Consider the following 92,010-nt stretch of genomic DNA (forward strand, 5'->3'; position numbering starts at 1 on the left):
GGCCGGGAGCGACACCGCTCCCGGCCTTTTTATTGTCGCGCGCAAGAGTGCGATGATGTTAGGTCGAATCGATCCGACGGCGAACTCGCTGCACCTCTCCCGCTTGCGGGCAGGGCAATCGCATATGCAAAGTTCGGTGTCGTCCCGGCGTAGGCCGGGATCCATAACCACAGGGCCTTGTTGTTGAACAAGGCTGTGGCCCCAGCTCGCTTTTATCACCACGCCCTGTGGTTATGGATCCCGGATCTGCGCTCCGCTTCGCTGCGCTTGTCCGGGACGACGAAGTTCTTTTGCCATATGCGATTGCCCTCCCCCGCAAGCGGGAGAGGGAACGAAATTCCGATGCTGTTGCTGCTTAACCTGATCTCGTCGTGCCTTACGCCGCGCGCTTCTTCTTCACAACGACCTCCGGCGCCGGCGCGCAGGACAGGCGCTCCTGATGGCCCTCGCCCCAGGCTTTCAGGATATCGATCACCGGACGCAGGCTCTCGCCGAGTTCGGACAGCGTGTATTCGACCCGCGGCGGCACTTCGGCATAGACCTTGCGGATCACGAGGCCGTCGTCCTCGAGCGCGCGCAGCTGCTTGGTCAGCATGCGCTGGGTGATGCCGGGCATCCGCCGCCGCAGCTCGCCGAAGCGCTGGGTGCCGGCCTGCAAATGATACAGGATCACGCCCTTCCATTTGCCGTCGATCAGGTCGAGCGCCGCCTCGACCGCGCAGCCCGGCCGGCGCGCAAAATTCTTCCGTTTCATCTGCTATTTTCCCAATAGTATACAAACAGGGACTAGTTCCCCGATTTTACAGTACTTGCCAAAAGGACGCCAGCGCGACAGGTAACACGGCAGGCAATCGCCCACCATGGAGACCAACATGAAGGCCGTCGGATACCAGAAGTCGCTGCCGATCGAGGCGGCGGAGTCGCTCGTCGATTTCGAGATCGCCAAGCCCGAGCCGAAGGGGCGCGACATCCGCGTCGCGGTGAAGGCCATCTCGGCCAACCCGGTCGACTACAAGGTGCGCAAGCGCGCGGCACCGACCGACGGCAGCTACAAGATCCTCGGCTTCGATGCGGCCGGCGTGGTCGATGCGGTCGGGCCCGACGTGTCGCTGTTCAAGCCCGGCGATGAAGTGTTCTACGCCGGCTCGATCCAGCGCCAGGGCACCAATTCGGAATTTCATCTGGTCGACGAGCGCATCGTCGGCAACAAGCCGGCATCGCTGTCCTTCGCGCAGGCCGCCGCCCTGCCCCTGACCTCGATCACCGCTTGGGAGCTGCTGTTCGACCGGCTCGGTGCGGTGCCGGGCAAGAGCCTCGATCCGCGCACGCTCTTGATCACCGGTGGCGCCGGCGGCGTCGGCTCGATCCTGATCCAGCTTGCACGCCGCCTCACCGGGCTGACGGTGGTTGCGACTGCGACGCGACCGGAGTCAGCGAAATGGTGTCTCGATCTCGGCGCGCATGCGGTGATCGACCACTCGCAACCGATGAAGGAGCAGATCGAAAAACTGAAGCTGCCGCCCGTCGGACTGGTTGCCAGCCTCACCTTCACCGAGCAGCACTACAAGTCGATCGCCGATTTCATCGCGCCGCAAGGCAAGTTCGGCCTGATCGACGATCCCGCCGAATTCAACGTCGCCGTATTCAAGGGCAAGGCGGTCTCGGTGCATTGGGAATCGATGTTCACGCGCTCCTCATTCCAGACGCCTGACATGATCGCGCAGCATCACCTGCTCAACGACGTTGCCGATTTGATCGACAAGGGCGTTCTGCGCACCACGCTCGACCAGACCTTCGGCACCATCAACGCCGCCAACCTCAAGCGCGCCCACGCCTTGCTGGAGAGTGGCAAGTCACGCGGCAAGATCGTGCTGGAAGGCTGGTAGGACGATTAGCGCAAAGGCGTAGGGTGGATTAGCCGAAGGCGTAATCCACCGCGTCACGCTCCGAGAACGGCGGGTTACGCTGCGCTAACCCGCCCTACATGACTTCCCCACAGGCCGGCTCGCGGCTTTTGCCAAAACCGCCGGCGCCTGTATGATTTGCGCAACGATCACCCCGCCTTCAATCCGGCCGACGCAAGACGCAGCTGGAACGGTGGTGACGCCCACGGGGATGGGAGGAAACCGATGAGTTTGCTCACGGCCGATCCGTCGCGGATCGATCCGGAGTGGATGACGCAGGCGCTGCGCGCAGCCGGTGTGATCGATCAGGCCAGGGTCATCGATCTCGCCTGCAAGCCGGTCGGCAACGGCCTCGTCGGCGACAGCTATCGATTTCGCCTGAGCTATGACGGCAACGAGCCGAATGCGCCCTTAAGCGTCGTCGGCAAATTCCCGGCCGCAGATCCCGACAGCCGCCGTTCCGGTTCCGCGCACACGCTTTACGTTCGCGAGGTCGCGTTCTATCGCGAGCTGGCCGCGACCGTCGCCATTCATACCCCGCGGCCGATCCTCGCCGAAATCGATCCGGCCACCGACGACTTCACGCTGATCCTGGAGGACCTGGCCCCCGCCCGCCCGGGCGACCAGCTCGCCGGATGTTCGATCGCAGACTGCCTGACAGCAATGACCGAGGCCGCCGCGCTGCATGCACCGCGATGGAGCGACCCGACGCTCGATGCCGTGCAATGCTTCGTGGTCGCGGCCGGCCGGCGCAGAGACCTTCGCGCGGTGTTGCCCGGCATTATCGGTCACTACAAGGAGCGATATCGTGGCGTCATCGAGCCGGAATTCCTTGATTTGATCGACCGGCTGCCGGACACGATCCCGCGCTACCAGTCCGATCGAACGGTGCCGCGAACCCTGCAGCATGCGGACTTCCGGCTCGACAACATCCTGTTCGACGTGCGCGGCAACACTCGTCCGATGGCGACGCTGGATTGGCAGACACTGACGGTGGGACCCGGCATCGTCGACGTCGCCTACTTCCTGTCGGCCGGCATCGACCCAATCGAGCGGCGGCGTCATGAAGCCGAATTGGTGCGGTTCTATCATTCCGAGCTGGTCCGGCGCGGCGTGCGGGACTATGGCTGGGATCAATGCTGGCGGGATTACCGGCGCTACACGCTGCATGGCATCATGATGGGCGTGGTCTCGGCGCTCAGCGTGCAGCGCTCAGAGCGCGGCGACGCGCTGTTCCTGAAGATGACCCGCGGCGCCTGCGCGCAAGCCCTCGACCACGACAGTTTTTCATACTGGCAGGACTAACGCTGTTTCGCGCGAATTCGAAAGGGATCGGCGTGCTCAACAAACTGGACGACTTCCCCATCCACCAGACGCCCGAGCCGATCGCGGTTCCCTCGACCAGCGACCGCAACGTCTATGATCGAACCTGGTTCAATGGCTACACCGCCGACGGCGCGTATTATTTCGGCATCGGCATTGCGATCTACCCGCACCGCAAGATCCTCGACTGCGCGTTCAGCGTCGTCGAGCGCGGCGGACGCCAGCACTGCTTCTACGGTTCGCGGCGGGCACCGATCGAACGTACCGAGATGCAGGTCGGTCCGTTCCGGCTCGAGGTGCTCGAACCGATGCTGCGGACGCGCGTCGTGCTCGACGACAACGCAACCGGCCTCGCCTGCGACCTGACCTTCTCGGCGCGCACGGCCGCGATCCAGGAAGCGCGCCAGACGCTTTGGTCCGGCGACCGCCGCGCGATGGATTCGACCCGGTTCGACCAGTTCGGCCGCTGGAGCGGCGTCATCCACCACCCCGATGGCGGGATCAAGGTCGACGATCGCACCTGCTACGGCACCAAGGATCGTTCCTGGGGCGTTCGTAACGTCGGCGAACGCGACGTCGGAGGCGCGCCGATGCCGCCGCCGAGCGTGTTCTTCCTCTGGGCGCCGCTGGTTTGGGACGACCACATCTCGCACGCGATCTTCTTCGACGGCACGCAGGGCGAGGCGCTGGTCCGCGAGGGCATCACCGCGCCGCTCTACCGAAGCGAGGCCGAGATCCCCGGCGTCGTCGACGGGCTCGACCGCCGCATGGCGACGGCGCGGCATCGCGTGACCTATGTGCCGAACACGCGGCTTGCGCAGTCAGCCGAGATCGACCTGGTCGATATCGACGGCCACACCACGACTATCGCGCTCGACCCGATCCTCAAATTCCAGATGAAGGGCCTCGGCTACGGCCATCCGCAATGGGGCCAGGGCATGTGGAAGGGCGAGCTCGAGATCGGCGGCGAGTCGTTCGATCCCTTGACGCTCGACCCGCTGGCCCGCGAGAACGTGCACGTGCAGCAAGTGGTACGCGCCCGCCAGGGCAGCCAGACGGGAATCGGCGTGCTGGAGCAGATATGCTTCGGCCCCTACCGTCCCGCCGGGTTCGGTGAGTTTCTCGACGGCGCCAAAGCTTAGCTCGGCGGCACGCCTTCGACGAAGATCAAGCGGCGGTCGAGCGCGGTCCGCCGATGTTTGAGCGCTTCGGCATATTCCGGCGACGCGTACCACTCGCGCAGCCGCGCCATCGACGGAAATTCGACGACGATGATGTTCCTCGGCGGCGGTCCGCCTTCAACCGCTTCCGCGGCGCCGCCGCGCACCAGATAGCGTCCGCCATACTGCGCGATCGCCTTGGCAGCGATGGTGCGATAGGCCTCGAAGCCGGCGGCATCCTTCACGTCGACCTCGGAAATCACATAGGCTGACATGGTCGCGCCTCACGCGATCGTATTGACGATGCCGCCCTCGGCCCGCAGCGCGGCGCCATTGGTCGCCGATGCCTGCCTGGAGCAGACATAGACCACGAGGTTGGCGATCTCCTCCGTGCTGGCAAAGCGCTGCAACAGCGAGGTCGGGCGGTGCTGCTTGACGAAATTGGAGGCCGCCTCCTCGACCGACTGGCCGTTCTGCTTGGCGAGATCCTTGACGAAAGTCTCGACGCCTTCGGACATGGTCGGTCCGGGCAGCACGGAATTGACGGTCACGGCGGTGCCCTTGGTCAGCTCTGCAAGCCCGCGTGCAATCGCAAGCTGCGCGGTCTTGGTCGTGCCGTAATGGATCATCTCGGTCGGGATGTTGAGGCCTGACTCCGAAGAGATGAAGACGATGCGGCCCCAGTTGCGCTTCAACATGCCCTGCATGTAGCCCCGCGACAGCCGCACACCCGACATCACGTTGACCTCGAAGAAGCGGCTCCAGTCCTCGTCGGGAATGTCGAAGAAGCCCTTCGGCTCGAAGATGCCGGCATTGTTGACGAGGATGTCGACCTCGGGCAGCGCCGCAAGCAGCGCCTTGCATCCCTCCGCGGTCGAGACGTCGGCCGCGATGCCGCGGACCTTCGCGCCGGGTACCGCCTTCACGATCGCGGCCACCGCCGCATCGACCTTGGCCTGACCGCGGCCATTGACGACGACCTCCGCGCCGGTTCCGGCCAACCCCTTTGCAATGGCGTTGCCGATGCCCGCGGTCGAGCCGGTCACCAGCGCGGTCTTTCCGGAAAGGTCGATTTTCATCTGTCATCTCCATTGATGTCGATGGACATATCGGGCGCGGCATGAGGCACCGCAATTGCATCTCACCGACGCGTGAGGAAGTAGAAGACATCTCGTCGTCCTGGCGAAAGCCAGGACCCATAACCACAAGCCTGCATTGTTGCGCGACGGCGTGGCCACCAGCCATCGCGACAACATCTGGTTGGGGTTATGGGTCCTGGCTTTCGCCAGGACGACGACGGGGATAGAGCGACGCCACCAATAAACAAAAACGGCGCCCGAAGGCGCCGTTTTCAAAACCTGGGATCGAGAGCAGCCTAAGGCCTCCTCGACGAGACCGGCTTACGCCGCCTCGGCTTCACCGCCCTGGGTCGGACCGGAGTCCTGGCCCTTGGCGTCGACGTCGCGGTCGACGAACTCGATCACGGCCATCGCCGCGTTGTCGCCGTAGCGGAAGCCGGCCTTGATGATGCGGGTGTAGCCGCCCTGGCGGTCCTTGTAGCGGGTCGCCAGCGTGTCGAACAGCTTCTTGACCTGGTCGAGGTCGCGCAGCTCCGAGATCGCCTGGCGGCGCAGCGACAGCCCGCCCTTCTTGCCGAGGGTGACGAGCTTCTCGACGATCGGCCGCAGCTCCTTGGCCTTCGGCAGCGTGGTGACGATCTGCTCGTGCTTGATCAGCGCGGCCGCCATGTTGGCGAACATCGCACGCCGGTGCTCGGCGGTGCGGTTGAGCTTCCGATGAACCTTGCCGTGACGCATTGACTTCTTCCTTCTTCAATTCTGTCGCGGTGGTTCAGCGACAAGTGCAGGTGGGCATCCTGCGTTCGCCCATCAAAAAATCGTGGCCGGAAAGATTCCGGCCACGACGGTGAAAAGGGATCAGTAGTGATCCTCGAAGCGCTTGGCGAGCTCGTCGATGTTCTCCGGCGGCCAGCCCGGCACTTCCATGCCGAGGTGCAGACCCATCTGGGCCAGCACTTCCTTGATCTCGTTCAGCGACTTGCGGCCGAAGTTCGGGGTGCGGAGCATTTCCGCTTCCGACTTCTGCACGAGGTCGCCGATGTAGACGATGTTGTCGTTCTTCAGGCAGTTTGCCGAACGCACCGACAGCTCGAGCTCGTCGACCTTCTTGAGGAACGCCGGGTTGAACGCGAGATCGGGGATGATCTCCTGCGTGACTTCCTTGCGCGGCTCTTCGAAGTTGACGAACACGTTGAGCTGATCCTGCAGGATGCGCGCAGCGTAAGCCACCGCGTCCTCCGGCGTGATCGCGCCGTTGGTCTCGATCGTCATGGTCAGCTTGTCGTAGTCGAGGATCTGGCCCTCACGGGTGTTCTCGACCTTGTAGGAGACCTTGCGGACCGGCGAGAACAGGCTGTCGACCGGGATCAGGCCGATCGGCGCATCCTCGGGACGGTTGCGCTCGGCCGCGACATAGCCCTTGCCGGTCGTGACCGTGAACTCCATGCGGATCTCGGCGCCGTCGTCCAGCGTGCAGAGCTGGAGGTCGGGGTTGAGCACGGTGACGTCGCCGACGGTCTGGATGTCGCCGGCGGTGACGGCACCCGGGCCCTGCTTCTTCACGACCATGCGCTTCGGGCCTTCGCCCTGCATCTTGATCGAGATGTCCTTGATGTTGAGGACGATGTCGGTGACGTCTTCACGGACACCGGCGATCGAGGAGAACTCGTGCAGCACGCCGTCGATGTGCACCGACTGCACCGCTGCGCCCTGCAGCGAGGACAACAGGATGCGGCGCAGCGCGTTGCCGAGCGTCTGGCCGAAGCCGCGCTCGAGCGGCTCGGCGACGACGGTGGCGAACCGGCTCGCGTCCGAGCCCGGCGTGACCTGCAGCTTGTTCGGTCGAATGAGTTCTTGCCAATTTTTCTGGATCGTCACTTGTTCACCCTTTGCCGGTCGTTCAGGCCAGTCGAATGGCCAAACCTGGCGTTGGAGATCGCGGATCAGTCCGCGCGGTCAATTCCAAAAACGATCGCAGGGCGGCCAAGGCCGCCCGCGACTTAGATCAAACGCGCCGACGCTTGCGCGGACGGCAGCCATTGTGCGGGATCGTGGTCACGTCGCGGATCGAGGTGACGGTGAAGCCCGCAGCCTGCAGCGCGCGGAGCGCCGACTCACGGCCCGAACCCGGGCCGGCCACTTCAACCTCCAGCGTGCGCATGCCGTGTTCCTGCGCCTTCTTGGAGACGTCTTCCGCCGCAACCTGCGCGGCATAAGGGGTCGACTTGCGCGAGCCCTTGAAACCCATGGTGCCGGCCGACGACCAGGCGATGGTGTTGCCCTGCGCGTCGGTGATGGTGATGGTCGTGTTGTTGAACGACGAATTCACGTGCGCGATGCCGGAGGCGATGTTCTTGCGTTCGCGGCGGCGTACGCGGGTGGCTTCCTTGCCCATTTCTAACCTTTCCTGTGATCTCAAACGCCGCCGTAGTGCCAGCGGCTACACCTCAAAACGCAAATGGCGAGCAGCGAATTTCGATTCGCTGCTCCCCACCTGCAATTCGCAAAACTTACTTCTTCTTGCCGGCGATCGCCTTGGCCGGCCCCTTGCGCGTACGCGCATTGGTGTGGGTGCGCTGACCGCGCACCGGCAGACCGCGACGATGACGCAGGCCGCGATAGCAGCCGAGGTCCATCAGCCGCTTGATGTTGATGCCGACCTCACGACGGAGGTCGCCCTCGACCAGATAGTCACGGTCGATGACTTCGCGGATCTGCAGGACTTCCTGGTCGGTCAACTGGTTGACGCGACGGTCCGCGGGGATCTTGACCTTCTCGATGATGTCGGCCGCGTTCTTCTGGCCGATACCATGGATGTACTGAAGCGCGATCAGCACGCGCTTGTTGGTAGGAATGTTGACGCCGGCAATACGGGCCACGGACTTCTCTCCTGTCGCCGCTCCATCACGGATGCGGGCTTCTCAAGTGCTTGCTACTTGCGGGCTTGTGTCCACAAACGCGAACACGACGCCCTTCCCCTTGTGTCCTTCGGGGCCCGGCATCGTCATAAAACTATCCAACTTGGATGCGGGGCTTATTAAAGGATTCATGTCGGTTTCGTCAACCGCTCCTAGCGTTTAGCTCGCTTTTTCGTGAGCTTTTTTGTCGCCTTTTTGGCAACTTTTGCACCCTTGCGGGCATTTGCGGCACCAGCGGCCTTCTTTGCGGCCTTTTTGGCCGGCTGCTTCGCAGCCTTCCTGGCACCCTTGCCGGCGCCTTTGGCCTTGGAGGCCGCCTTGGCGGTCTTCACGGCCGGTCTGGCGGCCTTTTTGGCAGATTCGGCAGCCTTGGCAGCCTTCTTGGCTGGTTTCCTGGTGGTCTTCTTGGCCGCCTTGGAGGCCTTCTTGGCCGCCCGGGAAGCCGCCTTGGGCTCCTCGTGCTCCTTCGGTTCCAGCGCGCCGAGCGCGGTCAGGATCCGGTTGATCTCACGGGTCACGTGCTCGATGGTCATCATGCCATCGACCGTCAAGAGCTTCCGCCGCTCCGAATAATAGTGAATCAGCGGTTCCGTCATCGAACGGTACTGCGCGAGGCGCTTGGTCAGCACTTCCGGCGTATCGTCGAGCCGCACTTCCTCGCCGCGCGCGCGGGTTTCCTCGGCGCGCTTCTCAACGCGGGCGAGCAGCGCACTCTCGTTGACGCGCAGCTCAACAACGGCGTCGAGCTTGAGGTGCTTCTTCTTGAGGAGCTCGTCGAGCGCCTCAGCCTGCGGCACGGTGCGCGGGAAGCCGTCCAGGATAAAACCCTTCTTGGCATCGGGCTCGTCGATCCGGTCGGCGATGATTCCCACCACGACCTCGTCGGGAACCAGGCCGCCATTGGCCATGATCTCCTTGGCCTGCAAGCCGATCGGCGTGCCCGCGGCAACCGCAGCGCGCAACATCTCGCCGGTCGAGAGCTGAACGATGCCATGCCTGTGCACCAGCCGCTGCGCCTGGGTTCCCTTGCCCGAGCCCGGCGGCCCCAAAAGGATCAATCTCATATCTGTTTCGCCCCCCGGCTAGGTGGGCGAATTCCGCACACCTGTGTTTTGAGTTTGAAGCCGCGCCGCGATCAGCGGCGGCGGCCTCCCCTGAGCTTCGACTTCCTGATCAACCCTTCATACTGATGCGCGAGCAGATAGCCCTGCACCTGCGACACCGTATCCATCGTCACGCTGACGACGATCAGGAGCGAAGTGCCGCCAAAGTAGAACGGGACCGAGGCGTAGGAAATCAGAATTTCAGGAATCAGGCAGACGATCGCGAGATAGATCGCGCCGAGCACCGTGATGCGCGACAGCACGTAGTCGATGTATTCGGCGGTGCGCTCACCGGGCCGGATGCCGGGGATGAAGCCGCCATGCTTCTTCAGATTGTCCGCGGTCTCGGTCGGGTTGAACACGATCGCGGTGTAGAAGAACGCGAAGAACACGATCAACGCGAGATACATCAGCAGGAACAGCGGACGGCCGTGGCTGAGCTGGGTGGTGAGCCACTGGAACCACTCCGGACCCTTGCCGGCGTTGAAGTTCGCGACCGTGGTCGGCAGCAGCAGCAACGACGAGGCGAAGATCGGCGGAATCACGCCCGAGGTGTTGAGCTTGAGCGGCAGATGCGAGGACTGGCCCTCGAACATCTTGTTGCCGACCTGGCGCTTCGGATACTGGATCAGGAGCCGGCGCTGCGCACGCTCCATGAACACGATGAAGGCGATCACGGCGACCGCCATCACGATGACGATCAGGATCAGGCCGGTCGACATCGCGCCCTGGCGGCCGAGTTCCAGCATGTTGGCGAGCGCCGAGGGCAGCTCGGCGACGATGCCGGACAGAATGATCAGCGAGATACCGTTGCCGATGCCGCGCGAGGTGATCTGCTCGCCGAGCCACATCAGGAACATGGTGCCGCCGGTCAGCGTGATCGCGGTCGAGATCCGGAAGAACATGCCGGGGTCGCTGACGACATTGCCGGCGCCTTCGAGGCCGATCGCGATGCCGTAGGACTGGAACAGCGCCAGGATCACCGTCAGATAGCGGGTGTACTGGTTCAGCGTCTTGCGGCCCGCCTCGCCTTCCTTCTTGAGCGCCTCGAGCTGCGGCGACACGGTGGTCAAGAGCTGGACGATGATCGATGCCGAAATGTACGGCATGATGTTCAGCGCGAAGATCGCCATGCGGTGGATGCCGCCGCCGGCGAACATGTTGAACATGCCGAGGATGCCGCCGGACTGGCTGCGGAACACCTGCTCCCAGATGTTGGGATCGATGCCCGGCAGCGGGATGTAGGTGCCCAGCCGATAAACAAGCAGCGCACCCAGGGTGAACCAGATGCGCTTCTTCAGCTCGTCGGCTTTCGCCAGAGATCCGAAATTGAGGTTTGCGGCAAGTTGTTCGGCTGCTGAGACCATGTTCGGCTTTCTCCCGGAGCCCGCTTCGCCGACGGCCCCGGAGATCAAATCCCCTCGGCCAGTCGGCAGACACCGGACATTATCTGGTGCTCGGCCTCGATAAGTCCATCATTCGATCCGCGGATTGCCCGCCGACGCGGCGGGCAATGACGCAGATGTTACGCCGCCTCGCCTTCGTCCTTGGCGGGGGCCAGGATCTTGACCGAGCCGCCGGCCTTCTCGACCGCAGCAATGGCCGACTTGGAAGCGCCGTGCGCTTCGATGGTCAGCTTGGTCTTGATCTCGCCGCGGCCCAGCAGCCGCAGGCCGTCCTTGGCGCGACGCAGCACGCCGGCCTTGACCAGCGTTTCGACGGTGACCGTCGCGCTCGCATCGACCAGCTTGTTGTCGATCGCTTCCTGCAGACGGTCGAGATTGATCTCGGCGAAGTCGAGCCGGAAGATGTTGTTGAAACCGCGCTTCGGCAAACGGCGATGCATCGGCATCTGGCCGCCTTCGAAACCCTTGATGCGGACGCCCGAACGCGCGGTCTGGCCCTTGCCGCCGCGGCCCGAGGTCTTGCCCTTGCCGGAACCGATGCCACGGCCGACACGCATGCGCTTCTTGCGCGAGCCGGCGTTGTCGGCGATATCGCTGAGCTTCATCGCCCTTCTCCTTATCTCTGCTTACTCGCCGACGACGCGGACGAGATGCTGAACCTTGCTGATCATGCCGCGAACTTCAGGGGTGTCCTGCAGCTCGGCAACCCGGCCGATCTTGTTGAGCTTGAGGCCGATCAGCGTCGAACGCTGCGAGTGATGGCGGCGGATTGCGCTGCCGGTCTGCTCGACCTTGATCGTCTTGCTGGCCTTGGCCATCGTCTTGAACTCCAGAAAGCGCTGGTCGCGCGGGTTATTCCGCCACCACTTCGGCGTCGCCGCCGACGCGGCGCGACTGCAGGGTGGAGACCTTGATGTTGCGGCGCGCAGCCACCGAACGCGGCGAATCCTGATGCTTCAGCGCGTCGAAAGTCGCGCGAACCATGTTGTAGGGATTCGACGAGCCGATCGACTTCGCCACCACGTCCTGGATGCCGAGCGTCTCGAACACCGCGCGCATCGGGCCGCCGGCGATGATGCCGGTACCCGCCGGAGCGGTACGCAAATAGACGCGACCGGCGCCGTGACGGCCGGCGACGTCGTGATGCAGCGTGCGGCCTTCGCGCAGCGCGACGCGGGTCAGATTGCGCTTCGCCGATTCGGTCGCCTTGCGGATCGCTTCCGGCACTTCGCGCGCCTTGCCGTGGCCGAAACCGACCCGGCCCTTCTGGTCGCCGATCACGACCAGCGCTGCGAAGCCGAAGCGCTTGCCGCCCTTGACGACCTTCGCCACGCGATTGATGTGGACGAGCTTATCGACGAACTCGCTGTCGCGCTCCTCGCGCTCCCTGCTCCGTTCGCGGCCGCCGCGTTCGCGTTCACCTGCCATGGTGTTTTCCAATCTCTAGGAGGCCTTACGCCTCTTGCCTTGTAATCGTTCGATTCGTTTAGAAGCTCAATCCGCCTTCGCGCGCTGCATCCGCGAGCGCCTTGACGCGCCCGTGATAGATGTAGGCGCCGCGATCGAACACGACTTCCTTGACACCCTTCTGCGCCGCGCGTTCCGCGAGCAGCTTGCCGACCGCCTTCGCCGCATCGATGTCGGCGCCGGTCTTGCCGGCGTCGCGCATGGTCTTCTCGAGCGACGAGGCGGACGCGAGCGTCTCGCCCTTCTGGTCGTCGATGACCTGGGCGTAGATGTGCTTGGACGAGCGGAACACCGACAGCCGCGGGCGGCCGCCTGCCGAGCGGCGAAGCGCAAGGCGCACGCGCTGCTTGCGCCGGGCATTCGTAACCTTGAGTGACATGACCGGCTCCGTTACTTCTTCTTGCCTTCCTTGCGGAAGATGAATTCGTTGGCGTACTTCACGCCCTTGCCCTTGTAGGGCTCCGGCGGGCGGTAGGCGCGGATCTCGGCGGCGACCTGGCCGACGCGCTGCGGATCGTTGCCGGTGATCGTGATCTCGGTCGGCTTCGGCACCGCGATGGTGATGCCTTCCGGGATCGCGTAGACCACGTCGTGGCTGTAGCCGAGCGCGAGCTGCAGGTTCTTGCCCTGCATCGCGGCGCGGTAACCGACGCCGGTGATCTCGAGCTTCTTCTCGAAGCCCTTGGTGACGCCCTCGACGAGGTTGGCGACCTGCGCACGCGCGGTGCCGTACATCGCCTGCGCGCGGTTGGTCTTGACGCGCGGAGCGACCTTGACCTGGCCGTTCTCGAACTTCACCTCGACGTCGTCATGCACGACGAACTGAAGCTGGCCCTTCGGCCCCTTCACCTTCACCGTCTGGCCCTCGACGCTTGCCGTCACACCCGACGGGATCGCCACCGGCCTTTTGCCGATACGTGACATCGTAAAATCCTTCCTCAGAACACCGTGAAGAGAACTTCGCCGCCCACGTTGGCGTCGCGCGCCTCGTGGTCAGCCATGATTCCCTTCGGCGTCGACAACACCGAAATGCCGAGACCGTTGTTCACGCGCGGCAGGTTCTTCACCGAGGCGTAAACGCGGCGGCCCGGCTTCGACACCCGCTCGATCTCGCGGATGACGGGCTCGCCGTCGAAATACTTCAGTTCGATCTCGAGCTCGCTGCGGCCCGAGGCATGCTCGACGCTGGCGTAGCCGCGGATGTACCCCTCGGACTTCAGCACCTCGAGCACGTTGGCGCGCATCTTCGAGCCCGGGGTCGAAACCTTGGACTTCGAACGCATCTGCGCGTTGCGAATGCGGGTGATGAGATCGCTGATCGGATCGTGCGTAGACATTGTTCCGACCCTCCTTACCAGCTCGACTTCACGAGCCCGGGAACCAGGCCCTTGGAGCCGAGTTCACGCAGCGCGATGCGCGAGAGCTTGTTCTTGCGATAGTTCGAACGCGGACGCCCGGTCAGTTCGCAGCGGTTGCGGATGCGGGTCGGCGACGAGTTGCGCGGCATCTCGGCAAGCTTCAGCGTCGCCGCGAAGCGCTCTTCCATCGGAATGGACTTGTCGGCGATGATCGCCTTCAGCTTCTCGCGGCGCGGGCCGGCGTTCTTCGCCATCCGCTTGCGCCGGTTGTTCTTCTCGATTGAACTCTTCTTTGCCATGCTTGGCTCCTGGGTATCCGCGTTTGAGTGGCTTTGGTTCAGCTACTCACTGCCGGAACGGGAAATTGAAAGCGGTCAACAAGGCGCGGGCCTCGTCGTCGGTCTTGGCGGTGGTGCAGACCGTGATGTCCATGCCACGCGCTTCCGAGACTTTCTCGAAGTCGATCTCGGGGAAAATGATGTGCTCCTTGATGCCGAGCGAGTAGTTGCCGCGGCCGTCAAAGCTCTTCGGGTTCAGGCCGCGGAAGTCGCGGACGCGGGGCAGCGCCACGTTGATCAGACGGTCGATGAACTCGTACATGTGGGCCTTGCGCAGCGTGACCTTGCAGCCGATCGGCTGGTTCTCACGCAACTTGAAGGTCGCGATCGCAATCCGGGAATAGGTCACGATCGCCTTCTGGCCGGCGATCTGGCTCAGCTCGGCAGCGGCGGTCTCGGCCTTCTTGCGGTCGTTGACGGAATCGCCGACGCCCATGTTGAGCACGACCTTGTCCAGGCGCGGCACCTGCATCACGTTGGCATAACCGAACTTCTCGGTCATCATGCCGCGGATATTCTTCTCGAACTCCACGCGCAGGCGCGGCGTGTAAGCGGTATCAGCCATCGATCTCTGCTCCCGAGCTCTTGGCAACGCGGACCTTCTTGCCATCGGCCTGAATCTTGAACCCAATGCGGGTCGGCTTTCCGTCCTTGCCGACATACGCAATGTTGGACAGGTTGATCGGCATCTCCTTGGAGATGATGCCGCCCTCCTGGGTCTGGCTCTGCTTCTGGTGACGCTTCACCATGTTGATGCCGCGAACGAGAGCCTTGTTCTCGTCCGGACGCACCTCGAACACCTCGCCGGTGCGACCCTTGTCGCGGCCGGTGAGCACGATCACCTTGTCGCCCTTGCGGATCTTGGCAGCCATCACAGCACCTCCGGCGCGAGCGAAATGATCTTCATGTGGTTCTTGGCGCGCAGCTCGCGCGGCACCGGCCCGAAGATACGGGTGCCGACCGGCTCGGACTGATTGTTGATCAGCACTGCGGCGTTGCGGTCGAAGCGGATGACCGAACCGTCGGCGCGGCGGATGTCCTTGCGGACCCGGACCACGACGGCCTTCATCACGTCTCCCTTCTTCACCTTGCCACGCGGAATGGCTTCCTTGATCGACACAACGATAACGTCGCCCACGGTGGCATAGCGGCGCTTGGAACCTCCAAGAACCTTGATGCACATGACACGGCGTGCGCCTGAATTATCGGCCACGTCGAGGTTGGTCTGCATCTGAATCATTGATGCACCTCGTCCTCTTTCTGCGCTTAAGCGCGCTCAAAATTTCCCTGAAGTACTTCGGCCAGGCCGAAGAAATCAGGCCGTTTTCTTGTGTTCGCCCCGGACCACGGTCCAGCGCTTCAGCTTCGAGATCGGCTTCGATTCCTCGATCCAGACCATGTCGCCCGGCTTGAACTGGTTGTTCTCGTCGTGCGCGTGGTAGTTCTTGGAACGGCGGATCGTCTTCTTGTAGATCGGGTGGGTGAAGCGGCGATCGACCCGCACCACGATCGTCTTGGCTTGCTTGTCGCTGACGACCACGCCCTGCAGAGTACGTTTCGGCATAGCTGGCCCCTTACTTCTTCTTCGCGCGCTGCTGCGCGGCGATGGTCTTGATACGAGCGATATCGCGGCGGGCTTCCCGCATCCGCGACGTGTTCTCCAGCTGCCCGGTGGCGCGCTGGAAACGCAGGTTGAAGCGTTCCTTCTTCAGGTTCAGGACCGCGTCTTCCCGCTGGTCGTCGCTCATCGCGCGAATGTCTTCAACTTTCATCTCGGCCATGGCGATTACTCCGCAATGCGCGCAACGAAGCGCGTCTTGATCGGCAGCTTGGCGGCGGCGAGCGTCAGCGCCTCCTTGGCGGTCTGCACCGTCACGCCGTCGATCTCAAACATCACGCGGCCCGGCTTGACCCGCGCCACCCACAATTCCGGCGCACCCTTGCCGGAGCCCATGCGGACTTCGGCGGGCTTCTTCGACACCGGCACGTCCGGGAACACGCGGATCCAGACGCGGCCGGCACGCTTCATGTGACGGGTCAGCGCGCGACGGGCGGCTTCGATCTGGCGGGCGGTGACGCGCTCAGGCTCCATCGCCTTCAGGCCGAACTGGCCGAACGCCAACGTCGCGCCAGAGGTCGCAACGCCGTGGATACGGCCCTTATGCGCCTTCCGGAACTTCGTCTTCTTAGGTTGCATCATGGCTTTAAGCCCTCAAATTCCTGCTTTGCCTCAAGCGGCGTCGCGGCGCGAACGCGGGGTGTTATCGCCCTCGGCCATCTTCTTGTCCTGGGCCATCGGGTCGTGCTCGAGGATCTCGCCCTTGAAGATCCAGACCTTGACGCCGCAGGTGCCGAAGGTCGTGAACGCGGTGGCAACGCCGTAATCGACGTCGGCGCGCAGGGTGTGCAACGGCACGCGGCCCTCGCGGTACCACTCCATGCGCGCGATTTCGGCGCCGCCGAGACGGCCCGAGCAGTTGATGCGGATGCCGCCGGCGCCGAGACGCATCGCCGACTGCACGGCGCGCTTCATGGCGCGGCGGAACGCCACGCGGCGCTCGAGCTGCTGGGCGATCGATTCGGCGACCAGGGTCGCGTCGAGCTCCGGCTTGCGGATTTCGACGATGTTGATCACGACGTCCGACGAGGTGATGTCGGCGACCTTCTTGCGCAGCTTGTCGATGTCGGCGCCCTTCTTGCCGATCACGACGCCCGGACGAGCCGAGTGGATCGTCACGCGGCACTTCTTGTGCGGACGCTCGATCACGATGCGGGCGACGGCCGCCTGCTTGAGCTCCTTGTGCAGGATCTCGCGGATCTTGACGTCTTCATGCAGCAGCTTGCCGTATTCCTGCTTGCCGGCGAACCAACGGGAGTCCCAGGTCCGGTTGATGCCGAGACGCAGCCCGATTGGATTGATCTTTTGACCCATCGTCTTCTCCTGCGCCGCTTTAAGCGCTTGCCTCGGCCTCGACCTGACGAACCACGATGGTCAGGTGCGAGAACGGTTTGAACACACGGCCCGAACGGCCACGGCCGCGCGGAGCAAAACGCTTCATCACGATGCCGTTGCCGACATGCGCCTCGGCGACGACGAGATCGTCGACCTCGAGGTCATGGTTGTTCTCGGCGTTCGCGATCGCCGATTCCAGGCACTTCTTGACGTCGACCGCGATCCGCTTGCGCGAGAACTGCAGGTCGGCGAGCGCAGCGGACGCCTTGCGGCCGCGGATCAGCTGCGCCACCAGGTTGAGCTTCTGCGGGCTGACGCGCAGCATGCGGGCGACGGCCTTGGCCTCATTGTCCGCGAGGCTACGTTCGCGCTTTGGTTTGCTCATCGGTTAATCCTCAAGCCTTCTTGGCTTTCTTGTCGCCCGAATGGCCGTGGAAGGTCCGCGTCGGCGAGAACTCGCCGAACTTGTGACCCACCATTTCCTCGTTGATTGCCACCGGCACGTGCTTGTGGCCGTTATAGACGCCGAACGTCAGGCCGACGAACTGCGGCAGGATGGTCGAGCGGCGGCTCCAGATCTTGATGACGTCGTGACGGCCGGACGCGCGGGCGGCATCTGCCTTCTTGAGCAGAGAACCCTCGACGAACGGGCCTTTCCAGACTGAACGAACCATGTCCGGCGTTCCTTACTTCTTCCGCTTGTGGCGGCTGAGGAGAATGAATTTGTTGGTCGACTTGTTGGTGCGGGTCTTCTTGCCCTTGGTCGGCTTGCCCCACGGAGTAACCGGGTGGCGACCGCCCGAGGTACGACCTTCACCACCGCCGTGCGGATGGTCGATCGGGTTCATGACGACGCCGCGGTTGTGCGGGCGCCAGCCGAGCCAGCGGGTACGACCGGCCTTGCCGATCGAGATGTTCATGTGATCCGGGTTCGAGACCGCGCCGATCGTGCCGCGGCAACGGCCGTGCACGAGACGCTGCTCGCCCGAATTCAGGCGGACGATCACGTAGTCCTGGTCGCGGCCGACAACCTGGGCGTAGGTACCGGCGGAGCGCGCCAGCTGGCCGCCCTTGCCGATCCTCAGCTCGATGTTGTGCACGATCGTGCCGACCGGCATGTTGCCGAGCGGCATGACGTTGCCCGGCTTCACGTCGACATAGTTGCCGGCGACGACGGTGTCGCCCGCGGCCAGACGCTGCGGCGCCAGGATGTAGGCCAGCTCACCGTCCTGATACTTGATCAGCGCGATGAACGCGGTGCGGTTCGGATCGTACTCGAGCCGTTCCACGACCGCCGGCATGTCCACCTTGTCGCGGCGGAAGTCGACGGTGCGGTAGGCCTTCTTGTGGCCGCCGCCGCGGAAACGCACGGTGATGCGGCCGGTGTTGTTGCGACCGCCATTGCCGAGCTTGCCCTCGGTCAGCGTCTTCACCGGCTTGCCCTTGTAGAGCGCCGAACGATCGACCATGACCAGCTGGCGCTGGCCCGGCGTCGTGGGATTGTAGGTTTTCAATGCCATCGTCGTTGCGCCTTATAGTCCGGTAGTCACGTCGATGCGGTGGCCCTCTTCAAGGGTCACGATCGCGCGCTTGGTGTCCGACTGCGAGCCGAGATTGCCGCGGAACACCTTGGTCTTGCCCTTGCGAACGAGAGTGTTGACGCTCTTCACCTTGACGTCGAACAGCTTCTCGACCGCTTCCTTGATCTGCGGCTTGGTGGCCTTGCCGGCGACCTTGAACAGCACCTTGTTGTGCTCGGAGGCGAGCGTCGCCTTTTCCGTCACGACGGGAGAGATGATGACGTCGTAGTGGCGCGGATCGATGTTCTTCATTTGAAGCGCGCCTCCAGCGCATCAACCGCAGCCTTGGTCAGCACCAGCTTGTGGCGGCGGAGAATGTCGTAGACGTTGATGCCCTGGATCGGCAGCACGTCGATGTTCGGGATGTTGCGGGCCGCGGTCGCGAAACCGGCGTTCAGCTCGGCGCCGTCGATGATCAGCGCATTGGTGAGCCCGAGGCCGGAGAAGTGACCGAGCAGCGCCTTGGTCTTGGCGGCCTCGAGCGCGGCGTTGTCGATCACGATCAACCCGCCGTCCTTGGCCTTGGCCGACAGTGCATGCTTCAGCGCCAGCGCGCGCACCTTCTTCGGCAGGTCGGTCGCATGCGAGCGAACGACCGGACCGAACGCACGGCCACCGCCGCGGAACTGCGGCACGCGGGCCGAGCCGTGACGAGCGCCGCCGGTGCCCTTCTGCTTATACATCTTCTTGCCGGTGCGCCAGACGTCGGCGCGGCCCTGGGCCTTGTGCGTGCCGGCCTGACGCTTGTTCAGCTGCCACTGCACGCAGCGCTGAATGATGTCGGCGCGGGGCTCGAGACCGAAGATCGCGTCAGAGAGCTGAACGGATCCGGCGTCCTTGCCTTCAAGGGTCGTGACTTTCAGTTCCATCTCACGCGCCCTCCTTCTCGGCCACAGCTTCGGCAGCGTCGCCGCCGGCAACCTTGAACTTGCCGGGCTTCGGAGCTTCCTTCGGCAGCGGCTTCTTGACGGCGTCGCGCACCGAGATCCAGCCGCCCTTGGAGCCGGGAACGGCGCCTTCGACGAGGATCAGGCCGCGCTCGACGTCGGTCGAAACCACGCGCAGATTGAGCGTGGTGATGCGGTCGACGCCCATGTGACCGGGCATCTTCTTGTTTTTGAAGGTCTTTCCGGGGTCCTGACGACCACCGGTCGAACCGATCGAACGGTGCGAGATCGACACACCGTGGGTGGCGCGCAGACCGCCGAAGTTCCAGCGCTTCATGCCGCCGGCAAAGCCCTTACCGATCGAGGTGCCGGTCACGTCGACGAACTGGCCGACCACGAAATGGTCCGCCTGGATTTCCGCGCCGACCGGGATCAGCGCGTCCTCGGACACGCGGAACTCGGCGAGCTTGCGCTTCGGCTCCACCTTGGCGACCGCGAACTGGCCGCGTTCGGCCTTGGGCATGTACACCGTCTTGCGGGCGCCAGAGCCGAGCTGAAGAGCGACATAGCCGTTCTTCTCGGTCGTGCGGTGGCCCAGCACCTGGCAGTTGCCCAACTTCAGCACGGTCACAGGGATATGCTCACCGGTCTCCGTAAAGACCCGCGTCATCCCGACCTTTTGTGCGATCACTCCGGAGCGCATCGGCGTGCTTCCTGTCTTTCTGTCCGCAAGCGGCGGACGTAAAAATCCAAAACCTTAGAGCTTGATCTCGACGTCGACACCGGCGGCCAGGTCGAGCTTCATCAGCGCATCGACGGTCTGCGGGGTCGGGTCGACAATGTCGAGGAGGCGCTTGTGAGTGCGCATCTCGAATTGCTCGCGGCTCTTCTTGTCAACGTGCGGCGAACGGTTGACGGTGAACTTCTCAATGCGGGTCGGCAGCGGAATCGGTCCGCGAACCTGAGCACCGGTGCGCTTCGCCGTGTTCACGATCTCACGGGTCGACGTATCGAGGATCCGATGGTCGAACGCCTTGAGACGGATACGAATATTTTGGCCGTTCATTGCCGCTGTCTTTCTCTGTCGTCTTATCTGCGAATGGTGGCTAACGGGCAGCGGATGATTTCATCCGCTACCCGCCAATCCTGTTCGCTTATTACTCGATGATGGCGGAGACGACGCCCGAGCCGACGGTGCGGCCACCTTCGCGGATCGCGAAGCGGAGCTTCTCTTCCATCGCGATCGGCACGATCAGGTGCACTTCCATCGCGATGTTGTCGCCCGGCATCACCATTTCGGTGCCTTCGGGCAGGTGCACGACACCGGTCACGTCGGTGGTGCGGAAGTAGAACTGCGGACGGTAGTTGGTGAAGAACGGGGTGTGACGACCGCCCTCTTCCTTGGTGAGGATGTAAGCCTCGGCCTTGAACTTGGTGTGCGGCTTGACCGAACCCGGCTTGCACAGCACCTGGCCACGCTCGACTTCCTCGCGCTTGGTGCCGCGAAGCAGCGCGCCGATGTTGTCGCCGGCCTGGCCCTGATCGAGCAGCTTGCGGAACATTTCGACGCCCGTGACGATCGTCTTCTGGGTGTCGCGCAGACCGACGATTTCGATTTCCTCGCCGACCTTGATGACGCCGCGCTCGACACGGCCGGTCACCACGGTGCCGCGACCGGAGATCGAAAACACGTCTTCGACCGGCATCAGGAACGGCTGGTCGATCGGACGCGCCGGCTGCGGGATGCTTTCGTCGACGGCGCGCATCAGCTCGAGAACCGCATCGTGGCCGAGCTTCTTGTCCTTGTCTTCGAGGGCGGCGAGTGCCGAACCCTTGATGATCGGGATGGTGTCGCCCGGGAATTCGTACTTCGAGAGCAGTTCGCGGACTTCCATCTCGACCAGTTCGAGCAGTTCCGGATCGTCGACCATGTCGCACTTGTTGAGGAACACGACGAGCGCCGGCACGCCGACCTGGCGGGCGAGCAGGATGTGCTCGCGGGTCTGCGGCATCGGGCCGTCGGCGGCCGACACGACCAGGATCGCGCCGTCCATCTGGGCGGCGCCGGTGATCATGTTCTTGACGTAGTCGGCGTGGCCGGGGCAGTCGACGTGCGCGTAGTGGCGGTTCTGCGTCTCGTACTCGACGTGAGCGGTCGAGATCGTGATGCCGCGCGCCTTCTCTTCCGGCGCCTTGTCGATCTGGTCGTAGGCGGTGAACGTCGCGCCGCCGGTTTCTGCAAGCACCTTGGTGATCGCTGCGGTCAGCGAGGTCTTGCCATGGTCGACGTGACCGATGGTTCCGATGTTGCAGTGGGGCTTGTTACGCTCGAATTTTGCTTTGGCCATTTGACTCTCCGTTCAGTCGTTAGTTGCGAACCAACGACAATCAAGCAAACTTTTTCTGGACTTCAGCCGACACGTTCGCCGGAGCTTCGGCGTAGTGATCGAACTGCATCGTGAAGGTTGCGCGACCCTGGCTCATCGAGCGCAGGTTATTCACGTAACCGAACATGTTCATGAGCGGCACCATCGCATTGATGACGTTGGCGTTGCCGCGCATGTCTTGGCCCTGGATCTGGCCGCGCCGGGAATTCAGGTCGCCGATGACCGAACCGGTGTAGTCTTCCGGGGTCACCACCTCGACCTTCATGATCGGCTCGAGCAGAACGGACTTGCCCTTCGTCAGCGCCTCGCGGAACGCAGCCCGCGACGCGATTTCGAACGCCAGCGCCGAGGAGTCGACGTCGTGATACTTGCCGTCGACCAGCTGCACCTTGACGTCCACCACCGGGAAGCCCGCGACGACGCCGGAGCCCATCACGCTGTTGAGGCCCTTTTCGACGCCGGGGATGTATTCCTTCGGAACCGCACCGCCGACGATCTTCGATTCGAACTCGTAGCCCTTGCCGGGCTCGTTCGGCTCGACGACGATCGACACTTCGGCGAACTGACCGGTACCGCCGGTCTGCTTCTTGTGCGTGTACTTGACTTCGGCCTTCTTGGTCACGCGCTCACGGAACGCCACCTGCGGCGCGCCGATGTTAGCATCGACCTTGTAGGTGCGCTTGAGGATGTCGACCTTGATGTCGAGGTGCAGTTCGCCCATGCCCTTGAGAATGGTCTGGCCGGACTCCTGATCGGTCGACACGCGGAACGACGGATCCTCCGCAGCGAGCTTGGCAAGCGCCACGCCGAGCTTTTCCTGGTCGGCCTTCGACTTCGGCTCGATCGCGATTTCGATCACCGGCTCCGGGAATTCCATCTTCTCGAGGATGACCTGCTTGTCGGGATCGCACAGCGTGTCGCCGGTGCGCGCTTCCTTCAGGCCCGCCAGCGCGACGATGTCGCCGGCATAGGCTTCCTTGATGTCCTCGCGGTTGTTCGCATGCATCAACAGCATACGGCCGATACGTTCCTTCTTCTCGCGGGTCGAGTTCACCACGCCGGTGCCCGACTGCAGAACGCCGGAATAGATGCGGCAGAACGTGATGGTGCCGACGAACGGGTCGTCCATGATCTTGAACGCGAGCAGCGCCAGCGGCTCCTTGTCGTCCGCCTTGCGCACGACTTCGTTGCCATCCTCATCGGTGCCCTTGATCGCGGGCACGTCGATCGGCGACGGCAGGTAGTCGACCACGGCGTCGAGCAGCGGCTGCACGCCCTTGTTCTTGAACGCGGAGCCGCACAGCACGGGATAGAAAGCGCCGGTGAGCACAGCCTTGCGGATCAGGCGCTTCAGGGTCGCCTCATCCGGCTCCTTGCCGTCGAGGAACGCAGCCAAAGCGTCGTCATCGAGCTCGACGGCGGCTTCCACCATCTTCTCGCGATATTCCTTGGCCTGCTCGACCATGTCTTCCGGGATGTCGACATAGTCGAACTTGGCGCCGAGCGATTCATCGTTCCAGACGATGCCCTTCATGACGACCAGGTCGACGAGACCCTTGAAGTTGTTCTCGGCACCGATCGGCAGCTGGATCGCGATCGGCTTGGCGCCGAGGCGGTCGACGATGTCGGACAGGCACTTGAAGAAGTCGGCACCGGTCTTGTCCATCTTGTTGGCGAAGACGATGCGCGGAACCTTGTACTTGTCGCCCTGGCGCCAGACGGTCTCGGTCTGCGGCTCGACGCCCTGGTTGGAGTCGAGAACACAGACGGCACCATCGAGCACGCGCAGCGAACGCTCGACTTCAATGGTGAAGTCGACGTGGCCGGGGGTGTCGATGATGTTCAGACGCTTGCCGTTCCAGAACGCGGTGGTCGCAGCCGAGGTGATCGTGATGCCACGCTCCTGCTCCTGCTCCATCCAGTCCATCGTCGCGGCACCTTCGTGCACTTCGCCGATCTTGTGGCTCTTGCCGGTGTAATAGAGGATGCGCTCGGTGGTCGTGGTCTTGCCGGCATCGATATGCGCCATGATACCGAAGTTGCGGTAGTTCTCTATGGCATGAACGCGGGGCATAGGCTGTTCCTTAAATTCCGTTATTCGCCTTACCAGCGATAGTGCGAGAAGGCGCGGTTGGCTTCCGCCATCCGGTGCACGTCTTCACGCTTCTTGACGGCGTTGCCGCGATTGTTCGAGGCATCGAGCAGCTCAGCCGAGAGGCGCTCCGTCATGGTCTTCTCGTTGCGCTCGCGGGCGGCCGAGATCAGCCAGCGGATGCCGAGCGCCTGACGGCGCACCGAACGGACTTCCACCGGCACCTGGTAGGTCGCGCCGCCGACGCGGCGGGAACGGACCTCGATGGTCGGCATCACGTTCTCGAGCGCCTGCTCGAACACGCCGAGCGGGGGCTGCTTGGTCTTGGCCTCGATCATGCCGAGCGCACCGTAGACGATGTTTTCGGCGACCGACTTCTTCCCGGCGTACATCACCGAGTTCATGAACTTCGTAATGATGATGTTCCCGAACTTCGGATCCGGAAGAACTTCACGCTTCTCAGCAGAATGGCGACGCGACATCTGATCGTTTCCCGCTTACTTCGGACGCTTCGCGCCGTACTTCGAACGACGCTGCTTACGGTTCTTGACGCCCTGGGTATCCAGCACGCCACGGAGGATGTGGTAGCGCACGCCGGGCAAGTCCTTGACGCGGCCGCCGCGGATCATGACCACCGAGTGCTCCTGCAGGTTATGGCCTTCACCCGGGATGTAGCCGATCACCTCGAAGCCGTTGGTCAGGCGCACCTTGGCGACCTTACGAAGCGCCGAGTTCGGCTTCTTCGGGGTCGTGGTGTAGACGCGCGTGCACACGCCGCGCTTCTGCGGCGACTGCTGCAGCGCCGGCACCTTCTTGCGCGTCTTCTGCACTTCACGTGGTTTTGCGATCAGCTGGTTGATCGTCGGCATGCAGCCTTCACCCTTTAGTTCGCGCGAAAGCCTTGAATGGCTCCGCAAATTTCTTCTCAGGACTAGCCGTCCCGTTCGGCCCGCTCGACGCGGAACAAGCAACCGCGCAAAGCGAAATCGCGCCAACCACTCATCACTGAGCGGAAAGCGCATCGACGCCACAGAGGACCGCGATCCCGGACCGTTCAGCGTTCGCTGTTCGGTCCGCCACCGAGGTCATGCATCCGAATTTACTCTCAAGAGGACGTGCTCAAGAGAACCAAAATCGTCCTGGCATTGCCTAGCTATCATCGACAGCGTTTGAGCGGCATTCGTCGAGGTTGGTGCCCGTCCGGCTCCTCAAAAAGGGCCGTTGGGTGTTCCGTTCCGACGCTGGCTAGCTCACCGCCTGTCGTTAAGTGGGGGCCTTGTATAATCGAGAGGTAGTGAAGTCAAGCAAAACGACAAGCCAAGAAACGCCTCTGGCACTTGCGTATTTCGCATTTCGCCAACACGCGGTGCGCGACGAAATATGACAGCCTCGTCGCCTCACCTCACCCTTACCCGAATCTCAGGCCCACTGCCCGACTCATATATTATCCGGGTAAAATAAGAATAGAAACAACTCTCCCCAACTTCGTCCTGAAGGCAAACTTCGAAACTAAGCCTTTATTTGCCATTCGCAGCGCAAAAATCGGGGCCACGGCCACGGAAAGCTCTCATGCGGTACACCGACATCGCGATCATCGGCGGAGGTCTTGCGGGCTCGACCGCAGCCGCCATGCTCGGCCGTGCCGGGATACCGAGCCTGCTGATCGACCCCCACCAGGTCTACCCATTCGATTTCCGCGTCGAGAAGATCAGCGGCGACCTCCAGCTTGGGCGATTCGCCAAGACCGGCATTGCCGATTCCGTGCTCCGTTCGGCGACGCTGGACGGCGAGAACTGGATCGCGCGATTCGGCTATTTGCTCGACCGGCAGCCAAGCCGGCAACACGGCATCATGTACGACGCTTTGATCGGTGCGATTCGGAACGAGATCGCGGGGTCGGCGGAGTTCATTTGCGACAAGGTGGTCAATGTCGCGACCAGCTCCGAGCGGCAGAAGCTCGTGCTCGCCGGTGGCGAGGAGATCTCGGCGCGCCTCGTGGTGCTCGCCAACGGCCTGAATGTCGGACTGCGCCGGATGCTCGGCATCGAGCGGCTCATCACCAGCCACTGCCACTCGATCTCGCTCGGCTTCGATTTCTTGCCCGTCGGCCGCCCCGCCTTCCCGTTTGCGGCCATGACCTATTTCTCGGAGCGGCCGAGCGACCGCATTCCCTACATCACGCTGTTTCCGGTCGAAAACCGGATGCGCGCCAACCTCTTCACCTATCGCCAGGCCGACGATCCCTGGGTGCGGGCGATGCGCCGCAATCCGGTCGAGACGCTGAACGCAGCACTGCCGCGGCTGCGCCGGCTGACCGGCGAGTTCGACGTCGCGGGCGACATCAAGATCAGGCCGGCCGACATCTATGTCAGCACCGGCTATCGGCAGGCCGGCGTCGCGCTGGTCGGTGATGCCTTCGCCAGCACCTGCCCCGTCACCGGCACCGGCACCGACAAGGTGTTCACCGACGTGGCCCAGCTCTGCAACGTCCACATCCCGGCCTGGCTTTCGACCGACGGCATGGGTGAGGAGAAGATCACCGCGTATTACGACGATCCGGTCAAGACTGCCTGCGATGCCTGGTCGAACGCCAAGGCATTCAACTTCCGCGAGGTCTCGATCGGCAGCGGGCCCTATTGGCAAGCCCAGCGCTGGGCGCGCTTCCTCGGCTATCTCGGCCGGGGCACGCTGCGCCGGCTGCAAGGCTCGCCGGCGGCGCCGTCAATGACGCAGCCGGCCACTCATTTCCGGCAACGTCCGCACGCCGACAGGGCGTGATACGAGAGATCGGCTGCAACTAGCGCCAGGCCGTCACCCGCGGCGCGGGCTCACGCCTCCTCGTCTTCGTTTTCGTCCTCATCGTCCTCATCGTCTTCATCATCGTCGTCGTCATCGTCCGCGTCGTCGTCGTCCTCGCCGTGATGCACATGCCCCTGGTCGTCCCACAGCCTGCGGTAGACGCCATTTTGGGCCAGCAGCTCCTCGTGCGAGCCGCGTTCGATCGCCCTGCCGCCCGAGATCACGATGATCTCGTCCATCTCGACCACCGAGGTCAGGCGATGCGTCGACCAGATCATGGTGCGGCCCTCCGCGACCTTGAGCAGCGTGCGGTTGATCGCAGCCTCGGTGGTCTGGTCGAGCGCCGAGGTCGCCTCGTCGAGCAGCAGCACGGACGGATTGCGGATGATCGCGCGCGCGATCGCGATGCGCTGGCGCTGGCCGCCCGACAAGGTATCGCCGCGCTCGCCGACCGGCGTGTCGTATCGCTGCGGCAGGCTCATGATGTAGCGATGGATCTCGGCCTTCTTCGCCGCGTCCTCGACCTCCGCATCGCTCGCGCCTTCCTTGCCGAGCCGAATGTTCTCGCGGATCGACATGTTGAACAGCATGTTCTCCTGGAACACGACCGCCATGTTTGCGCGCAGCGATTCCCGCGTCACCCGGCGGATGTCGACGCCGTCGATGGCGACACGGCCCTCGTCCGGCACGTAGAGCCGCAGGATCAGGTTGATCAGCGTGCTCTTGCCCGAGCCGCTCGGACCGACGATCGCGATGCTCTTGCCGGCATTGAGCTTGAGGCTGAGATTGTCGAGCACCGGCGTCTGTGCCCCCTCATACTGGAAGGTGACGCGGTCGAAGGAGATGTCGTTGGTGATGCGCGGCAGATCCGGCGCCCCGGGACGGTCGGCGCCGCGGGTCGGCTCGTCGAGCAGCTCCTGGATATGCCGCACCGCCGCCGCCGACGAGATCGACACCGGGATGAAATGCATGAGATGGGCGATGTTGTACGACACCTCCCAGAACGCGCTCTCGAAGGTCACGAAGGTGCCGATCGTGATCTGGCCCTTGGTGGCGAGATAGGCGCCGATCGCCAGCACCACGAGGTGGAGCAGCAGCACCGCGATGGTGACGGTGCGCTCCACCATGGTCGACAGGAACATGGCTGACGCGGCCTTGGCCCGGACGTCGCGGTTGCGCAGCGTGAACCAGCCGAGCGCCCGGCGCTGCAGGTTGAACGCCTTCACCACCGCCTGCGCGGCGACGTTCTCCTGCACCGTCCCGAGCAGCGCGGCTTCGTTCTGCTTCTGCTCGTAATTGGCCAGCACCGCCTTCGGCGTCAGGATGCGCGGCCCGATCAGCGTGATCGGAAACACCAGCAAGGCAACCACGGCGAGCTGCCAGTTCAGGAACAGCATCAGGATGATGCCGGCGATCAACTCGAGCCCCGGCAGCGCCGCGCTGTTGGCGAAGGTCTTGACCGAACCCTCGAAGGCCGACAGATCGATCGAGAAGCGCGACAGGATCTCGCCGCGCTTGGTCCGCGCGAAATAGGCCGACGGCAGGTTCTGGACGTGCTCGAAGATGCGCGTCCGGACGTCGGCGATGATGCCGGCGCCAAGCCGCGCGTCCCAGCGCTCGTACCAGACCGCGATGATCGAGGTGACGATGCCGGCCACCGCGAGCACGCCGAGGATCTTGTAGAGGGCCTGGAAATCCTCCTCGCCGAGCGCGTCGTCGATCAGGAATTTCAGGCTGAGGGGCATGATGACGTTGAACAACGTCTCGACCAGCACGCCGAAGGCGACGAACGCGAGCGGCTTCTTGTAGTTGGTCAGGATCGGCCTGATGAAGCCATAGATCGTGGAAAGCGCGCCGGCGGCTTCCTTGGCGGTGAAGACGACGAGATCCTCGTCATCATCATCGTCGAGTTCGAACTCGTCGTCCTCGTCCTCATCCTCTTCGTCGTCAGCCGGCGCGGCCGGCTTGGCGGATACTGCCGGACCAGCCACAGGCGCAAGCTTCTTCTTCAGCTCGGGATCGTCGGCCGCCGCACGCTTCGGATCGTCTGATGCAGGAGGTCTTGGCGCCATGAAACCAACCGATGCTCCACGGCCGGCATGACCGCAAATCGAAACCGCAGCGGCGAACGCTGCCGGTACAATCCTATGCGATCACAATGAATTCGGCAAAGCGTTTGGAACGGCCGGTGCGCGCCACACGCTCCGGTCGAATCGGGATCACGGTCTTGCCGCCGTTTGACACGTGGTTGACGCAAGGCCGATCGCCTTGCGCCAGGTACTGGTCGTCGCTGCCGCTAGTCGTCGAGGTCGGCTTCGACCTTGTCGAAGAAGGAATAGCGCAGGCTGTCGGAGTCGGCGTACCACTGCCCCGGCCCCTTGTTGGCGGCCAGCGTCAGCGTCCACAGCGCATCGGTGCAATCGCGGCGGTGCATCGACAGGTCGAAGCCGTTGCCGAAGAACAACTCCGACCACTCCCACCAGGTGCCGAGCTTCTTCACCCCGCGCAGCAGGTCGTAGCGATCGATCACAGCGGGCGCCATGTCCGAGGTCACCGACGCAAACACGACGCCGCTCTTGACCACGCGGTTGAGCTCGCGTACGCCGCGCACGACCTGCTTCTCGCCGAGATGGCACAGCGAGCTCTCGAACACGAAGTCGAACTCGTTGTCCTTGAAGGGCATGTCGGCGATCGAGCCGAGCTTGTTGTACTTCTTGAGCGCCTTCGGCGTCTTGCCGTGGATGTAGCGGTTGTTCTCGATACCCCAGGCATCGATGCCGCGTTCGCGCAGTGCGCCGACCAGTTCGCCGCTGGCGGAGCCCGCGATCAGGAGCTTGTAGCCCTTCGCCCTGCCCCAGACCGTCTTGATCAGGTCGGTCAGATAGGCCGGGTCGGTGAAGTTGCGCCAGACTTCGCTGTAGGGACCGGCGCCGCGATAATTCTCGAAATAGCTGCGGTCGATCTTGTCGGACAGCGTGCCCTCGTCCTGCGCGCGGGCGCGGCGCAGCCGCATCATCTCGGTGACGATGATGTCGGTCGCGGCATCGGAGGAATCGAGCAATCCGTTCAGCGTCGAATCGAACAGATAGTCGCCGACCACGACGATGCCGGGGTGCTGCTTCGGCTCGGGGCGGTGGTTGGTCATGACGTCGCGCACCGGCAGGCCGCCCGGCAGCGCGTTGACCGACGACAGCCAGCGATGGATCTTGCCCTCGAGGAAGTGTTCGCGCGCATCGCCGAGCGAGGCAGGCAGCGACTTCAGCGCGGCGTCGATCAGTTCCTCGTCAGAGAGATTGGCGAAGGCGAGCGCATCGGAGCCCGCGATCAGCCAGTTCAGCACGCCGTGCTTGCCGACATCGTGGCGCGCGCCCTCGTTGTAGACGCAGCAGCCGCCGAACGCTTCCGACATGAACCAGGCGCCCGGGATCTTCTCGCCCCAGAACGGCTCGTCGAACAGGATCGAGACGCGCAGATAATGCGCCGGCCGGTCGAAATAGGCAACGTGCTTGACCATCGACTTGCGCAGCGTCTCGCCGTCCCAGCGCATGGTCGCGAGCCAGGAGTGCGGCAGGCAGACCAGCACGAGGTCGAAGTCGCGCGTTTCCGGCCCCTTGCCGTTCATCATGTTGAGCTGGTAGCGGCCCTGTTCGGTCTTGCCGACCTTGAGCACGCGATGGTTGAGCTGGATGTCGGCACTGACTTCCGAGCGCAGGCAATCGATCAGCTGCTCGTTGCCGTTCTGGATCGAATACAGGCCGATATAGCCGTCGACATCCATCACGTAGTTCTTCAGCGCGTTGAGGCCGTTGGTGTTGTGGCTCTCGGTCGCGAGATCGGAGCGCGCCATCACCTTGAAGAAGCGCTTGGCGGTCGCGTCCTCGACCTCTTCGTCGAGGATCTGCTCGGCCGTCTTGTAGGCCCAGGGGTGCTCGTTGTCGTGGGATCCGACGCCCTCGTAATATTCGATCGGCGACACCAGGTCGCTGCAGCGCTTGCGGAACGCCTCGATCGCAGCCGCGGTCTTCGGCCCATATTTGCGGCGCATGCCGGGGACGTCGGCGAGCAGCTCGCCGTCGAGGTGCACCTGCTCGGCATCCATCGGGATCGTCTGCAGGCCGAAATGCTGGATCAGCTCGCGCAGCGGATCGGGGCCCGTCATCGAGTAATCGTAGATCTCGGCAACGCCGGCCTCATACATGGCAGGCGCGGTTTCGAATTTGCGCGTGACGACCTTGCCACCCAGGCGGTTCGACGCCTCGAAGATGGTGATGCGGCAAAGGTCGCCGAGTTTGCGCTTCAAATACCAGGCGCTCATCAGCCCCCCGGGGCCGCCGCCTACAATTGCCAAGTCGAGCATATCGATTCCGTCGTCTCCGGCACTGCCAAGCAGCCGGTCTAAGTCACCCTAGCAAAAGCACTTTTCTGCCTGAAGGGAAGATGAACAAACTGCGTTCCTGCACCGCAGCAGGGAAACAAAGCAGCAAAAAGGCCGGCAAAACGCCGGCCTTCTCGTCGTTACCGTAGTCTTGCGGAGGCCTATTCCGCCGGCGGCAGCGCCAGCGGCTCCGCTTCCGGGGCCGTCGGCACGATCGCCGCCTGCTGCTTCTCGCGCTCGTCGAGGATCAGCTTGTCGCGCTTGACCGCGACTTCGCGGATCCGGGCCATCGAGGCGCCGGTGCCGGCCGGGATCAGGCGGCCGACAATGACGTTCTCCTTGAGGCCCTCGAGCGGGTCCACCTTGCCGTTGACGGCAGCTTCGGTGAGCACGCGCGTGGTCTCCTGGAACGACGCCGCCGAGAAGAACGAGCGGGTCTGCAAGCTCGCCTTGGTGATGCCAAGCAGAACCGGCGTTCCCGTGGCGGGCTTCTTGCCCTCCTCCTTGGCCTTGGTGTTGAGCGCGTCGAACTCGATCTTGTCGACCTGCTCGCCCGAGATCATGTCGGTGTCGCCCTGATCGGTGACCTCAACCTTCTGCAGCATCTGACGGACAATCACCTCGATGTGCTTGTCGTTGATGAGCACGCCCTGCAACCGGTAGACCTCCTGGATTTCGTTGACCAGATAGGCAGCGAGCTCCTCGATGCCCTTGATCGCCAGGATGTCGTGCGGCGCCGGATTGCCTTCGACGATGAAATCGCCCTTTTCGACGATGTCGCCGTCCTGCAGGTGGATGTGCTTGCCCTTCGGGATCAGGTACTCGCGCGGCTCCTCGGTCTTGTCCATCGGCTCGATCGAGATGCGGCGCTTGTTCTTGTAGTCGCGACCGAAGCGGATCGTTCCCGCGGTCTCCGCGATGATCGCCGCATCCTTCGGCTTGCGAGCCTCGAACAGTTCCGCCACCCGCGGCAGACCGCCGGTGATGTCACGCGTCTTGGCGCTCTCGGTCGAGATACGCGCCAGGATGTCGCCGGGCATCACCTTCGCGCCGGTATCGACCGACAGAATGGCGTCGACCGACAGCATGTAGCGGGCATCGCCGCCACGCGCGAGCTTCATCACCTTGCCGTCCTTGCCCTTGACCACGATGGCCGGACGCAGGTCCGAACCGCCGCGCGTCGTGCGCCAGTCGATGACCACACGCTTGGCGATACCGGTGGACTCGTCGAGCGTTTCCGAGATCGACTGGCCTTCGACCAGGTCCTCGAACCCGATCGTGCCCTCGACTTCGGTGAGCACCGGGCGGGTATAGGGATCCCACTCCGCGATGCGCTGGCCACGCTTGACCATGTCGCCTTCGTCGACGTGCATCTTCGAACCGTATTGAATACGGTGGGTTGCACGCTCGGTGCCGTCGGCATCGACGATCGCAACGACCATGTTGCGCACCATCGCGACCAGGTTGCCTTCGCTGTTGCGGGCGATTGCCTTGTTCCTGATCACGATCTTGCCGTCGAAGTTCGATTCGACGAACGACTGCTCGTTGAGCTGCGCCGCACCGCCGATGTGGAACGTGCGCATCGTCAGCTGCGTGCCAGGTTCACCGATCGACTGCGCCGCGATGACGCCGACGGCCTCACCGTGGTTGACCGGGGTGCCGCGGGCCAGATCGCGGCCGTAGCACTTGGCGCAGATGCCGTTGATCAGCTCGCAGGTCAGCGCCGAGCGGATCTTCACTTCCTGGATGCCGGCCTGCTGGATCGCGTCGACATGGGTCTCCTCCATCAACGTGTCGCGCTTGACGACAATCTCGTTGGTGGCGGGATCACGCACGTCATCGCAGGCCGTACGGCCGAGGATGCGCGAGCCGAGCGAGGCAACGACCGTGCCGGCATCGACGATGGCGCGCATCTTGATGCCGAGCTTGGTGCCGCAATCGGTCTGCGTGATGATGCAGTCCTGCGCGACGTCGACCAGACGGCGGGTCAGGTAGCCCGAGTTCGCGGTCTTCAACGCGGTGTCCGCGAGGCCCTTACGGGCACCGTGGGTCGAGTTGAAGTATTCGAGCACCGACAGACCTTCCTTGAAGTTGGAAATGATCGGCGTCTCGATGATCTCGCCCGACGGCTTGGCCATCAGGCCGCGCATGCCGGCGAGCTGGCGCATCTGGGCCGGCGAACCACGCGCACCGGAGTGCGCCATCATGTAGATCGAGTTGATGTCGGCATCGGCTCCCGCCGCCGTCTTCTTGGTCGACGAGATCTCCTTCATCATCGCCTTGGCGACTTCTTCACCGGCCTTCGACCAGGCGTCGACGACCTTGTTGTACTTCTCGCCATGGGTGATCAGACCGTCATTGTACTGCTGCTCGAAATCCTTCGCGAGCGTACGGGTCTGGTCCACGATCTTCCACTTCGACGCCGGCACGACCATGTCGTCCTTGCCGAACGAGATGCCCGCCTTGAAGGCGTTGTAGAAGCCGAGCGCCATGATGCGGTCGCAGAAGATCACCGTCTCCTTCTGACCGCAGTGACGGTAGACCTGGTCAATCACGCCGGAGATCTCGCGCTTGGTCATCAGCTTGTTGATGATGTCGTACGAGATCTTGGTGCTCTTCGGCAGCAGGTTGCCGAGCATGACGCGGCCGGCGGTGGTTTCGATCCACCGCTTGGACATCTTGCCTTCCTCGTCCATGCCTTCCCACCGGTACTTGATCTTGGTGTGGAGGTGGATGACCTTCGAATGCAGGGCGTGCTCGAGCTCGGCCATGTCGCCGAAGATCTTGCCCTCGCCGGGCAGGCCTTCGCGCATGATCGAGACGTAGTAGAGGCCGAGCACGATGTCCTGCGACGGCACGATGATCGGCTGGCCGTTCGCCGGATGCAGGATGTTGTTGGTCGACATCATCAGGACGCGCGCTTCCAGCTGCGCTTCAAGCGACAGCGGAACGTGCACGGCCATCTGGTCGCCGTCGAAGTCGGCGTTGAAGGCGGCGCAGACCAGCGGATGCAGCTGGATCGCCTTGCCTTCGATCAGCACCGGCTCGAACGCCTGGATGCCCAGGCGATGCAGCGTCGGCGCGCGGTTGAGCAGCACCGGATGCTCGCGGATCACCTCATCGAGGATATCCCAGACCTCCGGACGCTCCTTCTCGACCAGCTTCTTGGCCTGCTTCACCGTGGTGGACAGGCCCTTGGCGTCGAGCCGCGAGTAGATGAACGGCTTGAACAGTTCGAGCGCCATCTTCTTCGGCAGGCCGCACTGATGCAGGCGCAGCTCGGGACCGACCACGATCACCGAACGGCCCGAATAGTCGACGCGCTTGCCGAGCAGGTTCTGACGGAACCGGCCCTGCTTGCCCTTCAGCATGTCGGCGAGCGACTTCAAAGGCCTCTTGTTGGCGCCGGTGATGACGCGGCCGCGGCGGCCGTTGTCGAACAGCGCGTCGACGGCCTCCTGCAGCATGCGCTTTTCGTTGCGGATGATGATGTCGGGCGCACGCAACTCCATCAGCCGCTTCAAGCGGTTGTTGCGGTTGATGACGCGGCGATACAGGTCGTTGAGGTCGGAGGTCGCGAACCGGCCGCCGTCGAGCGGCACCAGCGGACGCAGGTCCGGCGGAATCACCGGCACCACCGTCATGATCATCCATTCCGGCTTGTTGCCGGAGACGCGGAACGCCTCGACGATCTTCAGACGCTTGGCGAGCTTCTTGTGCTTGATGTCGGAGTCGGTCTCCGCCATGTCGGCACGCAGCGTCGCCTCGAGCTTCTCGAGCTCGAGACCCTTGAGCAGCTCGCGGATCGCCTCGGCGCCGATCATGGCGGTGAAGCTGTCCTGGCCGTACTCGTCCTGCGCCTTCAGATACTCGTCTTCCGACAGCAGCTGACGGTCCTTCAGCGCGGTCAGACCCGGCTCGAGAACGACGTAGTATTCAAAGTACAGGATCCGCTCGAGATCCTTCAGCGTCATGTCGAGCAGCAAGCCGATGCGCGACGGCAGCGACTTCAGGAACCAGATGTGGGCGACCGGCGCCGCCAGCTCGATATGGCCCATGCGCTCGCGCCGGACGCGCGACAGCGTCACCTCGACCGAGCACTTTTCGCAGATGATGCCCTTGTACTTCATCCGCTTGTACTTGCCGCACAAGCACTCGTAGTCCTTGATCGGCCCGAAGATGCGCGCGCAGAACAGGCCGTCGCGCTCCGGCTTGAAGGTACGGTAGTTGATGGTCTCCGGCTTCTTGATCTCGCCGTAGGACCACGACAGAATCTTCTCCGGAGACGCGATCGAAATCCGGATCTGGTCGAAGACCTGGGCCGGCGTCGTCGGATTGAAAAGATTCATAATCTCTTGGTTCATGGTCTTCTCCTCGCGTGCCGATCGTCACCGGCAGCAAATTCGAAACTTTTATTCAGCGCACGCCCCACTCAACGTCCGAGCGGAGCGCGAGGGCCCGGCGCGCATCGCGCCGGGCATGATCGCAAGCGTTACTCGGCCGCCTCGGAGGTCGATGCCGGTCCCACCTTGGAATTGTGCAGGTCGACGTTGAGGCCGAGCGAGCGCATTTCCTTGACCAGCACGTTGAACGACTCCGGAATGCCGGCCTCGAACGTGTCGTCGCCGCGCACGATCGCCTCGTACACCTTGGTACGGCCGGCGACGTCGTCCGACTTCACGGTCAGCATTTCCTGCAGCGTGTAGGCGGCGCCGTAGGCTTCGAGCGCCCAGACCTCCATTTCGCCGAAGCGCTGGCCGCCGAACTGCGCCTTGCCGCCCAGCGGCTGCTGGGTGACGAGCGAGTACGGACCGATCGAACGCGCGTGGATCTTGTCGTCGACGAGATGGTGCAGCTTGAGCATGTAGATGTAGCCCATCGTCACCTTGCGATCGAACTGATCGCCGGTACGGCCGTCATAGACGGTCGACTGGCCGGAGGCGTCGAAGCCCGCGAGCTTCAGCATCTCCTCGATATCGGCTTCCTTGGCGCCGTCGAACACCGGAGTGGCGATCGGAACGCCGTGGCTCAGGTTGCGGCCGAGCTCGATCAGTTCGTTGTCGTTCAGCGACTTGATGGTCTCGTCTTCGCCGTAGATCTTCTTCAGGGTCTCGCGCAGCGGCTTGAGATCCTGCTTGTGATAGTAGGCGTCGATGGTCTGGCCGATGCGCTTGCCGAGGCCGGCGCAGGCCCAACCGAGATGGGTCTCGAGGATCTGACCGACGTTCATGCGCGAAGGCACGCCGAGCGGGTTCAGCACGATGTCCGCATGGGTGCCGTCCTCGAGGAACGGCATGTCCTCGATCGGAACGATCTTGGACACCACGCCCTTGTTGCCGTGACGGCCGGCCATCTTGTCGCCGGGCTGGATCTTGCGCTTCACCGCGACGAAGACCTTGACCATCTTCATCACGCCGGGCGGCAATTCGTCGCCGCGCTGCAGCTTCTCGACCTTGTCGAGGAAGCGCTGCTCGAGGCCCTTCTTCGACTCGTCGTACTGCTTCCGCATGGCCTCGATCTCGGCCATCAGCTTGTCGTTCGGCGAGGCGAACAGCCACCACTGCGACTTCGGATACTCGTCGAGCACCGCGCGGGTGATCTTGGTATCCTTCTTGAAGCCCTTCGGGCCGGCGATGCCCTGGCGGTTCTCCAACAGCTCAGCGAGGCGGTTGTAGACGTTGCGGTCCAAAATCGCCTGCTCGTCGTCGCGGTCCTTGGCCAGACGCTCGATCTCTTCCCGCTCGATCGCCAGCGCACGCTCGTCCTTGTCGACGCCGTGGCGGTTGAACACGCGGACTTCCACGATGGTGCCCTGCACGCCCGGAGGCACGCGCAGCGAGGTATCGCGGACGTCGGAAGCCTTCTCGCCGAAGATGGCGCGGAGCAGCTTCTCTTCCGGCGTCATCGGGCTCTCGCCCTTCGGCGTGATCTTGCCGACCAGGATGTCGCCGGCGCGGACTTCCGCACCGATGTAGACGATACCGGCTTCGTCGAGGTTCTTCAGCGCTTCTTCCGAGACGTTCGGAATGTCGCGGGTGATTTCCTCAGGACCGAGCTTGGTGTCGCGGGCCATCACCTCGAATTCTTCGATATGGATCGACGTAAACACGTCGTCCTTCACGATCCGCTCGGAGAGCAGGATCGAATCTTCGAAGTTGTAGCCGTTCCACGGCATGAACGCGACCAGCACGTTGCGGCCGAGCGCGAGCTCGCCGAGATCGGTCGACGGACCGTCAGCGATGATGTCGCCCTTCTTGACGATGTCGCCAACCTTCACCAGCGGACGCTGGTTGATGCAGGTCGACTGGTTCGAGCGCTGGTACTTCATCAGCCGGTAGATATCGACGCCCGACTTGGTCGGATCGAGATCCTCGGTGGCGCGGATCACGACGCGGGTGGCGTCGATCTGGTCGATCACGCCCGAGCGGCGCGCGGCAATCGCCGCGCCCGAGTCACGGGCGACCACGCCTTCCATGCCGGTGCCGACGAACGGCGCCTCGGCGCGAACCAGCGGCACCGCCTGGCGCTGCATGTTCGAGCCCATCAGCGCGCGGTTGGCGTCGTCGTTCTCGAGGAACGGGATCAGCGCCGCGGCGACCGAAACCAGCTGCTTCGGCGACACGTCCATGTAGTCGACCTTGTCCGGCGTCACCGGCAGCACTTCGCCGGCGTGACGGCAGACCACCAGGTCGTCGGTGAAGCGGCCCTTGGCATCGAGCGGCACGTTGGCCTGCGCGACGCGGTAACGGCCCTCTTCCATCGCCGACAGATAGACCACTTCGTCGGTGACCCGGCTGTCCTTGATCTTGCGATAGGGCGTCTCGACGAAGCCGTACTTGTTGACGCGCGCGAACGTCGCCAGCGAGTTGATCAGGCCGATGTTCGGACCTTCCGGCGTCTCGATCGGGCAGATACGGCCGTAATGCGTCGGATGCACGTCGCGGACTTCGAAGCCGGCACGCTCGCGGGTCAGACCGCCCGGGCCAAGCGCCGACAGGCGCCGCTTGTGGGTGATCTCCGACAGCGGGTTGGTCTGGTCCATGAACTGCGACAGTTGCGAGGAACCGAAGAACTCGCGCACCGCGGCGGCCGCGGGCTTGGCGTTGATCAGGTCCTGCGGCATCACGGTGTCGATATCGACGCTCGACATGCGCTCCTTGATCGCGCGCTCCATGCGGAGCAGGCCGATCCGGTACTGGTTCTCCATCAGCTCGCCGACCGAGCGCACCCGGCGGTTGCCGAGGTGGTCGATGTCGTCGATCTCGCCCTTGCCGTCGCGCAGGTCGACCAGCGTCTTGATGACCGCCAGGATGTCTTCCTTGCGCAGCGTGCGGTGGGTATCGGGCGCATCGAGCTCGAGGCGCATGTTCATCTTGACGCGGCCGACCGCGGAGAGGTCGTAGCGCTCGGCATCGAAGAACAGCGACTGGAACATCGCCTGCGCCGAATCCAGCGTCGGCGGCTCGCCCGGACGCATCACGCGGTAGATGTCGAACAGCGCGTCTTCGCGCGTCATGTTCTTGTCAGCCGACAGCGTGTTGCGGATGTAGGCGCCGACATTGACGTGGTCGATGTCGAGCAGCGGCAGGTCCTTGTAGCCCTGCTCGTTCAGCACCTTCATCGACTTCTCGGTGATCTCCTCGCCGGCCTCGGCGTAGATCTCACCGGTCTTCGGGTTGACGAGGTCCTCGGCGAGATAGTTGCCGACGAGCTCCTCGTCCGACATCCGGAGCGCCTTGAGGCCCTTCTCCTGCATCTGACGCGCGCTGCGCACGGTCAGCTTCTTGCCGGCCTCGAGCACCACCTTGCCGGTGTCGGCGTCGATCAGGTCGTTGATGGTCGAGTAGCCGCGGAAACGGTTGGCGTCGAACGGCACGCGCCAGCCTTCCTTGGTCCGCTTGTAGGTGATCTTCTTGTAGAAGGTCGACAGGATCTGCTCGCCGTCCAGACCGAGCGCGTACATCAGCGAGGTCACGGGCAGCTTGCGGCGGCGGTCGATGCGCGCGAACACGATGTCCTTGGCGTCGAACTCGATGTCGAGCCAGGAACCGCGATACGGAATCACGCGCGCGGCAAACAGGAGCTTGCCGGACGAATGGGTCTTGCCCTTGTCGTGGTCGAAGAACACGCCGGGCGAACGGTGCATCTGCGAGACGATGACGCGCTCGGTGCCGTTGACGACGAAGGTGCCGTTCATCGTCATGAGCGGAATGTCGCCCATGTAGACGTCCTGCTCCTTGATGTCCTTCACCGACTTGGCGCCGGTTTCCTCGTCGATATCGAACACGATGAGGCGCAGCGTCACCTTGAGCGGCGCAGCGAAGGTCATGCCGCGCTGGCGGCACTCGTCGACGTCATATTTCGGCTGTTCGAACTCGTAGCGGACGAATTCGAGCATCGAGGTTCCGGAGAAATCCGAGATCGGGAACACCGAGCGGAACACCGCCTGCAGGCCCTCATCGAGGCGACCGCCGGCCGGCTCGTCAACCATCAGGAACTGGTCATAGGACGCCTTCTGAACCTCGATGAGGTTCGGCATCTCGGCGACTTCCTTGATGTGACCGAAAAACTTGCGTACGCGTTTGCGACCGGTGAATGTCTGCTGCGCCATCGTGGCCTCTCATTTTCGTCGCCTTTATGGGGCGAACCTTCCGGGAGCGACTGCCATCGGCCCCGGGTTGAATTTCGAATCGTCCCGAAGGAACGAAGCCCAAGTTCAGGAATTAAATCCCGGTCCCGGCCCCCATCGCCTCCAAAACGCAAAACGACGCGCGGGGCGCATCACTGCACCCGCCCGTCCAAACGCTTCGCTTTACGGACTGAAAAAGCCCGAAATCTGACTGTCTCCCAACGGCTTACGCCGGGTGCCCTGCCGCCCCCGCCGCCTACCGTGTTTTTCCGCTGCCAGCCCCATATGGGATGGCAATAAAGGAGATTCGAGGGTTAAGTCCACGCATCCCCACACTTTTTTGTGTCCGTCGCACCACGCGGCAACCTGTCGCACGGCGTTTGCTTGGCCCGGGAGCGCCGTTCGGCGCTCCCGGATCGCGCATTACTTGAGCTCGACCTTGGCGCCAGCCTTCTCGAGCTGAGCCTTGATCTTCTCGGCTTCGTCCTTGTTGACACCTTCCTTGACGGGCTTCGGAGCGCCTTCGACGAGGTCCTTGGCTTCCTTCAGGCCCAGGCCGGTGATGGCGCGGACTTCCTTGATGACTTCGATCTTCTTGTCGCCGGCGGCAGCCAGCACGACGGTGAAGTCGGTCTTTTCTTCAGCCGGAGCAGCGGCAGCGCCACCACCAGCCGGGCCGGCAACCGCAACGGCGGCAGCGGCGGACACGCCCCACTTTTCTTCGAGGAGCTTGGCGAGTTCGGCCGCTTCGAGCACGGTGAGGCTCGAGAGGTCGTCGACGATTTTCTGCAAGTCAGCCATTGTTTAGTTCCTTAAACGTTTGGTTCGAACCAGGTTTGAGATTAGCGAAGGGTCAGGCCGCTTCGCTCTTTGAGGCATGAGCCTGAATGACGCGTGCGAGCTTGGCCGCGGGCGCGTTGGACAGCTGAGCGAGCTTGGTCGCCGGCGCCACGAGGAGGCCCACGATCTTGCTGCGCAGTTCGTCGAGCGACGGCAGTGAGGCAAGCGCCTTCACGCTGTCGACATTCAGGACGGTTTTACCCATCGAACCGCCGAGGATGACGAACTTCTCGTTCGCCTTGGCGAATTCGACGGCAACCTTTGGCGCCGCAACCGGATCGTTCGAAGTAGCGATCACGGTCGGTCCCTTCAGCAGGGAGCCGATGGCAGCGACGTCAGTGCCATCAAGAGCAATTTTGGCGAGACGGTTCTTCGAGACCTTCACCGACGCGCCCGCCTGCTTCATCTGCATGCGCAGCTTCTGCATCTGGGCCACGGTGAGGCCGGAATAGTGAGCAACGATCGCAACCGACGTGGTCTTGAAGACCTCGTTAAGTTGTTCGACCGACTCTTTTTTTGCCGCTCGTTCCACAGCAAGCTCTTTCCGGTTGGCGGCCTTTCCGCGAAAGCAGGACCGCCGGGTTGCACCCATCGTCCCGCCCTAAACCTGATCCGCAGGGTACAAGACCCTTCGGACATGCCGGGCAAGACGACATCTAGAAGCCTGCCCTCCCAGAGCCTTCCGGCCATGGGCTGTCGAGGTTCGAACCAAACCAGCTTCCCAGCCGCGAACGGGTCGCGACGTGGAGCGCAAAATCCGGTCTTCACCCGTCTATGCAGGCCATGCGATTAAGCCCTTGAAAACACGAAGTTCTCGCGGGCGCCTGCAGTCTTGGACAGGATCGAGGCACTTCAGCACGCTGAAGGCCCCTGCTCTCACTCCCCTGGAGGCGACGGGTCTCCTTCCTTTCGAGCATCCTTGCGGGCATGCGGAAAGGAATGATCTCCTATCATCTCAGGTTTTCGGAATGCGAGCACGGACATGCCAGCAAGTGCCAGCACGCCCGGAAGGCGCTGTGTAGCCGGTCCTGCCCTGCTTGCCAAGAGCAAATATTGGACCAGTTTCATATGACGACGGGGAACCGGTTCCGATCGCGGAACCGCCAGCCGCTCAGGTGCCACTCACCTTATACGGCAGCGGCCTACCGGCAAAGAACGCGTCGAGATTGGCGAGCACGCAATCCTGCATCGCGACGTGCGATTCCAGGGTGTGGCCGCCGAGATGCGGCGACAGCACAACATTCGGCAGCGCCGTCAGGGCATCAGGCGCATGCGGCTCCCGGGCGAACACGTCGAGGCCGGCGCCGGCGATCACCCCGTCGGTCAGCGCCGCGACCAGCGCCGTCTCGTCGATCACGGAGCCGCGCGAGATGTTGACGACAAATCCGTCGCTGCCGAGCCGGCGCAGGACGTCGGCGTTGATCACGTGGGTGTTGTCGGCCCCGGCACGGACCGCGATCATCAGCACGCTGCACCAATCGACCAGCGCCTCCAGGCTCGGCAAATACCGGTACGGCAGATCGTATCTGGTGCGGCTGAAATAGCCGACCTCGGTCTCGAAGGCGGCAACGCGGCTCGCGATCTTGCGGCCGATCTCGCCCATGCCGTAGACGCCGACCTTGCGCCCGCGCATGCCGGCCTGCGGCCGCATCATCGGCGACGGCCGTGCGCCGGCCCAGTCGCCGCTCCGGACATAATTGTCGGCGACCTGCAGACGCCGCACCGACGCCAGCATCAAGGTCACTGCCATGTCGGCAACCGAGGCTGCATTGGCACCGGGGCTGTGGCCGACCGCGATCCCGCGCTTCGCGGCGGCGGCGAGATCGACGCCGTCATAGCCGGTGCCGTAGCAGACGATCGCGCCGAGCTTCGGCAACATGTCCATGGCATCGGCGCCGAGCGGCGTGCCGCCTGCGGTGATCATGGCGCTGACGTCGGCGAGCTCGGCCGCCGGGAACGCTTCGTCCACCCGCTTGCCGGCCGCGTTCAGGAGCTCATAGCGCTCGCCGAAGCGGATCAGCTGGGCCTTGGGAAAGCGCGAATAGACCAGGACCTTATCGGGCATTGTTGTCGTTTCCTGCGAGAGGCTTCACCCACCAAATCAGAGGGTGGCAAAAACAAAGGGCGGAACCGGTTGCCCGATCCCGCCCCTCTTTATCTCGTCACGGCTGGAGAACTCAGCCGAGGATCGTGCCCGGCTCGACCTTCACGCCCGGACCCATGGTGGAGGAAACCGCCACGCGCTGGATGTAGGTGCCCTTGGAACCCGCCGGCTTCGCCTTGGAGACCGCATCCGCGAGCGCCTTGACGTTCTCGACCAGCTTCTCCTCGGAGAACGAGGCTTTGCCGATGCCGGCCTGCACGATGCCGGCCTTCTCGACGCGGAACTCGACCGAGCCGCCCTTGGCGCCCTTCACTGCGTTGGCGACGTCCATGGTCACGGTGCCGATCTTCGGGTTCGGCATCATACCGCGCGGGCCGAGCACCTTACCGAGGCGGCCGACCAGCGGCATCATGTCGGGAGTGGCGATACAACGATCGAAATCGATCGCGCCGCCCTGCACCTTCTCGACCAGGTCTTCGGCGCCGACGACGTCGGCACCGGCGGCCTTGGCTTCCTCAGCCTTGGCGCCGCGCGCGAACACGCCGACGCGCAGCGTGCGGCCGGTGCCGTTCGGCAAGTTGACGACGCCGCGGACCATCTGGTCGGCGTGACGCGGGTCGACGCCGAGATTGATCGCGATCTCGATCGTCTCGTCGAACTTCGACTTGGCGCGCTCCTTGACCATCTTGATGGCATCCGCGAGCGGATAGAGGTGCTCGCGGTCGACGCCCTCGCGGGCCTTCTTCAAACGCTTTCCGATTGCCATGGCCCGTTACCCCGCAACTTCCAGACCCATCGAACGGGCAGAGCCCTCGACCATCTTCATGGCCGATTCAATGGTGTCGCAATTCAAGTCCTTCATCTTCTTCTCGGCGATCTCGCGCACCTGCGCCTTGGTCACCTTGCCGGCCTTGTCGCGGCCCGGCGCCTTCGAGCCGGACTGGATCTTGGCAGCCTGCTTGAGGAAGAACGACATCGGGGGGGTCTTCATCTCGAAGGTGAACGAACGATCTGCGTAGATCGTGATCACCACCGGAATCGGGGTGTTCTTCTCTTCCTTCTGGGTCTGCGCGTTGAACGCCTTGCAGAACTCCATGATGTTGAGACCGCGCTGACCAAGCGCGGGGCCGATCGGGGGCGAAGGATTCGCCGCACCGGCCGGGACCTGAAGCTTCAGGTATCCGGTCACTTTCTTTGCCATTTATCACTCCTGTTGTGCCGGACGGTGCCGGCGGTTTCAGGTTCCGTGGTTCGGTTGAAGGGGCTGGCGACCGCCTCCTCCCTCCCACGGCCTCAATTGACGCGAGGCATATACCCCGCGCCGCCCGGTCAGACCACCTTTTCGACCTGACCGAATTCCAGTTCCACGGGGGTCGCGCGGCCGAAGATCGACACTGCGACCTTCACGCGCGAGCGCGCCTCGTCGATTTCTTCCACCACGCCGGAGAACGAGGCGAACGGGCCGTCGGCCACGCGCACGTTCTCGCCGATTTCGAACGACACCGACGCCTTCGGACGCTCCACGCCCTCCTGCACCTGGTGCAGGATCCGCATCGCCTCGGCTTCCGAGATCGGCATCGGCTTGTTTTCTGCGCCGAGGAAGCCGGTGACCTTCGGGGTGTTCTTGATTAGATGGAACGCCTCGTCGGTCAGCTTCATCTTCACCAGCACATAGCCCGGGAAGAACTTGCGCTCGGCGTCGATCTTGCGGCCGCGGCGCACCTCGGTGACCTTCTCGGTCGGCACCAGAATCTGCTCGAACAGCTCTTCCAGCCCGCGCTGCTTGGCCTGCTCGCGGATCGATTCCTGAACCTTCTTCTCGAAGTTCGAATAGGCGTGGACGATATACCAGCGCTTGTCCATCAATTGGGTGCTCATCAGTGGATGCCCAGTATCAGGGTAATCAGATAGCGGATGATCTGGTCCGCGGCGAAGAAGAAGATCGAGGCCAGCGCCACCATCACGAACACCATGATGGTGGTGATGGTCGTCTCGCGGCGCGTCGGCCAAGTGACCTTGGCGGTCTCCGAGCGCACTTCCTGCAGGAATTTGAACGGGCTGAAAGCCATCGTGAGATCCGCGTCCGTCTCCGGACGATTGCAACGTTTCAAGGAATCCGAACAGCCGACCTTGCGGACCCAGCCCTCGTTTGGAAGGTTGAGCCGATAAACGAGCTCGAATGTTCGGGGAATTAGGCCGCGCCGGATATCCGCCATCAAAGCGGGCCGGCTGCGAGTGGGCGGTATCTACTGCGAGACCGGCCAAACGTCAAGGTCGGCGCGGTCGCGCCCGGCCCCGGCGACGCCCGCGGCAGATCGGAACAGGGCCACTCGAATCAAGGGCTTAGGGCTGATAGCGCAAGGTCCATGATCCCCGCCGTCCGCCGCGGCGGCCGGTGGGTCACCCGGCAAAGCTCTTCTGGACCGCCTGATCCAGCGTGGCGCCGCCGACATAGCGCTGGCGCAGCTCGCGCTTGAGCAGCTTGCCGCTCGGGTTCTTCGGCAAGGCATCGACGAAGATGACCCGCTTCGGCACCTTGAAATGAGCCATCGACGCCGCGCAGTGCTCGATCACCGCGTCGGCATCAAGGCTCGCGCCGGCCTTGACCACGACGATCGCGGTCACCGCCTCGATCCAGCGCGGGTCGGGCAGCCCGACCACCGCGACCTCCGACACTTCAGGCAGCCGGTAGATCATCTCCTCGACCTCGCGGCTCGCGACGTTCTCGCCGCCGCTCTTGATCATGTCCTTCACGCGATCGACGACGGTGATGTAGCCGTTGGCATCGACGGTCGCGAGATCGCCGGAATGAAACCAGCCGCCGGCGAACGCCGCCGCGGTCTTGACCGGATCGTTGTAGTAGCCGGACAAGAGATGCGGCGAGCGGTGCACGATCTCACCGACCTCGCCCACCCCGACGTCGGTCATGTCCGAGTTGACGACCCGCGTCTCGACATTGATCGCAGGCTTGCCGGCCGAGCCGGCCCTCGGCAGTTGGTCCTCCGGCGAAAGCACGGTCGCCAGCGGCGCGATCTCGGTCTGGCCGTAGAAATTCCAGAACTTCACCTCGGGCAGCCGGCGCTGCAATTCGAGCAGCACCTCGACCGGCATGATCGAGGCGCCGTAATAGCCCTTGCGCAAGGTCGACAGGTCGGTGCGGTCGAACGCCGGCGAGCGCAGCATCGCGATCCAGATCGTCGGCGGCGCGAAGAACGAGTTGATCTTGTGGGCCGCGATCAGCGCCAGGACGTTGTCGGGCACCGGCTTGCCGGTGATGAGACTGGTGGCGCCGAGATAGATCGCCGGGCCCAAGAACACATCGAGCTGTGCGCAATGATAGAGCGGCAGCGCGTGCAGCACCGTGTCGTCGGTCGCCATGCCGCCGTCGATGATACAGCTGACATACTGCCACATCACGGCTTCATGGGTGAGGATCGCGCCCTTCGGCAGCGACTCCGTGCCGCTGGTGTAGATGATCTGCGCGGGATCGCGGCTGTCGACGGCCGCATCCGGCGCAGAGGCGTCGCTATGCAGCAGGCTGTCGAATGTCGTGATGCCCTCGGGCGCGGCGGCTGGATCCTCGCCCGGCAGCCAGATCAGGGTTTCGACCGCCGATCCCTTGGCCGCGGCTGCGTGCGCCGTCTCCACGAAGTCGGGACCGACCGCGAGCAGCTTCGCGCCGGAATTGGCGAGGATGAAATTGATCTCGTCGGGATTGAGCATGAAGTTGATCGGCACCAGGATCGCGCCGATCCGTGCCACCGCGAAGCGCAGCGCGGCGAAGCAATGCGAATTGCGTGACAGCACCGCGACACGGTCGCCCTTCGCAACGCCAAGCGCGAGCAAGCCGCGTCCGAGCCGATTGCAGATCGCGTCCATCTCCGCAAACGTCCAGCTCACCTCGCCGCAGATCAGCGCGGTCTTGTCAGGGTAGCGCTTTGCAGATCGGCGCAACAGATCGCCGATGCTGTGCTCACGCGCGCGCTGGATGGTTGCTGCGATGTCTCCGCTCATATGTCCCTCCCGAATGTGCTTTTTTGTCGTTGTCTTGTCGTCGCCGCGCCGTCGCTACTGCCGGGCGGCGTAGGCGTGTTCCATGTAGGTGTGCTCGACCGAGCGATCGAGCGAGGCGATCTTCTCGAAGCCGCGGCGCCAGTCCTGCAGATGCCGCCGCGTCCACAGCACGCCGGCCTCCTTGTCGCGCCGCCTGATCGCATCGAGGATGTGGCGGTGCGCCTCGACGAGGCGCGCGCCGCCCTCCGGCACGCCGCCGACGATCATCTCGGTGGTCGGAAAAAACAGTTGCGCGGCCGGCTCGCGGGCGAGCTGAAGCACGCGGTTCTGCGAGGCCTTGGCCATCAGCACGTGGAATTCCGCGTCGAGCTCGGCGAGATCGGCGGGGTTGCCGACGACATCAGCGCTGCGCGCGAGATTGCCGGCGAGCTCGGCGATGTTCTCCTCGGTCGCGCGCTCCACCGCGCCTTCGACGCTCGCCACCTCCAGCGTCATCGAGGTCTCGAACAATTCGCGGAACGTCACCTCGTGCAGGATCAGCGCACGCGACAGCCTTGTGGCGAGCTTGTTGTAGCGCGGCAGGCAGGCCTGCAGGCGGCGGCTGGAATCGCGGCGGATCAGCCCGCCCTCCTCGAGCACGCGAATGCCTTCGCGCACGGTCGAGCGGTTGACGCCGAACTGCGCGACGAGCTGCTGCTCGGTGCCGATCGGCTCGCCCGGCTTGATCCGGCCGTTGATGATTTCCCGTTCGATCGCGTCCGCGACCTTCTGGTAGGCCGGCGCAACGTCGATGCGCCGGAACAGCGGCGTGGCGGCCACCCTGGGCTCCCGATTGTCGTTTGTCCAACAAAGTTTAGGCGAAGGCCATTGGAGCGTCAAATGCCCCTTATTTGGCCGGATTGTCGCACCCAGTCGGGCCAGAATTGACACCGGAACCGGGCAAATCTAGCTTTGTCGGACAAACCGATAAGAACACCGCCTTGGGGAGGCACATCACAATGAAATCCATCGTCACAACTCTGTCCGCTGCCGGCCTGATCGCAGCAGTGCTGGCAGGGCCTGCGCTCGCACAACAGACGCTCAAGATCGGCGTGCTGACCGATTTCCAGTCCGTCTACGCGGATATCGGCGGCGCCGGGAACGTCGAAGCCACCAAGATGGCGGTCGAGGAGTTCGGCGGATCCATGTTCGGCAAGCCGATCGAGCTCGTCACCGCCGACGCCCTCAACAAGGCCGACGTCGCCGCGACCACCACCCGCAAATGGTACGAGGCGGAGAACGTCGACATGATCATCGACATGCCGACCTCGGCGACTGCGCTCGCCGGCATGGAGATGTCGAAGCAGTTCGAGAAGATCATGATCGTGACGGATGCGGCGAGCTCCGACATCACCGGCAAATCCTGCTCGCCCTACACGCTGCACTGGACCTACGACACCTATGCCAACGCCCACACCGTCGGCAGCGCGATCGTGAAGAACGGCGGCGACAGCTGGTTCTTCATCACGGCCGACTATCTGTTCGGCCACTCGATCGAGCGCGACACCGGCGATGTGGTCCGCGCCGCCGGCGGCAAGGTGCTCGGCAGCGCGCGGCATCCGCTCAACACGCCGGACTTCTCGTCATTCCTGCTGCAGGCCCAGGCTTCGAAGGCCAAGATTATCGGCATGGCCAACGGCGGCGCCGACACCATCAACACCATCAAGCAGGCTTCCGAATTCGGCATCGTCGCGGGCGGGCAGAACCTCGCCGGCATCGTGATGTTCATCTCCGACATTCACAGCCTCGGGCTGAAGCTCGCGCAAGGCCTGATCATCACCGAGGCCTACTACTGGGATCTCAACGACCGCACCCGCGCCTTCGGCAAGCGCTTCTTCGAGCGCATGAAGCGGATGCCGACGATGAACCAGGCCGCGACCTACAGCGCCACCCTGCACTACCTCAACGCGGTGAAGGCCGCCGGCACCAAGGAGACCAAGCCGGTGCTGGCGAAAATGCGCGCGACCCCGGTGCGCGACGCCTTCACCGACAACGGCGTGGTGCGCGAGGACGGCCGCATGGTGCACTCGATGTTCCTGTTCGAGGTCAAGAAGCCCGAGGAATCGAAGGCGCCGTGGGATTACTACAAGGTGCTCGCCGAGGTGCCCGGCGACCAGGCGTTCCGGCCGCTGAAGGACGGCGGCTGCCCGTTGATCAAATAGCCGAAAATGATCATAGCCGGAGTCCATGACCTCGGCCAAGGCATTCAAATTGTTAGCTAAAAGCTGGCAGGAGTGGCAGGGCTCGAACCTGCGACCCCCGGTTTTGGAGACCGGTGCTCTACCAATTGAGCTACACTCCTGCAGGGAACCAGCGTCGCCGCCGGTTCGCGCCGTTTCAAGCACAGGGCATGGCCGGTTTGCAAGGGCGAAGCGGTGAAGCTTCTGTTCATTGCAAAACTTCTGCGCCAGACTTCGGCCATCACTCCACGTCGGCGCTCCGCCGCAAGAATCAAGAACCAGGGAGAGACCATGAACGCCCAGACCGCCACCAAGCACGCCGCCAGCCCGACCACCCCATCCCTCCCTCTCGCCAAACCCGAATCGATCGGGCTGTCGAGCACGCGGCTGCAGGCGATGTCCGATACCTTCAAGCGCGAGGTCGACAAGGGAACCGCACCCGGCTTCACGGTGCTGGTGGCGCGGCGCGGCCAGATCGGCTGGTTCGACGCGATCGGCCGGCAAGGCCCGACTGCATCTGCGCCGATGACCCATGACTCGATCTTCCGCATCTTCTCGATGACCAAGCCGATCGTCTCGGTCGGCATCATGCAGCTGCTCGAGGACGGCCACTTCCTGCTCGACGACCCCGTCGCGAAGTTCATCCCGGAATTCGCCGAGACCAAGGTCGGCGTCGAACGCGACGGTAAGCTTGAGCTCGTTCCCGTGCAGCGGCAGATGACGATCCAGGACCTGCTGCGCCACACGTCCGGGCTCACTTATGACCACACCGGCAACGGCCCGGTGCAGCAGCTCTACCAGCAGTCGCGGCTGCGCAGCCGCAAGATCACCAATGCCGAGCACGCCACTATGCTCGCGGCCATGCCGCTGGTCTGCCAGCCCGGTGCAGAGTGGAACTACAGCCGCTCCACCGACATCCTCGGCCGCATCATCGAAGTCGTCAGCGGCCAGACCCTCGGCGCGTTCCTCACTGAGCGCATCCTTAGCCCCCTGCAAATGAACGAGACCGCGTTCCACACCGGCGAAGCCAATGCCGGCCGGCTCGCCGAGGCCTTTGCGAACGATCCCTGGACCAATGAGAAGGTGCAGTTGTTCAACATGCTGGAGAAGCCGGCGATGGAATCAGGCGGCGGCGGACTGGTTTCGACCACGATGGACTATGCCCGCTTCGCGCAGATGCTGCTCAATGGCGGTGCGCTCGACGGCACCAGAATCATCGGCCGCAAGACGCTTGCCTTCATGGCCTCCGATCACCTCGGCGCCGGCGTCAAGGTCCAGGGCACGCTGGTGTCGCCCGGCCACAGCTTCGGCCTCGGCTTCGCCGTGCGCATGCAGCAGGGTGTCGCGCCGTTCACCGGGTCGGTCGGCCAGTACTTCTGGAGCGGCATGGCCGGCACGTTCTTCTGGATCGATCCGAGCGAAGACCTGATCGTGGTCTTCATGATGCAGGGCCCCGGCCAGCGCGAATACACCCGCTCGCTGGTGCGCAACGGCGTGTACGCCGCGGTGGAGTGAGGCGAGCATTCCGGGGCAGCCCGCAGGGCGGAACCCGGAATCTCGCGCAACAACATCGAGATCCCCCGATACGCAATTGCGCATCTGAGGTTCGCGCTGACGCGCCCCGGGATGACGCTTTGCGTCAGCTGATCGTCGCGCCGCCGTCGATGACGACCGTCTGGCCGGTCATGAAGTCGCCGGCGCGCGAGCCCATGAACACGGCTGCGCCCGCGATCTCGTCCGGCACGCCGATCCGCAGCAGCGGCGAGCGCGCGGTCGAGGCCTTCAGATTGTCCGGATTGTCCCACAGCGCCTTGGCGAAGTCGGTCTTGATCAGGCCCGGCGCGATGCAGTTCACGCGGATATTGTGCTTGCCGTACTCGCAAGCCAGGTTGCGCGCGAGCTGCATGTCGGCAGCCTTGGAGATCGCGTAAGCGCCGAGGATGGTCGAGCCCTTCAGGCCGCCGATCGAGGACACGATGATGATCGAGCCGTCCTTGCGCTCGATCATCTGCGGCACCACCATCGAGATCAGCCAGTTGTTGGCAACGATGTTGTTGTCGAGGATCTTGCGGAACTGATCGTCGGAGATGCCGGCGAGCGGACCGTAATACGGGTTCGACGCCGCGTTGCAGACCAGCACGTCGATCTTGCCGAAGGCGCGGTTGCTCTCGTCGATCAGGTTCTGCAGATTTTCCTTCGACGAGATGTTCGCGGCGATCGCAACCGCGGTGCCCTTGCCGTAGCTGTCATTGATTTCCTTGGCGACCTGGTCGCAGACATCAGCCTTGCGCGAGGAGATCACGACCTTGGCGCCGTGCTCGGCCATCCGCTCGGCGATCGCGCGCCCGATGCCGCGCGTCGAGCCGGTGATGACGGCGACTTTTCCCTTCATGTCGAACAAGGTCATGGTTTTCTCCCTGATGTAAGGTGTTTGAATTCTGTGTTGAGCTTAGGCAGCGGTGTCGTGTTGCGATAGCAGCAATCATGCAAGCTTGCTCGCCGGCCTGACTTCGGGTCCGGACGGCTGGTGCATCGCGGCGTGTCTGGGATCGGCGATCCAGGGCTGCTGGTTCACCATCGGCAGCCGCCACATCGACAGGTTGGGCGCTGCGATGTGATCGAGCCGCGTCACCGAGACATTGTCGATATCAAACGACAGACCCCGATCCGGCTGGCCGCCAAGTGCAAGACCGACCGCGGCCCTGATCACGCCACCATGGCCGACCGCGATGATGTCCTTGCCGGCCTCGGCTGCGGTGATCCGCACGATGGTGCGGCAGACGCGGGTGTAGAGATCCATGAAACTCTCGCCGCCGGGCGCAGGCTCGTTGACGTCGGCGAACCACATGCTGCCGGGCGGGCGGCTGGCGAGAAATGCGGCGCGGTTCATGCCCTGCCACCGGCCGAGATGCAGCTCGGCGAAGTCGCGCTCCTGCGTCATGCCTTGGGGCTTCGGATAGCCGGCGGCCCAGATCGCATCCGCGGTCTTGTGCGTGCGCTTCAGATTGCTCGAATACCACACGGCGTTGCGCGGCAGCATCTTGGCGACCGCCTCGAACACTTCGACATCGCCGGTGTCGCAGTCGATATCCTCCTGCCCGTAGATGTTGCCGCCGTCGCTGCGCACCGGCGCATGACGAACCCACCACCACCGCGTCACCGTCACGTTAGGCTTCTCTGGATTGGACATCGGATGAGCCCTTCAATAGTGTCCCGTCACGCTGTACGTCACGCCGCACATCGTCTCAAGTGCTTCTGACGTTTGAAATTTTGTTTGAATTCCGTCGCGCGGCAGGCGTGCCACGGATCATGTGAACAGGGAGAAACTCATGGGCCGCCTCGAAGGCAAATCCGTCATCATCACCGGCGCAGGAAGCGGCATCGGCCGCGCCGCCTCGCTGCTGTTCACGAAGGAAGGCGCCAAGCTGATCGCGGTCGATCGCACCGATGGCGTCAACGAAACCGCCAGGCTGGTGCGCGATGCCGGCGGCACCGTCGAAGCCGTCACCGCCGATGCCGGATCGGAGAGCGACGTGAAGGCCTTCATCGAGAAGGCGGTTTCGAAGTACGGCAAGCTCGATGCGATCTGGGCCAATGCCGGCGTCAGCGGCGGCCTCGTGCCGCTGGCCGACCAGACTCCGGAACATTGGCAGGAGGTGCTGCGCGTCAATCTGATCGGCCCGTTCCTCGCGATCAAGCATTCGATCCCGCACATGACCAGGCAGGGATCCGGCTCGATCGTCTGCACCGCATCGGTCGCGGGCCTGAAGTCCGGCGCCAGCGGACATCCCTACGGCGCGAGCAAGGCCGGCGTCATCAGCCTGGTGCAGACCACCGCCTACTCGCTCTCCGGCACCGGCGTGCGCATCAATGCGGTCTGCCCGGGCCTGATCGAAACCGGCATGACCAAGCCAGTGTTCGATCGCGCCAAGGAGCGCGGCACCCAGGACAAGATCGGCCAGCTCAATCCGCTGAAGCGCCCCGGCCAGCCGCACGAGCTCGCAGCAATGGGATTGTTCCTGGTGAGCGACGAGGCGTCCTACGTCAACGGCCAGGCCATCCCCGTCGACGGCGGCCTCACCGCATCGATGCCGTATACGGGCAAGCCGATCTAGCAACGGTGTTCTCCAGTGGTCATCCCAGCGACGGCCCGGACGACTCTACATTCACAACGTCGTCCCGGCGAAAGCCGGGACCCATAACCACAGGGTTGTGTTGTTGGAAACACGCCGTGGCCACAGCATCACGTAACAATTCGCATCTTGGGGTAATGGGTCCCGGCTTTCGCCGGGACGACGCGGAGTGTGAGACGCGGCCTGCGATTCATACGCCAGCATCCTCGCGGCATCTTCGTCCGAGTGCGTAGAATGGGCAAAGGCGCGTATGCGCCGTGCCCACCCTACGGTTCTACGCATCACTCGCGTTCTGGCGACATGGTCGTGCCTCCGCGCGGATCAAAGTCGATGGGTTTCGCTGCGCTCTACCCATCTTGCGCCCCGGCCCGGCCCGGATATTGCTTGGCCCCGGCGGGCAAACCAGCTGTTATACTTCGCTGGCAAGATCGCCCGCAGATCCACAATCCCTGCAAAACGAACAGGCAATGCAAAATCAACGTCCCGACCGTATCCGCAAGCTATTGGCTGACCTCGTCGCGTTCGACACGGTCAGCGACCGCAGCAACCTGCCTTTGATCGATTACATCGAGCGCTATCTCGCCTCGCTTGGCGTCGGCAGTCAGCGCATCGTCGATGACACCGGACAGAAGTCCTCGCTGTGGGTCACGGTCGGCCCCGAGGACCGAGCGGGCCTGGCTCTGTCGGGGCATACCGATGTCGTGCCGGTGGCGGGACAGGTCTGGACCCACAACCCGTTCGAACTGGTCGAACGCGATGGGCGGCTGTACGGCCGCGGCACCACCGACATGAAGGGCTTTGTCGCGGTCTGTCTCGCGATGGTTCCGGAAATGCTCGCGGCCGATCTGAAGACGCCGATCAATCTTGCAATCTCGTATGACGAGGAGATCGGTTGCGTCGGCGTGCGGCCGATGCTGCGCGAGGTCGCACGCAAGCCGATCAGGCCGCTCGGCTGTTTCGTCGGCGAGCCGACCCAGATGCAGGTGATTATCGGGCACAAGGGCAAGCACGGCGTGCGCGCCACGTTCCGCGGGCTCGCGCGCCACTCCTCGATCGCACCCGACGGCGTCAACGCCATCGAATTCGCCGCCGATCTGATCACGGAAATCCGCCGCCGCGCCGTGTTGCTCGCAGCGGATGCCGAACAAGGCAGTCTCTACGACGTCCCGCACTCGACCCTGCTGACCAGCATCGTGCACGGCGGCGCCGCGCTCAACATCGTGCCCGATCAGTGCATCGTCGAATTCGAATGCCGCGGCATCGGCATCACCGAGTCCCGAGAGGTGACGGACGCGATCGTCGCCTGGGCCAAGGCCGAGATCGAGCCGGCAATGCGCAAGCGGCATCCCGACTGCGGCATCGATTTCGAGGAGATCCTCGATTACCCCGCGCTCGACACCGCCGCAGACGCTGCCATCGTCACGCTCGCCAAGCAATTTGCCAGCCGCAACGACCACGCCAAGGTCGCGTTCGGCACCGAGGCCAGCCTGTTCGTCAGCATGGCGGACGTGCCGTCCGTCGTGGTGGGCCCCGGCTCGATCGCGCAGGCGCATACGCCGGATGAGTTCGTGGAGATGTCGCAGCTCGTGGCTTGCGGCGATTTCGTCGCGCGGCTGATCGCGCATTGCGCGAAGTAACTCGGTGGGTGATTGCGTAGGATGGGTAGGGCGAAGCGAAACCCATCCCCTTGTATCCGCGGCGCGATGATGGGTTTCGCTGCGCTCCACCCATCCTGCGGATCATCTATGGATCACAGCCCATCGGGCGGCAACCCCGGCCCCGTCGCGGCGGGTCGGAGCTTGTCGCGCTTGCGCTCGCGGTAGAAGGCGTACAGGCCGGAAGCGACGATGATCGCAGCGCCCGCGAGCATCGGGCCGTCGGGCCTGTGGCCGAAGGCGAGATAGCCCGTGAGCATCGCCCACGGCAGCGCGGTGTAGCGGAACGGCGCCACTGCCGAGATGTCGCCGGTGCGCAGCGACACGATGATGCATTGATAGCCGATCAGGATCAGCACCGCCGCGAATGCGAGGAGGCCGAGCGCGTGGCCGGACGGCGCCTTCCAGCCGCCGAGCGGCACCAGCACGACGGCGCCCGCCGTCGTCACCGTCACGGTGGTGAGCAGCGTGATGAACACGGTCGGCAGGTTCTTCGGGATGCGGCGGGTGGCGAGATCGCGCACCGCGCAGAAGCCGACCGAGGCCAGCGCGAGCAGCGCAGCCTGGCTGAAGCCCTCCGCGCCGGGCCGGACGATCACCAGCACGCCGATGAAGCCGGCCGCGATCGCAAGCCAGCGCCGCCAGCCGACCGGCTCGCCCAACACCAGCGCCGCGCCCAATGTGATGACCAGCGGCAGCGCCTGGAAGATCGCCGACGCGTTGGCGAGCGGGATCTGCGCGATCGCCGAGAGATAGGTCAGCGTGCCGCCGATCTCGCCGAGCACGCGCAGGCCGACCGGCCAGATCAACAACGCGCTGAAGCTGCGGAGCGCATCGCGGTGCCAGGCGAGCGCTGCGACCAACACCATTGCGACCAGGCCGCGGACGAGCAGTATCTCCCCGATGTTGAGGTCCACCGACACCGCTTTGGTGATGGTGTCGTTGACCGTGAAGCTGGCCATGGCCGCAGCCATGAACAGGCTGCCGCGAAGATTCGGGGAAAGGGGCAAAATGAAAGTGTCCGATCAGGACCAGGGCGGGCGTTGACCGGACTGACTTGCCAAAGCGGCGTCGCGAACTCAAGTCACAGATGGCTACAATCCGGAAACATGCCGCATGACGCAGAAGCGGGCGAACCCTGGGGGATCGCGCCGCATTCTCGGATCAGGTTGCGCCGGCCTTCTGCGCGTATTCCCACGAGGCCTTCGACAACGGCACGGTGCGCGCGGCCGACTCGAGCGCCTTGGCATTCGCGGCGGTGCCGTCGCGGACGCGGCCCGCAATGCCCTGCGTGATGCCGGCGAGGCGGAACAGATTGTAGGAGAAGTACCAGTTCAGATCCGGCACAGCCATGCCGGTGACGTTGCAATAGATCTGCGCGGCTTCGTCCTGGCTCGGAATGTTCAACGCCTTGAGATCGGCATTGGCAAGGCCCGGCATCGTCCACTGCATCAGCAGATAGGTGAAGTCGGCCATGGGATCGCCGAGCGTCGACAATTCCCAATCCAGCACCGCCTGCACCCGCGGCTCGGTGGCGTGGAAGATCATGTTGTCGAGCCGATAGTCGCCATGCACGACCGAGACGCGCTTCTGCTCCGGCACCGTCCTCGGCAGCCACTCGGCGAGCTTCTCGAACTCCGGAATATGCTGCGTCTCGGACGCACGATACTGCTTGGTCCAGCGATCGACCTGGCGCGCAAAATAATTGCCGGGCTTGCCGAAATCGCCAAGGCCGATCTTTTCGGGATCGAGGATGTGCAGCTTGGCCAGCGTCTCGATCTTGCTGGTGAAGATCTTGCGCCGCGCGTCCGGCTCCTGGCTCGGCAGCGTCGGATCCCAGAACACCCGCCCCTCCTCCATCGACATGATGTAGAAGGCCGAGCCGATCACCGCATCGTCGGTGCACAGTGCGTAGGCTTTCGCGACCGGGAAATTCTGCTTGCCGAGCGCCGCGATGACGCGGAACTCGCGATCCACCGCATGAGCCGACGGCAACAATTTACCGAACGGCCGGCGGCGCATCACATAGTTGCGGCCGGGGGTTTCGAGCTTGTAGGTCGGGTTGGACTGGCCACCCTTGAACTGCAGGACCTTGAGCGGGCCCTGATAGCCCTCGACGTGCTCCTTCATCCAGGCATCGAGGCTCGCCTCGTTGACGCGATGACGCTCCTCGACTTCCCGTGTTCCGGAAAATTCTTCGTCTTTCCTGACGCCGTCCGCCACGATGACGCTCCCTCAGTTTTTATGGAGAGCCGTCCGGCGCTCCCTCGATCAGGCTGGCACGCCAGCCTGATCTCGCTTTTCATTCTGAGCACGATGTGCGCGCGAACGCCATGCGTTCCGCATCATGTTCAGTGCGACGTGTTTGCATACTTCCGAAGTTCAAGCCTGGCAATGGCGCGATTGTGCACCTCGTCCGGACCGTCGGCGAGCCGCAGCGTGCGGATGTGGGCATAGGCCTTCGCGAGCCCGGCGTCGTCGGAGACACCGCCGCCGCCAAACGCCTGGATCGCCTGGTCGATGATCTTCAGCGCCATGTTGGGAGCTGCGACCTTGATCATCGCGATCTCGGCCTGCGCGGTCTTGTTGCCGACCTTGTCCATCATGTCGGCGGCCTTGAGGCACAGCAGGCGGTTCATCTCGATGTCGGTGCGGGCCTCGCCGATGCGCTGCTCCCAGACCGAGTGCTCGATGATCTTCTTGCCGAACGCGGTGCGTGAGGCGAGCCGCTTCACCATCTTCTCCAGCGCCTCTTCGGCCTGGCCGATGGTGCGCATGCAGTGATGGATGCGGCCCGGGCCGAGACGGCCCTGCGCAATCTCGAAGCCACGGCCTTCGCCGAGCAGGATGTTTTCCTTCGGCACCCGGACGTTCTCGAGCAGCACCTGGGCGTGGCCGTGCGGTGCATCGTCGAAGCCGAATACCGGCAGCATCTTCTCGACCTTGATGCCGGGCGTGTCGAGCGGCACCAGGATCTGCGACTGCTGCTGGTGCTTGGCGGCGTTGAAGTCGGTCTTGCCCATCAGGATCGCGACCTTGCAACGGGGATCGCCGACGCCCGACGACCACCATTTGCGACCGTTGATGACGTAGTGATCGCCGTCCTTCTCGATCCGGGTCTCGATGTTGGTGGCGTCAGAGGATGCAACCGCCGGCTCGGTCATCAGGAAGGCGGAGCGGATCTCGCCGTCCATCAGCGGGCGCAGCCATTTGCGCTTCTGCTCCTTGGTGCCGTAGCGGATGAACACTTCCATGTTGCCGGTATCGGGGGCGGAGCAGTTGAAGACTTCCGAGGCCCAGGAGATGTGACCCATCTCTTCCGACAGCAGCGCGTATTCGAGATTGGTCAATCCCGCGCCGTGGAATTCGTCGTCCTCATGCGAGGACGGCGGCATGAACATGTTCCAGAGGCCCTCGGCCTTCGCCTTCTTCTTCAGATCCTCGAGGATCGGGATCACCTTCCAGCGCGGGCCTTCGGCATCCTGCTTGTCATAGATCGGCACGGCCGGGCGGACATGCGTTTTCATGAAAACCTGAACGCGCTCCAGCCACTCCTTTTGCTTCGGCGACATCGTGAAATCCATGGGACGCTCCTCGTTTCCTAGACTTGGGCCTTGAACTGGGCCGGTTGGCAACATTGTCGACCCCGCCTCCGCGGCTCGCAAGGGCGTTCGCGGAACAGGCGGCGGTGGTGTGCCAGAATGACGCCCCGCACGCAGCGGATTGACATTCCCGGCTCTTCAAACGATAGTTTCATACAAATGTTTGAAATGCAACTCCCTGTCGTCTTCGTCGTTCCCGCGCATCGCGCGCGGACCGACTGAAAGGCTCTCAGCCATGGCCAGCGACCACACCCGATCCGCCATTCTCGCCGCCGCCGAACGGCTTTATGCCGACCGCGGCTTCGGCGACGTCACGCTGCGCGACATCGTCGCGGAGGCGAACGTCAACCTCGCGGCGGTGAACTACCATTTCGGCTCCAAGGATGAATTGATCGCGGAGCTGTTCGTCACCCGCAGCATCCAGACCAACCGCGAGCGTCTCAATGAATTGAGGGCGGCGGAAGATGCCGGCGGCGGCCGCGCCGCGATCGAGGACATCATGCGCGCCCTCGTCGGCCCCACTTTGCGCGGCTGCCTCGGGCCCGACCGCGAGGGCTCGACCGCGGCGCGCTTCATGATCCGCGCCTCGATCGAATCGGTGCCGCCGATCCGCCGCATCAAGAATCGCGAGGTCGACCATCTGCGCAAATTCGCCGCGGCGATGCGCCGCGCGATGCCCGGCCGCGACGACACCGAGCTCTATTGGGGCCTGCACTTCGCGCTCGCGATGGCGCACCACACCATCCGCGAGAAGGAACGCCTGCTGCGGCTGTCGGAAGGCAAATGCGACCTCGACGACGTCCGCGCCATCATCGACCGCGTGGTCACGGTCTCCGTGATGGCGCTGACGATAGGCGACATGCCGAGCAAGCCGGCCGCGCGGCCGGTCCTGGTGCACGGCCGGCTGACGCGCCAGGATCTGTGAGGCCTCGCGCCTCACACCATCGCGATGCAGTCGATCTCGATGTCGAACGGCCCGGTCCATTCCGGGATGCAGACGAATATCCGCGCCGGCAGATCATCCGCGAAATATCTCCGGTAGATCGCGTTGAAGGCCGCGAAGTGCTTCGCCGAGGTGCAGAAGATGTTGCACTTCATGACGTTGTCGAACGAGGCGCCGGCGGCCGCGAGGCACTGTTTGAGCTGCTCCATGACGAGTTCGCTCTGCCGCTCGATCGAGGCACCGGCGGCGATCTCGCCGGTTGCGGGATCGAACGGCGGCAGGCCGGAGACGAACACCATATTGCCGGCGCGCGTGACCGCCGATGCCGGCGCCTTCCAGCGCTCCAGCCAGCTCGAGATCGGTTCGACGCGGACCACTTCCCGTTTCATGATTTGGCACCTTCGATGAGGGATCGATGGCGCCAATCTAGCAGGTGGATGTCAATGATGTTTCGATAGATGTCGAAGTGTTGATGCAGCGGACCGCTCCATCACCGTCATCCCGAGGTGGCCGCTCCTTCAGCGGCCCTCGAAGGATCGACGGCCACCAGCCGGGCCGTTCATCCTTCGAGGCTCGCTCCGCTCGCACCTCAGGATGACGGTGATAGATGCGCTGATACGACTCCAATCCCCTCTACAAAATCCCCTGCGCCTTCAGGCCTTCGACCTTGGCCTCGTCGTAGCCGATGGTCGCCAGCACGTCCTTGGTGTCGGCGCCGAGCAGCGGCGGGGCGCGGTAGTCGGTGATCGGGGTGCCCGAGAAGGTCAGCGCATTGCGGATCAGCGACAGGTTCGGCTCGAAGGGATGGTCGACCTTCACCCGCATGCCGCGCGACTGCACGTGCGGATCGCTGAACACCTGCTCGAAATTGTTGATCGGGCCTGACGGCACGCCGGCCTCCTCGAGCTTCTCCAGCCAGTAGGCGACCGGCTGCTTCAGGAACAGGCCGGCGAAGATCGCCATGATCTCCTTGCCGTGCACGACGCGGTCGTTGTTCTTGACGAAGCGCTTGTCGTTGGCGAGCTCGGGTTCACCGAGCACCGCGCAGGTGCGCTGGAACTGGCCGTCATTGCCAACCACCAGCATCAGCTCGCCGTCGGTGCAGCGGAACACGCCGGCCGGCATGCCGCCATTGCCCCAGGTGCCGCGGCGCGGCGGCATGTTGCCGTTGACGAGGTAGATCTGCAGCCAGTGCGACAGCGAGGCGATCACCGTGTCGAACAGGCAGACGTCGACATGCTGCCCTTCCCCGTTATTGGCGTCGCGATGGTAGAGCGCCGACAGAATCCCGATCGAGGTGTTCATGCCGGTCATGTAGTCGACGATCGAGGGGCCGACCTTCATCGGGCCAGCGCCGGGCTCGCCGTCGATATGGCCGGTCACGCTCATCAGGCCGCCCATCGCCTGCAGGATCGCGTCATAGCCGGCGCGCGTAGCGTACGGGCCGGTCTGGCCGAAGCCGGTGACCGAGCAATAGATGATGCCGGGGTTGAGCTGCTTGATCGTCTCGTAATCGAGGCCGTAGCGCTTGAGGTCGCCGACCTTGTAGTTCTCCATCATCACGTCGACCGACTTGGCGAGCTCGCGGATGATCGCCTGCCCTTCGGGCTTGGCGATATTGACCGTGACCGACTTCTTGTTGCGGTTGGCGCAGAGGTAGAACGAGTTGTTGTTGTTCGCCTTGCCTTCGGGATCCGCGAGATAGGGCGGGCCAAAGGCGCGGGCGTCATCGCCGCCGCCGGGCCGCTCGATCTTGATCACCTCGGCGCCGAGATCCGCCAGCATCTGGGCCGACAGCGGCCCCGCGAGCACCCGCGTCAGGTCGAGAATTTTGATGCCCGAAAGTGGCAGAGCCGACATGAACGTTCCTCCGAAATCTTGCTAAATCTTGATTACCCGGCGCCGGACCGTGTCCTGCCCGTGTCGGGGGCGCGCCAGAGCTTGCCGATACACCATTTTGGTCCCGCGAGCACTGCATTGTCGGCATGAAGCTATCCCCGAACGGCCTATGTAAGACGCGCTGGCGGGAACCTGCCGCGAGAATCGCGCCGATTGCCGCCAAGCGAAATTGTGAAGATGGCCGACACCGAATTGCCTCGGCCCCAACGGTATCCTGCCGCGGCGAGGAGGACACCATGCGGACGATCATGATGGTCGGGCTGCTGACGCTGGTTGCGGCCGCGATGCCGCCGGTTGACGCACGCGGCGGCCGTGGCCATGGCGGCGGGCACAGCCACGGCATGCATGCCGGCGGCGCCATTCGCGGCGGCGGATTTGCCGGCGACGCGCGCCACGGCAACGATGTCTATACCAATGCGGCCTCCGACGAGGAGGACCGCCTGCTCAACAGCAAGCTGAAGAGCATCTGCCGCGGCTGCTAGGACGCGATCGCCGCCTGGCGCGGCTGCGCGGTGGCGCCGATCAGCTTGCCGATCTCGGGCTTGCAGCCACCGCAATTGGTGCCGGCCTTCAGACAGCGGCCGATCGCATCGACGCTGTCGGCGCCCTTCCTGATCTCGGCGGTGATCTGGTGTCGTCCGACGCTGAAGCAGGAGCAGACGATCGGGCCGACATCCTCGCCGGCCCCGAACGGCCGCCCTGCGAGCAACGACATCCGCGCATTGGCCGAGAGTTGTTGTTCCGCAAACAGCCCGGTCAGCCAGGCCCGCGACGGCAGCGTGTGATCGGGCGCGATAAACACGCAGCCATCGAGCCGGCCATCGCGCACGGCTGCGTAGCGGAAGCGTCCTGCGGCGGGATCGCGATAGGCCATCCATTCGATCTCGACGCCTTCGAGGCCGAGTTGCGCCCTCGCCCAGTCGCGCCAGCTTTCCGGGCGGGTGTCGAGCGCGAGCTCCAGCCGCGTGCAATCGCCGGCCTTGCCGTAAACCCAATAGCCCGACGCCGGACGCTTGATGGCGTCGCGGCTCAGGATGAAGGCATGCCATTTCGGCGCGTAAGGATCGGCCTTGACCGGCGTGTGCTTCGACTCCGGCTGACCAGACACGGGGTCGACGACCGGATTGACCAGCGCGTTGACGCGTCCCTCGCCGGCGAACTCCTCGTTCCAGTGCATCGGCACGAACACGCAGCCGCGGCGCTGGTCGGAGCTGACCACGACGCGCGCGATCATCTCGCCCCAACTGCTCGTCAGCCGCACCAGCCCATCGTTTTGCAGCCCGGCCTGTCGGGCATCCTCGGGATGGAATTCGGCGTAGGGCTCGAAGATATGCGACAGCAGCCGTCCGGTTTTCCCGGTCCGGGTCATGGTGTGCCACTGATCGCGGACGCGCCCGGTGTTGAGCACCAGCGGAAAGTCGCGGCTGGTCGCGTTGCGCGCCGCGCGTGGTGCAACCGGCACGAAGCGGGCCTTGCGGTCGGGCGTAAAGAATTGCTGGCTCTCGAACATCCGCGGCGTGCCGTCCGGATGCTCCGATGTCACCGGCCACTGCACCGGCGCCAGCGCGTCATAGCCGTCGTCGTCGAGCGCAGCCAGCGCCGAGATGTCGAAATCACGCTTGCCGTCATTCTCGAAGCCCGAGAGTTCGGCGTGCTCGCGGAACACCTCGGCGGCCGAGGCGTAGTCGAAGCCGGAATATCCCACGCGTTGCGCGACGTCGCAGATGATGCGCCAGTCGGCACGCGCCTCGCTCGGCGCCGGCAGAAACGGCCGCTGCCGCGAGATCCGGCGTTCGGAATTGGTGACGGTGCCGTCCTTCTCGCCCCACGCCAGCGCCGGCAACAACACGTCGGCATGGCGCATGGTGTCGGTGTCGCGCATGCAATCCGTCACCACGACGAGCTCGCAGGCGTCGAGCGCGGCACGCGCGCGGTCGGCATCGGGCAGGCTCACCACCGGATTGGTCGAGATGATCCATACCGCCTTGATGCGGCCGTCGGCGATGGCGTCGAACATATCGACCGCCTTCAGCCCACCCTTCTCCGCAATGACAGGCGCGCGCCAGAACCGCTGCACCAGCTCGCGGTGCGCTGAATTCTCGATCTCCATATGCGCGGCAAGCTGGTTGGCGAGCCCGCCGACCTCGCGGCCGCCCATCGCGTTGGGCTGGCCGGTGAGCGAGAACGGCCCCATGCCGGGGCGGCCGATGCGGCCGGTCAGGAGATGGCAGTTGATGATGGCGTTGACCTTGTCGACGCCGCTCGACGACTGATTGATGCCTTGCGAATACAGCGTGACGACGCGCTCGGTCTTCGTGAACCAGTCGAAGAACAGCCCGACCGCGCCTTCGCTCAGGCCGCAGGTCGCAGCGGTCTGCGCCAGCGTTTGTCCGCCGACCTGCTTGAGCGCGTCGACGACGCCCGTGGTGCAATTGCCGACAAAGCCGCGATCGACCGCATTGCTGCCGGCCAGGAACGCGAACAGCCCGTTGAACAGCACGGAATCGCTGCCCGAGCGCAGCGGCAGATGTAGATCGGCGCCCTCGCAGGTCGCGGTGCGACGCGGATCGATCACCACGATCTTGCAGGCCGGGTTCTTCTCCTTTGCCGCCAGCATGCGCTGATGCAGGATCGGATGGCACCAGGCGGCGTTGGAGCCGACCAGCACCAAAAGATCCGCCTGCTCGAGATCCTCGTAGCAGCCCGGCACGGTGTCGCTGCCGAACGCGCGCTTGTGCCCCGCGACGCTCGAGGCCATGCACAGCCGCGAATTGGTGTCGATATTGGCGGTGCCGACAAAGCCTTTGGCGAACTTGTTGATGACATAATAGTCCTCGGTCAGCAGCTGACCGGACACATAGAACGCGACCGCATCGGGCCCGTGCTCGCGGATGACCCGGCCAAAGCCGTCGGCGACACGAGCGAGCGCGTCGTCCCATGTGGCGGGGACGCCATCAATCATCGGTTCGAGCAGACGCCCGTCAAGATCGATGGTCTCGGCGAGCGCCGAGCCCTTGCTGCAGAGCCGGCCGAAATTGGCCGGATGCTCCTCGTCCCCCTCGACCCGGACCACACCCACCGCGTCCTTCGACGCGATGACGCCACAGCCGACACCGCAATAAGGACACGTGGTCTTGACCGGCATTGCCTGACCGCTCAGCTCACCGCAGCCGCCTGCCGCACCGACAGCCAGACAATGCCGTTCTCGACCTTGGCCGGATGGGTATGCGTGCAGCCCTCGTCGGGCGCGACTGCCTGGCCACTGGCCAGCTCGATGACGAAGTTATGCAGCGGACAGGTCACGCGCTTGTTGTGCACGATGCCCTGCGACAGCGGCCCGCCCTTGTGCGGGCAGCGGTCGTCGAGCGCGAACACCTCGTCGCTCTCGGTCCGGAACACCGCGATGTTGCCGCCCGGCGTGCGCACCACGCGCGAGCCAAGCCGCGGAATGTCGTCGAGCGCGCCGATTTCGATCCAGCTGGTCATGCGAGCTCCAATTCGGCAAGGGGCGCGAACTCGTTGCGGTCGACGCCGCGGCTGGCGCGCTCGGCCCACGGATCGGTCTGCGCGAACTGCTGCGAATGAGCGAAACGGGAGAACAGCGCCTTGCGGTTGGCGACGTCGTCGACCACCCGCTTACTGATCTGCTCGAGACCGACGCGGTCGCACCATTTGTACATGCGCTCGAGATACCAGCCCTCCTCGCGATAGAGCTGGGTCAGCGCCACGATCACCTCGAGCGTCTCGTCCTCGGTCTCGACCTTGGTCAGGAACTCGGTGCCCTTGATGTGCAAACCGGCGGCACCGGCGAAATGGATCTCGTAGCCGGAATCGACGCAGACCACGCCGACGTCCTTGCAGGTCGCTTCCGCACAGTTGCGCGGGCAGCCGGAGACGCCGAGCTTGACCTTGGCCGGCGTCCACGAGCCCCACATGAACTTCTCGAGCTTGACGCCGAGGCCGGTGGAATCCTGGGTACCGAAGCGGCACCATTCCGAGCCGACGCAGGTCTTCACCGTACGCAGCCCTTTGGCGTAGGCATGACCCGACACCATGCCGGCATCGTTGAGGTCGGCCCAGACCGCCGGAAGGTCTTCCTTCCTGACGCCGAGCAGGTCGATGCGCTGGCCCCCGGTGACCTTCACCGTCGGAATGTTGAACTTCTCGGCAACGTCGGCAATCGCGCGCAGCTCGCTCGGGGTGGTGACGCCGCCCCACATCCGCGGCACCACCGAATAGGTGCCGTCCTTCTGGATGTTGGCGTGGACGCGCTCGTTGATGAAACGCGACTGCTGGTCGTCGCGATACTCGCCGGGCCAGGTCGCCAGCAGATAGTAGTTCAGCGCCGGACGGCAGGAATGGCAGCCGTTCAGCGTCTTCCACTCCATGAAGCGCATCACGTCCGGAATGGTCTTGAGCTGCTGCTCGACGATGACGCGGCGGACGTCGTCGTGGCTGTGATCGGTGCATTTGCACAGCGGCTTGACCTTCGGCGCCGCCGAATAGTCGCCGCCGAGCGTGAACGCCAGCACCTGCTCGACGAGGCCAGTGCAGGAGCCGCAGGACGATGAGGCCTTGGTGTGGGCGCGGACGTCGTCGAGCGTGAACAGCTTCTTCTCAGAGATCGCCTTGACGATCGCACCCTTGCAGACGCCGTTGCAGCCGCAGATCTCGGTCTCGTCGCTCATCGCGGCAACCGAGTTCTGGCCGCTGACGCCGCCCTCACCGAGATTGGCCGCGCCGAACACCAGGCGCTCGCGCATATGCGAAACGTCGGTGCCGTCGCGCAAATGCTGGAAGTACCAGGGGCCGTCGATGGTGTCGCCGTAGAGCACGGCACCGACGATCTTCTTGTCCTTCAGGATGATGCGCTTGTAGACGCCGCGATTGGCGTCCTGCAGCACGATCTCCTCCTTGTCCGGCCCCGGCGCGAAGTCGCCGGCCGAGAACAGGTCGATGCCGGTGACCTTCAGCTTGGTCGACGTGACCGAGCCGTCATAGGTGGCGAAGCCCTTCATCGCGAGGTGGTTGGCGCAGACCTTGGCCTGCTCGAACAGCGGCGCCACCAGGCCGTAGACCTGGCGGCGGTGCTGCACGCACTCGCCGACCGCATAGATGCGACCGTCATAGGTCTGCATGGTGTCGGAGACGACGACGCCGCGCTCGCAATAGAGTCCTGCCTTCTTGGCGAGCTCGAAGTTCGGGCGAATGCCGACCGCCATCACCACGAGATCGGCCGGCAGCTCGGTGCCGTCGCCGAAGCGCACGCCGGTGACGCGCTCCTCGCCCAGGATCGCCTGGGTCTGCGCCGGCATCTTGAACACCATGCCGCGCTCCTCCAGCGACTTGCGCAACAGACCGCCGGCGACCGGATCGAGCTGGCGCTCCATCAAGGTGTCGAGCAGATGCACCACCGTGACGTTCATGCCGCGCTTCATCAGCCCGTTAGCGGCTTCGAGGCCGAGCAGGCCGCCGCCGATCACGACGGCATTGCGATAGTCGGTCGAGGCCTTGATCATGCGATCGACGTCGTAGATGTCGCGGAAGCCGATCACGCCCGGCAGGTCTTTGCCCGGCAGCGGCAGCATGATCGGATTCGAGCCGGTCGCGATCAGCAGCCGATCATAGGGCACGCGATCGCCGGCATCGGTGACGACTTCGCAGGTCCGACGATCGATCATCGAGATCGTCTCGCCCTTGCGCAGCGTGATGTTGTTGTCCTCGTACCAGTCGACGGTGTTGAGCATGATGTCGTCGACGGTCTTCTCACCGGCGAGCACAGGCGACAGCAGGATGCGGTTGTAGTTGCCGTAGGGCTCGGAGCCGAACACGGTGATGTCGTAGAGATCAGGCGCGCGCTCCAGCAGCGCCTCCACCGTGCGGATACCGGCCATTCCGTTCCCGATCACCACGAGCTTCTGCTTGGTCACCTTGTCGAGCATGGTCTGCCTTTCAATTCCGACGGCTGTGCTCAGCGACGCGGCGCGCGTCGTTGATCGACACCAATAAAGGTTTGGAGTTGTTAGGAAGCCCAGCCGCGGGCGCAGACCGTCCTCAATGACGATCGATGTTCCGTTACTAATTGATATTCAAAACGCGTGCCAATCCCCGACGGACGAATCTGACAACAAAATCAACGGGTTTCCGACGAGCCCGAATCTGCCGGTCGCCGCGGCGCGCGGACCGCCGGCCGAATTTTTAGCCACGCCGATGATCTCTTGTGCATCACAGCATCAACAGCAGCGATCATGATCGCGAGCCCGTCCCCGGCACGCGATCGCATGCCGACATGCGTATCGCACAAGAAAGCATCAGCGTGCGCGCTTGCGCGGCGGCGCTTGCTGCAAGCCTCGCCAATCCCGCGCACGGATGCTACCCGCGATCTCGCTGCAACGCCTTGCGACTGCAAGAAAAAGCGACGCCATCGATTCGATGGCACGGCAATTGCTGACCCCTTCGGTTGACGGAGTGCGCCTCAACGACGAGCGCACTCACGCATTCACCCACATTCGATTTTATCTGCGCCCGGGATAGTCGCGATTTTGCGGCTGCTCCTGCCGCATCAACGCGAGACGCGTGCGATGAAGCTAACCGAGTTCAAGAAGGCAGGTCACTGGCCGACCCTGCTCGCTGCGTTCCTGTATTTCGACATCAGTTTCATGGCATGGGTCGCGCTCGGACCGCTGATCGTCTACATCGCGCGCGACATGAATCTGGCCGTGAACGAGAAGTTCACGTTGGTCGCGATTCCCGTGCTCGCCGGCGCGCTGCTCCGCGTGCCGATGGGCATCCTCGCCGATATCATCGGCGCCAAGCGTACCGGCATCATCGCCCAGCTCGTCGTCATCGCCGCGACCGCGTCGGTGTGGCATTTCGGGTTGACCAGCAAGCTCGCGATCGAGCTGTTCGGGCTTGCGCTCGGCGTCGGCGGCGCCTCGTTCGCGGTCGCCCTGCCCCAAGCCAGCCGCTGGTACCCGCCGCAATATCAGGGCGTGGTCATGGGAATTGCCGGTGCCGGCAATATGGGCGTCGTGCTCGACACGCTGCTCGCACCGAGCATCGCCGAACATTGGGGCTGGCAGGCCGTGTTCGGCTGCCTCTTGATTCCGATGCTGATGGTGCTCGCCTATTACGCGTTCGCGGCCAAGGACGCGCCGGGCGAACGCAAGAAGATCTCGCTGAAGGCCTATGGCGCGCTGCTGAAGGATTCCGACAGCCGCTGGTTCATGTTCTTCTACTTCATCACCTTCGGCGGCTTCGTCGGCCTCGCCAACGCGCTGCCGCTCTATTTCACCGTGCAGTATCATGTCTCGGGCGTGGCGGCCGGCATGCTGGTCGCGCTGATCGTCGCGTTCGGCTCGGGATTCCGTCCCGTCGGCGGCATGATCGCCGACCGCATCGGCGGCATCCGTTCGCTGTCGATCCTGTTCGGCGTCGTCGTCGCCGCTTATCTCGTGATCGCCTTCATGCCGGAGGGCCCGACTGCGCCGGCTGCCGGCGGCTGGGCATTGACCGAGCTGCCGCGCATCGCCTGGGTCTCGGTGCTGCTGTTCTCGATCGGCGTGCTGGCGCTTGGCATGGGCAATGGCGCGGTATTCCAGCTGATCCCGCTGCGCTTCCGCCACGAGATCGGCTTGATGACCGGGCTTGTCGGCTGCGCCGGCGGCGTCGGCGGCTTCTTCCTGGCGCAGACGCTCGGCTACGCCAAGGGCATGACCGGCGGCTTCGGCGCCGGCTTCCTGTTCTTCGGCGCGCTGGCGTTGCTTGGCTTCATCGGACTTGCCATGGTCAAGGTACGCTGGCGCACCACCTGGGGCGCAGTGTCGGGAGCGCGCGTCTGACGGCTCCCTTTGGGAGAGGACGGGCTCGGACGTGGCGAACGGGGCGCAACGACATTTGCCGCGAGACCTGCAAAGGGATCTCGGCGTTCGCGTAGGCTTTGCCAGCGAGACCGGCAAGCGCGCCGCCAATGAGGACTATGTCGCGGCCTGCCTCGGCCAGCCGGGCACGCTTCATCGCGACGTCGTGGCCGCGGTCGCCGACGGCGTCGGCGGCCACAAGGGCGGGCGCGAGGCCGCGGAGGTCGCGGTCCGCAGCTTCATCGACGCCTATTACTCACTGCCCGAGACGCTCGGCGTGCGCCGCCGCGCCGCGCGGGCACTGGAAGCCGCCAACAGCTGGATCTACGGCCAGGGCCGTGTCGACGCCGCGCGCAGCGGCATGGCCTGCGCGTTCTCTTCGATTATCCTGTCACGACGGCAATGCCATGTGATCCATATCGGCGACACCCGTGCCTATCGCCTGAGCGAGGGACGGCTGGAACGTTTGACGCAGGATCATATCGCCGGCCGCGGCGACCTCGCCCATATGCTGAGCCGCGCCATCGGATTCGAGGAGTTCGCCCGCTTCGACTATACGTCCGTCGGGCTGCGGCAGCATGACCGCCTCCTGATCTGCAGCGACGGGATACACGGCGCGCTCGCCGATTCCCGCTTGCAGCTGCTCCTGGAAGAACGCACGCCGCCAGACGAATCGGCGCGCAGCATCGTCGATGCCGCGCTCGCGGCCGGCAGCAGCGACAACACGACCGCGCTGGTGCTCGACGTCGTCGACCTGCCGCCGGCGGATCGCAACGATCTCACCCTTGCGATCGCAACGCTGCCGATCCTCGATTTGCCTGACAGCGGCGACACGATCGACGATTTCGCACTTGGCGACGTACTGTCCGACGGACGCTACAGCCGCCTGTTCAAGGCGACCGACAAGCGGGCCGGCCGCGAGGTGGTGCTCAAGTTTCCGCATCCGCGGGTCGCAAGCGAAGGCTCTTATCGCCTCGCCTTCGTGCGCGAGGCGTGGGTTGCCGCGCGCGTGCGCAGCCTGTGGATCGGCGAGATCATCGAGGTGCCGGCGGAGCGGCAGACCCGGCTCTATTCGGCGATGCCGCTCTACGAGGGCGAGACGCTGGAGCAGCGGCTGAACCGTGCGCCACGGCTGTCGCTCACCGAGGGCATCGCAATCGCAACCAAGCTGGTGCGCGCGGTGACGGCACTGCACCGCGCCGGCATCATCCACCGCGACATCAAGCCCGACAATGTGATCCTCGCGAAGGACGGCGGATTGCGTCTCGTAGACCTCGGCGTCGCGCGCGTGCCGCTGCTGGAGGATTTTCCCGCCGAGGACATTCCGGGCACCGCGAGCTACATGGCGCCCGAGCTGTTCGCCGGCAAGGCCGGCGACGAGGCCTCCGACCTGTTCGCGCTCGGCGTCACGGTCTACCGCATGTTCACCGCGAACTATCCGTTCGGCGAGATCGAGCCGTTCTCGCGGCCGCGCTTCGGCAAGCCGGCGCCGCTGTCACGTTATCGGCCGGACCTGCCGGCCTGGCTCGATGCCGTGATCGGCAAGGCGCTCAGCGTCGAGCCCGCGCAACGCTTCGGAGACGTCATCGAGTTCGCGCACGAGCTGGAAAACGGCGCGACCTGGGCCGGCGCCGTCGTGACGACCCGCAAATCGCTGCACGACCGCGATCCCGTGACCTTCTGGAAGGTGCTGTGCGCGATCCTTGCCCTGGTCATCGTGGCGCTGCTGGCGCGGCATTAAGGCGGCGACCGCAACCCTCACCTGGCTTTCTGCTGAACCAGCGGACAGCCGCCTTCGGCGAGCGGTCGCCAGGCTTCGTCCGGCGAAATCGTCGCGATCACCGTTTCATAGTCCCACGGCCCGCGCGATTCGGATGGCGATTTGGCCTGAACGAGATACATGGAGCGCATGACCTGCCCATCTTCGCGGATCCCCGCGTTCTGCGTCATGAAATCGTTGACCGGAAGCTTGCGCATCGCCACGGCGACGGCGTCGGCATCGTCGGTCCCGGCCGCCTGCACCGCCTTCAGATAATGCATCACTCCGCTGTAGACGCCGGCCTGGATCATGGTCGGCGCCTGCCCGTGTCGCCGCGCCATGAAGCGATGACCGAAGGCGCGGGTCGCCTCGTTCTGGGTCCATGAGAACGACGTCGCGTAGATGATGCCCTGCGCCGCCTGAAGGCCAAGCGAATGCACGTCCGTGATCAGCATCAGAAGAGCGACAATGCTCTGGTTGGCGGATTTCCCGATACCGAACTCCGCAGCCTGCTTCAGGCTGTTGACGGTATCGCCGCCCGCATTCGCCAATGCAATGACCTTCGCCTTCGAATTCTGGGCCTGAAGCAGGAATGACGACAGGTCCGAGGCGCCGAGCGGATGGCGAACCGAGCCAACGACCTTGCTGCCCGCAACCGTGATGAAGCTTGATGCGTCACGCTCGAGTGCATGACCGAAGGCGTAGTCCGCGGTCAGGAAGAACCACGTATCCGCGCCCTGCTTCAGCATCGCCTTGGTGACGGCGGAGGCTTCGGCGTAGGTGCTGTAGGTGAAATGAAACCCATATGGCGAGCACTGCTTTCCGGTCAGATCGGAACTGCCGGGCCCGGAAATCACAAAGATGCGCTTCTTGTCGCGGGTGATGCCCTGAATGGCCAGCGCGGTCGCCGAATTGCCGCCGTCGGCAATCATGTCGACACCGTTCTCGTCGATCCAGCGACGCACGATGCCGGAGGCGACATCGGGCTTGTTCTGATGGTCGGCCGACACCAGCTCGATCTTCTTTCCAAGCACGGTCGGGCCAAAATCCTCGATCGCGAGGCGGGCCGCTTCCACCGAGCCCTCGCCCCCAAGGTCGGAGTAGAGGCCCGACATGTCGTTGATGACGCCGATGCGCACCACGTCGCCGGACACTTGTGCGCGCGCGGACCCGACCGCAGCGAGACAAAAGACTGCCGCAAGCACGGCCGCAATCGATCGCATGGAAACCTCCGCCTCGGCGTTCTGGGTCTGTTGCGGTCAGGCCGTCAGGAGCCCGGCCGCCGCAGCGAATGTGACGGGCGCATCACCGAGCACCAGCGCGATGGCATCGCGCTCCCAAGCATCGTCGGCCGGAGCCAGCGGGTCCTTGGCGGTCAGGCGATGCTCGAGCACGAACCGCGACAGCAGCAGCCGCCGCGGATCGACCTCCGCCTGGCATCCTTCCCAAGCGAGCATGATCGCCGATGCCGCATGGTAGAGCGCACTGGCCGCGAGCCGCGCCGAATGCTCCGAGCCGGGATCGGCCGCGATCTGCTCGGCAAAAGCGATCGAGCGATCGAGCGCGGTGCGAAGCCGCGTGCGGTACGGATCGGGCAGGCTCGACGCCTCGTCGAGGCGCGCCTGCAACGCCGAGGCAAGCGCCCGCTGCGCGCCGCTCTTGCCGACGGCGCGCGAGATGATGTCGAGCGCGTTGATGTTGCTGGTGCCTTCCCAGAGCACGCCGACATGGGCGTCGCGCACCAGCCGCGGCTGCACCCATTCCTCGATGTAGCCGTTGCCGCCGCGCACCTCCATCGCGCCGGTGGCCACCGGAATGTTGTCGCGGCAGGCGCGGTACTTCAACAGCGGCGTCAGGATGCGCAGCAGGTCCTTCGCCTGCGCCGAACCGGCATTGGCATCGTCCATTGCGCGCGCCGCCACCAGCATCATCGACAGCGCCTGCTCGGTCGGCACGATCAGCTTCATCAGCTGCCGGCGCAGCAGCGGGAAATCCATCACGCGCTGGCCAAACGCCGTGCGCGATGAGGCGCTGACGACGGCTTCGTTGACACAGCGCCGCATCATCGCCGCGGCACGCACGCCATGCGACAGGCGCGAGAGGTTGACCTGCTCCATCATCTGCTTGAGGCCCTGCGCCGGATCGCCGACGAGATAGGCAACCGCATTGTCGAGCCGGATCTCGCCGGATGCCATCGACTTGGTGCCGAGCTTGTCCTTGAGGCGGACGATCCGATAGCTGTTGCGCCGGCCGTCCTTGAGGCGGCGCGGCAGCGCGAACAGCGCGAGCCCCTTGGTGCCTGCGGGCGCGCCCTCAGGCCGCGCCAGCATCAGCGCGACGTCGGCATCGGCGTGCGAGCAGAACCATTTGTCGCCGGTCAGACGCCAGACGTCGCCATCGCGGCGCGCGACGGTTTCGACGGCGCCGACGTCGGAGCCGCCGGCGCGCTCGGTCATGAACTGCGTGCCCTTCCACAGCGTCGCCATATCGTCCGACAGCATTTTCGGCAGCAGATAGGCCTTGAGCTCGTCCGAGCCGAACTTGCGGATCAAATGCGTCGAGGTGTCGGTGACGCTGATCGGGCACATCAGCCCGAACTCGGACTGCACGAACAGGTACTGAAACACGTATTTGGCCACGGCCGGCAGCGGCCGGTCCATGCCGAGCACGCCGGCGCGATGGCTCATGGCATGAAACTGAAAATCCCCGAAGGCGATCGCCTCCATCTCGCGGTAGGCCGGATGATAGTCGATCCAGTCCTCGTCGCGGCCATAGGCGTCCCTTGGATTGAGCACCGGCGCATGCTTGTCGGCGACCCGGGCCAGCCGGTCGAGCCTACCGCCCGCCAGTTCGCCGAGACGCTCGAAGTGCGGCTCCAGCCGCTCGCGATCCTCGCGCGCCAGATAGAGCCCAAGCAGGCCGCGGAGCCCGCGATCGAGATCATAGAAGTTGAGGCCCGCACAATCATGCGAGATGTGGCGGGCCGGATCCGCCGGCACGCCGGCATCGTCGGGGCTGCGAAGGTCGCGCGCGCTCATCTGCATCGGGGATCTCCCTTTGGGATGACGTCGCAGCAGCCGCGCCGGCGTGCGCGACGTCATCGGTGTTCAAACTTCGCCTGCAACATCGGGAACGATCGCGGCGATGTCCATCGGCGGACGCCCGCACGAGAATAATTTCAGATACATGGAGGAAATGCCGTCCGCGCGCGGACCGCACGGCAAACCATGCTGCACTGCGGACTCTTGACCTCCGTTGGTTTCGCTGCACATTCGGCAGCAGAAAGCGACAATGAATGTTGCAGCGCACCAGGCCTGCGCGTTCAAGGACACCAGCGGCAAGAAGATGAAGGGCGTTCGCTCCGATACCCAGCCCCCGTCCCGGCGCGGCCGACGGCGCATCGTCGCCGACCGCGTTCGCACGCAACCCGACGATCCCGCGGCAATGGTGATCGAGGCCAACCGGCATGACGAGTTGTTCCGCGCCGCCGACGGCAGCCCCGATCCGTCCGTCGTCAAGTCGGCGCATCGCGTGCTTCGCATCTTCGAGTATTTTGCCGAGATCGAACGGCCCGCGGCCATGACCGAGATCGCGCGCCGGCTGAACTATCCGCCGTCCAGCACGTCGGCGCTGCTGAAGAGCCTCGTCGAGCTCGGCTATCTCGACCACGACCGGACGGCGCGCAGCTACGTGCCGACGGTCCGCGTCGCCCTGCTCGGCGGCTGGCTCAAGAGCCAGACATTGCCGGGAGCGACGCTCGATACGATCACGCGCGAGCTGCACGAGGCGACGCGGCTGACCACCTTCGTGGTGGCGCGCAACCAGCTCTACAGCCAGTATATCCGCGTGCTACAGGGCACGACACCAGTGCGCTATTACCTCGAACCCGGCGCGCGGCGGCTCCTGACCCACTCGACCCCGGGCCGGGTGTTTCTCAGCCTGATGAACGACGAGGATGCGCGGCGGATCGTGCAGCGGATCAATGCCGAGGAAGCGCCATCCTCCGCCGTCCGCTTCCCCGACATCCAGCATGCGCTGGCGACGATCCGCCGCCAGGGATTTGCCTATACGCGCGACATGGGAACGCCCGGCCTGAGCGCGATTGCGATGCGGTTGTCCGAGGCCGACCAGACGCCTCCGCTCGTCATCACCGTCGCAGGCCCGAGCTCAATCATCTCGGCGGAAGGGAAGGCGATCATCGGAAAGATGCGCGAGCTGGTCGAGCGGCAGTCGCCCGGCCTGCTGCCGCAGATCGACATCGACGCGCCACCGATCGAGACCTGAGATCGGGCAACGCGTCAGGTCGACGTCAGGACCCGGCGCGGCGGATCGTGATCCGGGTTTCGTCGGTCATGTCCTTGAGCTCCTTGTTCGGCTCGCGATAGAGATGCCGCTCGATCTCCACGGTCCGGCCATCGGTGGTCTTGCTGCACTTCTCGTCGACGAATACCCCGCCGACCTCCTGCTTGTCGGCGCCCGGCTTCGCCTCCGCGCAAATCCAGCCGTCGTCGCCGTAGCGCGACTTCGCCTGCAGGCCGAGCAGGAAAGCCTTCTTGCGCAGATAGAGCCGCGCCTTCGGATCGGTCTCGATCGTCAGCGCCGCGATCCTGGCGTCCTTGTCGATCATCACGGTCAGGATCGCCGGATGGCCGCCGACCATGGTGCCTTCGCGCGCAGTCTCGCGATCATACTCGAAACGGATGCCGCGCAACTGATCCGGCCCTTCCGGGCAGCTCGACCACTGCGCCCATTCCGCCAATCTGTGGGTGGCCTTCTCTCCGGCGCAGGTCAGGTTGATGTATCCCGCGTCGGGCACGCTCGTGATCGCCATGCCGACATTGATGTCGCGCAGGTCGCCCGCGGTCGCCATCGCCGGTACGGCCGCCATGATCGTGGCGGCGAAGACCAACCCGCGAATCGCCGATCTTTGCTTGCTCATGGCTTTGCCTTCTCGCTTGGGTCGGACGGCGCGGCCGCGTGGCCGGCCTCCTTGTAGATGTTGCAGACGCGCGATCCGTCGCCGAAGAAGGCGATGCATTCGTCATAGTTCGGCTCACCCTTGCCCTTGACGTGGGCGAGCACGTAATCGGCGACAGCCTCGATCTCGTTCGGCCGTAGGAACACGTTCGCCTCGGGCGGCATGCGGTCCGCGACATCCTGCCGGCTCATCTCGTAGCATTTCGTGCTGTCATAGGAGCCGCGCACGAAGAACGGCATGCCGGTGCCCGGCCGACCGCAGGTCACGGTTTCGATGATCTGCTCTCGCGTCAGCTCGGTCTTGCGCAGCGACAGCGCGTCGCCGCCATAGCCGCCGCCGCCGTTGCCGTGCCATTTGTGGCAGCCGACGCAATTGCCGCGCTTGAACACCGCCTTGCCCGCATCGGTCGGATCGCTCGCCGACTGCGCATGCGCCGCGTCAAATCCCATCACCAGCGCGTAGCCGAGCCACGCGCCAATCAGCCATGTTTGCTTCATTTGCTTTTGTTTCTTGTCTTATTTTTTTCGGCCAGACCGACGCGGGAGGCCTCTCATCGAAGCCTCCCGCGCTTGCGACGTCAAAGGGCGAATACGTAGAGCATCGAGCCCGGCTGCATCCGCTTCAGCTCGGGCGTAGCATCGATGAACCACTTGTCCCAGGCACCGCCGAGGCCGACCAGGATCGCGATGTACTGCTTGCCGTCCACCGAGAACGTCATCGGGGGCGCGTTGACGCCACCGCCGGTGTTGAACTGCCAGAGCTGCTGCAGCGATTTCGCGTCATAGGCGATCACCTCGCCGGACGGTTGTCCGGAGAACACGAGGTCGGGTGTTGCCAGAATACCGCCAAGGTTCGGGAACTGCGTCTCCGCCTTCCCTGCCACCTTGCCGGTGGTGACGTCGATCGCGGTCACGCTGCCGGTGATCTTGACGTTCTGGCTCGGCCCGCCGCCGGTGAAGAACTCGCGCGCCTTGACCTTGTCCGGCGTCATCTCCTCGACCTTGATGTGGTTGCAGCTCTCGATCACGGGAATGTACCAGAGCTTCAGGTTCGGATTATACGCGGTCGGCGGCCAGTTCTTACCGCCCATGTTGCCGGGGCAGATATCCGTTTCTTTGTTGGTGCGGCTCGGCGTGACCGACGCGTTGTACTTCTGCACGCCCTGCTTCGGATCATACTCCACCGGCTTGCCGGACTCGGGATCGAGCCCCTTGGTCCAGGTTACCTTCTTGACGAAGGGCAGACCCCAGATGAACTTGCCGCTGTTGCGATCGATCGCATAGGCAAAGCCGTTGCGGTCGGCCTCGAGCGCGAGCTTGAGCGTCGAGTTGTTCGGACCGGGAACGTCGACCAGCACGTTCTCCGCCACGCTGTCATAGTCGTAGGGATCGTTCGGCGTGTGCTGGTAGTGCCACTTGATCTTGCCGGTGTCGGCATCGAGACCGAGCGACGAGTCGGTGTAGAGGTTGTCGCCGGGACGATATTCATTGTCCCAGTCCGGTCCGGGATTGCCGACGCCCCAGACGATGGTGTTGGTCGAGGGGTCGAAGCTGCCGGTGACCCAGGTCGAACCGCCACCGCTGGCCTTGGCGTTCTTGTCGTCCTTCCAGGTCTCGTGCCCCGGCTCGTCCTTGCCCGGAATGGTGTGGGTGCGCCACACTTCCTTCTGGCTGTTCAGGTCGGTCGCAGCGATCCAGCCGCGAATGCCGTATTCAGCACCAGCCACGCCTGATATCGCCTTGTCCTTGACGATCAGCGGAGCGCCGGTGATCACCTCGCCTTTGTCGGGATTGGCGACCTGACGCTGCCAGGCGACCTGCCCAGTCTCCTTGTTGGTCGCGATCAGGCGGCCGTCGAGCGTGTGCGAGATGACGAGATTGTTCCACAACGCGACGCCGCGATTGTCGACGCCGCAGCAGGCGACCGCGCCGGCCCAGTCGTGGTCGGTCTTGGGATCCATCTTCCAGACCAGCACGCCTTTGCCGCCATGCGCATCGATCTTGTAGACCGAGCCCCAACCGTCGGTGACGTACATGAATCCGTTCTCGACGATCGGAGTTCCCTCCAGGCCGCCATGCCCCCAGATTCCGCCGCCCTCGACGCCGCCGAGATGCATGGTCCAGGCGACCTTCAGATTCTTGACGTTGTCCTTGTTGATGTCAGCCAGCGACGAGAAGCGGGTCGCCGAATAATTCTTGTGGTGGTGCAGCCAGTTGCCTGCTTCCTTGTCAGCGTTGAGCAGACGGTCCTGGTTGACGTCGTCCGCGAGCGCGAACGAGCCCGCGAAGGTCGCAGCGGATGCTACTGCCGCCGCGAGCATGTGAGATTTTACCCAATTCAACCTTGTCATCAGTTCATTTCCTCCGGATCCAGCATTCTTCATTGATCGAACCGCCCGTCACACACGGGCGATCGCGCGAGAAGCCTTGAGTCCCGGCGATTGGCTGCGCCACCCGCCGCCTTCCTTGGTTACTTGTCTTTGGTCATCTGTCTTGGGTCACTTCTGGACCTGTACCTCCGTCTCGATGGTGCCTGCTTTCTGAAAAACGACCGCGCATTTGAACGTCTCGCCGGGCGCGAGCGCCTGACGCAACTGCAGCAGCATGACGTGATAGCCATCGCGCTTCAGCTCGAGCGTCGCCTTGGGCGGGATTGGTATATTGGATATCGAACGCATGGCGGGTGCGCCTTCGCCGCGATCGACGATGTGGCGCTCGGAAAAATTCGCGACCGGGCAGCGGACACGAAGCAGCGCATCGGCGCTGTCGGCCTCGTTCTTGATCGTCATCGTCAAGGAAAGGTCCCCGCCAGCTTTGTCGATCGCCGGTACGCGCGCATCCACAATCGCCAGGGATTCGGTCGCAACGGCGTTATGCGTCACTCCGAACGTGCTGATCAGGCAGAATAATGGCAACGCAATCCACGATCTGCACTTGGCGATCCTGCACGCAACGGCGCGATGCAACCCCCGCTCGAACGACATCAAGTTTTCTCCCGACGTGATTTTTGTGGCATTGTTTCATGCTTCATCGCGCGCATCCAGTGATTGAAGATCGGGAACCGGGTTTCATTGCAGTTTCGGCACGCATAGCCGTCATGCTAACTTTTTGCGCATGAGTGATCTCGATCGACTCCCGCCGCTCGAGCGCGATGCAGCGCATGCCGCACTGCGTGAGGTGATTGGTACAGCAAAGATCGACGCCGTCACACCTGTCTCCGGCGGCGCCACGTCGGCGCGTCTGTTCAGAATCGATGCAGGCGGCGAGAATTATTTGCTACGAATCGAAGGCGAGCCGAGTCCGCTGCGCAATCCGTATCAATATGTTTCACTCAGGATTGCCGCTGAAGCCGGCATCGCGCCGCGACTCTATTATGTCGACGAGACATCGCGCATCGCCGTGATGGACTTTATCTCGCGAAAGCCTCTCGCCCTCTATCCCGGCGGCCTGCCGGCGCTGGCGAAGGCACTCGGCGAATTGCTGGCGAGGCTGCAGGCAACGCCGACCTTTCCGTCCTTCGTGCGCTACCCGGACATCGTGGCCCGCCTCTGGGCCCATGTGTGTCGCACCAGCCTGTTTGCGCCCGGCGTGCTCGACCGGTGCAACGAACATCTTGCGCATATCCGCGCGACCTATGCCTGGGACGAGGCGAATTCAGTTTCGAGCCACAACGATCCGCTGCCCGCCAACATCCTGTTCGACGGCAACAGGCTCTGGATGATCGACTGGGAGTCCGCTTACCGCACCGATCCGCTGGTCGATCTTGCAATCGTCGGCGGCAGCATCGCAAGGACGCCTGAGCTGGAAGACCTTCTGCATCGCGCCTGGCTCGGCCGCCCGCTGGATGACGCGCTCCGGGCCCGGCTCGCGCATGTCCGCGCCCTGACCCGGCTCTACTACGCCGGCGTCCTGTTCAGCGCATCTGCGACGGCGCCGCGCGCCACACCCGACACGAGCCTCGCGGCGCCGACGCTTGCCGAACTCGCGGAGGCCACACGCACCGGCCGGCTCAAGGTCGGCACGCCGGCGGCCAAGCACGTGGTCGGCAAGATGCTCCTCGCCTCGTTCCTCTCCGATGTCGCGACGCCCGGCTTCGATCTTTCGGTTTGACGCGCTTTCTTCACCCGAACCGGCAGTTACTCCACCCGAAAACCTAGCTGCAATTCGTGCGCGATCCGCTGATCGGCTTCATCTCCGGTTCCGACAGCACGCAAGTCGCGCCCAGATCGCCGTCGGGCGGCGGCACCTGGGACGGCAAGGTGAAGGTCCCGCGCGCGCCGGCAGGAAGCCTGAGCTTCTTGGAAATCCTGAACTTGTCCGGCACGGTGAACGGCTTGAAGTCGCCATCGTTGATCCGAACGCCGCGGCTCATCCCGGTGACCATGAGCGCGCCGGTGTCGACCAACTCCGCCAGACCGGCGCGGCCAGGCAAGACGGAATAGTGGTTGACCGGATGCGCCGAGACGACCGCCTCGACGTCGATCTGCGCAATTCCGGCCGGGTAATCCACCCGCACGTCGCGCCACAACAATTCGCCAAGGCCTTCCGTCGGCAACTGGATCGCGTTGCGAACCGGCCGATCCGGAAAATGCCGCGCCGCCGGGACACGGAAAGTCCCTGCGCTCTGCTCGCCGCCAGTCTCATCCACGGCGCGCCCGAGCAGCAACGTCGCGATCTCTTCGGCGCGACCATCCTTCATCGTTGCGTCGGTCGCCGGCACAAGACATCCGGCGTGTGCGGTGAAGTGGACCTTTTCGCGCGGCACGCCCATGATGCCGACAAGCGGCTTGCCGCCGCGCTGCGGTCCCGCACCGCCTGCGGCCGCGAACCGCTGCAGACGCGCGTCACCCGACTTGTCGACGGTCACGTCGGCATCGGCCACGACGCCGGCGATGCGTTCGGTCGCTCCGACGATATCCCAGATCATCGCGCCGCCACTCGCCAGCGCGAGATAGATCGGTTCGGGCCCGGGCGCGATCTCGACGGTCGTCACATAGGTGACCCGGTCCTGGTTGCCGACCCAGGCGTTCGACAGCGCCTTGCCCTCCTGCGCCCCCAGAAGAATGAGACGCACCTCGCGCGGGACGGCGGGCACATCGCACCCCGCCACGACGGCTTGCAGTTGCTGCTTCCGGAGCTGGATCTCACGCGCGCGCTGCGCCGCCTGTCGGGCCTCATTCAGGCGCTTGCCGAAATCCGCGAATTCGCTGGCGGATACGCGGCCATCGCGATCCTGGTAAGTCGCGGCAAATTGCTCGCGCACGGCCGCCTCGTATTCGGCGAGCGAGACGGCGCCATCTCCGTTCGCATCGAGCGTCATCGGGACGTACTGGGTCGCACCTTGCTGCCAGCTGACGCTGGCCTGATCGGCCTGACGCTGGCCTTCTTGCCGGATTTCAGCAGCGCTGATGACGCCATCCTGGTCGGCATCCGGCTTGAGCGCCTCGCTGACAAGCCTCTCGAGCTGCAGACGAACCTGCTCCGGCGTTGGCTCGAGCTGCACCCCGTTGGCGTGGATCATTTGCCGCGCCCGCGGCTGCATCACCGCGACGACCTCTGCCTTGGTGACCGCTCCGTCACCATCGAGATCGTAAGCCAGCACCTGCGTAATGACCTGCAATCGGCGCTGCGCGGCCGCGATCTTGCGCAAATCGTCGATGCCTTGCGCGGTGACCCCGCGCTCGTCCGGATTGCTCTGATAGAACGCGGCCAGCATCTGCGACCTGACCTGCTCCCAGGTCACGTCCGCACGCATCGCGCCGCCCATCCTGTTGATGATCCATTCCGAATTGGCGCTGGCCGGCGCAGAGAAAACGCCGAGACACATCGCCGAAGCGCCCAGAAGGCGAACCAACCGCAACCGCATTTCGCACTCCACTATTCCAGGTTGAACGATCTGACGCAGGCGCATTAAATTTGCCGTCACGGATTGCTTCAAATTGTCTGGATTGCAGCGATCCTGCGCGCCGTGACGCGGGCGCGCCCCCGACCGGCGTCACCCCGGCGGATTGAATGTCCGCGTGAAGAACACCGGCGCCTTGGCCTTCTTCAACCGATAGAGCTGCGCAGGCCGGTTCGGCCCTTTGCGCATCTTCGCGACCGGCTCGATCAGGTCGGCCGCGAGCATGCGGGTGCGGAACGCGCTCTTCTCCAGCGGACGATCGAGCACAATCTCATAGGTGCGCTGCAGTTCCGGCAGCGTGAATTCCTGTGGCATCAGATAGGCCGGCAGCGAGGTGTATTCGACCTTATTGCGCAAACGCAGCACGGCCGCCTGCAGGATCTCGGCATGGTCGAAGGCAAGCTTCGGCCTCACCTTCTCGCCCTCGACCGCGAACCACTGCGCATCCCCGGCTAACGCACCGCCGGCGGTGTGCTCCGGCAGCAATGCGAAGTAGGCATGCGTCGCAGACCAGCCGCGCGGATCTCTCGTGGCGCTGCCCCAGCTGCCGAGTTGCTCCAGATAGGGACTGACGACGCCGGTCTTGGCCTTCAGCCTGCGCACCGCGCAGGCTTCGAGGTCGCGGTCGCCGGCGATATCGACGAAGCCGCCGGGCAACGCCCAAGCTCCTGGAAACGGCTCGCTTTCCGCCTTCGGGCGTTGGACCAGCAGGACCTGAAGCGCGTCTGACCTGATGGCGAAGATGACGACATCAACCGTCGTCAACGGCCGCGGAAAGTCGAGTTCCGGCTTCTCTTGCATGCTCTCCCCGTCCTCCTCTGAACCCTTTCACGTCCCGGCTTGACAATAACATACTTAGTTGTACAGTCCAACTAACTTAGTTGTCCAGACACACTTATTCAGGAGTGCAACGCCATGTTCGGTCTCCGCTTCATCAAGGCCCAGCCGACCACCTATCTCATGAAATACCGCCGCGGTGCGGTGACCCAGCAAGGCGCCGGCCTGTCCGGCTTCTACTACGGGCCGGTCACCTCGCTGGTCGCGGTGCCGATCGGCAGCCGCGACGCCGCCTTCATCTTCCAGCAGATCGCACGCGACTTTCAGGCGCTGACCATTCAAGGCCATGTCACCTACCGGATCAGCGAGCCGCAGAAGGCCGCCGCGATGCTCAACTTCACGCTCAAGGCCGACGGCAAGACTTACGAATCCGACGATCCGGAAAAGCTGCCTCAGCGGATCCTGGCGACCGTCGAGGTGCTGGCGCAGCAGGCGGTCAAGGAACTCACCTTGAAGGAAGCGCTGCAGGCCGCCGACCGCATCGCCGGCCTGATCGAGAGCGGACTGCGCGGCCGCGCCGATATCGCCTCCCTCGGCCTCGAAGTCCTCGGCGTCTCGATCCGCGGCGTGAAGCCGACGCCGGATACCGCCAAGGCGCTGGAGGCCGAGGCGCGCGAGGCGATCCTCAAGAGCGCGGACGAGGCGATCTTCGCGCGGCGCAACTTTGCGGTGGAGCAGGAACGCGCCATCCGCGAGAGCGAGCTCGACACCGAGATCGCGGTCGAGCAGAAGAAGCGTTCGATCCGGGAGACCCAGATGGACGCCGAAGCCAGCGTCGCGGCCAAGCAGGCCGAGCTGCGCGAGGCCGGCATGGTCGCCGACATCACGCTGGAGAGCAGGCGCAAGGATTTCGTCGGCCTCAACGCCGAAAACACCCGCACGCTGGCGGATGCCGAGGCCTATCGGGTCGGTGCGCTGATGAAGATCTTCGAGGGCGTCGACACCCGCGTGATCCAGGCGCTGGCCTCAGCCGGCATGCAGCCGGGACAGCTGATCGCGCAGGCCTTCAGCGGCATCGCCGAGAAGGCCGAGAAGATCGGCCAGCTCAACGTCTCGCCCGATCTGCTCAACACGCTGCTGGACAAGCCCGCTGTGGAGGCTCCCCGTGCCCGCCGACAATGACCGCAAGATCGTCCTCGTCACCCGCAAGACGCGGCTCGAGGAGCTGATCGCAAAATACCTGACGGCGGCGCAGGCCCGGTTCTATGTCGAGCACCTCGGTGCCGACTTCTCCGACTACCAGCGCGAGCACGATGTCTACCAGGCCGAGCGTCGCGTCACCGTGCAGGCGCTGGAGCAATGGGGTCGCTACCAGATCATCGACCGGAGCTTCTTGCCGAACTTCATCTTCGGCCCCTCGGATATCGTGGTGGCGCTCGGCCAGGACGGCGTGGTCGCCAACACGATGAAGTATCTCGACGGGCATCCGCTGATCGGCGTCAATCCGGATGCCAAGCGCTACGACGGCATCCTGCTGCCCTTCGTGCCGCGCGACCTCCCTGCCCTGCTGCGCGAAGTCGCCGCCGAAAAGCGGGGCCACAAGGCGGTGACGATGGCCAAGGCCGCGCTCACCAACGGCCAGACGCTGTACGCGGTCAACGACCTCTTCATCGGCGCGCGCACGCACACGTCGGCGGTCTACGAGATCGCGCTCGCCGAACAGAAGGAGCGGCAGTCGTCGAGCGGCCTGATCGTGGCGACCGGCCTCGGCTCGACCGCCTGGTTCAAGAGCATCGTCACCGGATCGCTCGCAATCGCCGGTGCCTTCGGCGGCGGCAGCGACAGCCCGCCCTATCTGCCGCAAGCCTGGGACGCCGGCGCGCTGCGCTTTGCCGTGCGCGAGCCGTTTCCGAGCCGCACCTCGCAGGTGACGCTCATCTGCGGCAGCCTCGAGCGCGCCCAGCACCTCAACGTGCGCTCGCTGATGCCGGAGAACGGCGTCATCTTCTCGGACGGCATCGAGGCCGACCGGCTCGATTTCAATTCAGGGACCGAAGTGCAGATCACGGTCGCGGAGCGCGAAGGACGGCTGGTGGTGTGACGCCACCGCGAGCGCAGCGCAGTCACTCCGGAACAGGATGCCGCTTGGCCAGCTGGTCGAGTGAGAGATCGGCTTCCCGATCGGTCAGGGAAAAGCGGACGATCACGTCCTGACGGCCAAGCTGTCCCACGAGCCCGTCCGACGACCATTTCTGCGGCTCAGGTCCACGCGGACCTTCGACCCAAACGAAATACCACTGCGTCATGGCAAGCGTCCGATGACCGGCATGGGTTCAAGATTGGCGCTTCACCGCGGCATCCGCAATGGCTGATTGCCCAAGGCGTGGTTCCGTCCCCGCCAGCAGCCGCTGGATGTTGGCGCGGTGGCGCACGATCACGTAGATGCCGCCTGCAATCACCAGTAACCGGTAGGGCAACGGCTGCTCCAAGCCGCAGATAAGGGCGATCGCCGCCAACGCCGCGAACATCGAACCCAGCGAGACAATCCGGAAGATTGCCAGCGTCGCAGCAAAGATGGCCGCAGCACCCAACGCCACTGGCCAGGACAACGCCAGCAACACGCCGAGCCCGGTGGCGGCCGATTTGCCGCCTGAAAAATTCAGCCAGACCGAGCGGCCATGCCCCAGCAGCGCAGCCAGTCCGGCCAGGCCGACCGCCCAGGGCAGCCAGATTTGCAGGTCACCCCCCGCCGGCGGCGCGACGGACGGCCATGTCGCGAGTCGGGGATAAAACCAATCGGCAAAGACAATTGCACCCGCACCTTTCAGCACATCGATCAGGAGAACCACCAATGCAGGCCATTTGCCCAGGGTCCGCAACACGTTGGTTGCGCCGGTGGATCTGGAGCCATGCTCCCTGACGTCGATGCCCCTGAGCAGTTTCCCCGCCAGATAGCCTGTCGGCGTCGAACCGAGGAGATAAACGATCGCCAATCCCGCAACACTCGCGATCCAGAACATCACGGCATCCACCTCGACGCGCTCATGTCAGTAGGGCCTGCCGTCCTTGTGCAGAAAGCGACCATCGGAGCTCGGGCTCATCATGTCGATGTCCGAGCACGTGATGACATCGGTGCGCGAGCGCGAGCCGACCTCGAGATAGGTGGCCGTCATCTGCGACCTGTTGATCATATGATGCCCGTTGCCGGAGTTTTTCGCAAACGTCGCGCAGTCGCCGGCGCGCAGCACCGTCTCGCCGCCGTCCTCCACCAGCACCACCTCGCCTGCGAGTACATAAACGAATTCGTCCTCGTCCGAATGCCAGTGGCGCTGGCTCGACCAATTGCCGGGCGGCAGCCGCATCAGATTGACGCCGAAGTCGACGAGCTCGCCGGCATCGCCAATACGCTGCCGCACCCGCTCGGCGCATGGCGCGGCGAACTCGGCCGGATAGCCGGTCCCCTTGCGTTCCGGCACCTTTGTCAGGTCGATTTTCGGCATGGCAGTTTCCCCGGGCGATGGCAGCAAGCGAATGTGCGAATGGATGCGCCTATCGTACTGGAATGCCGGAATTGTGTCGCTATATCGCGCGCGTCAGCCGCGCCCGACCAGATCCTTCGCCATCAGGATGTCGTCATAGTAGCGGCCGTCGATCTTCAGCGCGTGCTGCTCCAGCCCATACGCGACAAAGCCCATGCTCTCGTAGAGCCGAACGGCAGGCTCGTTGCCCTTCACGACGATGAGTTGCACCAGCTCGACCGATTGCGCGGCGTGCTCGAGCGCGGCTTCGACCAGAAGGCGGCCGACACCACCGCGCCGGGCCGCCTGGCGCACATACATGCCGACCAGCGCGCCCTTGTGCTGCCGCTTCGGCCCATCGGCCGCGACGAAGCCGACGATGCCGGCGAGTTCGCTGGCCCGGAACGCTCCGAGCATCACAACGCCACGTGCGAGCCTCTCCGCAAACCAGGCGACGGGATGGGCGCTTTCCGTCTCATACGCACTGCCGAATGCCTCAGGGCTCAAGCGCAGCGCCTCGAGGCGGATGTCGCGATAGAGCGCAGCGTCCGCAGGGCTCAGGCGCCTGATCATGACAGGGGATGCGATCATTGGGTCTCTTTCGGTCAGGACAAGCCGTACACGACGAATAATGGGTGCCGCGCCGTTCGTCACTCCCAATGGAGGTTCCCCGGACCGAACCCTACGACCCACACAGGACCTCCGCCATGCCGCCGATCGTCAAGGGGAAGCGTAGGAAATTTGCCGCAGTCGTCTCACAACAATTGCCGGAATATCTGATGCGAGCGACGGCAACCCCGACCAGATGCGACCGATTGTAGGAAGCAGGCGAAGACGGCAATGAACAATCCGGAAGACAGCTGCCGCGACAGTGTCCAGGCCTCGACTGCGTTTCCGACGCGATGGACGGCGATTGGGGCGACCGGGACTGGGAGCAGATCGTGGTGAATTACGAAACGCTGCTTCATGCGCCGGACCAGACCACCAGCGCGACTGCGTTCTCCGTCGCGCGTCAAAAGGGCGGTCGTCATGAATGTGTCGACTTTCGCCTGTCCGATGCAGCAGAAGACGGCCTCGAACGCGTCAAGCGCGATATGCATGCCCAGAGCGGGACATACTGGACGACCTGCGCTGTCACGATCGAGCGCGACGGACGTTACCGGTTCGACTATGGGTACGATGCTCCCTACCGCCTGTCGGGAAACGTCGACGACCGACGCTTTGCGGACTACCTGACACGCTATCTTGCGGAGAAGAACGGGCGGCAGTGACCGCCAGTTCAGGAGCGTTGCATCGCCGATACCGCGCTACTGACCCGGCACGACATTGACGTAGGCGTCGCCGCAATAGTGGTCCGGCTGGCTGCAATTGGCGAAGCGTTCTTCCACCACAAGCAAATAGGCGTTGTAGGCCCGGTCGGCGGGCGGCTCAAACTGCAGGTGAAGCTGGAGATCGTCGAACGATTGATTGGGCCCCAGCACGTCCGCCCCGCCGGAGAGGTCCCGCGCATAGATCTCGGCCGTCTTGTATCCCTGAATATTCGGGCTGTTGCCTGATTTCGGAGCCTGTGCCGCCCACAGCGAGATTCGGAGCGACCCCGAGGGCAAGGTACCCTTATTGTAGATGCTCTTGATGGAAAGGTCCGCATGTCCGGAGCCGAGCTTCAGTGACACCGCGCCCTGAAAATCGATCTTCGAGTCGAGGATCGCCACCGCGCGCACGACGGCCGGAGCCACGGTTAGCACTACCCCAACAAATGCGGCCGACAAGGCGCACCCGAGCTGCGCTCTTCGTTTCATGGCGACTGCCATCTTTTGCTCACCGCAATCTCCGGGACATCATGCGGGGCTCAGCAAGTCCGGTCCGCCGAGAGCTTGTCGCACCATTCGAACGTGGTCTTGAGGTCGGTGGCGGAGAGCACCGTATGGCCGCGATTTCGCTCGTAGCCCATCGCCGGCCGGCCGTTCAGTTCGCCCGACCACCAGGCCCCGGCATTTCTGCCGAAGAAGCTGACTGCGATGCTTCCGAACGAAAATCGCAGGTCATGCTGCCCATCCGTCGCAACAGTATCGCTGACGCTGCATGGCTTCGGCTGCGCCGCGTCGAGCGCACAGAAGCCGGACCAGTTCACCAGCCCTTGCGCCGAGCTGCCGGCAGTCCCGGCTAGACTTGCGACCGCTGCGATCAATCCGGCCGTGACGCCCCGCACCGTTCGAGCCATTATGTCGCCTCTTCCATTCCCGCGCCCGTCGTGGCGGTCAGAAATATGCGTCTCGTTGGGGCGGAATTGTGTTGCGGCTTGCCGCGTCGTCGATCGAGCCCATTCCTGCCGATCGCCGGACCGAGTCTCGAGCCGCAACGGCCCGTCCGCAGTGTGACGGCGAGCGTCGCAAGAATCGTCCTATTGCTGATCTCGAGCTTACGGAAGATGTGATGCAAACGAACCTTGATGGTTCCGTCGGCCACCTTGATCGACCGGCCTCGGTTCGACCGCCTGGTTCAGGAGCATCGTCTCCGGATCGCTCGCGATCGCCGGCGCCTTCGGGAGCGGCAGCGACAGCCCGCCCTATCTACCGCAAGCCTGGGACGGCGGCGCACTGCGCTTTGCCGTGCGCGAGCCGTTTCCGAGCCGCACCTCGCAGGCGACGCTCGTCTGCGGCAGCCTCGAGCGCGCCCACCAGTGCGAAAAGAGGGCATCAGCGTGGAGGCCGAAGCCAGTCATACCTCACGCCATCTTACACCACACGGCCTGCAAACTTTCTGCTCAGACGTATTACTTAGAAAGACCCTAGGCACACTCTGAGCGGAAGCCGTATTTTTCTTCCCTTATCCGGGACCTGGCCGCCAGCTCGGTTAACTTGGCAGAGCTTCGTTTTCGCACTTTGACCCCATCTCCGAGGTCACTACATGACTCAAGGCCACATCTGGTACGTCTCCTTTGTCGATCAACGCGACGCTCCACCCGATAGGCATGCGCGAAGGACTACGACGTTCGAATCCGAACTGGAAGCAAAGCAGTTCACGAGGACGCTGACGCAGGACCGGAGAGTCACGGGCCTTACGGCCGGAACGATCAACCCGTACCAGCCAAAACGCGTCGTCGGATCTAGAGAAATCGGCCGATGGCTGGGCGACATTTAATACCGCCATGCCGCATGGCCGCAATTCCCGCGACGGCTTGAGCAAATGGCAGCAGGTGATGGCCGGTAGAAAAATTCGGTTTCAGCTCCACAGGACGGCCTGTAACGCAGCGACTGATGCGACCGGACAGGTAAGATAGCGAGCATTCCACGTCGAGGGATTGGCTTGAACCGTTCGGCTGGCCATGTCGCCAATTATGGAAACCGCGGCGTTGGTCTAGAAATGTCGCTCTTCGCCCCAGGCTCACGACATTGACGCGACCACCTCCAGCATCACCTCCGTCGCGCCGCCGGCAATGGAGAGAACGCGGGCGTCGCGCGATATGCGCTCAATCGGACTTTCCCGCATGACTCCCATGGCACCGTGGAACTGGACGCACGCATACACCACCTCGTTGACGAGTTCGCCGCAGATGGCCTTCAACATCGAGATCTCGCGCATGCAGTCATCGTCCGCCGCCATGCGCCAAGCGGTGGCATAGAGAAAGGCGCGGCTTGCCTCCACCCTCGCAGAAAGCATCGCGAGACGCTGACGGATCGCCTGCATGTCCCAAAGGACGCCTTCGAATGCGCGGCGCGTTTTCACGTAAGTGAGGGTCATATCGATCGCCGCCTCGGCCATCCCGATAGCCATGGCGGCGAGGACAAGGCGCTCATTCTGCAAGTTGCGCATGATGGAGTAGAAACCTTGTCCTTCCGCGCCGAGCACGTTCTCGGCAGGAATGCGGCAACCGTCGAAGACGAGTTCGGCCGTATCGGAGGAGCGCCAGCCGAGCTTATCCAGCTCGCGAGCCACGCTGAAGCCCGGTGTGCCCTTCTCGACGAGGAACATCGTGATCCCGTTGCTCCCTGCCGCGGGATCGGTCTTGGCCGCAACACAGTAGAGATCCGCGCAGACGCCGTTCGTGATATACAGCTTCGTACCATCGAGCACATAGGAGTCGCCGTCTCGGCGCGCGCGCGTGCGGATGGCCTTCACGTCCGAGCCCGCATCCGGCTCAGTGATGGCGATCGCAGTGATCACCTCTCCGCTCACAATGCCCGGCATCCAGCGAGCCCGTTGGGATTTGGTCCCGTCGTGAAAAACATAACTGGAAGCCATCTCGGCATTGACCAGCATTGCATCTGCGGCGCCGCCATAGGTGGAACGACCGAGCTCCTCCGCGAAGACAGTCGACGCGACTGCGTCCATCTCAGCACCACCGTACTCGGCCGGATAGCGGATGCCGAAGAATCCAAGTTCGCCCATGCGACGCAGAACCTGACGCGGAATGCCTCCCTCCTCCTCCCAGCGATCCGCACAGGGCTTGATTTCCTCCTCGACGAAGCGACGGACCTGGTCCCGTAAGAGCTCATATTCCGCCGCCGCCCAAGGCAGCTCCTGCCCTTGCGCCGATGCCCAAGCATTGTCCATCATTCTCATCCGCTCCGCTATGAGTTCAACGCTCAAGGTCCAGACCGTATCAGCGCCCTTGCGACCATTTGCGGCCCTTCCGACGGACTAGAGTTCGATTTCCTCGCGCGGTCCGCCCGAGAGTGAAGCAGCCCTGGAATCGGCCACCCAGCGCATCCCGTCGATCACCTCCGCCAGTTCGGCCACGGTCGGACGCTCGAACAGGTTGCGAAGTTGCACGTCGACGCCGAAGATCTTTCGCATGCGCGCCACCGCTCTCACGACCAGGAGCGACTCCCCGCCAAGATCGAAGAAGTTGTCGTGGCGTCCGATCGACTTGACCTTGAGAAGGTTGCACCACAGGGCGGCCAAAGCCTTCTCGGTCTCGGTTGACGGGGCGGCGAACTCGTGTGCCGGCTGAATGCTGTCCGCCGTCGGCTCGGGAAGCGAGGCGCGGTCGATCTTGCCGTTCGACGTGAGCGGCATCCGTTCGAGGCAGACATAGTGCGCTGGAATCATGGACTCCAGGAGTTCTTCGGCGAGGTGGGCGCGCAACTCCGCCACGGTCAGAGGTTTCGAGGAGACATAGTAGGCTACGAGCCGCGTGATTGCGCCCTCTTCAGCATTTCCCACAGGAATGGGAATAGCTACGACGGCGCATTCCTGAACGTGGGGCTGCTTGAGAAGCCGCGCTTCGATCTCACCCAGCTCGACACGCGTGCCACCAACCTTCACCTGATGATCCGCGCGGCCAAGAAATTCCAAGCGTCCTTGCGAGTTCCAACGGGCAAGATCGCCCGTCTTGTACAGCCGCAGCCTCGAAAAGCCATCTCGGGGATCTGTAACCGTGCGGAACCGCTCCTCGGTCAGGTCGAGGCGATTAAAATATCCCTTAGCGAGACCATCGCCTGCGATGAACATCTCACCGACGACGTTGGGGCCTGTCGGCTGATATTCCTTGCTGAGAACGTAAATTCCCGCGTTGGCGGCCGGGACGCCAATCGGCACCGATGCGGATTGATCCTGGTCTACGTCAAACCGATGAATCATGCAGCCCACTGTGGCTTCGGTTGGTCCGTACTCGTTGTAGATCTCGACAGGATGAGGGATGGCTTTCGTGATATCGCGAGCCAGCTCGGTCTTGAAGTCCTCGCCGCCCACAATGAACTTGCGCAATCTCGTGGCCTCAAGATTGCGGTCGCGGATCATCGCGAGGTGCGCAGGTGTCAGCTTGATGATATCGACGGCATTGTCGTCGACCACCTTGAGCACGACCATGTTCTTCACCCCCGGGTCGCCAAGATAGACCACGATCCGGCCGCCCGTGATGAGCGGCGCGAAGAGCGTCGTGACGGTGAGGTCGAAGGCAAGAGATGAGAAGAGTGGCCATGCGAGAGGCCGGCCGGAACTGTACACGCGCGCGGCCCACCAGATGTAGTTCATGAGGCTGCGATGCTCGATCTCGACGCCCTTGGGGGTACCGGTCGAGCCTGAAGTGAAGATGATGTAGGCGACGCC

General features: G+C 64.0%; 91 protein-coding genes and 1 tRNA gene. 18 read left to right on the plus strand and 74 right to left on the minus strand.

What is annotated here, in order from left to right; genetic code table 11:
• Positions 1-376: 376 nt before the first annotated feature.
• Positions 377-754, minus strand: a complete 378-nt coding sequence (locus FNJ47_RS03175; protein ID WP_021081638.1) for a winged helix-turn-helix transcriptional regulator — start codon at positions 752-754, stop codon at positions 377-379.
• Positions 755-872: 118 nt separating this feature from the next.
• On the opposite strand from FNJ47_RS03175, the gene FNJ47_RS03180 reads away from it, so the two are divergent.
• The 3 genes from FNJ47_RS03180 (at position 873) to FNJ47_RS03190 (ending at position 4,369) form a co-directional block, all read left to right on the plus strand.
• Positions 873-1,886: a zinc-binding alcohol dehydrogenase family protein gene (locus FNJ47_RS03180; RefSeq protein WP_163150570.1), complete on the plus strand. Its 1,014-nt coding sequence runs from the start codon at positions 873-875 to the stop codon at positions 1,884-1,886.
• Positions 1,887-2,129: 243 nt separating this feature from the next.
• Complete coding sequence (locus FNJ47_RS03185) at positions 2,130-3,209, plus strand: phosphotransferase family protein (RefSeq protein ID WP_163150572.1); 1,080 nt, start codon at positions 2,130-2,132, stop codon at positions 3,207-3,209.
• A gap of 32 nt (positions 3,210-3,241) precedes the next feature.
• Entirely contained in the window at positions 3,242-4,369 is a 1,128-nt protein-coding gene (locus tag FNJ47_RS03190; RefSeq protein ID WP_163150574.1) for an Rv3169 family protein, read from the plus strand.
• Here the strand turns inward: FNJ47_RS03190 and FNJ47_RS03195 are convergent.
• The 33 genes from FNJ47_RS03195 to rpsL all read right to left on the minus strand — a co-directional run bounded on the left by FNJ47_RS03195 (position 4,366) and on the right by rpsL (position 24,824).
• Positions 4,366-4,662: a DUF1330 domain-containing protein gene (locus tag FNJ47_RS03195; protein WP_163150576.1), complete on the minus strand. Its 297-nt coding sequence runs from the start codon at positions 4,660-4,662 to the stop codon at positions 4,366-4,368. The two genes, FNJ47_RS03190 and FNJ47_RS03195, sit on opposite strands and share 4 nt — an antisense overlap.
• A gap of 9 nt (positions 4,663-4,671) precedes the next feature.
• Positions 4,672-5,466 carry an SDR family NAD(P)-dependent oxidoreductase gene (locus FNJ47_RS03200; RefSeq protein ID WP_163150578.1) on the minus strand — a complete coding sequence of 265 codons (795 nt, stop codon included), beginning with the start codon at positions 5,464-5,466 and terminating at the stop codon, positions 4,672-4,674.
• A gap of 321 nt (positions 5,467-5,787) precedes the next feature.
• Complete coding sequence (rplQ, locus tag FNJ47_RS03205) at positions 5,788-6,204, minus strand: 50S ribosomal protein L17 (protein ID WP_163150580.1); 417 nt, start codon at positions 6,202-6,204, stop codon at positions 5,788-5,790.
• Positions 6,205-6,324: 120 nt separating this feature from the next.
• Positions 6,325-7,344: a DNA-directed RNA polymerase subunit alpha gene (locus FNJ47_RS03210; RefSeq protein ID WP_018272129.1), complete on the minus strand. Its 1,020-nt coding sequence runs from the start codon at positions 7,342-7,344 to the stop codon at positions 6,325-6,327.
• Between the two features lie 127 nt (positions 7,345-7,471).
• Complete coding sequence (gene rpsK / locus FNJ47_RS03215) at positions 7,472-7,861, minus strand: 30S ribosomal protein S11 (protein ID WP_006021048.1); 390 nt, start codon at positions 7,859-7,861, stop codon at positions 7,472-7,474.
• A gap of 115 nt (positions 7,862-7,976) precedes the next feature.
• The gene (gene rpsM / locus FNJ47_RS03220) at positions 7,977-8,345 is read right to left on the minus strand and encodes a 30S ribosomal protein S13 (protein ID WP_050402258.1); all 369 of its coding nucleotides are present in this window, start codon (positions 8,343-8,345) and stop codon (positions 7,977-7,979) included.
• A gap of 191 nt (positions 8,346-8,536) precedes the next feature.
• Positions 8,537-9,448 (minus strand): adenylate kinase, encoded by a 912-nt coding sequence (locus FNJ47_RS03225; protein ID WP_163150582.1) that lies wholly within the window; start codon positions 9,446-9,448, stop codon positions 8,537-8,539.
• A 71-nt stretch (positions 9,449-9,519) separates the two neighbouring features.
• Positions 9,520-10,854 (minus strand): preprotein translocase subunit SecY, encoded by a 1,335-nt coding sequence (secY, locus tag FNJ47_RS03230; RefSeq protein WP_163150584.1) that lies wholly within the window; start codon positions 10,852-10,854, stop codon positions 9,520-9,522.
• A gap of 158 nt (positions 10,855-11,012) precedes the next feature.
• Complete coding sequence (rplO, locus tag FNJ47_RS03235) at positions 11,013-11,498, minus strand: 50S ribosomal protein L15 (RefSeq protein WP_076858257.1); 486 nt, start codon at positions 11,496-11,498, stop codon at positions 11,013-11,015.
• Between the two features lie 21 nt (positions 11,499-11,519).
• On the minus strand, positions 11,520-11,711 hold the full coding sequence (gene rpmD / locus FNJ47_RS03240) for a 50S ribosomal protein L30 (protein ID WP_024578582.1): 192 nt from the start codon (positions 11,709-11,711) through the stop codon (positions 11,520-11,522).
• A 34-nt stretch (positions 11,712-11,745) separates the two neighbouring features.
• Complete coding sequence (rpsE, locus tag FNJ47_RS03245; RefSeq protein ID WP_021081649.1) at positions 11,746-12,321, minus strand: 30S ribosomal protein S5; 576 nt, start codon at positions 12,319-12,321, stop codon at positions 11,746-11,748.
• Positions 12,322-12,379: 58 nt separating this feature from the next.
• Positions 12,380-12,739, minus strand: a complete 360-nt coding sequence (gene rplR, locus FNJ47_RS03250) for a 50S ribosomal protein L18 (protein ID WP_016843760.1) — start codon at positions 12,737-12,739, stop codon at positions 12,380-12,382.
• 11 nt (positions 12,740-12,750) lie between these two features.
• The gene (rplF, locus tag FNJ47_RS03255) at positions 12,751-13,284 is read right to left on the minus strand and encodes a 50S ribosomal protein L6 (RefSeq protein ID WP_092114986.1); all 534 of its coding nucleotides are present in this window, start codon (positions 13,282-13,284) and stop codon (positions 12,751-12,753) included.
• A gap of 14 nt (positions 13,285-13,298) precedes the next feature.
• Positions 13,299-13,697 carry a 30S ribosomal protein S8 gene (gene rpsH / locus FNJ47_RS03260; RefSeq protein ID WP_029081761.1) on the minus strand — a complete coding sequence of 133 codons (399 nt, stop codon included), beginning with the start codon at positions 13,695-13,697 and terminating at the stop codon, positions 13,299-13,301.
• 14 nt (positions 13,698-13,711) lie between these two features.
• Positions 13,712-14,017 carry a 30S ribosomal protein S14 gene (rpsN, locus tag FNJ47_RS03265; protein ID WP_163150586.1) on the minus strand — a complete coding sequence of 102 codons (306 nt, stop codon included), beginning with the start codon at positions 14,015-14,017 and terminating at the stop codon, positions 13,712-13,714.
• 46 nt (positions 14,018-14,063) lie between these two features.
• The gene (gene rplE, locus FNJ47_RS03270; protein ID WP_163150588.1) at positions 14,064-14,621 is read right to left on the minus strand and encodes a 50S ribosomal protein L5; all 558 of its coding nucleotides are present in this window, start codon (positions 14,619-14,621) and stop codon (positions 14,064-14,066) included.
• The gene (rplX, locus tag FNJ47_RS03275) at positions 14,614-14,928 is read right to left on the minus strand and encodes a 50S ribosomal protein L24 (protein ID WP_163150589.1); all 315 of its coding nucleotides are present in this window, start codon (positions 14,926-14,928) and stop codon (positions 14,614-14,616) included. The genes rplE and rplX overlap by 8 nt, the downstream gene beginning before the upstream one ends.
• A complete protein-coding gene (gene rplN / locus FNJ47_RS03280; protein WP_011473865.1) occupies positions 14,928-15,296 on the minus strand; it encodes a 50S ribosomal protein L14 in 369 nt (122 codons plus the stop codon). The genes rplX and rplN overlap by 1 nt, the downstream gene beginning before the upstream one ends.
• A 75-nt stretch (positions 15,297-15,371) precedes the next feature.
• Positions 15,372-15,620 carry a 30S ribosomal protein S17 gene (rpsQ, locus tag FNJ47_RS03285; protein WP_016843754.1) on the minus strand — a complete coding sequence of 83 codons (249 nt, stop codon included), beginning with the start codon at positions 15,618-15,620 and terminating at the stop codon, positions 15,372-15,374.
• Positions 15,621-15,630: 10 nt separating this feature from the next.
• Positions 15,631-15,837, minus strand: coding sequence for a 50S ribosomal protein L29 (gene rpmC / locus FNJ47_RS03290; RefSeq protein WP_024578576.1), 207 nt, complete (start codon positions 15,835-15,837; stop codon positions 15,631-15,633).
• Positions 15,838-15,842: 5 nt separating this feature from the next.
• Complete coding sequence (rplP, locus tag FNJ47_RS03295; RefSeq protein WP_044538547.1) at positions 15,843-16,256, minus strand: 50S ribosomal protein L16; 414 nt, start codon at positions 16,254-16,256, stop codon at positions 15,843-15,845.
• Positions 16,257-16,286: 30 nt separating this feature from the next.
• On the minus strand, positions 16,287-16,988 hold the full coding sequence (gene rpsC / locus FNJ47_RS03300) for a 30S ribosomal protein S3 (protein WP_024578575.1): 702 nt from the start codon (positions 16,986-16,988) through the stop codon (positions 16,287-16,289).
• Between the two features lie 19 nt (positions 16,989-17,007).
• Positions 17,008-17,394 carry a 50S ribosomal protein L22 gene (gene rplV / locus FNJ47_RS03305; protein ID WP_016843750.1) on the minus strand — a complete coding sequence of 129 codons (387 nt, stop codon included), beginning with the start codon at positions 17,392-17,394 and terminating at the stop codon, positions 17,008-17,010.
• A gap of 10 nt (positions 17,395-17,404) precedes the next feature.
• A complete protein-coding gene (gene rpsS, locus FNJ47_RS03310) occupies positions 17,405-17,683 on the minus strand; it encodes a 30S ribosomal protein S19 (protein ID WP_024578574.1) in 279 nt (92 codons plus the stop codon).
• A gap of 12 nt (positions 17,684-17,695) precedes the next feature.
• A complete protein-coding gene (rplB, locus tag FNJ47_RS03315) occupies positions 17,696-18,529 on the minus strand; it encodes a 50S ribosomal protein L2 (protein ID WP_163150591.1) in 834 nt (277 codons plus the stop codon).
• 12 nt (positions 18,530-18,541) lie between these two features.
• Positions 18,542-18,841: a 50S ribosomal protein L23 gene (locus FNJ47_RS03320; RefSeq protein ID WP_016843746.1), complete on the minus strand. Its 300-nt coding sequence runs from the start codon at positions 18,839-18,841 to the stop codon at positions 18,542-18,544.
• Entirely contained in the window at positions 18,838-19,458 is a 621-nt protein-coding gene (gene rplD / locus FNJ47_RS03325; protein WP_163150593.1) for a 50S ribosomal protein L4, read from the minus strand. The genes FNJ47_RS03320 and rplD overlap by 4 nt, the downstream gene beginning before the upstream one ends.
• A gap of 1 nt (position 19,459) precedes the next feature.
• A complete protein-coding gene (gene rplC, locus FNJ47_RS03330) occupies positions 19,460-20,179 on the minus strand; it encodes a 50S ribosomal protein L3 (protein WP_163150595.1) in 720 nt (239 codons plus the stop codon).
• A gap of 54 nt (positions 20,180-20,233) precedes the next feature.
• Positions 20,234-20,542, minus strand: coding sequence for a 30S ribosomal protein S10 (gene rpsJ / locus FNJ47_RS03335; protein ID WP_002712302.1), 309 nt, complete (start codon positions 20,540-20,542; stop codon positions 20,234-20,236).
• 91 nt (positions 20,543-20,633) lie between these two features.
• Positions 20,634-21,824: an elongation factor Tu gene (gene tuf / locus FNJ47_RS03340; protein WP_163150597.1), complete on the minus strand. Its 1,191-nt coding sequence runs from the start codon at positions 21,822-21,824 to the stop codon at positions 20,634-20,636.
• Between the two features lie 40 nt (positions 21,825-21,864).
• Complete coding sequence (fusA, locus tag FNJ47_RS03345; RefSeq protein ID WP_163150599.1) at positions 21,865-23,937, minus strand: elongation factor G; 2,073 nt, start codon at positions 23,935-23,937, stop codon at positions 21,865-21,867.
• A 29-nt stretch (positions 23,938-23,966) separates the two neighbouring features.
• Complete coding sequence (gene rpsG / locus FNJ47_RS03350; RefSeq protein WP_021081660.1) at positions 23,967-24,437, minus strand: 30S ribosomal protein S7; 471 nt, start codon at positions 24,435-24,437, stop codon at positions 23,967-23,969.
• Between the two features lie 15 nt (positions 24,438-24,452).
• Complete coding sequence (rpsL, locus tag FNJ47_RS03355; RefSeq protein ID WP_163150601.1) at positions 24,453-24,824, minus strand: 30S ribosomal protein S12; 372 nt, start codon at positions 24,822-24,824, stop codon at positions 24,453-24,455.
• 700 nt (positions 24,825-25,524) lie between these two features.
• On the opposite strand from rpsL, the gene FNJ47_RS03360 reads away from it, so the two are divergent.
• Positions 25,525-26,733 (plus strand): FAD-dependent monooxygenase, encoded by a 1,209-nt coding sequence (locus tag FNJ47_RS03360; RefSeq protein ID WP_163150603.1) that lies wholly within the window; start codon positions 25,525-25,527, stop codon positions 26,731-26,733.
• A 50-nt stretch (positions 26,734-26,783) separates the two neighbouring features.
• Here FNJ47_RS03360 and FNJ47_RS03365 read toward each other — a convergent pair whose 3' ends face one another.
• The 13 genes from FNJ47_RS03365 to FNJ47_RS03425 form a co-directional block, all read right to left on the minus strand.
• Positions 26,784-28,826 (minus strand): ABC transporter ATP-binding protein, encoded by a 2,043-nt coding sequence (locus tag FNJ47_RS03365; RefSeq protein WP_163150605.1) that lies wholly within the window; start codon positions 28,824-28,826, stop codon positions 26,784-26,786.
• A 224-nt stretch (positions 28,827-29,050) separates the two neighbouring features.
• Positions 29,051-31,111: an FAD-dependent oxidoreductase gene (locus tag FNJ47_RS03370; protein ID WP_163150607.1), complete on the minus strand. Its 2,061-nt coding sequence runs from the start codon at positions 31,109-31,111 to the stop codon at positions 29,051-29,053.
• Positions 31,112-31,290: 179 nt separating this feature from the next.
• Positions 31,291-35,493: a DNA-directed RNA polymerase subunit beta' gene (gene rpoC, locus FNJ47_RS03375; RefSeq protein WP_163150609.1), complete on the minus strand. Its 4,203-nt coding sequence runs from the start codon at positions 35,491-35,493 to the stop codon at positions 31,291-31,293.
• A gap of 128 nt (positions 35,494-35,621) precedes the next feature.
• Positions 35,622-39,740, minus strand: a complete 4,119-nt coding sequence (gene rpoB / locus FNJ47_RS03380) for a DNA-directed RNA polymerase subunit beta (RefSeq protein WP_163150611.1) — start codon at positions 39,738-39,740, stop codon at positions 35,622-35,624.
• A gap of 441 nt (positions 39,741-40,181) precedes the next feature.
• Entirely contained in the window at positions 40,182-40,559 is a 378-nt protein-coding gene (rplL, locus tag FNJ47_RS03385) for a 50S ribosomal protein L7/L12 (protein ID WP_092115002.1), read from the minus strand.
• Between the two features lie 52 nt (positions 40,560-40,611).
• Positions 40,612-41,130, minus strand: coding sequence for a 50S ribosomal protein L10 (gene rplJ, locus FNJ47_RS03390; protein ID WP_163150613.1), 519 nt, complete (start codon positions 41,128-41,130; stop codon positions 40,612-40,614).
• 579 nt (positions 41,131-41,709) lie between these two features.
• Positions 41,710-42,663 (minus strand): 2-hydroxyacid dehydrogenase, encoded by a 954-nt coding sequence (locus FNJ47_RS03395; protein ID WP_163150615.1) that lies wholly within the window; start codon positions 42,661-42,663, stop codon positions 41,710-41,712.
• A 112-nt stretch (positions 42,664-42,775) separates the two neighbouring features.
• Entirely contained in the window at positions 42,776-43,468 is a 693-nt protein-coding gene (gene rplA / locus FNJ47_RS03400; RefSeq protein WP_163150617.1) for a 50S ribosomal protein L1, read from the minus strand.
• Between the two features lie 6 nt (positions 43,469-43,474).
• Positions 43,475-43,903: a 50S ribosomal protein L11 gene (rplK, locus tag FNJ47_RS03405; protein ID WP_008136439.1), complete on the minus strand. Its 429-nt coding sequence runs from the start codon at positions 43,901-43,903 to the stop codon at positions 43,475-43,477.
• Positions 43,904-44,031: 128 nt separating this feature from the next.
• The gene (gene nusG / locus FNJ47_RS03410; protein WP_021081670.1) at positions 44,032-44,565 is read right to left on the minus strand and encodes a transcription termination/antitermination protein NusG; all 534 of its coding nucleotides are present in this window, start codon (positions 44,563-44,565) and stop codon (positions 44,032-44,034) included.
• 14 nt (positions 44,566-44,579) lie between these two features.
• Positions 44,580-44,771: a preprotein translocase subunit SecE gene (gene secE / locus FNJ47_RS03415; RefSeq protein ID WP_016840554.1), complete on the minus strand. Its 192-nt coding sequence runs from the start codon at positions 44,769-44,771 to the stop codon at positions 44,580-44,582.
• Between the two features lie 331 nt (positions 44,772-45,102).
• Complete coding sequence (locus FNJ47_RS03420; RefSeq protein ID WP_163150619.1) at positions 45,103-46,716, minus strand: acyl-CoA synthetase; 1,614 nt, start codon at positions 46,714-46,716, stop codon at positions 45,103-45,105.
• A 54-nt stretch (positions 46,717-46,770) separates the two neighbouring features.
• Positions 46,771-47,535, minus strand: a complete 765-nt coding sequence (locus tag FNJ47_RS03425; RefSeq protein WP_163150622.1) for an FCD domain-containing protein — start codon at positions 47,533-47,535, stop codon at positions 46,771-46,773.
• A gap of 179 nt (positions 47,536-47,714) precedes the next feature.
• Between FNJ47_RS03425 and FNJ47_RS03430 the strand changes: the two genes are divergently transcribed.
• On the plus strand, positions 47,715-48,917 hold the full coding sequence (locus FNJ47_RS03430; RefSeq protein WP_163150624.1) for an ABC transporter substrate-binding protein: 1,203 nt from the start codon (positions 47,715-47,717) through the stop codon (positions 48,915-48,917).
• A gap of 64 nt (positions 48,918-48,981) precedes the next feature.
• On the opposite strand, the gene FNJ47_RS03435 is transcribed toward FNJ47_RS03430, so the two are convergent.
• Positions 48,982-49,057, minus strand: a tRNA-Trp gene (locus tag FNJ47_RS03435).
• A 169-nt stretch (positions 49,058-49,226) separates the two neighbouring features.
• Between FNJ47_RS03435 and FNJ47_RS03440 the strand changes: the two genes are divergently transcribed.
• On the plus strand, positions 49,227-50,450 hold the full coding sequence (locus FNJ47_RS03440) for a serine hydrolase domain-containing protein (protein ID WP_163150626.1): 1,224 nt from the start codon (positions 49,227-49,229) through the stop codon (positions 50,448-50,450).
• 124 nt (positions 50,451-50,574) lie between these two features.
• Here the strand turns inward: FNJ47_RS03440 and FNJ47_RS03445 are convergent, their stop codons facing one another.
• Both FNJ47_RS03445 and FNJ47_RS03450 read right to left on the minus strand, forming a co-directional pair.
• Positions 50,575-51,342: an SDR family NAD(P)-dependent oxidoreductase gene (locus FNJ47_RS03445; protein WP_163150628.1), complete on the minus strand. Its 768-nt coding sequence runs from the start codon at positions 51,340-51,342 to the stop codon at positions 50,575-50,577.
• A gap of 75 nt (positions 51,343-51,417) precedes the next feature.
• Complete coding sequence (locus FNJ47_RS03450; protein ID WP_163150630.1) at positions 51,418-52,125, minus strand: histidine phosphatase family protein; 708 nt, start codon at positions 52,123-52,125, stop codon at positions 51,418-51,420.
• Between the two features lie 139 nt (positions 52,126-52,264).
• Here FNJ47_RS03450 and FNJ47_RS03455 point away from each other — a divergent pair, with 139 nt between their 5' ends.
• On the plus strand, positions 52,265-53,050 hold the full coding sequence (locus FNJ47_RS03455; protein ID WP_163150632.1) for an SDR family NAD(P)-dependent oxidoreductase: 786 nt from the start codon (positions 52,265-52,267) through the stop codon (positions 53,048-53,050).
• A 485-nt stretch (positions 53,051-53,535) separates the two neighbouring features.
• Complete coding sequence (gene argE, locus FNJ47_RS03460; RefSeq protein WP_163150635.1) at positions 53,536-54,705, plus strand: acetylornithine deacetylase; 1,170 nt, start codon at positions 53,536-53,538, stop codon at positions 54,703-54,705.
• Between the two features lie 113 nt (positions 54,706-54,818).
• On the opposite strand, the gene FNJ47_RS03465 is transcribed toward argE, so the two are convergent.
• The 3 genes from FNJ47_RS03465 to FNJ47_RS03475 form a co-directional block, all read right to left on the minus strand.
• Entirely contained in the window at positions 54,819-55,733 is a 915-nt protein-coding gene (locus FNJ47_RS03465; protein ID WP_163150637.1) for a DMT family transporter, read from the minus strand.
• A gap of 154 nt (positions 55,734-55,887) precedes the next feature.
• A complete protein-coding gene (locus FNJ47_RS03470; protein WP_163150639.1) occupies positions 55,888-56,946 on the minus strand; it encodes a phosphotransferase in 1,059 nt (352 codons plus the stop codon).
• Positions 56,947-57,074: 128 nt separating this feature from the next.
• Positions 57,075-58,307 carry an acyl-CoA dehydrogenase family protein gene (locus FNJ47_RS03475; protein WP_163150641.1) on the minus strand — a complete coding sequence of 411 codons (1,233 nt, stop codon included), beginning with the start codon at positions 58,305-58,307 and terminating at the stop codon, positions 57,075-57,077.
• A gap of 253 nt (positions 58,308-58,560) precedes the next feature.
• Between FNJ47_RS03475 and FNJ47_RS03480 the strand changes: the two genes are divergently transcribed.
• A complete protein-coding gene (locus FNJ47_RS03480; RefSeq protein WP_163150643.1) occupies positions 58,561-59,250 on the plus strand; it encodes a TetR/AcrR family transcriptional regulator in 690 nt (229 codons plus the stop codon).
• A gap of 11 nt (positions 59,251-59,261) precedes the next feature.
• Here FNJ47_RS03480 and FNJ47_RS03485 read toward each other — a convergent pair whose 3' ends face one another.
• Positions 59,262-59,657 (minus strand): RidA family protein, encoded by a 396-nt coding sequence (locus tag FNJ47_RS03485; RefSeq protein WP_163150645.1) that lies wholly within the window; start codon positions 59,655-59,657, stop codon positions 59,262-59,264.
• A 244-nt stretch (positions 59,658-59,901) separates the two neighbouring features.
• The gene (locus FNJ47_RS03490) at positions 59,902-61,128 is read right to left on the minus strand and encodes a CaiB/BaiF CoA transferase family protein (RefSeq protein WP_163150647.1); all 1,227 of its coding nucleotides are present in this window, start codon (positions 61,126-61,128) and stop codon (positions 59,902-59,904) included.
• Between the two features lie 275 nt (positions 61,129-61,403).
• Here FNJ47_RS03490 and FNJ47_RS03495 point away from each other — a divergent pair, with 275 nt between their 5' ends.
• Complete coding sequence (locus FNJ47_RS03495; RefSeq protein WP_163150649.1) at positions 61,404-61,649, plus strand: hypothetical protein; 246 nt, start codon at positions 61,404-61,406, stop codon at positions 61,647-61,649.
• On the opposite strand, the gene FNJ47_RS03500 is transcribed toward FNJ47_RS03495, so the two are convergent.
• From FNJ47_RS03500 to nirB, 3 genes are read right to left on the minus strand one after another with little or no spacing between them, the layout of a single operon-like run.
• Positions 61,646-64,312 carry a nitrate reductase gene (locus FNJ47_RS03500; RefSeq protein WP_163150651.1) on the minus strand — a complete coding sequence of 889 codons (2,667 nt, stop codon included), beginning with the start codon at positions 64,310-64,312 and terminating at the stop codon, positions 61,646-61,648. The two genes, FNJ47_RS03495 and FNJ47_RS03500, sit on opposite strands and share 4 nt — an antisense overlap.
• Positions 64,313-64,323: 11 nt before the next feature.
• A complete protein-coding gene (gene nirD / locus FNJ47_RS03505) occupies positions 64,324-64,653 on the minus strand; it encodes a nitrite reductase small subunit NirD (RefSeq protein ID WP_146991496.1) in 330 nt (109 codons plus the stop codon).
• The gene (gene nirB, locus FNJ47_RS03510; RefSeq protein ID WP_163150653.1) at positions 64,650-67,109 is read right to left on the minus strand and encodes a nitrite reductase large subunit NirB; all 2,460 of its coding nucleotides are present in this window, start codon (positions 67,107-67,109) and stop codon (positions 64,650-64,652) included. The genes nirD and nirB overlap by 4 nt, the downstream gene beginning before the upstream one ends.
• A 115-nt stretch (positions 67,110-67,224) precedes the next feature.
• Between nirB and FNJ47_RS03515 the strand changes: the two genes are divergently transcribed.
• From FNJ47_RS03515 to FNJ47_RS03525, 3 genes are all read left to right on the plus strand, one after another.
• Entirely contained in the window at positions 67,225-67,419 is a 195-nt protein-coding gene (locus FNJ47_RS03515; RefSeq protein ID WP_163150656.1) for a hypothetical protein, read from the plus strand.
• Between the two features lie 329 nt (positions 67,420-67,748).
• On the plus strand, positions 67,749-69,008 hold the full coding sequence (locus FNJ47_RS03520; RefSeq protein WP_163150658.1) for an MFS transporter: 1,260 nt from the start codon (positions 67,749-67,751) through the stop codon (positions 69,006-69,008).
• A gap of 31 nt (positions 69,009-69,039) precedes the next feature.
• Positions 69,040-70,767: a bifunctional protein-serine/threonine kinase/phosphatase gene (locus FNJ47_RS03525; RefSeq protein WP_347341605.1), complete on the plus strand. Its 1,728-nt coding sequence runs from the start codon at positions 69,040-69,042 to the stop codon at positions 70,765-70,767.
• A gap of 17 nt (positions 70,768-70,784) precedes the next feature.
• Here the strand turns inward: FNJ47_RS03525 and FNJ47_RS03530 are convergent, their stop codons facing one another.
• Both FNJ47_RS03530 and FNJ47_RS03535 read right to left on the minus strand, forming a co-directional pair.
• On the minus strand, positions 70,785-72,008 hold the full coding sequence (locus FNJ47_RS03530) for an ABC transporter substrate-binding protein (protein WP_163150660.1): 1,224 nt from the start codon (positions 72,006-72,008) through the stop codon (positions 70,785-70,787).
• Between the two features lie 36 nt (positions 72,009-72,044).
• A complete protein-coding gene (locus FNJ47_RS03535; protein WP_206685288.1) occupies positions 72,045-73,823 on the minus strand; it encodes an acyl-CoA dehydrogenase family protein in 1,779 nt (592 codons plus the stop codon).
• Positions 73,824-74,076: 253 nt separating this feature from the next.
• Here FNJ47_RS03535 and FNJ47_RS03540 point away from each other — a divergent pair, with 253 nt between their 5' ends.
• Complete coding sequence (locus FNJ47_RS03540; protein WP_163150664.1) at positions 74,077-75,069, plus strand: IclR family transcriptional regulator; 993 nt, start codon at positions 74,077-74,079, stop codon at positions 75,067-75,069.
• Between the two features lie 25 nt (positions 75,070-75,094).
• Here FNJ47_RS03540 and FNJ47_RS03545 read toward each other — a convergent pair whose 3' ends face one another.
• The 4 genes from FNJ47_RS03545 to FNJ47_RS03560 form a co-directional block, all read right to left on the minus strand.
• Complete coding sequence (locus tag FNJ47_RS03545) at positions 75,095-75,724, minus strand: hypothetical protein (RefSeq protein WP_229198640.1); 630 nt, start codon at positions 75,722-75,724, stop codon at positions 75,095-75,097.
• On the minus strand, positions 75,721-76,260 hold the full coding sequence (locus FNJ47_RS03550) for a c-type cytochrome (RefSeq protein WP_430649350.1): 540 nt from the start codon (positions 76,258-76,260) through the stop codon (positions 75,721-75,723). Before FNJ47_RS03550 ends, FNJ47_RS03545 begins: the two co-directional genes overlap by 4 nt.
• 80 nt (positions 76,261-76,340) lie before the next feature.
• Complete coding sequence (locus FNJ47_RS03555; protein WP_235999399.1) at positions 76,341-78,113, minus strand: PQQ-dependent dehydrogenase, methanol/ethanol family; 1,773 nt, start codon at positions 78,111-78,113, stop codon at positions 76,341-76,343.
• Between the two features lie 147 nt (positions 78,114-78,260).
• Positions 78,261-78,746 (minus strand): copper chaperone PCu(A)C, encoded by a 486-nt coding sequence (locus FNJ47_RS03560; protein ID WP_165445507.1) that lies wholly within the window; start codon positions 78,744-78,746, stop codon positions 78,261-78,263.
• A gap of 130 nt (positions 78,747-78,876) precedes the next feature.
• Between FNJ47_RS03560 and FNJ47_RS03565 the strand changes: the two genes are divergently transcribed.
• Positions 78,877-79,872: a phosphotransferase gene (locus tag FNJ47_RS03565; RefSeq protein ID WP_163150666.1), complete on the plus strand. Its 996-nt coding sequence runs from the start codon at positions 78,877-78,879 to the stop codon at positions 79,870-79,872.
• A gap of 43 nt (positions 79,873-79,915) precedes the next feature.
• Here the strand turns inward: FNJ47_RS03565 and FNJ47_RS03570 are convergent, their stop codons facing one another.
• Positions 79,916-81,628, minus strand: a complete 1,713-nt coding sequence (locus FNJ47_RS03570) for a hypothetical protein (RefSeq protein ID WP_163150668.1) — start codon at positions 81,626-81,628, stop codon at positions 79,916-79,918.
• Between the two features lie 129 nt (positions 81,629-81,757).
• Positions 81,758-82,465, minus strand: a complete 708-nt coding sequence (locus FNJ47_RS03575; protein WP_163150670.1) for an NUDIX hydrolase — start codon at positions 82,463-82,465, stop codon at positions 81,758-81,760.
• A gap of 114 nt (positions 82,466-82,579) precedes the next feature.
• Between FNJ47_RS03575 and FNJ47_RS03580 the strand changes: the two genes are divergently transcribed.
• Together FNJ47_RS03580 and FNJ47_RS03585 are read left to right on the plus strand one after the other, a co-directional pair.
• Entirely contained in the window at positions 82,580-83,623 is a 1,044-nt protein-coding gene (locus FNJ47_RS03580; RefSeq protein WP_163150672.1) for an SPFH domain-containing protein, read from the plus strand.
• Entirely contained in the window at positions 83,607-84,542 is a 936-nt protein-coding gene (locus FNJ47_RS03585; RefSeq protein WP_163150674.1) for a diacylglycerol kinase catalytic domain-containing protein, read from the plus strand. The genes FNJ47_RS03580 and FNJ47_RS03585 overlap by 17 nt, the downstream gene beginning before the upstream one ends.
• Positions 84,543-84,564: 22 nt before the next feature.
• Here the strand turns inward: FNJ47_RS03585 and FNJ47_RS03590 are convergent, their stop codons facing one another.
• The 4 genes from FNJ47_RS03590 to FNJ47_RS03605 form a co-directional block, all read right to left on the minus strand.
• Positions 84,565-84,747 carry a hypothetical protein gene (locus tag FNJ47_RS03590; RefSeq protein ID WP_163150676.1) on the minus strand — a complete coding sequence of 61 codons (183 nt, stop codon included), beginning with the start codon at positions 84,745-84,747 and terminating at the stop codon, positions 84,565-84,567.
• Positions 84,748-84,774: 27 nt separating this feature from the next.
• Positions 84,775-85,464 (minus strand): glycerol-3-phosphate 1-O-acyltransferase PlsY, encoded by a 690-nt coding sequence (plsY, locus tag FNJ47_RS03595; RefSeq protein ID WP_163150699.1) that lies wholly within the window; start codon positions 85,462-85,464, stop codon positions 84,775-84,777.
• Positions 85,465-85,488: 24 nt separating this feature from the next.
• A complete protein-coding gene (locus FNJ47_RS03600) occupies positions 85,489-85,941 on the minus strand; it encodes a cupin domain-containing protein (protein ID WP_163150678.1) in 453 nt (150 codons plus the stop codon).
• A 93-nt stretch (positions 85,942-86,034) separates the two neighbouring features.
• Positions 86,035-86,550 carry a GNAT family N-acetyltransferase gene (locus FNJ47_RS03605; protein ID WP_235999401.1) on the minus strand — a complete coding sequence of 172 codons (516 nt, stop codon included), beginning with the start codon at positions 86,548-86,550 and terminating at the stop codon, positions 86,035-86,037.
• A 311-nt stretch (positions 86,551-86,861) separates the two neighbouring features.
• Here FNJ47_RS03605 and FNJ47_RS03610 point away from each other — a divergent pair, with 311 nt between their 5' ends.
• Positions 86,862-87,230, plus strand: coding sequence for a hypothetical protein (locus FNJ47_RS03610; RefSeq protein ID WP_163150680.1), 369 nt, complete (start codon positions 86,862-86,864; stop codon positions 87,228-87,230).
• 36 nt (positions 87,231-87,266) lie between these two features.
• Here FNJ47_RS03610 and FNJ47_RS03615 read toward each other — a convergent pair whose 3' ends face one another.
• From FNJ47_RS03615 to FNJ47_RS03635, 4 genes are all read right to left on the minus strand, one after another.
• On the minus strand, positions 87,267-87,770 hold the full coding sequence (locus FNJ47_RS03615) for a hypothetical protein (protein WP_163150682.1): 504 nt from the start codon (positions 87,768-87,770) through the stop codon (positions 87,267-87,269).
• Positions 87,771-87,808: 38 nt separating this feature from the next.
• Positions 87,809-88,180, minus strand: a complete 372-nt coding sequence (locus FNJ47_RS03620; RefSeq protein ID WP_163150684.1) for a hypothetical protein — start codon at positions 88,178-88,180, stop codon at positions 87,809-87,811.
• Positions 88,181-89,343: 1,163 nt separating this feature from the next.
• Entirely contained in the window at positions 89,344-90,516 is a 1,173-nt protein-coding gene (locus tag FNJ47_RS03630) for an acyl-CoA dehydrogenase family protein (RefSeq protein ID WP_235999405.1), read from the minus strand.
• Positions 90,517-90,600: 84 nt separating this feature from the next.
• On the minus strand, positions 90,601-92,010 hold a 1,410-nt coding region (locus FNJ47_RS03635), incomplete at its 5' end, for a non-ribosomal peptide synthetase (RefSeq protein ID WP_163150687.1).

The sequence above is a fragment of the Bradyrhizobium uaiense genome (genome assembly GCF_010811875.1).
Classification (GTDB): domain Bacteria; phylum Pseudomonadota; class Alphaproteobacteria; order Rhizobiales; family Xanthobacteraceae; genus Bradyrhizobium; species Bradyrhizobium uaiense.

Coding starts and splice junctions, on each gene's coding strand:
- FNJ47_RS03545 (WP_229198640.1), bottom strand. CDS start 75,724: ATGAGCAAGCAAAGATCGGCGATTCGCGGGTTGGTCTTCGCCGCCACG.
- FNJ47_RS03530 (WP_163150660.1), bottom strand. CDS start 72,008: ATGCGATCGATTGCGGCCGTGCTTGCGGCAGTCTTTTGTCTCGCTGCG.
- rplA (WP_163150617.1), bottom strand. CDS start 43,468: ATGGCAATCGGAAAGCGTTTGAAGAAGGCCCGCGAGGGCGTCGACCGC.
- FNJ47_RS03175 (WP_021081638.1), bottom strand. CDS start 754: ATGAAACGGAAGAATTTTGCGCGCCGGCCGGGCTGCGCGGTCGAGGCG.
- FNJ47_RS03430 (WP_163150624.1), top strand. CDS start 47,715: ATGAAATCCATCGTCACAACTCTGTCCGCTGCCGGCCTGATCGCAGCA.
- rpsG (WP_021081660.1), bottom strand. CDS start 24,437: ATGTCGCGTCGCCATTCTGCTGAGAAGCGTGAAGTTCTTCCGGATCCG.
- FNJ47_RS03450 (WP_163150630.1), bottom strand. CDS start 52,125: ATGTCCAATCCAGAGAAGCCTAACGTGACGGTGACGCGGTGGTGGTGG.
- rplC (WP_163150595.1), bottom strand. CDS start 20,179: ATGCGCTCCGGAGTGATCGCACAAAAGGTCGGGATGACGCGGGTCTTT.
- FNJ47_RS03590 (WP_163150676.1), bottom strand. CDS start 84,747: ATGACGCAGTGGTATTTCGTTTGGGTCGAAGGTCCGCGTGGACCTGAG.
- FNJ47_RS03560 (WP_165445507.1), bottom strand. CDS start 78,746: ATGTCGTTCGAGCGGGGGTTGCATCGCGCCGTTGCGTGCAGGATCGCC.
- rpsE (WP_021081649.1), bottom strand. CDS start 12,321: ATGGCAGGTGAACGCGAACGCGGCGGCCGCGAACGGAGCAGGGAGCGC.
- rpsJ (WP_002712302.1), bottom strand. CDS start 20,542: ATGAACGGCCAAAATATTCGTATCCGTCTCAAGGCGTTCGACCATCGG.
- FNJ47_RS03500 (WP_163150651.1), bottom strand. CDS start 64,312: ATGCCGGTCAAGACCACGTGTCCTTATTGCGGTGTCGGCTGTGGCGTC.
- secE (WP_016840554.1), bottom strand. CDS start 44,771: ATGGCTTTCAGCCCGTTCAAATTCCTGCAGGAAGTGCGCTCGGAGACC.
- rplV (WP_016843750.1), bottom strand. CDS start 17,394: ATGAGCAAACCAAAGCGCGAACGTAGCCTCGCGGACAATGAGGCCAAG.
- FNJ47_RS03395 (WP_163150615.1), bottom strand. CDS start 42,663: ATGCCCGATAAGGTCCTGGTCTATTCGCGCTTTCCCAAGGCCCAGCTG.
- FNJ47_RS03570 (WP_163150668.1), bottom strand. CDS start 81,628: ATGCGGTTGCGGTTGGTTCGCCTTCTGGGCGCTTCGGCGATGTGTCTC.
- rpsQ (WP_016843754.1), bottom strand. CDS start 15,620: ATGCCGAAACGTACTCTGCAGGGCGTGGTCGTCAGCGACAAGCAAGCC.
- rplB (WP_163150591.1), bottom strand. CDS start 18,529: ATGGCATTGAAAACCTACAATCCCACGACGCCGGGCCAGCGCCAGCTG.
- rpoC (WP_163150609.1), bottom strand. CDS start 35,493: ATGAACCAAGAGATTATGAATCTTTTCAATCCGACGACGCCGGCCCAG.
- FNJ47_RS03490 (WP_163150647.1), bottom strand. CDS start 61,128: ATGTCGGCTCTGCCACTTTCGGGCATCAAAATTCTCGACCTGACGCGG.
- FNJ47_RS03555 (WP_235999399.1), bottom strand. CDS start 78,113: ATGACAAGGTTGAATTGGGTAAAATCTCACATGCTCGCGGCGGCAGTA.
- FNJ47_RS03600 (WP_163150678.1), bottom strand. CDS start 85,941: ATGCCGAAAATCGACCTGACAAAGGTGCCGGAACGCAAGGGGACCGGC.
- FNJ47_RS03520 (WP_163150658.1), top strand. CDS start 67,749: ATGAAGCTAACCGAGTTCAAGAAGGCAGGTCACTGGCCGACCCTGCTC.
- FNJ47_RS03445 (WP_163150628.1), bottom strand. CDS start 51,342: ATGACCTTGTTCGACATGAAGGGAAAAGTCGCCGTCATCACCGGCTCG.
- FNJ47_RS03365 (WP_163150605.1), bottom strand. CDS start 28,826: ATGGCGCCAAGACCTCCTGCATCAGACGATCCGAAGCGTGCGGCGGCC.
- FNJ47_RS03480 (WP_163150643.1), top strand. CDS start 58,561: ATGGCCAGCGACCACACCCGATCCGCCATTCTCGCCGCCGCCGAACGG.
- FNJ47_RS03495 (WP_163150649.1), top strand. CDS start 61,404: ATGCGGACGATCATGATGGTCGGGCTGCTGACGCTGGTTGCGGCCGCG.
- rplQ (WP_163150580.1), bottom strand. CDS start 6,204: ATGCGTCACGGCAAGGTTCATCGGAAGCTCAACCGCACCGCCGAGCAC.
- rplD (WP_163150593.1), bottom strand. CDS start 19,458: ATGGAACTGAAAGTCACGACCCTTGAAGGCAAGGACGCCGGATCCGTT.
- rpsC (WP_024578575.1), bottom strand. CDS start 16,988: ATGGGTCAAAAGATCAATCCAATCGGGCTGCGTCTCGGCATCAACCGG.
- FNJ47_RS03440 (WP_163150626.1), top strand. CDS start 49,227: ATGAACGCCCAGACCGCCACCAAGCACGCCGCCAGCCCGACCACCCCA.
- tuf (WP_163150597.1), bottom strand. CDS start 21,824: ATGGCCAAAGCAAAATTCGAGCGTAACAAGCCCCACTGCAACATCGGA.
- rplL (WP_092115002.1), bottom strand. CDS start 40,559: ATGGCTGACTTGCAGAAAATCGTCGACGACCTCTCGAGCCTCACCGTG.
- FNJ47_RS03615 (WP_163150682.1), bottom strand. CDS start 87,770: ATGGCAGTCGCCATGAAACGAAGAGCGCAGCTCGGGTGCGCCTTGTCG.
- rpmD (WP_024578582.1), bottom strand. CDS start 11,711: ATGGCCAAGGCCAGCAAGACGATCAAGGTCGAGCAGACCGGCAGCGCA.
- FNJ47_RS03475 (WP_163150641.1), bottom strand. CDS start 58,307: ATGGATTTCACGATGTCGCCGAAGCAAAAGGAGTGGCTGGAGCGCGTT.
- rplR (WP_016843760.1), bottom strand. CDS start 12,739: ATGTCACTCAAGGTTACGAATGCCCGGCGCAAGCAGCGCGTGCGCCTT.
- secY (WP_163150584.1), bottom strand. CDS start 10,854: ATGGTCTCAGCAGCCGAACAACTTGCCGCAAACCTCAATTTCGGATCT.
- rpsL (WP_163150601.1), bottom strand. CDS start 24,824: ATGCCGACGATCAACCAGCTGATCGCAAAACCACGTGAAGTGCAGAAG.
- rpsK (WP_006021048.1), bottom strand. CDS start 7,861: ATGGGCAAGGAAGCCACCCGCGTACGCCGCCGCGAACGCAAGAACATC.
- argE (WP_163150635.1), top strand. CDS start 53,536: ATGCAAAATCAACGTCCCGACCGTATCCGCAAGCTATTGGCTGACCTC.
- rplE (WP_163150588.1), bottom strand. CDS start 14,621: ATGGCTGATACCGCTTACACGCCGCGCCTGCGCGTGGAGTTCGAGAAG.
- FNJ47_RS03515 (WP_163150656.1), top strand. CDS start 67,225: ATGACGATCGATGTTCCGTTACTAATTGATATTCAAAACGCGTGCCAA.
- rplX (WP_163150589.1), bottom strand. CDS start 14,928: ATGGCTGCCAAGATCCGCAAGGGCGACAAGGTGATCGTGCTCACCGGC.
- FNJ47_RS03200 (WP_163150578.1), bottom strand. CDS start 5,466: ATGAAAATCGACCTTTCCGGAAAGACCGCGCTGGTGACCGGCTCGACC.
- FNJ47_RS03550 (WP_430649350.1), bottom strand. CDS start 76,260: ATGAAGCAAACATGGCTGATTGGCGCGTGGCTCGGCTACGCGCTGGTG.
- FNJ47_RS03535 (WP_206685288.1), bottom strand. CDS start 73,823: ATGAGCGCGCGCGACCTTCGCAGCCCCGACGATGCCGGCGTGCCGGCG.
- FNJ47_RS03420 (WP_163150619.1), bottom strand. CDS start 46,716: ATGAGCGGAGACATCGCAGCAACCATCCAGCGCGCGCGTGAGCACAGC.
- FNJ47_RS03180 (WP_163150570.1), top strand. CDS start 873: ATGAAGGCCGTCGGATACCAGAAGTCGCTGCCGATCGAGGCGGCGGAG.
- FNJ47_RS03610 (WP_163150680.1), top strand. CDS start 86,862: ATGGACGGCGATTGGGGCGACCGGGACTGGGAGCAGATCGTGGTGAAT.
- FNJ47_RS03540 (WP_163150664.1), top strand. CDS start 74,077: ATGAATGTTGCAGCGCACCAGGCCTGCGCGTTCAAGGACACCAGCGGC.
- nusG (WP_021081670.1), bottom strand. CDS start 44,565: ATGGACAAGCGCTGGTATATCGTCCACGCCTATTCGAACTTCGAGAAG.
- FNJ47_RS03370 (WP_163150607.1), bottom strand. CDS start 31,111: ATGCTCGACTTGGCAATTGTAGGCGGCGGCCCCGGGGGGCTGATGAGC.
- nirD (WP_146991496.1), bottom strand. CDS start 64,653: ATGACCAGCTGGATCGAAATCGGCGCGCTCGACGACATTCCGCGGCTT.
- FNJ47_RS03575 (WP_163150670.1), bottom strand. CDS start 82,465: ATGCAAGAGAAGCCGGAACTCGACTTTCCGCGGCCGTTGACGACGGTT.
- FNJ47_RS03580 (WP_163150672.1), top strand. CDS start 82,580: ATGTTCGGTCTCCGCTTCATCAAGGCCCAGCCGACCACCTATCTCATG.
- rplN (WP_011473865.1), bottom strand. CDS start 15,296: ATGATTCAGATGCAGACCAACCTCGACGTGGCCGATAATTCAGGCGCA.
- rplF (WP_092114986.1), bottom strand. CDS start 13,284: ATGTCACGTATCGGCAAAAGGCCGGTGGCGATCCCGTCGGGTGTGACG.
- rplK (WP_008136439.1), bottom strand. CDS start 43,903: ATGGCAAAGAAAGTGACCGGATACCTGAAGCTTCAGGTCCCGGCCGGT.
- rplP (WP_044538547.1), bottom strand. CDS start 16,256: ATGATGCAACCTAAGAAGACGAAGTTCCGGAAGGCGCATAAGGGCCGT.
- FNJ47_RS03195 (WP_163150576.1), bottom strand. CDS start 4,662: ATGTCAGCCTATGTGATTTCCGAGGTCGACGTGAAGGATGCCGCCGGC.
- rpsS (WP_024578574.1), bottom strand. CDS start 17,683: ATGGTTCGTTCAGTCTGGAAAGGCCCGTTCGTCGAGGGTTCTCTGCTC.
- rpsH (WP_029081761.1), bottom strand. CDS start 13,697: ATGTCTACGCACGATCCGATCAGCGATCTCATCACCCGCATTCGCAAC.
- FNJ47_RS03455 (WP_163150632.1), top strand. CDS start 52,265: ATGGGCCGCCTCGAAGGCAAATCCGTCATCATCACCGGCGCAGGAAGC.
- FNJ47_RS03605 (WP_235999401.1), bottom strand. CDS start 86,550: ATGATCGCATCCCCTGTCATGATCAGGCGCCTGAGCCCTGCGGACGCT.
- rpsN (WP_163150586.1), bottom strand. CDS start 14,017: ATGGCAAAGAAGAGTTCAATCGAGAAGAACAACCGGCGCAAGCGGATG.
- FNJ47_RS03630 (WP_235999405.1), bottom strand. CDS start 90,516: ATGATGGACAATGCTTGGGCATCGGCGCAAGGGCAGGAGCTGCCTTGG.
- rpoB (WP_163150611.1), bottom strand. CDS start 39,740: ATGGCGCAGCAGACATTCACCGGTCGCAAACGCGTACGCAAGTTTTTC.
- FNJ47_RS03360 (WP_163150603.1), top strand. CDS start 25,525: ATGCGGTACACCGACATCGCGATCATCGGCGGAGGTCTTGCGGGCTCG.
- nirB (WP_163150653.1), bottom strand. CDS start 67,109: ATGCTCGACAAGGTGACCAAGCAGAAGCTCGTGGTGATCGGGAACGGA.
- FNJ47_RS03485 (WP_163150645.1), bottom strand. CDS start 59,657: ATGAAACGGGAAGTGGTCCGCGTCGAACCGATCTCGAGCTGGCTGGAG.
- FNJ47_RS03225 (WP_163150582.1), bottom strand. CDS start 9,448: ATGAGATTGATCCTTTTGGGGCCGCCGGGCTCGGGCAAGGGAACCCAG.
- FNJ47_RS03185 (WP_163150572.1), top strand. CDS start 2,130: ATGAGTTTGCTCACGGCCGATCCGTCGCGGATCGATCCGGAGTGGATG.
- FNJ47_RS03620 (WP_163150684.1), bottom strand. CDS start 88,180: ATGGCTCGAACGGTGCGGGGCGTCACGGCCGGATTGATCGCAGCGGTC.
- fusA (WP_163150599.1), bottom strand. CDS start 23,937: ATGCCCCGCGTTCATGCCATAGAGAACTACCGCAACTTCGGTATCATG.
- FNJ47_RS03320 (WP_016843746.1), bottom strand. CDS start 18,841: ATGAAGAACATCGATCCGCGCCACTACGACGTCATCATCTCTCCCGTC.
- rpmC (WP_024578576.1), bottom strand. CDS start 15,837: ATGGCCGAGATGAAAGTTGAAGACATTCGCGCGATGAGCGACGACCAG.
- rplO (WP_076858257.1), bottom strand. CDS start 11,498: ATGAAGCTCAGCGATATCGCCGACAACGCCGGCTCGCGCAAGAAGCGC.
- FNJ47_RS03565 (WP_163150666.1), top strand. CDS start 78,877: ATGAGTGATCTCGATCGACTCCCGCCGCTCGAGCGCGATGCAGCGCAT.